Below are 111,270 nucleotides of genomic sequence, written 5' to 3'. Positions count from 1 at the left end.
CTGCTCGCGGTGACGATCGGCAACATCAGCTTCAACGCGACCACGAAGTACCGGGCCGTGTTCACCGACGCGGTCGGGCTGAACCAGGGTGACGACATCCGGATCGCCGGGGTCAAGGTCGGGCAGGTCGACAAGATCGCGCTCCACCAGGACAAGCTGGCGATGGTGACGTTCAGCATCGACTCCGACCAGGTCGTCGACAACTCGACGCATGCGACGCTCCGCTACCGCAACCTGGTCGGCAACCGCTACATCGCGCTGACCGACGGCGTCGGCGGCGGCGATCGGCTGAAGTCGAACGGGCTGATCCCCCAGGAGCGCACGGCCCCCGCGCTGGACCTGTCGGTGCTGTTCAACGGCTTCAAGCCGCTGTTCACCGCGCTCACGCCCGCCGACGTGAACCAGTTCGCCTTCGAGGTGATCAAGGTCCTGCAGGGCGAGGGCGGCACGATCGAGTCGCTGCTGGCCAAGACCGCCTCGCTGACGACGACGCTCGCGGACGCCGACCAGGTGATCGGCGACCTGATCACCAACCTGACCGGCACGTTGCAGATCGTCTCGCAGCGCCAGCAGAACTTCTCCCAGCTGCTGGTGAACCTGCAGCAGTTCATCACCGGCCTGAGCCAGGACATCAACCCGATCCTCAGCTCGCTCGGCTCGATCAACTCGCTGAACACCAAGACGGCCGGCCTGCTGCAGCAGACCCGGGTCCCGATCAAGGCCGACCTGGATCGGCTGCGCACGGTCGCGACCACACTCGACGACACCCAGGGCATCTGGGTGAAGACCCTGCAGAACATGCCCGAGAAGCTGAACACGATGACCGGGACGGCGTCGTACGGCTCCTGGTTCAACTTCTACCTGTGCAACTTCAACGGCAACGTGACGCTCCCGCTGGGCACTCGCATTCCCGTCGCCTACGACAACAACTCGGCGAGGTGCAAGAAGTGAAACCTTTCCGCGAGCAGAACCAGGTGACGATCGGCGTCATCGGCCTGACGGTGATCGGGCTGGTCATGCTGGCCGCGTTCAAGGCCCAGGACCTGCCGCTGATCGGCGGCGGGACGAAGTACTCCGCGCAGTTCTCCGAGGCCGGCGGGCTGAAGCCGAACGACGAGATCCGGGTGGCCGGCGTCCGGGTCGGGCAGGTCCGCAGCGTGGAGCTGGCCGGGACGCACGTCCGGGTCGAGTTCGTCGTCGACAAGGGCGTGAAACTGGGTGACCAGACCGGCGCCGAGATGAAGATCAAGACCCTGCTCGGCCAGAAGTACCTCAAACTGAACCCGGCCGGCAGCGGCTCGCTGAAGGCCGGCGCCGAGATCCCGCTCGCGCGGACGGTCTCGGCGTACGACGTCGTGGACGCGTTCTCCGATCTCGCGAACACGACCGAGCGGATCGACACCGCCCAGCTGGCCAAGGCCCTGGACACGCTGTCGACGACGTTCAAGAACACCCCGGACGAGGTGAACGCGTCGCTGACCGGGCTGTCCCGGTTGTCGCGCAGCGTCGCCAAGCGGGACGAGCAGCTGAAGCTCCTGCTGCAGCACTCGAACACGGTCACCAAGGTGCTTGCCGACCGCAACCAGCAGCTGATCAAGCTGATGAAGGACGGCAACACCGTCTTCCAGGCCGTGCAGGCGCGGCGGGCGCTGATCCACCAGCTGCTGGTCTCGACGCAGAAGCTGTCGGCGCAGATCACCGCGCTGGTCCGGGAGAACCGGAAGGATCTGGCGCCGACACTGCAGAAGGTGAACGCCGTCCTGGCGACCCTGCTGAAGAACCAGAACGACCTGGACGCCAGCATCAAGGGCCTCGCGCCGTTCGTCCGCGTCTTCACCAACACCCTCGGCACCGGCCCCTGGTTCGACACCTACGTGCAGAACCTGGTGCCCGTCCCCGAGGTCCCGCTGCCCCCGGTCGACCTCGGCCTCCCGCCGATCCTCGGAGGCCGCTGATGACGAAGGTCTCCTCGTTCTCCCGGCTGATCGCGATCGGCGTCGTCGTGGTGATCCTCGCGGTCAGCGTGATCTCGCTGTGGCCGAATCCGGAGCGGGTGTCGGCGACGGCGTACTTCCCGCGGGCGGTGTCGGTCTACCCCGGCTCCGATGTCCGTATCCTCGGTATCAAGGTCGGCGAGGTGGAGAGCGTGACGCCGGCCGGGCGGTCGGTGCGGGTGAAGTTCTGGTGGGAGGCCAAGCACAAGGTGCCGGCGACGGCCAAGGCCGTGATCGCGGCGCCGTCGATCGTCGCCGATCGGTACGTGCAGCTGACCCCGGCGTACGCCAAGGGTGAGGTGCTGGCGGACGGCGCCGAGATCCCGATGGAGCGGACCGCGGTGCCGCTGGAGCTCGACCAGATCTACCAGAGCCTGAACGACCTGTCCGTCGCGCTCGGTCCGAAGGGCGCGAACGACCAGGGCGCGCTGTCCCGGCTGCTCGACGTCTCCGCGAAGAACCTGAACGGCCAGGGCGCCAAGCTGAACCGCACGATCACCGACGTCGCCAAGCTGACCGGCACGCTCTCCGGTAACTCGGACAGCCTGTTCGCAACGGTCCGGCAGTTGCAGACGTTCGTGTCCGCGCTCGCGGCCAACGACGCGCTGGTCAAGCAGTTCAACACGAACTTCGCCGCGACGTCGACGACGCTGGCCGGCGAGCGGAAGGACCTGGCCGCCGCGCTCTCGCTGCTGGCGACCGCGCTCGGCGAGGTGGCGACCTTCGTCAAGGACAACCGCGCCCTGGTCCGGAACACCGTCTCCGGCGCGACCGAGATCTCCCAGATCCTGGTCAAGGAGAAGGCCGCGCTGGCCGAGATCATCGACACCGCGCCGCTCGGCCTGGGCAACCTGGCCCGCGTCTACAACCCGCAGTACGGCACGCTCGACCAGCGGATCAACCTGGCCCAGCTCGACAACCCGTCGTCGTTCATCTGCTCGCTGCTGCTGCAGGTGAACCAGCCGCTCTCGACCTGCTCGCTGCTCAAGCCGGTCCTGGACGCCTTGCCGAAGCTGCCGCTGCTCAGCCAGCTGACCGGCGGCGCCCCGGCCAGTGGTGGCCCGGCCGGTACGCCGTGGGCCCCGGCGCCCGCCGAGAAGCCGGCCAGCCCGGACCCGGTCGATCCGACCCTCGGGGGGCTGGTCCGATGAGACGGCGTACGGCGGCGGTCGCGGGGCTGCTCGCGATGACGATGGCCCTGACCGGCTGCGATTTCAGTGTGTACTCGCTGCCGCTGCCCGGCGGCGCGAAGATCAAGGGGCCGTCGTACACGGTCACGGTCGAGTTCGCCGACGTGCTGGACCTGGTGCCGAAGTCGACCGTGAAGGTGGACGACGTCACGGTCGGGACGGTCGAGAAGGTCTGGCTGGAGGGCTACACGGCGAAGGTGCGGATCCGGCTGCCGAAGAGCCTGGAGCTGCCCGACAACGAGCGGGCGACGATCCGGCAGACCAGCCTGCTCGGCGAGAAGTTCGTCTCGCTGGCGCCGCCCGGCGGCTCGGAGGAGCCGCGCGGCAAACTCGAGCAGGGCGAGATCATCCCGCTGTCCCGGACGACCAGTAACGTCGAGGTCGAAGAGGTCCTGTCCGCGCTGTCGCTGCTGCTGAACGGCGGCGGCGTCGCCCAGCTCCAGATCATCACCCAGGAGCTGAACAAGGCCCTCACCGGTAACGAGCCGGCCATCAAGAGCGTGCTGGACCAGCTGAACACCTTCGTCGGGACGCTCGACCAGAACAAGCAGAAGATCGTCACCGCGATCACCGCGGTGGACGCGCTGGCCAAGAAGCTGAACGCGCAGAAGGCCACGCTGGCGACCGCGATCGACTCGCTGCCGAAGTCCATCGCGACACTCGACAAGCAGCGGGCCGCGCTGGTCAAGACGCTGCAGGCGCTGTCCACCCTGGGCAGCACGGCGACCCGCGTGATCACCTCCGCGCAGAAGGACCTGGTCGCGAACCTGCAGTCGCTCTACCCGATCCTGACCAAGCTGGCCGAGGCGGGGGAGAACCTGCCGAAGTCGCTCGAGCTGCTGTTCACCTACCCGTTCCCGGACGCCGCCGCGAAGGCGGTCGGCGGCGACTACACCAACCTGGGCATCACCCTCGACGTGAACACCCAGAAGGCGCTCAAGGGCCTGCTCGGGCTCGACCTGCCGAACGTCGGCCCGACCGCGCTGCCGACCCTGGGGCTGAGTATCCCGCTGCACAACCCGACCAAGACCAAGCCGGGCAGCAAGCCGACCAAGCCGGCCGCGCCGACGACGACCTGCGTGACCGTCCTGCTGCTGCCGGTCTGCGGGCCGAAACTCAACCGGGCCGGGTTCGATCCCGAGCTCGCCAAGGCGCTGATGCCGGGGGTGGTGAAGTGATCACCAGAGGGGTCCGGATCCAGCTGATGGTGTTCCTGCTGATCACCGTCGTCGGGATCGCGTTCGTCGGCGCGCGCTACGCGCAGATCGACAAGCTGCTGTTCGACGACGAGTACACGGTCAGCGCCAGCTTCGCGGAGTCCGGCGGCATCTTCGAGGGCGCCGAGGTGACGTACCGCGGCCAGCCGGTCGGCCGGGTCGGCGAGCTGAAGCTGCTCCCGGACGGCGTCCTGGTCGATCTCGAGATCGAGAACAAGACCAAGGTCCCGAACGACCTGCTCGCGGTGGTCGCGAACCGCTCGGCGATCGGCGAGCAGTACGTCGACCTGCAGCCGCGCCGCGACGGCGGCCCGTACCTGAAGGACAACTCCCGGATCGACCGCGAGAACACCGCGATCCCGATCGACACCACCGAGCTGCTGCTCAACCTCGACGAGCTGGTCAACTCGGTCAACCAGGACAGCCTGCGGACGACGGTCAAGGAGCTCGGCCAGGCGCTCAAGGGCCGCGGGACCGATCTGCAGCGGATCATCGACAGCTCCGGCCGGCTGATCGACGACGCGGACGCCAACATCCTGCAGACGATCAAGCTGATCAACGACGGCGACACCGTCCTGGCGACCCAGGTGGCCAGCGGCGACGCGATCAAGACCTGGGCGAAGAACCTCGCGCTGCTGTCCGACACCCTGGTCAGCTCCGACGCGAACCTGCGTAAGGTCGTCGACCAGGGGTCGGCCGCGTCGACCCAGCTGACCGGCCTGATCCAGGAGAACCGCGCCGACATCGCCGTCCTGCTCGGTAACCTGCTGACGGTGAACCAACTGACCGCCGTCCGGCTGGATGCCCTCGAGCAGCTGCTCGTGGTCTACCCGGCCGTCTCGATGGGCGGCTACGTCGTCCCCGCCAAGGACCCGGGCACCGGGCACTACGACGCGCACTTCGGGCTCGTGCTCGGGTTCACCCCGCCGGCCTGCCGGGCCGGGTACAAGGGCACCGACTGGCGCGTCCCGCAGGACACCTCGAAACAGGCCGCGAACAACAAGGCGGGCTGTACGGCGTCGCCGTCGTCCGGGGTCAACGTCCGCGGCGCGCAGAACAAGCCCGGCCCGTCGTCCCGCTCGGATCGCAACCGCGCCGGGTTCGGCGTCGGCTACGACCCGGTGACCGGGGCCGCGGGCGGCGCCGGCGGCATGCCGGAGATGATTCTCGGCTCGACCGGCGGACAGCAGGAGCTGCTCGGCAGCGACTCCTGGAAAGCCCTCATCCTCGGACCGGTGACCGGTAAGTGACTGTGAAAACCCCTCGGCGCGCCCGCCTGATCGTGGCCTGGGCGCTCAGCGTGCTGCTGGTGATCGCGCTCGCGGGCGCGACGCTGTCCGTGGTCGCGCTGCAGAAGCAGCGGCAGGACAAGAGCAACCGCGAGGGCGCGCTGAAGTCCGCCCGGCAGCTCGCGCTGGACTTCACCACGTACAACTACCAGACCTGGGACGCCGACGCGCAGCGCGTCGTCGACGACTCCACCGGGCAGTTCAAACAGGAGTTCCAGGCCGGGGCCGGTTCGGTGAAGACCGACGTGGTGGCGAACAAGGCGACCTCGAAGGGCGACGTGAAGGAGGCCGGGCTGGTGTCCGGTGACAAGGACTCCGCCGAGGTCCTGGTGATCGTGAACGCGCTCGTCACCAACACCGCCTCGACGGCGGGGGTCGAGCGCCGCTACCGGATCAAGCTGGACATGGTCCGCGAGCAGGACCGCTGGCTGACCGCCGACCTGCAGGTGGTGGGCTGATGCCGGATCGTCCCCGCAACCGGCCGCGGATCGCCGGGCAACGGCGCCCGGCGGTCGAGGTGCCTGCTGAGTCGCCGGCCGAGACGCCCGTCCAGGATGTGACCCCAGTCACTTCAGAGGTCCAGGACGACGTTCCGGACGTGCCGGAAACGACCGAGGTCGTTACCGAAAGTGATGAGAAGAAGCCGATCGGCGGGGTGCTGTTCGCGCTGCTCGGCGTCCTGATCGTGCTCGTGCTGACCGTCGCGGCGGTGCTCGGGGTGCAGGCCTGGCAGGGCAAGCAGGCCGAGGACGCCCGCGGTCAGGCCGCGGCCGCTGGGCGGAAGGCGGCCGAGACGGCGCTCAGTTACGACTACCGGACGCTGGAGAAAAGCTTCGCGGACGCACGGGCGACGATGACTCCGGAGTTCGCCGGGAAGTTCGACGAGACGGCCAAGGTGGCCGGCGAGCTGGCCGGGAAGACCAAGGCGACGGTCAAGGCCGACGTGCGCGAGGTCGGCGTCCGGGACGGCGACGCGGACCGGGTGACGCTGATCATCTTCGTCAACCAGACCACCACCAGCACGGTCACGCAGGGTAAACCCCGGGTGGACCTGAACCGGACCCGGTTCACGATGGTTCGAAAAGACGGCCGATGGCTGGTCCAGGAGATCGCCGGACTGTAGTCTCTTTGTGACTCCACACCAGGAGGGCGCCGGCAGTCTCGTGGGTGATCTACCCACTGGAGACACCGGGTCGGTCCTTGACGGAGAGGGGGGTCCGAAGGCAAACTATCGGACCCCATTGGACAGGTTTGCCCGTATCGGGTAGCCTATTGCTTTGCGCTGCCTTTCTCCCACCTCGGCTCGGGTCTCGACTTGACTGGGGTGGCTTGGCGTGCGCACCCAGCACCGATGTTTGCGAGCCCGTGGAAGGACGCCCCTTGGTCGCCTCGCGCAACCCCCAGTCCGACAGCATCTCCGAAGTTTCCGGCTCTCCCCGCCGCATCTCTTTCGCAAAGATCTCCGAGCCTCTCGAGGTTCCGGATCTGCTTGCGCTGCAGGTGGACAGTTTCGACTGGCTGGTCGGCAACGAAACGTGGCAGGCCCGGGTGGCCGCCGCCGAGGCCGAAGGGCGGACCGACCTGTCCGGCCCGAGCGGCCTGGAAGAGATCTTCGAGGAGATCTCCCCGATCGAGGACTTCAGCGGCACCATGTCGCTGTCGTTCCGCGACCACCGCTTCGAGCCTCCGAAGAACACGGTCGACGAGTGCAAGGAGCGCGACGTCACGTACTCCGCGCCGTTGTTCGTCACGGCCGAGTTCATGAACAACGAGACCGGCGAGATCAAGAGCCAGACGGTCTTCATGGGCGACTTCCCGCTGATGACGCGTAAGGGCACCTTCGTCATCAACGGCACCGAGCGCGTCGTCGTCTCGCAGCTCGTCCGCTCGCCCGGCGTGTACTTCGAGCGCACGCCGGACAAGACGTCGGACAAGGACATCTTCACCGCCAAGGTGATCCCGTCGCGCGGCGCGTGGCTGGAGTTCGAGGTCGACAAGCGCGACATGGTCGGCGTTCGCCTCGACCGCAAGCGCAAGCAGAACGTCACCGTGCTGCTGAAGGCCCTGGGCTGGACGGACGCGCAGATCCTCGAGGAGTTCGGCGACTACGAGTCGATCCGCCTCACCCTGGAGAAGGACCACACCTCCGGGCAGGACGACGCGCTGCTGGACATCTACCGCAAGCTGCGCCCGGGTGAACCGCCGACGCGCGAGGCCGCGCAGGCGCTGCTGGAGAACTACTACTTCAACGGCAAGCGCTACGACCTGGCCAAGGTCGGCCGCTACAAGATCAACAAGAAGCTCGGCCGCGACGAGGCGCACGACACCGCGGTGCTGACGATCGACGACATCGTCGCCACGATCAAGTACCTGGTCGCGCTGCACGAGGGCAAGACCGAGCTGCCGGCCCCGATCGGCGAGATCGTCGTCGAAGAGGACGACATCGACCACTTCGGCAACCGCCGTCTCCGGACGGTCGGCGAGCTGATCCAGAACCAGCTGCGCACCGGCCTGGCCCGGATGGAGCGCGTGGTCCGGGAGCGGATGACGACCCAGGACGTCGAGGCGATCACGCCGCAGACCCTGATCAACATCCGGCCGGTGGTGGCGGCGCTGAAGGAGTTCTTCGGCACCTCCCAGCTGTCCCAGTTCATGGACCAGACCAACCCGGTCGCCGGTCTGACCCACAAGCGGCGCCTGAACGCGCTCGGCCCGGGTGGTCTGAGCCGTGAGCGGGCCGGCTTCGAGGTCCGCGACGTGCACCCGTCCCACTACGGCCGGATGTGCCCGATCGAGACCCCGGAAGGCCCGAACATCGGTCTGATCGGCTCGCTCGCGTCGTACGGCCGGGTGAACCCGTTCGGTTTCGTCGAGACGCCGTACCGCAAGGTCGTCGACGGCCTGGTCACCGACCAGGTCGACTACCTGACCGCCGACGAGGAGGACCGGTTCGTCATCGCGCAGGCCAACGCCGCGCTGACCGACGACAACCGGCTCGCCGAGGACCGCGTGCTGGTCCGCCGCCGGCACGGTGAGGTCGAGCTCGCGCTCGTCGCGGACGTCGACTACATGGACGTCTCCCCGCGCCAGATGGTGTCGGTCGCGACGGCCCTGATCCCGTTCCTCGAGCACGACGACGCCAACCGCGCGCTGATGGGCTCCAACATGCAGCGCCAGGCGGTGCCGCTGATCACCTCGGACGCGCCGCTGGTCGGCACCGGGATGGAGTTCCGCGGCGCGGTCGACGCCGGCGACGTGGTCGTCTCCGACAAGGCCGGCGTGGTCAAGGAGGTCTCGGCCGATCTGATCGAGATCGCCGCCGACGACGGCACGTACCAGACCTACCGGCTGGCGAAGTTCCGCCGCTCGAACCAGGGCACCTGCATCAACCAGCGCCCGCTGGTCGACGCCGGGCAGCGGGTCGAGGTCGGCTCGCCGCTGGCCGACGGCCCGTGCACCGACGAAGGGGAGATGGCCCTCGGCCGGAACCTGCTCGTCGCGTTCATGCCGTGGGAGGGTCACAACTACGAAGACGCGATCATCCTGTCCCAGCGCGTCGTCCAGCAGGACCTGCTGACCTCGATCCACATCGAGGAGCACGAGGTCGACGCTCGCGACACCAAGCTGGGCCCGGAGGAGATCACCCGGGACATCCCGAACGTCTCCGACGAGATGCTCGCCGACCTCGACGAGCGCGGCATCATCCGGATCGGCGCCGAGGTCACCACCGGTGACATCCTGGTCGGCAAGGTGACGCCGAAGGGCGAGACCGAGCTGACCCCGGAGGAGCGGCTGCTGCGCGCGATCTTCGGTGAGAAGGCCCGTGAGGTCCGCGACACCTCGCTGAAGGTTCCGCACGGCGAGAACGGCACCGTCATCGGCGTCCGCGTCTTCGACCGCGACAACGGCGACGAGCTGCCGCCGGGTGTGAACCAGCTGGTCCGCGTCTACGTGGCCCAGAAGCGCAAGATCTCGGTCGGCGACAAGCTCGCCGGGCGCCACGGCAACAAGGGCGTCATCTCCAAGATCCTGCCGGTCGAGGACATGCCGTTCATGGCCGACGGCACCCAGGTCGACATCATCCTGAACCCGCTGGGCGTGCCCGGCCGGATGAACGTCGGCCAGGTGCTCGAGACCCACCTCGGCTGGGTCGCCAGCCGCGGCTGGGAGGTCGACCCGGAGAACACCGAAGAGTGGGCGCAGCGGCTGATCAAGATCGGCGCGGGTTCCGCGCCGGCGATGACGAACGTCGCCACCCCGGTCTTCGACGGCGCCCGGGAAGAGGAGGTCACCGGCCTGCTCGGCTCGACGCTGCCGAACCGCGACGGCGACCGGATGGTCGACGGCACCGGTAAGGCCCGGCTGTTCGACGGCCGTTCGGGTGAGCCGTTCCCGGAGCCGGTCGGCGTCGGCTACATGTACATGCTGAAGCTGCACCACCTGGTGGACGACAAGATCCACGCCCGCTCGACCGGTCCGTACTCGATGATCACGCAGCAGCCGCTGGGTGGTAAGGCGCAGTTCGGTGGCCAGCGGTTCGGCGAGATGGAGGTGTGGGCCCTCGAGGCCTACGGCGCCGCCTTCGCGCTGCAGGAGCTGCTGACGATCAAGTCGGACGATGTGGTCGGTCGCGTGAAGGTCTACGAAGCGATCGTCAAGGGCGAGAACATCCCGGAGCCGGGTATCCCGGAGTCCTTCAAGGTTCTGGTCAAGGAAATGCAGTCTCTGTGTCTGAATGTCGAGGTCCTCTCGTCCGACGGAAGCCGGGTCGAGATGCGCGACAGCGAAGAGGACGTCTTCCGCGCTGCGGAGGAACTGGGTATCGACCTGTCCCGGCGCGAGCCGAACAGTGTCGAAGAGGTCTGAGCGGGTTGCCGCTCCTGATCACACGCCAACTCATCTCAGACCAACTTTTTACGGGAGATAACACATCGTGCTCGACGTGAACTTCTTCGACGAGCTTCGGATCGGCCTGGCGACCGCGGATGAGATCCGCCAGTGGTCGCACGGCGAGGTCAAGAAGCCGGAGACGATCAACTACCGGACGCTCAAGCCCGAGCGGGACGGTCTGTTCTGCGAGAAGATCTTCGGTCCCACCCGGGACTGGGAGTGCTACTGCGGTAAGTACAAGCGCGTTCGCTTCAAGGGCATCATCTGCGAGCGGTGTGGCGTCGAGGTCACCCGCTCCAAGGTGCGCCGGGAGCGGATGGGCCACATCGAGCTGGCCGCTCCGGTCACCCACATCTGGTACTTCAAGGGTGTCCCGTCGCGGCTCGGCTACCTGCTCGACCTCGCCCCGAAGGACCTGGAGAAGGTCATCTACTTCGCGGCGTACATGATCACCGACGTCGACGACGAGGCGCGGCACCGCGACCTGGCGTCGTTGGAGGGCCGGACCGACGTCGAGCGCAAGCAGCTCGAGAACCGGCGCGACAACGACATCGAGACCCGGATGAAGAAGCTCGAGGAGGACCTCGCGCAGCTCGAGGCCGAGGGCGCGAAGGCCGACGTTCGCCGCAAGGTGAAGGAAGGCGCCGAGCGTGAGGTCAAGCAGCTGCGCGACCGCGCGCAGCGCGAGATCGACCGCCTCGACGAGGTCTGGACCCGGTTCAAGAACCTGAAGGTCCAGGACCTCGAGGGTGACGAGATCCTGTACCGCGCCATGAAGGAGCGTTTCGGCAAGTACTTCGCCGGGGCGATGGGCGCGGCCGCGATCCAGCGCCGGCTGGAGACCTTCGACCTGAAGGCCGAGGCCGACAACCTGCGCGAGACGATCAAGACCGGCAAGGGCCAGCGCAAGACCCGCGCCCTGAAGCGGCTCAAGGTCGTCACCGCGTTCCTGGCCACCAACAACAGCCCGATGGGTATGGTCCTGGACTGCGTCCCGGTCATCCCGCCGGACCTGCGGCCGATGGTCCAGCTCGACGGCGGCCGGTTCGCGACGTCGGACCTGAACGACCTGTACCGCCGGGTGATCAACCGGAACAACCGCCTCAAGCGGCTGCTCGACCTCGGTGCGCCCGAGATCATCGTCAACAACGAGAAGCGGATGCTGCAGGAGGCCGTCGACGCGCTGTTCGACAACGGCCGCCGTGGCCGTCCGGTCACCGGCCCGGGTAACCGGCCGCTGAAGTCGCTGTCCGACATGCTCAAGGGCAAGCAGGGTCGTTTCCGGCAGAACCTGCTCGGCAAGCGCGTCGACTACTCGGGCCGTTCGGTCATCGTGGTCGGCCCGCAGCTGAAGCTGCACCAGTGCGGTCTGCCGAAGGCGATGGCGCTGGAGCTGTTCAAGCCGTTCGTGATGAAGCGGCTGGTCGACCTCAACCACGCGCAGAACATCAAGTCCGCCAAGCGGATGGTCGAGCGTCAGCGCGCCCAGGTCTGGGACGTGCTGGAAGAGGTCATCACCGAGCACCCCGTGCTGCTGAACCGCGCGCCTACCCTGCACCGGCTGGGTATCCAGGCGTTCGAGCCGCAGCTGATCGAGGGCAAGGCGATCCAGATCCACCCGCTCGTCTGCTCGGCGTTCAACGCCGACTTCGACGGTGACCAGATGGCGGTGCACCTGCCGCTGTCGGCCGAGGCCCAGGCCGAGGCGCGGATCCTGATGCTGTCGACGAACAACATCCTGAAGCCGGCCGACGGCCGTCCGGTCACGATGCCGACGCAGGACATGATCATCGGCATCTACTTCCTGACGATGCTCAAGGAAGGCGTCAAGGGCGAGGGCCGGGCGTTCGGCTCGGTCGCCGAGGCGATCATGGCCTTCGACCGCAACGAGCTGTCGCTGCAGGCGAAGATCACGCTGCGGCTGACCGGCGCGGGGCTGACCGACGGCGCCGTCGAGCTGCCGGGCGGCGGGTTCTCCCTGGAGACCACGCTGGGCCGCGCGCTGTTCAACGAGACGCTGCCGGCGGACTACCCGTTCGTCAACCTCGAGGTCGGCAAGAAGCAGCTGGGCGGGATCGTCAACGACCTGGCCGAGCGGTACACGAAGGTCGAGGTCGCGAACGCCCTCGACGCGCTGAAGGACCTCGGTTTCCGCTGGGCCACCCGGTCCGGTGTCACCGTGTCCATCAACGACTTCTCGACGCCGCCGTCCAAGCCGGAGATCATGGCGCGCTACGAGTCGCAGGCCGAGAAGGTCCAGAAGCAGTTCGAGCGGGGTCTGATCACCTCGTCCGAGCGGCGGCAGGAGCTGATCGAGATCTGGACCGGCGCCAACGCCGAGGTCGGTAAGGCCATGGAGGAGAACTTCGCCAAGGCCAACCCGATCTGGATGATGGTGCACTCGGGCGCCCGAGGCAACATGATGCAGATCCGGCAGATCGCCGGTATGCGTGGTCTGGTGGCCAACCCGAAGGGCGAGATCATCGCCCGTCCGATCAAGGCCAACTTCCGTGAGGGCCTGAGCGTCGTCGAGTACTTCATCGCGACGCACGGCGCCCGTAAGGGTCTGGCCGACACCGCGCTGCGGACGGCCGACTCCGGGTACCTGACCCGTCGTCTGGTCGACGTCTCGCAGGACGTCATCATCCGCGAGGAGGACTGCGGCACCGAGCGCGGTCTGCCCAAGCAGATCGGTGAGGACGGTCCGGACGGCAAGGTCGTACACACCGAGAACGTCGAGACCAACGCGTACGCACGCACGCTGGCCACCGACGTCAGCGGCGCCGACGGCACCGTCGTCCTGACCGCGGGCAGCGACCTGGGCGACGTCTCGATCGCGAAGCTGATCGAGGCCGGGGTCAAGGAGGTCAAGGTCCGCTCCGTGCTGACCTGTGACGCCAAGACCGGGACCTGCGCGAAGTGCTACGGCCGTTCGCTGGCGACCGGTAAGCCGGTCGACATCGGTGAGGCCGTCGGTATCATCGCGGCCCAGTCGATCGGTGAGCCGGGAACGCAGCTGACGATGCGTACCTTCCACACCGGTGGTGTGGCGGGTGACGACATCACGCACGGTCTGCCGCGTGTCGTCGAGCTGTTCGAGGCGCGTCAGCCCAAGGGCAAGGCGCCGATCTCGGAGGCGGCGGGCCGGATCTCGATCGAGGACACCGACAAGACCCGGAAGCTGGTGCTCACCCCGGACGACGGTTCCGAGGAGGTCGCCTACCCGGTGTCGAAGCGCGGTCGCCTGCTGATCGAAGAGGGTCAGCACGTCGAGGTCGGCCAGCAGCTGATGCAGGGCACGCCGGACCCGCAGGAAGTGCTGCGGATCCTGGGTGTCCGCAAGGCGCAGGAGCACCTGGTGGACGAGGTCCAGGAGGTGTACCGGTCGCAGGGTGTGGCCATCCACGACAAGCACATCGAGATCATCGTCCGGCAGATGCTGCGCCGAGTCACGGTGATCGAGTCCGGCGACGCGAACCTGCTGCCGGGCGAGCTGGCGGACCGCATCCTCTTCGAGGGTGAGAACCGCCGCGTGGTCGCCGAGGGCGGTACGCCGGCCTCCGGTCGTCCGGTGCTGATGGGTATCACCAAGGCTTCGCTGGCCACCGAGTCCTGGCTCTCGGCCGCCTCCTTCCAGGAGACGACCCGGGTCCTGACCGAGGCCGCGATCCACGGCAAGTCCGACTCCCTGGTCGGTCTGAAGGAGAACGTCATCATCGGAAAGCTGATCCCGGCGGGTACCGGCATGGACCGTTACCGCAACATCCGGGTGGAGCCCACCGAGGAGGCGAAGGCCGCGATGTACTCGATGGTCGGCTACGAGTCGTACGACTACGACTTCGGCCCGTCCGCCGGGCAGTCGGTCCCGCTCGACGACTTCGACCTCGGTTCGTACCAGAACTGATCAGAGTCACTCCGCCAAGGGCGGCACCTCTTCGGAGGGGCCGCCCTTCGGCATTTCAAACGCTTTGTCCATAAGGGAAATCGGACGTTTCGGATCGTGATCAGGGCGACACCCGGGGTGGCGGACGAAAGTGTCCGGGGCATGGTCCAAGATTGGTGCATGACGGATCTTCCCGGCTATCTGCGGCCCTTCGTCCTGGGCGTCCTGGACGGCCCTGAGGTCCGGGTCGACCGGCTGGGAGAGCTGGACATCTACCGGCCCGTCGGCAGCGCCCGGACGGGCGCGATTCTCTTTGTGCACGGTGGTCCCGCGCCGCCCGACCTCGAGGTCGCACCTCGGGATTGGCCGGTGTACAAGGGGTATGCGACCGCCGCCGCTCGCCGTGGAGCGGTGGCCGCCGTCGTCGATCACAGCCTGATCCGCGGCCTGGGCGAGTTGCCCACGGCCGCCGATGAGGTGGAGGCAGCGATCGGCGTACTGCGTTCGGATCCGCGCGTCGACCCGGATCGGGTCGTGCTCTGGTTCTTCTCGGGCGCCGGCCTGCTGGCGGGGGAGTGGCTGGACAGCCGCCCCGACTGGCTGCGCGGCGTCGCCCTCACCTATCCGCTGCTCGCCACCCCGCCCGGTGTCGACGATCTGGTCAACGCCGCCGAAGTCATCGGCAAACACAAGGACCTTCCGGTGCTGCTCACCAAGGTCGGGCTGGAGCGCGCAGAGCTCGCCGGCCCCGTCGCGGAGTTCGTCTCCGCGGGTGGCACCGCGCTGGACATCATCGACGTACCGAAAGGGCACCACGGGTTCGACATGCTCGACCACACCGAAGAATCACGCGCCGCCGTCACCAAGGCCCTCGACTGGGCGATCGCCCACCTCGGCGAAGAGCCGGGCGCCCAGGGCGACCTGCTCGTCCCTCCGCCGCCGCAGATCAAGACCACCACCCGTCGCCCAGCGGTCAAGAAGGCTGCCGAGGCCGCGGCGACCGCCGAAACCCCCGCAGAGCCCGTCCTGGTGGCTGAGAAGGCCGCTGCGCAGGACAAGCCGTCCGAGCCGGAGCCGATCGTCATCCCGGAGCCGGTGACCGCTCCGGCCGCGGTCGCGACGTCGTTCGTCGTCGACACCCCCGCCGCGCGGGTGGTCGGTCGCGAGCACTCGGCGTACGCGGCGCACGATCTGGAGGCCTTCCTGGCGATGTACTCGCCGACGGCGCAGATCTCCTTTGCCGACGGCACCGAGATGCGCGGCCGGCGCTTCCTGCGCGAGTTCTACCAGCCGCTGTTCGACGCCGGCCGCTGCAAGACCGAGGTGGTCCAGAAGCTCATGCAGGGTGAGTGGGTCGTCGAGCATCAGCTGGCCCACGACACCGGTGAGCCGATCGCCCGGATCGCGCTCTACCGCGTCTCCGAAGGCCTGATCACCAACGTCGAGTTCCGTTCCTAGGCGCAGATGCTGGATCACCTGACCGAGTTCGAGAAGGCGGCCGCTCTGCTGGCGGTTGCCTTCGACGAGATCGATCCGGCGGCGCCGGTGCCGGCCTGCCCCGGCTGGGCGATCGCCGACCTCGCGCTGCATATCGGCGCCGGTCAGCGATGGGCCGCGTCGATCGTGCTCAGCGGCGTCGAGCAGCGGCGGCCGGAGGGGGTGCTGCGGGCGGCCATCTCCTGGGGTGACTGGTATGCCGGTACGACCGCCGCCCTGGCGGCCGCGCTCCGGGCCGTCGATCCGGCTGAGCCCTGCTGGAACTTCGCGCCGGTCGAGCAGCGCGCGGGCTTCTGGTCGCGACGCCGCCTCCATGAGACGGTCATCCACCTCGTGGACGCCGGCCAGGCCGCCGCGGCCGCGCCCGGTTCGGTGCCCACTGGTCTGGCCGCCGTACCTGCCGCAGTCTTCGCGGACGGCGTGGCCGAGGTCTTCGAGGTCTTCCTGCCCCGGATGCTCGCCCGCGGCGCCGCGCCGGCCGTCACCGAGGAGATCGGCGTCCGGGCCACCGACACCGGCCACGAGTGGACGCTGACGCCTTCTGGGCAAGGGCTTCCGCCGCAGATCCGGTCCGGCGTCGCGACCGGCGCGGCGGTCCTGGAGGGGTCGGCCGTGGTCCTCGATCTGTGCCTGTGGAAACGCCTCCCGGCGGCGGCGCTGACCGTCCGGGGCGAGGCGCGGGCGGCGGCTGCTTTCCTCGGTGCGGAAGCCACTCCCTAGGCCCTGTAGACTGGTGAAGCGGCTTCGCCTCAGGAGCCGGCGGTAGCTCATTTTGACCGTGCCTGGGGCAGCCGCTAGTCTTAACGATCGTGCCCGGGTCATCCTGGGCCGTCATGCGTGCCCCTCGTATTTTTAGGGTCTGCGCGCGTGGCACGGGACATCTGCCGACAGTCTGAAAGATTACGGCTTCGGTACGTCCGTGCCCACGCGACACACCCGACCGCGGGGGTCAGGCACTACAGCATGAGCAGAAAGCCGGACGACAGAAAGAGACCTACGCGGTGCCCACCATTCAGCAGCTGGTCCGCAAGGGCCGCCAGGACAAGGTGTCCAAGAACAAGACGCCCGCCCTGAAGGGTTCCCCTCAGCGTCGCGGTGTGTGCACGCGCGTTTACACCACCACGCCGAAGAAGCCGAACTCCGCTCTTCGTAAGGTTGCGCGTGTCCGCCTGACCAGCGGCATCGAGGTCACCGCGTACATCCCCGGTGTCGGCCACAACCTGCAGGAGCACTCGATCGTGCTCGTGCGCGGCGGTCGTGTGAAGGACCTGCCCGGTGTCCGGTACAAGATCATCCGCGGTTCGCTCGACACCCAGGGTGTGAAGAACCGGAAGCAGGCTCGCAGCCGCTACGGCGCGAAGAAGGAGAAGAGCTAATGCCGCGCAAGGGCCCGGCCCCGAAGCGCCCGGTCATCATCGACCCGGTCTACAGTTCGCCGCTCGTCACCCAGTTGATCTCGAAGATCCTGGTCGACGGCAAGAAGCAGATCGCGCAGAGCATCGTCTACACCGCCCTCGAGGGCACCCGGACGAAGACCGGCACCGACCCGGTCATCACGCTGAAGCGCGCGCTCGACAACGTGAAGCCGAGCATCGAGGTGAAGAGCCGCCGGGTCGGTGGCGCCACCTACCAGGTGCCGGTCGAGGTCAAGCCGGGCCGTTCGAACACGCTGGCCCTGCGCTGGCTGACGTCGTACTCCCGCGCGCGCCGCGAGAAGACGATGTCGGAGCGCCTGATGAACGAGATCCTGGACGCGTCGAACGGTCTGGGCGCCTCGGTCAAGCGCCGCGAGGACACGCACAAGATGGCCGAGGCCAACAAGGCCTTCGCCCACTACCGCTGGTGATCCGGGGCCCGCTCCGGGCCCCCGCTTTCACTCTTTTGACGCAGCACAGAATCGAGAGGTAGACCACCGAGGTGGCCGTACAAATCACCACCGACCTGGCCAAGGTCCGCAACATCGGGATCATGGCCCACATCGACGCCGGCAAGACGACGACGACCGAGCGGATCCTCTTCTACACCGGTATCACGTACAAGATCGGTGAGGTCCACGACGGCGCCGCCACGATGGACTGGATGGAGCAGGAGCAGGAGCGCGGCATCACGATCACGTCCGCCGCGACGACCTGCACCTGGAAAGACCACACCATCAACATCATCGACACCCCCGGACACGTGGACTTCACGGTCGAGGTCGAGCGCTCGCTGCGCGTCCTCGACGGCGCGGTCGCGGTGTTCGACGGCGTCGCCGGTGTGGAGCCCCAGTCCGAGACCGTGTGGCGCCAGGCGGACCGGTACGGCGTACCGCGGATCTGCTTCGTCAACAAGCTGGACCGGACCGGCGCGGAGTTCATGCGCTGTGTCGACATGATCGTCGACCGGCTGGCCGCGACCCCGCTGGTCCTGCAGCTGCCGATCGGCGCGGAGTCCGACTTCATCGGCGTCGTCGACCTGATCGGCATGCGCGCGCTGACCTGGCGCGGCGAGACCACGATGGGTGAGGACTACACCGTCGAGGAGATCCCGGCCACCCACACCGAGATCGCCGCCGAGTGGCGGGACAAGCTGATCGAGACGCTGGCCGAGGCCGACGACGAGATCATGGAGCTGTACCTGGAGGGCACCGAGCCCACCCAGGAGCAGGTCATGGCCGGTATCCGCCGCGCCACGATCGCCTCCAAGCTGACCCCGGTGCTGACCGGTACCGCGTTCAAGAACAAGGGCGTCCAGCCCCTGCTCGACGCGATCAACGCGTTCCTGCCGAGCCCGCTCGACGTCCCGGCCATCGAGGGCCACGACGTCAAGGACAGCGAGCAGGTCGTGCTGCGCAAGCCGGACGACAGCGAGCCGTTCTCGGCGCTGGCGTTCAAGATCGCCGCCGACCCGCACCTGGGCAAGCTCACCTTCATCCGGGTGTACTCCGGCAAGCTCGAGACCGGCACGCAGGTCCTGAACCCCACCAAGGGGCGCAAGGAGCGGATCGGCAAGATCTACCGGATGCACGCGAACAAGCGCGAGGAGATCGCGTCGATCGGCGCCGGTCACATCGTCGCGGTGATGGGTCTGAAGGACACCACCACCGGTGAGACGCTGGCCGACCCGTCGAACCCGGTCGTACTCGAGTCGATGCAGTTCCCGGCCCCGGTGATCTCGGTCGCCATCGAGCCGAAGTCGAAGGGCGACCAGGAGAAGCTGGGCGTCGCGATCCAGCGGCTCGCCGAGGAGGACCCGACCTTCCAGGTCCGGACCGACGAGGACACCGGCCAGACGATCATCGCCGGTATGGGCGAGCTGCACCTCGAGGTGCTGGTCGACCGGATGAAGCGCGAGTTCCGCGTCGAGGCCAACGTCGGCAAGCCGCAGGTCGCCTACCGCGAGACCATCAAGAAGAAGGTCGAGAAGGTCGACTACACGCACAAGAAGCAGACCGGTGGTTCGGGTCAGTTCGCGCGTGTGATCATCAACATCGAGCCGACTTCGGTCGAGGCCGGCGGCGAGGGCGGGTACGAGTTCGTCAACGCCGTCACCGGTGGTCGCATCCCCCGCGAGTACATCCCGTCGGTGGACGAGGGCGCGCAGGAGGCCATGGAGTTCGGCGTCCTGGCCGGCTACCCGATGGTGGACGTCAAGGTCACGCTGACCGACGGCGCCTACCACGACGTCGACTCCTCGGAGCTGGCGTTCAAGATCGCCGGTTCGATGGCCTTCAAGGATGCCGCCCGCCGGGCGAATCCGGTCATCCTGGAGCCGATGTTCGCGGTCGAGGTGATCACCCCCGAGGACTACATGGGTGAAGTGATCGGCGACCTCAACTCGCGGCGCGGCCAGATCCAGTCGATGAACGAGGGCCCCGGTGGCAGCCGGGCCGTCAAGGCTCTGGTGCCGCTGTCCGAGATGTTCGGGTATGTGGGTGACCTGCGTTCCAAGACGCAGGGCCGCGCGTCGTACTCGATGCAGTTCGATTCCTACGCCGAGGTTCCGAAGAACGTGGCGGAAGAGATCATCAAGAAGGCCCGCGGCGAGTAATCTCGCTCCGGTCCAACCAACCCACAGCGCGTCGGCGTACGGCGTAAGTCAACATTTTCCAGGAGGGCCCCAGTGGCTAAGGCGAAGTTCGAGCGGACTAAGCCGCACGTCAACATCGGCACCATCGGTCACATCGACCACGGTAAGACCACTCTTACCGCGGCGATCACCAAGGTGCTGCACGACAAGTACCCGGACCTGAACGAGGCCTCGGCCTTCGATCAGATCGACAAGGCGCCGGAAGAGCGCCAGCGCGGTATCACCATCTCGATCGCGCACGTCGAGTACCAGACCGAGGCGCGTCACTACGCTCACGTCGACTGCCCGGGTCACGCCGACTACATCAAGAACATGATCACCGGTGCCGCGCAGATGGACGGCGCGATCCTGGTCGTCGCCGCCACCGACGGCCCGATGCCGCAGACGCGTGAGCACGTGCTGCTCGCCCGTCAGGTCGGCGTGCCGGCGATGGTCGTCGCGCTGAACAAGTGCGACATGGTCGACGACGAGGAGATCCTGGAGCTCGTCGAGCTCGAGGTCCGCGAGCTGCTCTCGGAGCAGGAGTTCGACGGCGACAACGCGCCGATCGTCCGCGTCGCCGCGCACCCGGCGCTGCAGGGCGACACCAAGTGGGGCGAGTCGATCATCGAGCTGATGGACGCCGTCGACTCCTACATCCCGCAGCCGGAGCGCGAGGTCGACAAGCCGTTCCTGATGCCGGTCGAGGACGTCTTCACGATCACCGGTCGTGGCACCGTCATCACCGGCCGGATCGAGCGCGGTATCGTCAAGGTCAACGAGACCGTCGACATCGTCGGTATCCGCGAGACCAAGCAGACGACCACCGTCACCGGTATCGAGATGTTCCGCAAGCTCCTCGACGAGGGCCAGGCGGGCGAGAACGTCGGTCTGCTGCTTCGTGGCACCAAGCGCGAGGACGTCGAGCGCGGCATGGTCGTCATCAAGCCGGGCACCACGACCCCGCACACCTCCTTCGAGGCTTCGGTCTACATCCTCTCGAAGGAAGAGGGCGGCCGGCACACGCCGTTCTTCCAGAACTACCGCCCGCAGTTCTACTTCCGCACCACCGACGTCACCGGTGTCGTCACGCTGCCCGAGGGCACCGAGATGGTCATGCCGGGTGACAACACCGACATGGCGGTCGAGCTGATCCAGCCGATCGCGATGGAGGAGAACCTGAAGTTCGCGATCCGTGAGGGTGGCCGCACCGTCGGCGCCGGCCGGGTCACCAAGATCATCAAGTGATCTCACGAGGTCCGCGTGGGCTCGTAGTTTGAGCCCCGCGGACCTCTGCTTTGTGTCCGATCCCCGCTCAGGTGGGCTGGGGATCGGGCCCAAAGCCACCCGATTGGCGTTTCGGCGCCGATCTCTGGCACAATATTCAGGTTGCTCAGGCGAGGTTGCCGGGGCGCGCCCCAACTGTTCTCAGTCGGCTGGTGCGCCGGACCGGAGACCATGCCGAGGCCCGGTCCGAGACCGAGCCCCGATCTCCACCCCAGGTCGAAGAAGCGGTGAGTCACGCGCGTGCCGCGCTCGCGACACACCCGACCGCGGGGGTCGGAGCAACGAAACGAAGACGATAGAGAAGGACGAAGCGAAGCGATGGCGGGACAAAAGATCCGCATCCGGCTGAAGGCCTACGACCACGAGGTCATCGACAGCTCGGCGCGCAAGATTGTCGACACGGTGACGCGTACTGGTGCGAAGGTTGCTGGCCCGGTGCCGTTGCCGACGGAAAAGAACGTGTTCTGCGTCATCCGCTCGCCGCACAAGTACAAGGACAGCCGCGAGCACTTCGAGATGCGCACCCACAAGCGGCTCATCGACATCATCGACCCCACGCCGAAGACCGTCGACTCGCTGATGCGGCTCGACCTGCCGGCGGGCGTCGACATCGAGATCAAGCTCTGAGGGACGCGAACAGCCAATGAGCAAGCAGAAGAACACGCGCGGTCTGCTGGGCACCAAGCTCGGCATGACCCAGACCTGGGACGAGAACAACCGAGTCGTCCCCGTCACCGTGATCCAGGCCGGCCCGTGTGTCGTCACCGGCGTCCGGACCTCGGCCGACAGCGGCTACGACGGTGTCCAGATCGCCTACGGCGACATCGACCCGCGCAAGGTGACCAAGCCCATGCGCGGTCATTTCGACAAGGCCGGCGTGACGCCGCGGCGCCACCTGCTGGAGCTGCGCACCGCCGACGCCAGCGAGTACACCCTGGGCCAGGAGATCAAGGCCGAGGCCTTCGAGGCCGGTGAGCGGGTCGACGTGTCCGCCACCAGCAAGGGCAAGGGTTTCGCCGGTGTCATGAAGCGGCACGGCTTCCACGGTCTGCGCGCCACCCACGGTGTCCACAAGAAGCACCGCTCGCCGGGTTCCATCGGCGGCTGCGCCACCCCGGGCCGGGTCTTCAAGGGCCTGAAGATGGCGGGCCGGATGGGCCACGAGCAGGTCACCACGCAGAACATCACCGTGCACGCGATCGACGCCGAGCGCGGCCTGATCCTGCTCAAGGGCGCCGTTCCCGGCCCCAAGGGCGGCCTCGTGCTGATCCGCAACGCCGCGAAGGGGGCCAAGTGAGCACCGTCGACGTCGTCGTCGTCAAGGGCGACAAGGTCAGTAAGAAGGGTTCCGCCGAGCTTCCGGCCGAGCTGTTCGACGTCCAGACGAACATCCCGCTGATCCACCAGGTCGTGGTGGCCCAGCTGGCCGCTGCTCGTCAGGGCACCCACAAGGTCAAGTCCCGGGGCGAGGTGTCCGGCGGTGGCGCCAAGCCGTACCGCCAGAAGGGCACCGGTCGCGCCCGTCAGGGTTCGACCCGCGCGCCGCAGTTCACCGGCGGTGGCGTCGTCCACGGCCCCACGCCGCGGGACTACAGCCAGCGCACCCCGAAGAAGATGATCGCGGCCGCCCTGCGCGGATCGCTGTCGGACCGGGCCCGTGACGGCCGCGTGTTCGTCGTCGAGAGCTTCGTGGACGGCGACAAGCCCTCCACCAAGACGGCGCTGAAGACGCTGAGCCAGGTCACCGACCCGGGGAAGGCGCTGGTCGTCGTCGACCGCGCCGACGAGCTCACCTGGCTGAGCCTGCGCAACGTGCAGCACGTGCACCTGATCGCGGCCGACCAGCTGAACGCGTACGACGTGCTCTGCAGCGACGCGGTCGTCTTCACCAAGAGCGCGCTCGACGCCTTCGTCGCCGGCGCGCCCAAGGGCAAGTCCGTCAAGGCTGTCGCTACGTCGACCGAAGCCGCTGAGGAGGTAGAAGCATGAGCCACGGAGTCAACAAGGACCCGCGGGACGTGCTGCTGCGGCCGGTCGTGAGCGAGAAGAGCTACGGCCTGCTGGACGAGCAGAAGTACACGTTCGAGGTCGCCCCGGACGCCAACAAGACCGAGATCAAGCTCGCGGTCGAGAAGGTGTTCAAGGTCAAGGTCAACGACGTCAACACGCTGAACCGCAAGGGCAAGCGCCGCCGCACCCGTTCGGGCTGGGGCAAGCGCCCGGACACCAAGCGGGCGATCGTGACCCTCAAGGGTGACGACCGCATCGATATCTTCGGAGGCCAGTCGTAATGGGTATCCGCAAATACAAGCCGACAACGCCGGGCCGTCGCGGCTCGAGCGTGGCCGACTTCGTCGAGCTCACCCGTTCGACCCCCGAGAAGTCGCTGCTCCGCCCGCTGCCGAAGAAGGGCGGCCGCAACAACAGCGGCAAGATCACCACTCGGCACCAGGGTGGCGGCCACAAGCGCGCCTACCGCCTGATCGACTTCAAGCGGTACGACAAGGACGGCGTGCCGGCCAAGGTCGCGCACATCGAGTACGACCCGAACCGCACCGCGCGGATCGCGCTGCTGCACTACGTCGACGGCGAGAAGCGCTACATCCTCGCCCCGACCAACCTGAAGCAGGGCACGATCGTCGAGAACGGCCCCGCGGCCGACATCAAGATCGGGAACAACCTGCCGCTGCGCAACATCCCGGTCGGTTCGACGATCCACGCGGTTGAGCTGCGTCCGGGCGGTGGCGCCAAGATGGGCCGCTCCGCCGGTACCAGCATTCAGCTGGTCGCCAAGGAGGGCCGGATGGCCACCCTGCGGATGCCGTCCGGCGAGGTCCGGATGGTCGACGTGCGCTGCCGCGCCACCCTCGGTGAGGTCGGCAACGGCGAGCAGTCGAACATCAACTGGGGCAAGGCCGGCCGGATGCGCTGGAAGGGCAAGCGCCCGACCGTCCGCGGTGTCGCGATGAACCCGGTCGACCACCCGCACGGTGGTGGTGAGGGTAAGACCTCGGGTGGTCGCCACCCGGTGTCCCCGTGGGGCAAGCCCGAGGGCCGTACCCGTACCCGCAAGGAAAGCGACCGCATGATCGTCCGGCGCCGCAAGGCCGGCAAGAAGCGCTGATAGGAGCCGGCCAGAATGCCACGCAGCTTGAAGAAGGGCCCGTTCGTCGACCACCACCTGGCCAAGAAGGTGGAGGTGCAGAACGAAAAGGGCACCAAGAATGTCATCAAGACCTGGTCCCGCCGATCGATGATCGTGCCGGACATGATCGGCCACACGCTCGCGGTGCACGACGGCCGCAAGCACGTGCCGGTGTTCGTGACGGACGCGATGGTCGGGCACAAGCTCGGCGAGTTCGCCCCGACGCGCACGTTCAAGGGTCACGAGAAGGACGACCGGAAGTCACGGCGTCGCTGACCACCGGTCAGTTGACGACGCGAAAGCAACCTACGGAGAGATTCGAACATCATGAGCGTTCAAGAGCGTAGGGCCGTCAGTGCCCGTCGCGAGAGCCTGCTGGGCGAGGCGCCCGGGGCCTTCGCGGTCGCGCGCTTCGTCCGCGTGACACCGATGAAGGCCCGCCGTGTGGGCGACCTGGTGCGCGGTCTGGGTGTCGACGACGCACTCGCCACTCTGAAGTTCGCCCCGCAGGCCGCTGCCGCGACCGTGTACAAGGTCGTCGACAGCGCCGCGGCGAACGCCGAGGGCACCGAGCACCTGAGCCGGGCCGACCTGGTCGTGTCCAAGGTCCTGATCGACGAGGGGCCGACGCTGAAGCGTCACCGCCCTCGCGCCCAGGGCCGCGCGACCCGGATCGACAAGCGGACCAGCCACATCACCGTTGTGGTCGAGCCGCGGGTCACCGACGAGCCCGTCGCCAAGGCACCGGCCAAGAAGACCGCCAAGAAGGCGGCCGACACGGCCAAGACCGAGGCGCCGGCGAAGAAGGCCCCGGCCAAGAAGGCCACCAAGAAGGCTGCGGCCGACAAGGTCGACAAGACCGAGGCAGCCGCGAAGCCGGCCAAGAAGGCGACCGCCAAGAAGACGGCTGCCAAGAAGGCCACCGCTGAGAAGAAGGAGTCCTGACGTGGGACAGAAGGTAAACCCGCACGGGTTCCGTCTCGGCATCAGCACCGACCACAAGAGCCGTTGGTACGCCGACAAGCTGTACAAGGACTACGTGGGCGAGGACGTCAAGATCCGTCGCCTGCTGAGCAAGGGCATGGAGCGCGCCGGTATCTCCCGCGTGGAGATCGAGCGCACCCGTGACCGCGTCCGGGTCGACATCCACACCGCTCGTCCGGGTATCGTCATCGGCCGCCGCGGCGCCGAGGCGGACCGGATTCGGGGCAGCCTGGAGGAGCTCACCGGTAAGCAGGTGCAGCTGAACATCCTCGAGGTGAAGAACTCCGAGGTCGACGCTCAGCTGGTCGCACAGGGTGTGGCCGAGCAGCTGTCCGGCCGCGTGGCGTTCCGCCGCGCGATGCGCAAGGCGATGCAGACCACCATGCGTGGCGGCGCCCTGGGCATCCGGATCCAGTGCTCCGGCCGGCTCGGCGGCGCGGAAATGTCGCGGTCGGAGTTCTACCGCGAAGGCCGCGTCCCGCTGCACACGCTGCGCGCCGACATCGACTACGGCTTCTACGAGGCCCGTACGACCTTCGGCCGGATCGGCGTGAAGGTCTGGATCTACAAGGGTGACGTGTCCGGCTCCCGCGCCGAGCGCGAGGCGCAGGCCGCGGCCCGCGCCGCGACGCAGCAGCGCCGTCCGGCCCGTCGTGACGACCGTGGCGGTCGTGGCGGCGACCGCGGTGGCCGTCGTGACGACCGCCGCAACGACAACCGCTCGTCGGCTCCGGCCGCCGAGGCGGTTGCCCCGGCTGCGGACAAGCCCGCCGAGACGACCGGAACGGAGAGCTGAACCATGCTCATCCCCCGCAAGGTCAAGCACCGCAAGCAGCACCACCCGAAGCGCTCCGGCGCTGCCAAGGGCGGTACCACGCTGGCGTTCGGTGAGTTCGGGATCCAGGCGATCGAGAGCCACTACGTCACCAACCGGCAGATCGAGTCCGCGCGTATCGCGATGACCCGGCACATCAAGCGTGGCGGAAAGGTCTGGATCAACATCTACCCGGACCGCCCGCTGACCAAGAAGCCGGCCGAGACCCGGATGGGTTCCGGTAAGGGTTCGCCGGAGTGGTGGATCGCGAACGTGAAATCCGGTCGCGTGATGTTCGAGCTCTCCGGCGTGCCGGAGGAGATCGCTCGCGAGGCCATGCGCCGCGCGATTCACAAGTTGCCGATGAAGTGCCGCTTCATCACCCGAGAGGCAGGTGAGAACTGATGGCTACCACCGTGACCGCAGCCGAGCTGCGCAACCTCGGCCGGGACGAGCTGCTGAGCAAGCTCGGTGAAGCCAAGGAGGAGCTGTTCAACCTCCGGTTCCAGGCTGCCACCGGACAGCTGGAGTCGCACGGCCGGCTGCGCGCCGTCCGGAAGGACATCGCCCGCATCTACACGGTGCTGACCGAGCGCGCGCTCGGTATCACCGAAGAGGTCGAGGCCCCGGTTGCCGCCGAGGTCGCCGAGACCGCGGACGACAGCGAGAAGGCCGAGGCGAAGGCATGACCGAGAACGTGAAGGACGAGACCGTGAGCACGACCCCCGAGCGCGCCAGCCGCAAGACCCGTGAGGGCCTGGTGCTGAGCGACAAGATGGACAAGACCGTCACCGTCGAGGTCGAGGACCGGGTCAAGCACAAGCTCTACGGCAAGGTCATCCGGCGCACGAGCAAGCTCAAGGCGCACGACGAGCAGAACGCCGCCGGGATCGGCGACCGCGTCCTCCTGATGGAGACCCGGCCGCTGTCGGCGACCAAGCGCTGGCGCGTCGTCGAGATCCTCGAGAAGGCCAAGTAAGCGTTCCGGTTCCACAGCCGGCAACCAATCGAAATTATTCGTTCCGCAAGGCTCACCACGGTGAGAACCAGCGAGACAACCAGGAGATCAACAGATGATCCAGCAGGAGTCGCGACTGAAGGTCGCCGACAACACGGGTGCCAAGGAGATCTTGTGCATCCGCGTTCTCGGTGGCTCCGGTCGGCGCTACGCCGGTGTCGGTGACACGATCGTCGCCACCGTCAAGGACGCGATCCCGGGTGGCGGTGTGAAGAAGGGTGACGTCGTCAAGGCGGTCGTCGTGCGGACCGTGAAGGAGCGCCGGCGTCCGGACGGCTCCTACATCCGCTTCGACGAGAACGCCGCGGTGATCCTCAAGGCCGACGGCGAGCCCCGCGGTACCCGTATCTTCGGGCCGGTCGGCCGGGAGCTGCGCGAGAAGCGCTTCATGAAGATCATCTCGCTCGCACCGGAGGTGCTCTGAGATGGCTGCCCAGCGCAAACTGCACGTGAAGAAGGGCGATCAGGTCCGCGTGATCGCCGGTAAGTCCAAGGGCCTCGAGGGCAAGATCATCCAGGTCTTCCCGAACGACGAGAAGGTCATCGTCGAGGGCGTGAACCGGGTCAAGAAGCACACCAAGGTGCAGCAGGCCCAGCGCGGCGGCACCACGGGTGGCATCGTCACCCAGGAAGCCCCGATCCACGTCTCCAACGTGATGCTCCTGGTCGAGGTCGACAAGGACGGCAAGAAGCAGAAGGTGACCACCCGCGTCGGCTACAACCGCGTCGAGGTGCAGAAGCGGCGCCCCGACGGTTCGACGTACACCGGTTTCCGGAGCGTCCGGATCGCGCGGCGTACCGGCGAGGAGATCTGATGACCACCGCAGTGACCGAGCCGAAGGTTCAGCCCCGGCTCAAGACCAAGTACCGCGAGGAGATCCTCGGCAAGCTGAACGAGGAGTTCAGCTACGCCAACGTCATGCAGATCCCCGGTCTGGTCAAGATCGTGGTGAACATGGGCGTCGGCGAGGCGGCCCGGGACTCCAAGCTGATCGACGGCGCCGTCAAGGACCTGGCCGCGATCACCGGTCAGAAGCCGCAGGTCACCAAGGCCCGTAAGTCCATCGCGCAGTTCAAGCTGCGCGAGGGGATGCCGATCGGCGCCCACGTGACGCTGCGCGGCGACCGGATGTGGGAGTTCCTCGACCGGCTGCTGTCGCTCGCGCTGCCCCGGATCCGCGACTTCCGCGGTCTGTCGGCCAAGCAGTTCGACGGCACCGGGAACTACACCTTCGGCCTGACCGAGCAGGTGATGTTCCACGAGATCAACCAGGACAAGATCGACCGTGTCCGGGGTATGGACATCACCGTGGTGACCACCGCGAAGAACGACGACGAGGGTCGGGCCCTGCTGCGGGCGCTCGGCTTCCCGTTCAAGGAGAACTGACGTGGCGAAGACAGCACTCAAGGTCAAGCAGGCCCGGAAGCCGAAGTTCGCGGTACGCGCCTACACGCGCTGCCAGCGCTGCGGCCGGCCGAAGGCGGTCTTCCGCAAGTTCGGCCTGTGCCGGATCTGCCTGCGGGAAATGGCGCACCGGGGCGAGCTGCCCGGCGTGACCAAGTCCAGCTGGTGACCGTCTCCACCCCTGATCATCTCTCCATTCACCATCTAGTCACCGTAGGTCGCCGAGCGGCGAAACCACGGCGGGAAAGAGGCCCCAGGCCATGACGATGACCGACCCGATCGCAGACATGCTGACGCGTCTGCGCAACGCCAACCAGGCGTACCACGAGTCGACCTCGATGCCGTACAGCAAGATCAAGCAGGGCATCGCCGACATCCTCCAGCAGGAGGGCTACATCTCCTCCTACAAGGTGGAGGAGCCCAAGGAGGGCGCCGTCGGCAAGACCCTGATCGTCGACCTCAAGTTCGGTCCGAGCCGCGAGCGTTCCATCGCCGGCGTGCGACGGATCAGCAAGCCGGGCCTGCGGGTCTACGCGAAGTCGACCAACCTGCCGAAGGTCCTCGGTGGCCTGGGCGTCGCGATCATCTCGACGTCCCAGGGCCTGCTGACCGACCGTCAGGCCAAGAACAAGGGCGTTGGCGGGGAAGTCCTCGCCTACGTCTGGTGACGAAGAACCGGAAGGAGGACCACTCACATGTCTCGCATCGGTAAGCTCCCGGTCACGGTCCCGTCCGGCGTCGACGTCACGATCGACGGCCAGACGGTCACCGTGAAGGGACCGAAGGGTCAGCTGTCGCACGTCGTCGCTGAGCCCATCGTGGTCGCCCGCGACGAGGACGGCGCGATCGCCGTGACCCGCCCGGACGACCAGCGCAAGAGCAAGGAACTGCACGGCCTGTCCCGCACCCTGATCGCCAACCTGGTGACCGGCGTGACGGACGGCTACGAGAAGAAGCTCGAGATCGTCGGCGTCGGTTACCGCGTCATCGCCAAGGGCCCGACCGAGCTGGAGTTCTCGCTCGGCTACAGCCACACCATCACGGTGAACGCGCCCGAGGGCATCACGTTCAACGTGGAGGCCCCGACGCGGTTCTCGGTGATCGGGATCGACAAGCAGTCGGTCGGCGAGGTCGCTGCCAACATCCGCAAGCTGCGTAAGCCCGAGCCGTACAAGGGCAAGGGTGTGCGGTACGCGGGCGAGCAGGTGCGCCGCAAGGTCGGAAAGGCTGGTAAGTAACCATGGCGATCGGACTGCGGCACAACAAGCACTCCGCCAAGAAGACGGCTTCGCGCCTGCGTCGCCAGATTCGCGTCCGGAAGAAGATCAACGGCACGGCCGAGCGGCCGCGTCTGGTGGTCTCCAAGTCGTCGAAGCACCTGTTCGCTCAGGTCATCGACGACGTGGCCGGCAAGACGCTGGTCTCCGCCTCCACCATGGAGGCCGACCTGCGCGGCGCGTCGGACAACAAGACCGACAAGGCCAAGACCGTCGGCGGCCTGATCGCCGACCGCGCCAAGGCCGCCGGAATCGACTCGGTCGTCTTCGACCGGGCCGGGAACAAGTACCACGGGCGGATCGCGGCCCTGGCCGACGCCGCCCGTGAGGGCGGGCTCGGGTTCTGATCATGGCGACGTACAAGGAAGAAGGTAGTTCCGTGAGCGAGCGCATGCGAGCGAACCGAAAGGTCGAGCAGCGTCTCGCGAATGAGAACTCCGAGCGAAGCGAGGATTCGAAATGAGCGGAGGCCAGCAGCGTCGCGGTGGCGGCGCCGGTGGTGAGCGCCGGGGTCGCGACGGTGGTCGCGGTCAGGCAGCTGACAAGACCGCCTACATCGAGCGCGTGGTTGCCATCAACCGGGTCGCCAAGGTCGTGAAGGGTGGTCGTCGCTTCAGCTTCACCGCCCTCGTGGTCGTCGGCGACGGTGAAGGCACCGTCGGTGTGGGTTACGGCAAGGCCAAGGAGGTGCCCGCGGCGATCGCCAAGGGTGTCGAGGAGGCCAAGAAGGCGTTCTTCAAGGTGCCGCGGATCCAGGGCACCATCCCGCACCCGGTCCAGGGTGAGAAGGCCGCCGGCGTGGTGCTGCTGCGCCCGGCCGCTCCCGGTACCGGTGTCATCGCGGGTGGTTCGGCGCGCGCCGTTCTGGAGTGCGCGGGGATCCACGACGTCCTGAGCAAGTCGCTGGGCTCGGCCAACGCGATCAACGTGGTGCACGCCACCGTTGAGGCGCTGCGCAGCCTGGAGACCCCGGAGGCCGTGGCCGCGCGCCGTGGCCTGCCGGTCGAGCACGTCGCCCCGGCGGCGCTGCTGAAGGCGCGGGCGGAGGTGGCTTCCTGATGGCACGCCTGAAGGTGACCCAGATCCGTTCCGGCATCGGTGGCAAGCAGAACCAGCGCGACACCCTGCGCACTCTGGGCGTCAAGCGGATCGGCGACACGGCCATCCAGGAAGACCGTCCCGAGGTGCGGGGTATGGTGCGCACGGTTCGCCACCTCATCACCGTCGAGGAGGTCGACTGACATGGCGCTGAAGGTTCATCACCTGCGCCCGGCGCCCGGCGCCAAGACCGCCAAGACCCGTGTGGGTCGTGGTGAGGGCAGCAAGGGTAAGACCGCCGGCCGCGGTACCAAGGGCAGCAAGGCGCGCAACAACATCCCCGAGTACTTCGAGGGTGGCCAGATGCCGCAGCACATGCGGCTGCCGAAGCTCAAAGGCTTCAAGAGCAGGAACCGAGTGGAGTTCCAGGTCGTTAACCTGGACAAGCTCGGACAGTTGTTCCCCGAAGGCGGTGAGGTCGGCGTTGCCGAGCTCGTCGCCAAGGGCGCGGTCCGTCGTGGTCAGCCGGTCAAGGTGCTGGGTGACGGCGAACTGACCGTGGCACTGCAGGTTTCGGTGCACAAGTTCTCGAAGTCCGCCGTGGAGAAGATCCAGGCGGCCGGAGGGACCACCACCGAGGTGTGACATGCGGTCCAGGGCTCGTAACGCCCGGTGCTTGATACCCTGCACCGGTCGGACGAGCCCTGGTCTGTCTCTTGCCCGGAGGCTTTTGCTAGGCCCTGCCCTGCCCGGGGTAGCGGAAAAATGTGGGAGGACAGGGTGTTAGGCGCCTTTGCCAACGCGTTCAAGACTCCGGACCTGCGCCGGAAGATCTTCTTCGTGTTGTTCATCATTGTGATCTTCCGGATCGGCTCGGTCGTTCCCGCCCCCGGCGTCAACGTGGTGTCGCTGAACTCGTGTATCAAGGTCTCGCAGGCCGGCGCGAACGCCAACCTGTACAACCTGATCAACCTGTTCTCCGGCGGCGCGCTGCTCCAGCTGGCGATCTTCGCCCTGGGCATCATGCCGTACATCACCGCCAGCATCATTCTGCAGCTGCTCACCGTGGTGATCCCGCGGCTGGAGTCGCTGAAGAAGGAGGGCCAGGCGGGCCAGGCGAAGATCACCCAGTACACCCGGTTCCTGACCGTCGGCCTGGCGATCCTGCAGTCGACCGCGTTCGTCGCGCTGGCGCGTACGCCGGGCCGCCTGTTCCCGGGCTGCAACGAGGCGCTGCTCTACAAGGACGACTGGTTCACCGTCACGATCATCGTGCTCACCATGACCGCCGGTACCGGTGTGATCATGTGGCTGGGCGAGCTGATCACCGACCGTGGTGTCGGTAACGGTATGTCGATCCTGATCTTCACCCAGATCGTCGCCACCTTCCCGACCGCGCTGTGGAGCATCCGCAAGGAGAAGGGCTTCGGCATCTTCTTCGTCGTGATCGCGATCGGCCTGGTCATCATGGCCGGCGTCATCTTCATCGAGCAGGCGCAGCGCCGGATCCCGGTCCAGTACGCCAAGCGCATGGTCGGCCGGAAGATGTTCGGTGGCACCTCGACGTACATCCCGCTGAAGGTGAACCAGGCCGGTGTCATCCCGGTCATCTTCGCCTCCAGCCTGCTCTACCTCCCGGTCCTCATCTCTCAGTTCCAGATGGAAGAGAAATGGGCGGTCTGGATCCAGAACCACCTGGTCAAGGGCGACCACCCGATCTACATGGCTACCTACGTCGCCCTGATCCTGTTCTTCACCTACTTCTACGTCTCGATCACCTTCAACCCGAAGGAAGTCGCGGACAACATGAAGAAGTACGGCGGCTTCATCCCGGGTATCCGGGCCGGCCGTCCGACCGAGGAATACCTGGGCTACGTGCTGAACCGCATCACGCTGCCGGGCGCCATCTATCTGGCCCTGCTGTCGCTGATCCCGCTCGTCGCTCTGGTCCTCGTCAACGCGAACCAGAACTTCCCCTTCGGTGGTACGTCGATCCTGATCATGGTCGGCGTCGGCCTGGACACGGTGAAGCAGATCGAGTCCCAGCTGCAGCAACGTAACTACGAAGGGTTCCTACGCTGATGAGAATGTTGCTGATGGGTCCGCCCGGGGCGGGCAAGGGCACGCAGGCAAAGGTGCTTGCGGAACGCCTGAATATCCCGGCCGTGTCCACCGGCGACATCTTCCGAGCGAACGTGAAGGACGAGACGCCGCTCGGGCTCGAAGCGAAGCGCTACATGGACGCCGGGGACTACGTCCCCGACGAGGTCACCAACGCGATGGTGCGGGACCGGCTGTCGGACGCCGACGCCGGCGACGGGTTCCTGCTCGACGGATACCCCCGCACCCTCGCCCAGGTGGGCACCCTGGACGACATCCTGGCCGAGCACGGCCACAAGCTGGACGCCGTGGTCGCGCTGACCGCCGACACCGACGTCCTGGTCGGCCGGATGCTCAAGCGGGCCCAGACCGACGGCCGGTCGGACGACTCCGAAGAGGTCATCCGGCATCGGCAGGACGTCTACACCGCCGAGACCAAGCCGCTGCTGCGGGTGTACGAACAGCGCGGCCTGCTTGTCGAGGTGGACGGCGTCGGCGAGATCGACGAGGTCAGCGAGCGTGTGATCGCGGCGCTGAAAACCTTGGGGGACTGAGCTCCACGATGTTCAGGGACCGCGGGATCGAGATCAAGACCCGCGAGCAGATCCTCGCCATGCGAGCGGCCGGCCTGGTGGTCGGCCGCACGCTGGAACTGCTCCGCGGTGAAGTCCGCGCCGGGATCAGCACCGGCGAGCTCGACGCGATCGCCGAGGACCACATCCGGTCCTCCGGCGCGACGCCGTCGTTCAAGGGCTACCACGGCTTCACCGGCTCGATCTGCGCCTCGGTGAACGACGAGATCGTGCACGGCATCCCGGGCGACCGGGTGCTCGCCGAGGGCGATCTGATCTCGATCGACTGCGGCGCGATCGTCGACGGCTGGCACGGCGACGCCGCGATCACGGTCGGTGTCGGCACGGCGGACGCCGAGCTGCTCGAGCTGGCCCGGATCTGCGAAGAGTCGATGTGGCGTGGGTTCGCCGCCGCGAAACTCGGCGGCCGGTTGACCGACATCTCGGCCGCGGTCGAGGCGCACGTGCGGGCGACGTCGTCGTACGGCATCGTCGAGGACTTCGTCGGCCACGGGATCGGGTCCGCGATGCACCAGCCGCCGAACGTGCCGAACTTCGGCCGTCCGGGCCGCGGCCCCAAGCTGGTCGAGGGGCTGGCGCTGGCGGTCGAGCCGATGATCACGCTCGGCAAACAGGACAACCACACGCTCGACGACGACTGGACGGTCGTCACCGACGACGGTCGCGCGGCCGCGCACACCGAGCACACGTTCACACTCACTCCGCAAGGGCCGTGGGTGCTGACCGCGCTGGACGGCGGCGAGGCCAAGCTGGCCGAGCTCGGCGTGACGTTCGGCCCGCTCGCCGACTGATCGGCGGACCCGCGCCGTCCGCCCATCGGGGGACGCGCGCAGACCGGTGCTGAGGCACACTGGGGTCATGCCTCAGTACCAGCCGAACCAGCGTTTCACCGAAGCCGACCGGGACAAGATCGCCGGCCGGCTGCGGGATGCGTTCGCGGACGGCCGGCTCGATCAGCCCGAGTTCACCTCGCGCCTCGATCAGTTGTACGCCGTGAAGACGTACGGCGAGCTGGAGCCGCTGGTACGCGACCTCCCGCCGGTGAAGACGTACCAGACGCCGGCCGTCGTCCAGGATCAGAAGCCCGCGCCGGCGCCGGGGGAGTTCCCGCAGCGGTCCAAGGAGGTCCAGCAGCGCGGCAAGGGCCTGCTGGCGCTGGGCGGCGGGTTCACCGCGGTGGTCGCGATCAACGTGGTGATCTGGTTCGTGGTCGGTCTCGGCAGCGGCCACTGGCCGCACTTCTGGCCGGTCTGGCTGTTGATCCCGTGGGCGTTCATCGCTCTGGGCAACCTCGGAAAGCGCCGTTGAAGCCGGCGCTCACGTGGCAGCTGCGCCAAGGGTCCGCCCTGGTCTACGTGATCTGGTTCGCGGTCGCCGTACCGCTGGTGATCGCGGGGCTGCTGCTCGAACCACGCTGGGTCGGCTGGCTGATGGTCGGCTGGTTCCTGGTGTTGCTGGGGTTCACGCTCGCGATGCGGATTTCTGAGGGCCGGCAGCGGAAGGCGTGGGTCGCGGCGGCGCGCTAGCTCGGCTGGCGGACGAAGCTCGCCGAGCCCGAGTTGCTGGAGCGCTGGCCGTTCCCGCCGTTCGACCTGGATCCGAAGGCCGAGGTGGACGACGTCACCACCGGCCGGCACCGCGGTCGGGAGTTCGTCACCGGCCGGTTCCGGCACCGGGTTCGCCGGCGTGATCTCGGCTTCGACTTCCTGGAACTGCAGGTCGATCGGCCGTTGCCGCCGTTACAGGTCCTGCCCGCTGGGCTGGGCGCGGTCGCGGCGGCCGGGTTGTTACCGCTCCAGCTCGGGGTCGACGGCCTCGCCGTCCGCTACGACCTGTTCAACGGCCGGGAGGATCACGCGGAGGCGGCGCTGCATCCGCGGGCGGTCGAGACGCTGGCCGCCGTCCCGCCGTTCGGGTTCAGCTGTGAAGGCCGCCGTTTCGTGGCCATCTTCCCCGCCTTCCGGGACACCCCGACCGCCCTCGCCCAGCTGGACGCCGCGTGCGACCTGCTCGACCTGATGCCGGAGCAGCTCTGGCGCGAGGGCGAGCAGTGGGCCGCTACGAAGCAGAGCTGAGCAGCCGGACCGTCACGGCGGAGTCCTCGTCGCCGTGACCCTCGGCGACCGCGCGCTTCATCAGGTCGCCCATCGGCCGGAGCAGCATCGGGTCCACGCCCTGCGCGAGTGCGGCGTCGATCAGGTTGTCGTACGCCGCCGCCTGCATCGCGAGGTTGGAGCCGGCCGCGCCGGGTGCGGCGCCGTTGTCGAGGGTGTCGGCGATCTGCGGCAGGCTGCCGAGCATCGCGGTCAGCCAGGGCAACAGGAAGTCGGCGGTGAACGCGGACGCCGGGATCCGCTCGCTGGTGATCAGCGCGAGCGCGTGCTCGGCGCCGCCGAACATGCCGTACATCGCGCTCAGCAGGGCGATGTCGTACAGGGCGGCCAGGCCGGGATCGGCGCCGACGTACGCCGGGCGCGCCAGCGCGGACAGGGCGTCCCGGTGCTCCTCGAAGGCAGCTTCCGGACCGCTGTAGAAGATGAACGCCGCCGGGCCGCCGATCATCTCGGGGACGGCCATGATCCCGCCGTCCAGATAGCGTGCGCCGGCGAACCGCTCGGCGGTGGCGCGAGCCTGCTCCGGGGTGCCGTTGGTCAGGTTCACGATCGTCCGGCCGCGGACGTCGACGCCGTCCAGCGCCTGGTGCACGGTGGCGTCGACGAGCAGGCAGACGACGACGAGCGGGCTGGCGGCGACCGCCTGCCCGACGGAGTCCGCCCGGACGGCGCCGAGCTGGTCGAGCTCGGGGGCACGGCCGGGGGTGCGGTTCCAGATTGTGGTGGGGTGGCCGGCGTCGAGGAAGGCCCGGGCGAGGGCGGCGCCCATCGCGCCCAGACCGAGGACGGTGACTGGTTGTTTCATGGTCACGAGCCTCCGGCCCGGCCCGGCGGCGCACAAGTACCGACTATCTACTTGGGTACTTACAGTCACGTAAGTACCTCCGGTTGCGCCCGATTGGGTTTTCGGTGTGGTAGTGGCGTAGACTCGGGTGTTGGCTCATTGAGCCATAGTCAGTCACGTCTACAGAAGTGCGAGGACATGCCCAAAAAAGAGGGAGTCATCGAACTCGAGGGCACCATCGTCGAGGCCCTGCCGAACGCGATGTTCCGTGTTGAACTGTCCAACGGGCACAAGGTGCTCGCGCACATCAGCGGCAAGATGAGGCAGCACTACATCCGGATCCTCCCCGAGGACCGGGTCGTCGTGGAGCTGTCGCCGTACGACCTCACCAGAGGCCGCATCGTCTATCGGTACAAGTAACACCACCACCAACACCTGTCGAAGAAAGAAGCTCGATGAAGGTCAATCCGAGCGTCAAGAAGATCTGCGACAAGTGCAAGGTGATCCGCCGTCACGGCCGGGTCATGGTGATCTGCGAGAACCCGCGGCACAAGCAGCGGCAGGGCTGACCAAGCCTTTTCGAGCAGCACGGCACTTTCGCACCACAGCGCGCACGCTCGCCCAGCACCGGAACGACGCTGGGCGCTGCCCCCGGAACAGAGGCCGGGGCCTTGCCGGTGAACATCTCACCGAGGCGGGCAAGGACGCGGCGCGCCACCACACCTCTGCCGACGAAAGGAACACCGCCACATGGCACGCCTCGTAGGAGTCGACCTGCCGCGCGACAAGCGCATCGAGGTCGCACTCACCTACATCTTCGGTGTAGGTCGTACTCGCGCCCTGAAGACGCTCGAAGCCACCGGGATCTCCGGTGACAAGCGCGTCCACGAGCTGGGCGACGAGGAGCTGGTGAAGCTCCGGGACTGGATCGAAGGCAACTACAAGATCGAAGGTGACCTCCGTCGCGAGGTGACCGCGGACATCCGCCGCAAGATCGAGATCGGGTCGTACCAGGGTCGCCGGCACCGCAGCGGTCTGCCGGTACGTGGTCAGCGCACGCGGACCAACGCCCGTAGCCGCAAGGGTCGTCGTAAGGCGATCGCCGGCAAGAAGAAGAAGTGACCCGGATGACCGTCGACCACTCCAGGAGTATCTGACCTATGCCTCCCAAGAGCCGCACCGCGGCCGGCGCGAAGAAGGTGCGCCGCAAGGAGAAGAAGAACGTGGCCGCCGGCCACGCGCACATCAAGAGCACGTTCAACAACACGATCGTGACGATCACCGACCCGACCGGCGCGGTCATCTCGTGGGCTTCCGCGGGCACCGTCGGCTTCAAGGGCTCGCGCAAGTCCACCCCGTTCGCCGCGCAGATGGCCGCCGAGGCCGCCGGGCGCCGCGCGATGGAGCACGGGATGCGCAAGATCGACGTGTTCGTGAAGGGCCCTGGCTCCGGCCGGGAGACCGCGATCCGTTCGCTGGGCGCCGTCGGCCTCGAGGTCGGCACGATCCAGGACGTCACCCCGACCGCTCACAACGGCTGCCGCCCTCCCAAGCGGCGCCGGGTCTGACCCCAAGAAAGGTAGGCAGCGAAAATGGCCCGTTACACCGGTCCCATGACCAAGAAGTCGCGCCGTCTCGGGGTTGACCTCGTCGGTGGCGACAAGGCGTTCGAGCGTCGTCCGTACCCCCCGGGTATGCACGGCCGCGGCCGTCCGAAGGAGAGCGAGTACCTGCTCCAGCTGCGCGAGAAGCAGAAGGCCCGCTTCTCCTACGGCGTTCTCGAGAAGCAGTTCCGCCGGTACTACGAGGAGGCCTCGCGGCGCTCCGGCAAGACCGGTGACAACCTGCTGATCATCCTCGAGTCGCGTCTCGACAACGTGGTCTACCGCTCCGGCCTGGCCCGGACCCGCCGGCAGGCCCGTCAGCTCGTCGTCCACGGTCACTTCACCGTGAACGGCATCAAGGTGAACATCCCGTCGTACCGGGTGGCCGCCCACGACATCATCGATGTCAAGGCCAAGTCGGTCGAGACGACGCCGTTCATCATCGCCCGGGAGACGCACGCCGAGCGCGTCGTCCCGGCCTGGCTCGAGGTGCTGCCCGAGCGGCTGCGCATCCTCGTCCACCAGCTGCCGACCCGGCAGCAGATCGACACCCAGGTCGCCGAGCACCTGATCGTCGAGCTCTACTCGAAGAACTGATCCGGTACCGGCCGGTGGCTCCCGAGCCGCCGGCCGGTTCGGTGGTTCTTCACCTCTCGCGACCTCAAATAGTGGTCGTCGCGAACAGCGAAGGAACACGAAGTTGCTTATTGCACAGCGCCCCACCCTGACCGAAGAGGTCGTCGACGAGCACCGCTCGCGGTTCGTGATCGAGCCGCTGGAGCCCGGCTTCGGCTACACCCTCGGCAACTCCATCCGCCGCACGCTGCTGTCGTCCATCCCGGGCGCGGCGGTGACCAGCATCAAGGTCGACGGCGTCCTGCACGAGTTCTCGACCGTGGCCGGGGTGAAGGAAGACGCCACCCAGCTGATCCTGAACCTGAAGGACCTGGTCGTCTCCTCCGAGCACGACGAGCCGGTCACCATGTACCTGCGCAAGCAGGGCCCCGGTGACGTGACCGCCGCCGACATCGCGCCGCCGGCCGGTGTCGAGGTGCACAACCCCGACCTGAAGATCGCCACCCTGAACGAGAAGGGCCGGCTCGAGATGGAGCTGGTCGTCGAGCGGGGCCGCGGCTACGTGTCGGCGATCCAGAACAAGTCCGCGGACGCCGAGATCGGCCGGATGCCGGTCGACTCGATCTACTCCCCGGTCCTCAAGGTCACCTACAAGGTCGAGGCGACCCGTGTCGAGCAGCGCACCGACTTCGACCGCCTCGTGGTCGACGTCGAGACCAAGCCGTCGATGCTGCCCCGCGACGCCGTCGCGTCGGCCGGTAAGACGCTGGTCGAGCTGTTCGGGCTGGCCCGCGAGCTGAACGTCGAGGCCGAGGGTATCGACATCGGCCCGTCGCCGGTCGACGAGCAGATGGCGGCCGACCTGGCCCTGCCGGTCGAGGACCTGCAGCTGACCGTCCGCTCGTACAACTGCCTCAAGCGTGAGGGCATCCACACCGTGGGTGAGCTGATCTCGCGCAGCGAGCAGGACCTGCTGGACATCCGGAACTTCGGCTCCAAGTCGATCGACGAGGTCAAGCTGAAGCTGGCCGAGATGGGCCTGTCGCTGAAGGACTCGCCCCCCGGTTTCGACCTCCGTGCGGCCACCGAGGCCTACGGCACCGAGTCCGAGGACGACGACGAGAGCTTCGCCGAGACCGAGCAGTACTGAACCCACCCGGGCCAAAAGGCCTGAAATCCTTTCTGGAGTAAGAGATGCCTACCCCCACCAAGGGTGCCCGGCTGGGCGGCAGCCCGGCGCACGAGAAGCTGATCCTCAGCAACCTCGCGACGTCGCTGTTCGAGCACGGCGCCATCACCACCACCGCGGCCAAGGCCAAGCGCCTGCAGCCGCTGGCCGAGTCGTTCATCACCAAGGCCAAGCGCGGTGACCTGAACTCGCGCCGTCAGGTGATGAAGCGGATCAAGAACAAGACCGTCGTGCACGTGCTGTTCACCGAGCTCGGCGAGCGGTACGCCGACCGTCCGGGTGGCTACACCCGGATCACCAAGCTCGGCCCGCGCAAGGGCGACAACGCCCCCATGGTGCGGATCGAGCTGGTCGAGGCGCTGAGCGACTCGAAGAAGCCGGCCAAGAAGGCTGCCGCCAAGAAGACGGCCGCCCCGAAGGCCGAGGAGAAGGTCGCCGACGCGCCGAAGGTTCAGGACGTCGAGGCCGGCAAGTTCGAGAACTCGGCCGCCCCGCTGGCCGACGGCTCCGCGCCCGAGGGCTTCACGATCAAGGGCAACGAGAACTCGATGAAGTTCCACGGCACCGACTCGCCGTGGTACGACCAGACGGTCGCCGAGGTCTGGTTCAAGACCGAGGCGGACGCCGAGGCCGCGGGCTTCACCAAGGCCGGCGAGACCGAGGACGACAAGTAAGCCTCGTTCCACCGACAGCGCCCCCTCGCTTTCCGGCGAGGGGGCGCTGTTGCGTTAGATTGCCGTGTGCGTTGGCGGATTGACCTCAAGTACGACGGGACGGCCTTTCACGGCTGGGCCCGGCAGAACGATCTCCGCACCGTCCAAGGTGCTCTGGAGGACGCACTGCGCGTCGTACTGCGCCTTCCGGAGCCAGTCTCGATGGTGTGTGCCGGCCGGACGGACACCGGCGTCCATGCTCGTGGCCAGGTCACACATGTCGACCTCGACGGGCCTGTGGAGCCGCACAGGCTGCTGCGGGGGCTGAACGGCGTCCTGCCTGCGGATGTGGTCGTTACGGCCGTGGCGGCGGCTCCAGAGGGTTTTGACGCCAGGTTCTCGGCAATGGCTCGCCGCTACGTCTACCGGCTGTGTGATGAGCAGGCTGCGTGGGATCCGCTGACGCGGGGCCACGTGCTGAGGGTGCCGCGGCCGCTGGATGTGGAGCGGATGAATGCGGCGGCGGCTCAGCTGTTGGGGGAGCACGACTTTGCCGCGTTCTGCAAGAAGCGGGAGGGCGCCAGTACGGTGCGGGCCCTGCTGGACTTCTCCTGGCAGCGCACGGCCCCTGGCCTGTTGGAGGGCACAGTGATCGCCGATGCCTTCTGTCACTCGATGGTGCGGGCGCTGGTCGGGTCGATGCTCCCAGTGGGGGACGGACGGCGTGAGGTGGACTGGCCGGCTGGTGTGCTGGCCGGAAAGGTGCGGGATTCGGCGGTGGCGGTAGTGCCGGCGCATGGCCTCACACTGGAGGAGGTGCGGTACCCAGCGGACGACGAGCTGGCCGCGCGGGCTCTGGAGGCTCGACAGGTCAGGGGAGAGGTACACCAGCGTGGCTGACCACTACTTCTCGGCGGAGCCGGGCTCCGCCGACGTACGGCGTACTGTCGAGGCGCGGATCTGGGGCCGGGACTATACGTTCACCACGGCGACCGGAGTGTTCTCCCGGGACCGGCTGGACATCGGTACGGCGGTGTTGCTGCGTGAGGTGGAGCCGCCGAAAGAGTCGGGCACATTCCTCGACCTGGGAACCGGCTACGGGCCGATCGCGTGTGCGCTGGCGGTGGAGTCGAGCGCTGTGGTCTGGGCGGTCGACGTGAACACCAGAGCGGTCGAGCTGACCGCGGAGAACGCACGCCGGGCCGGCGTCGGCGACCGGGTTCATGCGGTGCTGGTGGACGACGTCCCGGACGACGTGCGGTTCGACCAGATCTGGTCGAATCCGGCGATCCACATCGGCAAGCCGGAGCTGCACAAGATGTTGTTGCGCTGGTTGGCTCGCCTTGCACCGGATGGCGTGGCATGGTTCGTCGTCGGCAAGAACCTCGGTGGCGACTCGCTGCAGCGCTGGATGACCGAGCAGGGCTACCCCTGCGAGCGCGTCGGCAGCGCCAAGGGGTTCCGGGTACTGCGTGCAACGAACGCGGGTCCGGCGCCGTCCTGAGGGTATGGAGGCAGCCTTGGCGGCAGCAGAGGCGCGATCGGACGCGATCGAGTTCGAGCAGTGGGTCGGCCAGAAGGGCGATGCACTGCTGCGGTTCGCCTATGTCCTGACCGGGGACAAGTCGCTGGCCGAGGACGCCGTCCAGGACGCTCTGACGACCGCCTGTGCCCGCTGGGCCCGGGTCAGCAGGGCTGATGACCCAGAGGCCTACGTGAAGCGGATGGTGGTGAACGCGCACATCTCCTGGTGGCGGCGGTTCCGCCGTCGCGAGGCACCCGTCGAGGACCCTGTCCGCACGGCATCGGCCGCACCGGACGGCGCAGTCGACAGAGCCGAGTCGGAGGCCGTTTGGGCGCTCTGCGCGACGCTGCCGGACAAGCAGCGCGCCGCCGTCGTACTGCGGTTCTACGAAGAGCTTTCGTACGCCGAGATCGGCGTACTGCTGCATTGCGCGGAGGCGACCGCACGGTCGCATGTGCACCGCGCACTGGCCGCTTTGAAGACCACGCTGAGCAAGGAAGGAGCCGAAGATGCCTGAGCACGACCCTGAGCAGGAGCTCGGCCCCAAGTTCGCTTCGGCGTTCCAGGACCGCAGCGCGACCAGCGAACTGCGCGGCGCCGGTCTGGCGGCCGTAGCCCGCAAACGGGTACGCCGACGCCGGCGTGCGCTGAACGGGGTCGCTGCGTCCGTTCTGGTCGTGGTGGCGGTCGGGGGCGCGTGGAGCGTGCTCGGTAGCGGTGGGACGCCGACGAACTCCGCTGGGAGCGCGGAGGTGCCGACTGCGGCCAAGGACAACCGGACGCAGGGCATTGCACCGTCGTACGAGGCTGACACTGCCTGCCCGACAGACCACCCGATCAAGGGGGTTGAAGAGGCCGGAGCGGTCCCGGCCGGGCTCGACGTGAGCACACCGGTGACTGGGCTGCAGGCCTGTCGCTACCAGGTGCCGGGCGGAGAGGTGCTCGGTCACGAGCGCTTCGACGCGAAGGTCGCCCAGCAGGTGGTCGACGCGATCAAGGTGCTGCCGGAGCGCAACCCGGCGCTGCCGGTCTTCAAGTGCGCTCCAGAGGCCGCCCGGCCGACCGAGGCGATTGCGCTGCGGTTCAGCACGGCAGCGGGGATTCGGGAGATCTGGGTCGAGTACACCGGCTGTACGACACCGGGCTTCTTCACCGGGAGCCGCACGTACGGGCTGTTCGCGGCGCCACTGAAGCTGTTCATGACCGGGAGCGTCCGTCCGAGCGGTAGTACCTACCTGAACGCCCTGACCGGCTGGTGACGGGATATCCGTTCGCCTGGTGCCCGGTCCGCCGGTCAGACTAGGCCTATGGGTCACGTGGATGTTGCCGGCATCGGCTTCGAACTGCCGGATGGTCGGGTCTTGCTGGACGACGTCACGTTCCGGGTCGGGGACGGCGCGAAGGTGGCGCTGGTCGGGGCGAACGGTTCGGGGAAGACCACGCTGACCAAGATCATCTCCGGCGACCTGAAGGCGCACAGCGGGAGCATCTCGCGCTCCGGCGGCCTCGGGGTGATGCGGCAGTTCGTCGGCTCGGTGCGGGACGAGACCACGGTTCGCGACCTGCTGCTCGGCGTTGCGCCGGAGGCGATCCGCGAGGCCGCCGCCACGCTGGAGCAGGCCGAGCTGGCGATGATGGAGGCCGACGACGAGAAGACCCAGCTCAAGTACGCGCAGGCGATCGCGGACTGGGGCGAGGTCGGCGGGTACGACGCCGAGGTCCTCTGGGACGTCTGCACGATGGCCGCGCTCGGCGTCCCGTACGACAGCTGTCGCTGGCGCGAGGTGAAGACGCTGTCCGGCGGTGAGCAGAAGCGTCTGGTGCTGGAGGCGTTGCTGCGTGGTCCGGACGAGGTTCTGATGCTCGACGAGCCGGACAACTACCTCGACGTGCCGGCCAAGCGCTGGCTCGAGGAGCAGCTGCGGACGACCGACAAGACCGTGCTCTACATCAGCCACGACCGGGAGCTACTGGCCAACACCGCAACGCGGATCATCACCGTCGAGCTCGGTGCCGCCGGCAACACCGCGTGGACGCACGGCGGCGGGTTCCGGACGTACCACGAGGCTCGGCGGGACCGCTTCGAGCGGTTCGAGGAGCTGCGCCGGCGGTGGGACGAGGAGCACGCGAAGCTCAAGGCTCTGGTGCAGATGTACAAGGTCAAGGCGGCGTACAACGACGGGCTCGCCTCGCGCTACAAGGCGGCCCAGACGCGGCTGCGCAAGTTCGAGGAGATCGGTCCGCCGCAGGAGCTGCCGCGCGAGCAGAAGGTCAGCATGCGGCTGACCGGCGGTCGCACGGGCAAGCGGGCAGTGGTGGCCACCCAGCTCGAGCTGACCGGTCTGATGAAGCCGTTCGACCTGGAGGTCTGGTACGGCGAGCGAGTCGCCGTCCTGGGCTCCAACGGCTCTGGGAAGTCGCACTTCCTCCGGCTGCTCGCCAACGGCGGCACCGACCCGGACGTCGAGCACCAGCCGATCGGTGAGGTTCCGATCGCGCCGGTCGCGCACAGCGGGGTCGTGAAGCTCGGGGCGCGGGTTCGGCCGGGCTGGTTCGCCCAGACCCATGAGCACCCGGAGCTGGTCGGCAAGACGCTTCTGGAGATCCTGCATCGCGGTGACGACCACCGCGACGGGATGGGGCGCGAGCTGGCCTCCCGCAAGCTGGACCGGTACGAGCTGGCCCACGCCGCGGAGCAGTCCTTCGACAGCCTCTCCGGCGGCCAGCAGGCCCGCTTCCAGATCCTCCTCCTGGAGCTCTCTGGCGCGACGCTGCTACTGCTCGACGAGCCGACGGACAACCTGGACGTCGAGTCTGCCGAGGCGCTGGAGGAGGGGCTGGACTCCTTCGACGGCACGGTCCTCGCGGTCACGCACGACCGCTGGTTCGCTCGCGGCTTCGACCGGCATCTGGTTTTCGGCGCCGACGGAACCGTCTACGAATCCGACGAGCCGGTCTGGGACGAAGGTCGCGTGCAGCGCGCCCGCTGACCTCTAGAGTTCTCCTACCGGTGGCCGGAGGGGGACTCCATGACAGGCGAGTTCGCGACGCGCTGGGTGCGCACCGTCGTACCCAGCTGGCTCTACCGCTGGCTGCTGCCGGTCGGCTGGGGCGCTGCGGTGGCGGTGTCGATCTTCACCGGCGAGGACATCCCCTGCTCGGTCGAGGATCCGGCGTACTGCGGGCCCGACCCTGTCTTCTCGGCGGCCTTTGTCGCCTGCCTCGCTTCGCTCCTCCTGCTCTGGTGGCAGCCGGTCGTCGCACTGACGGCCGGCGTCGTGTTCATGGTCCTCGAGCTCCGGTACGACGACTTCGTCGAAGCACGGATCGCCTGGACGGTCTACGGCGCAGCGTGTGTCGCGCTGCTCTGCTGGATGCTAGCGGCCGGGCGTGAGCAACGGTCGTTGGTCATGCGGTCACAGCGTCGCCAGGTGCAGGTTCCAGCGGCCTCAGCCGTTGGTCTGACCCTTCGGCTGGGTGTTGCCGGTGCGCTGATGCTGGCGGGGATTGCCGCGCTGCTGCTGATGAACTGGCAGGACGGACGCGAGGAGGCTCATCTGCAGCGTGCTGTCGAACAGACCGCTGTGGTGAAGGCACAAGGCGAAGAGGGCGAAATCATCCTGGAGCTGCCGAACGGCAGGACCCACACCGTGACGATGTTCGACGACCACGAGACCGGCGCGCAGATTCCGGTCTTCGTCGACCTGGCTGACGCCGAATGGATCAGGCCGGTCGCTGAGCCGGCCGATTACACGTACTGGATCACTGCGGCCGGCAGTGCCTGGCTCTTGGCCGCGCTGCTCGTCCTCCGGGATCTAAAGGTGCGGCGGGCGCGACCACGCCGGTCCTGGCTGGCACAAGGGCTGCCGGTGCGGGTCGAGCCGGACACCTCGGAGGCCTTCGCGGTCTACTCCGCGGACGGCGACGTCCTGCTGGGATTCATCGAGCTGACGCCGGACGACGAGAATGCGGAACTGGAGCTGCTGAAGGCATTCGATGCGCTCGGCGAGGACGAGGAGGAAGTGCCGCGGCGGTACCGGCAAGAGCTGAGCGCGAAGCTGCAGAAATACCGCGGCGACGCACTACTGGTCGGCGAGCTGGCGGAGCGGGCCTGGCCGACGATTCTGATCGGTGGACACGTCTTCCGGCCGGAGCGGTCGTTCCGGGCCCCGCGGCAGGTCCTGTGGTGGCGGGAGCTGGCGGACGGCTTTGACGGCCCCCTGAGTGCCCAGAACCTGCCGCCCGAGCCGGAGATCGATCCGGCCACCGAATTGCCGGTGCTGCCGTGGGAGGCGCCGCTGGAGCCGCGGTTCTGGTGGTCGAAACCGGCGCTGATCGCGCTGGTGGCAGGTTTGCCCGTCGCGGCCGCGGCGTTTGCGCTCTGGGGCGATTGGTTCGTCGCCGTCTGCGTTCTCGTGCTCGGGACGGTCTTGATCCACATAGCTGCGTTCCCGGTGTTCTTCCGCGTTACCGCCACAGCGACGCACCTCTGGGTACGCGCCGGTTGGTTCGAGCAGGTCGTGCCCTGGCGGGCCGTCGTCGCGATCGACCTCGACGAGGACCGGCTGAACATCGAGACGGACAACGACTGGCACGTCCTCAAAGGCATTGCGACCGGCCAGGTCGAACAGGTGACCGCAATCTTCGAAGCACTGCGACTGCGGTCCGCCACTGCGGCGGTCGAGAAGGAGCGAATGCGGCCCGCTCCGGCGCTATGGCTGGAACTCGGGTTCCTGGTGGTCGGGACGCTGATTCTGGTCGGCGTCGGGCTCGCCTAGACCCAGCCGTCTCGGTACGCCGCCCAATCCGCTGGTGTGGCGGTGAAATCGACGTAGATGGCCAGACCGAAGTTCTGGCGGGGGTTGTCGCCCAGCCCGAGCCGGGCGCCACGCACTGCAGCCTGCACTGTCTCGGCGTGCCCCCAGTGGGTGGCGTTGCGTTCCCAGTAGGCCGGCAGACCCATGAGGAGGTCAGTGCTGGACGGCGTGACCTCCAGGGCGAGCTTGGTCTGCTTCGCGACGTAGCCGCCGTACAGAGACTCCAGCGGCATGGCGGTGTCGTACGACATCACCGCGATCTGGTTGACCCGGCGGGCGACCTCACCGAAGTACTGCTGCGACCACCACTTGTCGAGTGGGATGCGGTGCAGGTGCCAGAGCGGGTCGATCTGGTGGGCAGCGACCGACAGCGGGACGCCGAGCGCCTTCGTCTCGTCCAGCATGCTCAGGAAGCCCTTGGAGCCGGAACGGACCGGTTCGAAGTCGTAGTGGATGCCCTGAAAGCCCTGTGCCAGAACGGTTTTGGCCGACACAACGACTTGCTTGCGGACGGCGGCGTCGTCCAGATCCATACCGGGGTTCTTACCTGGCTGGACGATGTCACCGAGCCAGGACTGCACGCGGACGCCGGGCGCCGCCGCCCGCATCGCAGTCGTGAACCAGCGTGCTTTGGGGGAGACGTCGGCCAGCGACAGCGTGCCGTCGTGCTCGAGCGGACCCGTGTGGACGTAGAGATCCCGGATGCCGGTGGTCTTGAGCTGTTCGGCCAGTGCGGTCACGTCTGCCTGGGTCTTGCGGCCGTCGACCCAGGCGTGGCCCAGCCAGACCGCATCGTTGTTGCGAGTCCGGGGCGTCGGGTCACCGGCGTACTGAACGCGCAGCGAGACCCCGAACGCGCCCAGAGGTGCCAGCAGGAGGAGAAGGACCAGTAGCGCTCGAAGGAGCCGCCGCCTCACGAAGCTGGGCGGAGACCGTCGTAGACCAGCGTCAGCATGCGGTCCCGGACCTCGGGCTCGAGGTGACGGGCGGTGGCGCCGCGGGAGGCGCCGATGAGCAGTGCGTACACCTCGGGCAGGCCCGCGTCCCGGCGTACGGCGCCGACGCGCTGCGCCTCGGCCAGCAGGGAGCCGAAGGCCTCCCGCAGCCCGGCGGCCGCCTTGCGGGCGTCCTCACCGGCCGCGCCGCCGGCCGCGATCAGAGCCTCGCCGATGGCCAGTTTCACCGCGGACTCCGAGACCACGCGGCTGAAGAACATGTAGAACGCCCGGCCCGCGTTGTCGCTGGACGCCAGCGTCAGAGCCTGGTCCCGCAGCCGCTCCAGCCGCTGCGTCAGCACTGCCTCCAGCAGCTCCGTCTTGGTCGGGAAATGCCGGAAAACCGTCGCAATCCCCACCCCGGCCAGCTTCGCCACCGCGTCCGTGGACGCTTGCGGCGACTGCCCGAACACCTCGTCCGCCGCCGTCAAAATCCGTAACCGGTTGTCCCGCGCGTCAGCTCGCACCCCAGACCCCTCTCCTTGCGCCAACCCGTGCCCTCGCATTAGAGACGTATCGCCGACCCCATTTGGTTGTAACCGAAGTCAACTCTCCGCATTTTCGGGTGGGAACCAGGGGCCGGTAGGGCTGCGGCAGAGGGTGCAGAAGCGCAGAAACGGCCCCGGTCCCTGGCAGATTGCCGGACCGGGGCCGTTCCCAAGATGGACTAGCGGTCGCCCATCGGGACGTACTGGACGCCGCGCGCGCCGGTGTAGATCTGCTTCGGGCGGGCGATCTTCTGGTCGGTGTCGCCGAGCGACTCCAGCCACTGGGCCAGCCAGCCCGACGTCCGCGGGATCGCGAACAGCACGGTGAACATCTCCGGCGGGAACTGCAGGGCCTCGTAGATCAGGCCGGAGTAGAAGTCCACGTTCGGGTAGAGCTTGCGGGAGACGAAGTACTCGTCCTCGAGCGCGATCTTCTCCAGCTCGACGGCGATCTTCAGCAGCGGGTTGATCCCCGTCACCTCGAAGACGTCGTCGGCGGCCTTCTTGATGATCTTGGCCCGCGGGTCGTAGTTCTTGTAGACCCGGTGGCCGAAGCCCATCAGCCGCTCTTCGCCGTTCTTCACGCCCTCGATGAACGACGGGACGTTGTCGACGGTGCCGATCCGGCGCAGCATCTTCAGCACGGCCTCGTTGGCGCCGCCGTGCAGCGGGCCGTAGAGGGCCGCGATCCCGCCGGTCACCGCGGAGTACGGGTCGACCTGGGTGGAGCCGATCGCGCGCACCGCGTTGGTGGAGGCGTTCTGCTCGTGGTCGGCGTGCAGGATGAACAGGATCTCCAGCGCGCGCACCAGCCGGTCGTCGGCGGCGTACTTGGGCTCGCTCATCTTGAACAGCATGGAGAGGAAGTTCGCCGCGTAGCTGAGCTCGTTGTCCGGGTAGACGTACGGCTTGCCCTGGGCGTGCCGGAAGGAGAAGGCGCCGAGCGTCGGCATCTTCGCGATCAGCCGCCGGATCTGCAGCGCCCGGGACTCCTCGTTGAAGATCTCCCGCGACTCCGGGTAGAAGGTGGACAGCGCGCCGACCGAGGCCAGCAGCATGCCCATCGGGTGCGCGTCGTAGCGGAAGCCCTGCATGAAGGTCTTCAGGTTCTCGTGCACGAAGGTGTGATATGTCACGTCGTGCACCCAGGCTTCGTACTCCGCCTTGTTCGGCAGCGCGCCGTTCACCAGCAGGTACGCGACCTCGAGGTAGTTCGACTGCTCGGCGAGCTGCTCGATCGGGTAGCCGCGGTACTCGAGGATGCCCTTGTCACCGTCGATGAAGGTGACCGAGGACCGGGTCGAGGCGGTGTTGACGAAGCCGGGGTCGTAGGTGGCGAGGCCACCGTCTCCGTCGGTTGCGCTGATCTGCTTGAGATCTGCGGCACGGATGGTGCCATCGGTGATGGCAAGGTCGTAGTCCTTGCCGGTCCGGTTGTCCCGGACGGTGAGCGACTGTTCGGTCACGATGCCCTCTTCGGAAGCTGGCGTCATCGCCAGGTGATGAGGGTTATGTCAGCCGGCGGGACGCGATTCGGACTGCGTATCTTCACGGCTAAACTAGTGCGGTCCGCAGCTCCTTCCAAGCCGGGGCGCCCGGGCCGTTCGGTCTCGCTTTGACCCCAGGCGGCCGACGCCGGTATTCTGGGCTGCTGTTGTGCGTTCCAGGTCCTTGCCCGTCGGTGGACCGCTCGCCGACGTACTTGTTTTGTCAACCTCTGAGAAACGAAGGTCAACGCCCGTGCGCACGTACAGCCCGAAGCCTGCTGACGTCACCCGCGAGTGGCACGTGATCGACGCCACCGACGTCACTCTCGGTCGGCTCGCCGTCCAGATCGCAACTCTCCTGCGCGGCAAGCACAAGCCGACGTTCGCGCCGCACGTGGACGGCGGCGATTTCGTCGTCGTCATCAACGCGTCCAAGGTCGCCCTGTCCGGTTCCAAGCGGACCGACAAGCTGGCGTACCGCCACTCGGGGCACCCGGGTGGTCTGACGGCCACGCCGATCGGCGAGATCCTCGACAAGGACCCGCGCAAGGCCGTCGAGAAGGCTGTCTGGGGCATGCTCCCGAAGAACCGCCTGAGCCGGAAGCTGCTCACCAAGCTGAAGGTCTACGCCGGTCCGGAGCACCCGCACTCGGCCCAGCAGCCGAAGCCGTTCGAGATCACCCAGATCGCCCAGTAAGCGATCGACGAGCCAGGTAAACGAGGATTTTCAGCGTGAGCGACATCACCACCGAGACCGAAGAGTTCGACCCCGAGGTCCCCATCGAGACCGACGGCCCGGTTGCCTACACCTCCGAGACGAACCCGACTCCGGAGCAGCGCGCCGAGACGGGTCGGGTCGCGGTCATCAACCCGGCCGGCGCCACCGGTCGCCGCAAGGAGGCCGTCGCTCGCGTCCGCCTCGTGCCCGGCACGGGCCAGTGGACCGTCAACGGCAAGCCGCTGGACGTCTACTTCCCGAACAAGGTGCACCAGCAGCACGTGAACGAGCCGTTCGTCGTCGCGGGCCTCGAGGGCTCGTACGACGTGATCGCCCGGATCAACGGCGGCGGCATCACCGGCCAGGCCGGTGCGCTGCAGCTGGGTGTCGCCCGGTGCCTGAACGCCGCCGACGAGGAGGCGAACCGGCCCGGTCTGAAGAAGGCCGGTCTGCTCACCCGCGACGCGCGGATCAAGGAGCGTAAGAAGGCCGGTCTCAAGAAGGCCCGCAAGGCTCCTCAGTACAGCAAGCGCTGATCACCTGATGGGGCGTTTGTTCGGCACGGACGGAGTCCGTGGCCTGGCAAACGTGGACCTGACCGCGGAGCTGGCGCTCGACCTCTCGGTCGCGGCAGCTCATGTACTCGGCGAGGCCGGTGCCTTCGAAGGGCACCGGCCACGCGCCGTTGTGGGGCGGGATCCACGCGCCAGTGGAGAATTCCTGGAAGCCGCCGTGGTGGCCGGTTTGGCCAGCGCCGGCGTCGACGTGTTCCGGCTCGGCGTCCTGCCGACCCCGGCCGTCGCCTATCTGACCGGTTCGACCGGCACCGATCTCGGTGTGATGCTGTCCGCCAGCCACAACGCGATGCCCGACAACGGCATCAAGTTCCTGGCCCGCGGCGGGATCAAACTCGACGACAAGATCGAGGACGCCATCGAGGTCCGGATGAACGAGGAGTGGCAGCGCCCGACCGGCGCGGCCGTCGGTCGCGTTCTCGACGACGGGCAGGGGTTCGAGACCTACGTCTCGCACCTGGTCCGCTCGGCGCCGAACCGCTTCGACGGCGTCAAGGTCGTCATCGACTGCGCGAACGGCGCCGCCTCCGGGACGGCTCCGGAGGCGTTGCGCCGGCTCGGCGCCGAGGTGATCACGTACGCCGCAGCGCCGGACGGCCTGAACATCAACCTGAACTGCGGCTCCACCCACCTGGAGGGGTTGCAGCGTGAGGTGATCGGGCACCGCGCCGACCTGGGCATCGCCCTGGACGGCGACGCCGACCGCTGCCTGGCGGTCGACGGGAACGGCGAGCTCGTCGACGGCGACCAGATCCTCGCGATCCTGGCGCTCGCGATGCGCGACAGCGGCCGGTTGTCCAACGACACCGTCGTCGCGACCGTGATGAGCAACCTGGGCTTCGTCCAGGCGATGGTCCGGGAGCAGATCGCGGTCGAGCAGACCAAGGTCGGCGACCGGTACGTGCTCGAGGCGATGAAGGCCGGCGGTCACAAACTCGGCGGTGAGCAGTCGGGTCACGTCATCCTGTCCGACCACGCCACCACCGGCGACGGCACGCTGACCGCGGTCATGCTGCTGGCCCGCATCGCCCAGACGGGTAAGACCCTGGCCGATCTGGCCAGCGTGATGACCCGCCTGCCGCAGGTCCTGGTCAACGTGAAGAACGTCGACAAAGCCCGCGCCGGCACCGATGCGACCGTCCAGGCCGCCGTGGCCGAGGCCACCCAGCGCCTCGGCGACACCGGCCGCGTCCTGCTCCGCCCCTCGGGCACGGAGCCGCTCGTCCGCGTCATGGTCGAGGCCGAGTCCTCGGACACCGCCGACGAGATCGCCCACTCGCTCGCCGACGTGGTCGCCGCCGCACTGAAGCTCTGAGTCGGTCCGGTGAGGTCCCGATCCGTCGGGCATCTCACCGGACCTGCGCTGTTCGAACGGTGGGTCTCCCGCTCGCGTCCGGACTGTTGAGAGAGGATGACTCCATGCTGCCCGGTGACACCACCTCTGAGCGGAAGACGCGGGGCGCATTCTTCACGCCGGCGACGGTCGCTCGCTTCATTGCGGATTGGGCGATCCATTCGCCCAGCGACGCAGTCCTCGAGCCTTCATGCGGCGAGGCGGTGTTCTTGCATGAGGCTGGTAGGGCCGGGAGACACAAGGGGCGACTGCTGGGTGTCGAGCTGCATTCAGCCTCTGCGGCCGAGGCCGAGCGCACGCTTCGAGCTCAAGGTATCGAGGCGACGATCGAGGCCGGTGACTTCTTCCTGAGGGAACCTACTGGGAACTTTGACGCAGTCATCGGAAATCCGCCTTACGTTCGATATCAAGACTTTTCAGGTGATTCCAGAGCGCGGTCGCGTGCCGCGGCTCTTCGAGCTGGTGTCTCCCTGACAGGCTTGGCGTCGTCGTGGGCAGCCTTCACGGTTCACAGTGCCCTGAATCTGAAACCGGGCGGGCGGCTTGGACTGGTTCTGCCGGCTGAGTTACTCACAGTGAACTACGCTGCATCAGTTCGGCAGTACCTGATGGACCACTTCAAGTCCGTCGGGCTCGTGTTGTTCATCGACCGGGTGTTCCCTGGAGTGTCTGAAGAGGTCGTGCTGTTGCTGGCCGATGGGTTCGACCCATCAGGCGTCAATGGAACTGATCATTGCGACATCTTCCAGGTTCAAGATGCGAAGGCGCTCAACGACTTCGCTGTCGGAAGAAAATGGGCCCCCCGCTCTCGGGGCGGCAAATGGTCGGCTTCGCTGGTGCCGCCTCCAGCTCTCGAGGCCTATACGGCTGCGACGATGGCCCCAGGTTTCGACGTCCTCGAGTCATGGGGAGACACGACGCTCGGGATGGTAACGGGAAACAACAAGTTCTTCACTTTGACCTCAGAGCGGGTCACTGAACTCGGGTTGACGACGGACGACCTGATCTCGCTCTCGCCGCCCGGCTCTCGTCACCTCCGTAGTCTCACGTTGACCGCGAGAATGATGGACGAACTCGCCGCGGCCGGCTCAGCGACATGGTTGTTCCGGCCGAGTACTCCGTCGGCGGCCGCGCTGCGCTACATAGCGATGGGCGAGAAGACGGGAGTCGATACTGCATACAAGTGTCGCGTGCGAAAGCCCTGGTGGCTCGTGCCTTATCAGCAGCCGGCAGACCTTTTGCTGACCTACATGAACGCTGACACGCCGAGACTCTGCACAAACCGAGTACGGACGCATCATCTCAACAGTGTTCATGGGGTGTATCTCCGGTCGGAGGTACGAAAGACCGGAGTCGATCTGTTGCCCTTGGCGTCCCTCAACTCCGTGACCTTACTTGGTGCCGAAACGGTTGGCCGAGCGTATGGCGGCGGAGTTCTGAAGGTCGAGCCTCGCGAGGCAGATCAGCTGCCGATGCCGGCACCGGCGCTTGTGGAGTCCCGCCGTAAGGAGCTGAGCGCATTGCGAGGCCGTGTCGGTGCCAGCTTGCGGCAAGGACGGCTGCTTGAGGCGGTTCGTGCGGTGGACGAGGTCGTGCTGGTCGACGCGTTGGGGATGTCGGGCCGACAGCTGTCGGCGGTCCGAGCAGCGCATGCAGAGATGGCCGCACGTCGCAGTGCGCGAGGTAAGGACGCCAGATCCGATGACTGACCGCTCGCTCAAGGATCAGGCCTGGGAGCTGTTCGACGAGATCGTTGCACAAGCTGCGTTCCGTGATGTGACTCCCTGGCGTCAACTCCGCGACGGCCTGCGATATGAGCCTGACTATGACACGCTGTGTCGGCTTCTCGGCGTACCGCTGTTCTTGACCGCGTCGTCTCAATCTGGCGTACCTGCGATCGCGCTTGACGTGTGGACCTCGTACGAGCTTCGAAGAGCAGGGTTTGATAGCGATCGGGTGTGGCCCCGCCCCTCGGCACCTCGGGTGCTGCCCCGTGATGTGGCGATGTTTGTCGACAGTCTCCCGAAGGGCCTTCGGGATCAGGTCTGGGATCGTTTGGCGCGCGGCCAGAGTGGCGGCACCGCGAGTGCAAGCGCAAATCTTCTGGGCAAGAACTATGTCAAGCAGGTCGATGTCGTCATGAGCGCATGGCAAACAGGGCCGGAGCTCATGATCTCCACAAAGCGGATGGACTCTTCGTTCGGGAAGAACGCTGCCAATAGGGTCGAGGAGTCGTACGGTGACGCGAAGAATCTTTCCCTTCGGCACCCCCGTTCCGCATTGGGTTTCCTCTACAGTCTCCGGTCGACCGCTTTCGCGACCGAGCGTGATACGGCGGATGGTCTGGTCGACCTGCTGACGAAGCTCGGACGTGAGGACGACGCCTACGACGCAGTTGGGTTGGTCGTACCCGAGTGGGGCGGGGTGCCCTCGGCAGCCGACGACAGCGGCGAAGCTGAGGAGGCCGCACCGATCGCAGTTGACCCGGTCATGGACCCTGTCGTGAGCGACGTAGCTACGGCCGCCGATGGTGGATCTGGTATCGAGGACGATCTAGAGGTTGCAGCGGTGATCGAGCAGTTGCCCGAGGTGACGTTGCGCCATGACTTCGTTCCGTACGAGCTGTCGCCTGGGCGCTTCTTCGAAGTCATGGTCAAGACTGTTCTGGACAACAGTCCGATCAAGTTCCACAAGGAAGCACGCGTGAAGATGAGGGCGGCCGAAGGGCAGTAGGCAGACCTTGCTGGAGTGTCCTGGAGGCCAACTCCGCATCGTCGCGGCCTCAGCATGTGCCGATCGCACGGATTGAACGGCCCCGAGCAGGTTTGCTCGGGGCCGTTTCGCGTTTCAGGAGACGGAGATGTCGACCGAGGGGCGGAGTTCGGCGGCGACGGCCAGGGCTTCGTGGACGGGGTTGTGCAGGAAGGCGTCGATGGCCTTCGGGTCGGCGGGGCCGGCGAGAGCGGGGAGCGCGAGCTGCTCGTAGGCCGCCTGGAAGCGCGGGCCCCAGCGGCGGGTGCCGAGGCGGGCGGTGCGGGAGCAGTTGTCGACCATGTAGGCGACGTCGCGGGCATGCATGTACGGCAGCAGCGAGTCGACGGCCTCGATGATCGACTCGTTCACGATCTCGGACCAGGCATGCCCGCGGGTGGCGAACTCGTCGGCCTGCGCGGTCATCGTGGCGACGAAGAGCCCGGCGGTGAGCGGATCGAGTTCGGTGGCCGCGGCGTCCCGGCGGGCGTGCGCCGCGGCGCTGTGCGACCACATCTCGCTGCCGGCGATCGCGGTCATCGGGCGGGTGGCGAGCCGCTGCTCGGCGAGGATGACACTGCGCAATTCGGTGCCGTCGGCAACTTCGTCGTAGATCTCGGCGACCAGGTCGCGGGCCGGCTGGTAGGCCGCGCTGTAGGCCCGGTCGAACAGGTCCTGATCGGTGACCGCGGCCCGGACGGCGGGCAGCCCGGCGGCCGAGATCGTCCGCGCAATCGGGCCGGTGACCGCCTCGGTGGAACGCTCGTACGCCGAGACCGCGTCGGCGCCCTGGAGCCGGAAGTACCGGTAGAGGGCTTCGACCAGCCCGTGCACCGCGCCGAGCAGGATCGCCCGCTCGCCGACGATATCCGAGTGGTACTCCGCGGACAGTGCGGTCGCGAACGTGTACGGCGACCCGAGCGCGACCGACCAGGCCAGCGCCCGGTCGGTGGCGTGCCCGTCCGGATCGGCGTGGACGGCGATACTCGCGTTGATCCCGGCGCCGTTGACGGTCGCGCCCTGCACGTACAGCCGGCGGACCGAGTCGCCCATACCCTTCGGGCAGACCGCGATCACCGGGTGTCCGGCCGGGAAATCGCTGCCGATCGCGCGTAGGTGGCCGAGCAGGAAGCCGTGCGACAGGCCGATGGTCGCGCCGGGCTTGAGCGCCTGGAAGATCGTCTCGTGCTGGGCGGCCAGGGCCGCGTCGGCGATCAGCAGGATCACCAGATCCGCCTCGGCCGCGACGGCGAGCAGCTCGCCGAGCGTCCCGTCGTCCTCGGTGAACCCGTGCGCGCGGGCGTCGTCCGCGGAGGTCGAGCCCGGCCGGAGGCCGACGGCGACCTTGATGCCGGTGCCGGCCAGTGAATCGCGCAGGTTGAGCGCCTGGGCGCGGCCCTGCGGGCCCCAGCCGAGGACGCCGATCGTGCGGATGCCGTGGAGGGCCGCGGGGAGCAGGGGGAACAGGTCCCGGCCGCCGCGGAGGATCGTCTCGGTACCCCCGGGCACCGTCATGGTCTCGGTCCGGAAGACCGAGGAGGTGAAGGTGGTCATGTCCTTCAGTGAAGGCCGGAGTTAGCCTTGCAGCAAGCGCAAGATCTGCATCGCGGCGTTGCAGGAGGTGAAACGTGGACCAGCGGGAGCTCGAACTCTTCCTGCATCTGGCCCGGACACTCAACTACGGCCGCACCAGCCTTGAGTGCCACGTCAGCGCCGCCACCCTGACCCGCACCATCCAGCGTCTGGAGGTCCGCACCGGGAGCCGTCTCTTCGACCGCGGGCCGCGCGGGGTCGTCCTGACTGCGGACGGACGCCGCTTCTCGACGTACGCCGAGCAGGTGTTGGGCCTGTGGAGTGACTACCGGGCCGGGACGGACGTTCCACCGGATCTCGCGGGTGAGCTGCGCATCTTCGCCACGGTGACCGCCTGCGAAGCACTACTACCCGACTTGCTGGCGCCACTGCGCGCTGCGCACCCGCAGATCCGGCTCGACATCCGGACCGGCGACGCAGCGATGGCTCTGGCCCGGTTGGACGAGGGCGAGGTGGACGCCGCGGTCGCAGGCATCCCAAAACGACTGCCCGAGTCCCTGGTCAGCCGCACCATCTTCACCACGGACGTCCTGTCCGTCAGCGCGCCCGGAATGCCAGCCGACGGCCCGTACGTCGTACCGGCGCGCGGTCTGGTCCGAGAGGCCGCTTTTCGCTGGTTTCGGCGTACCGGCGTGCGCCCGGTGATCGCCGCCGAGCCCGACGGCCACGAGGCCCTCCTGGCCCTGGTCGATCTCGGCTACGGGGTCGGCATCGTCCCGCGGCTGGTCTTGGACACCTCAGCCTTCTCCGGCCGACTAGTCGAAGGCCCACCCCTCGACCAACTCCCAATCGGCCTCTGCGTCCGCCGCACCGACCTACACCGCCCACTCGTCACCGCGCTATGGAACGCACCAGCTCGTTGAACCTCGCCGGCTCCTCATGCGGCAGCAAATGGCCGGACTCCTCGAACCAGTAGAGCTCTTTGTGCGGTGCGTTCAGCAGTTCGAAGTACTCAGCCGCCAGCTCGGACGGCGTCGTCTGGTCGTGACGGCCGAGCAGTAGGTGCACTGGAATGTCGAAACTGAGTGCAGTGCGGGTCAGGTCGGTGGCACGGAGGTCTGGGAGGAGGTGCTCCCAGCAGAACTCCTGAGCGGTGTTGAGCAGGGCGCCGAAGTACTCCGTGCGCAGCTCAGCCGGGATGCCGTCGATCAGACTCCCGAGATCCTTGTGCGTCATACCGCCGTACTTGGCGAGCAACCCGCGCTGCACGACCAGGTCGAGGTAGCGGAACTCACCGGTGCGCATCTTCTCGATTTCGCGCAGGATGCGCAGCGCGCCGGTGTCGCCGGCCTCCGTCGCCTTGCGTACGACGTAGTCGTACGACACCTGCTCGTTCCGCCGACTCGCCACCAGCGGTGCGACGCAGATGTAGCTGTGCAGCCGGTCGCCGTACTGCGCAGCAACCCGCGCGCCAAGGTGTCCACCCCACGAGTGGCCGAGCAGATGCACCTTCTCTTGCCCGTACTCGCTGGTGAGCCAGTCGATCAGCTCGGCGGTGTCGGCGATGTACTGGGCCATTGTCATCGACTCAGGCGGGGTGTCCGGGGTGTAGGTGCGCCCGGCGCCGCGCTGGTCCCAGTGGATGACGTGGAAGTCCTGCTCCAGCTCCGCGTTGTACGTCGTGAACAGTGGCATCCCTGCGAAGCCAGGGCCGCCGTGCAGGATCAGTAGCAGCGGACTGTCGGTGGAGCCGTGCGTTTGGACGTGCTGGGGGAGGCCGCCGAGGGTGAGCTTCATGGGCGCTCCTGGAGGGTGGCGGGGAGCAGGTGGGGGGTTGGGGTGGGAGCGCCTTGGAGTTGTTGGATGAGGGCTTGGGTGGCTAGGCGGCCCAGCTCGGCGGCTGGGGTGCGTAGGTAGGTCAGTGGGGTTGTGGAGAGGGCTGCGGTTTCGGGGGTCATCAGGAGGGGGAGCACTGTGCGGGTGCTGGCTGCGCCCAGAGCGGCGTACTCGTTGAGGACCAGGACGGCGGTGATGTGGTCGGGGAGGCGGCTAGCTGCGGCTTTGCCGCTCGCGGGGGTGTTGGCGCTGGGGACTACGAGTGGGTCCTTGGCCAGGCGGAGGTAGGCGGCCTCGGTGCGCACGTATGGGCCGTAGTCCTCGAAGCGGGGGTCTCCACTGATCAGAGCGATGTCCCGATGGCCCTGGTCGTGCAGGTGCTGGAGTGCGAGGTCGACGGTGGCGTCGAAGTCGATGTCGACGTAGGAGAGTCCGCCCGGCTCTGCGGTCCGGCCGATCAGGGTGAACGGCGTACTGGTCTCTTGCAGGATGGCGAGGCGCGGGTCGTGCAACTGGACCTCGGTCAGGACGACGCCGTCCGCGAGGCCCTGGCCGACCAGCTCACGGAGGTCCGCGCCGTCGCTGCCGACGGGCCAGAGCACCAAGTGGTAGTCCAGCGTCCGGGCCGCGTCGGCAGCGCTGGTGAAGAACTCGGCGGCGGCCGAGCCGATCCGGTGGTCCAGCGCGGGGTAGACCATGGCGAGGATGTTGGTCCGCCGCCTGGCCAGCGCCCGGGCCACCACATTGCGCCGGTACCCGAGCTCGGCCATCGCCGCCTCGATCCGGGCCCGGGTCGCGGGCGAGACCGGCTTGGTGCCGTTCAGTACGAACGACACCGTCGCGATCGACACCCCCGCCCGCTCCGCCACCTCGCGCATGGTTGCCACGCGAAGAAGATAGCTCGAACATAGTCGATGTCACTGAACCGTTTCAGTCCTGGGAGATCGCATGAGTGAGCCGTTTCGCATCCTGCAGGTCGGCGCGGGGCCGATGGGCCGGGCCTGGCTGCGGACGATCGCAGCGAATCCGGACGTCGTCCTGGCCGGTCTGGTCGATCTGGATGTCGAGGTGGCGCGGCGGGCCGCCGACGAGCACGGGTTCACCGACGTACCGGTGGCCGCTTCGCTGGGTGAGCTGGCGGACCGGGCGGACGCCGTCATCGACGTGACCGTTCCGGTGGCGCATCCGACCGTGAGCACGAGCGCGCTGATCGCTGGGCTCCCGGTGTTGTGTGAGAAGCCGTTGGCCGAGACGGTCCGGGAGGGGTTGCAGATGGCGGCCGCGGCTGAGGTCAGCGGCAAGCTGCTGATGGTTTCGCAGTCCCGGCGGTACTTCCGGGCGGCCTACGCGTTCCAGCGGCAGATCGCCGAGCTGGGGCCGGTCGGCACGCTGTCGTGCGAGTTCTTCAAGGCCCCGCGACTGGATGGTTTCCGGGCCCGCATGGCTGAGCCGCTGCTGGTCGACATGGCGATCCACCAGTTCGACTTCGCTCGCAAGGTGCTGGGCTCCGAGCCGGTGTCGGTGTACTGCGAGTCCTACAACCCGCAGTGGAGCTGGTTCGACGGCAATGCGTCGGCTACGGCGATCTTCCGGTTCGCCGACGACAGCCGATTCACCTTCACCGGCAGCTGGGTCGCTCCGGGGCTGGAGACCTCCTGGAACGGCCAGTGGCGAGCCAGTACGTCAGGTGGGACGGCGATCTGGGACGGCGACCGCGCACCGGTTGCCCAGAGCGAGTCCGGTGACCTGCCGGCGGTGCTGACCGAGGAGCCGGAGGAGATCGCCGGTTCGCTGGTGGAGTTCGTCGCTGCGGTCCGTGCGGGCGGTACACCGCAGTCCGAGGTGCACTCCAACGTGATCAGCTTGGCGATGGTCGAGGCCGCCGTCCGGTCGGCGCGGGAAGGGGCTCCGGTGCTGGTGGCCGACGTACTGACTGCCGCGCACGCCGAAGCGGTCGAAACAGCTCCGGACCCGGCTGTGCGTGCCGCGCTGGAGTCGTGGGAGGACGTGCTGAAAACTGTCGGACTATGACGACGAGCACGCCGGTTGGCCGGTTGCGGTTGATTCCGATGCGTCCGCGCGACCCGGAGGAGCCCGGGCGGACGGCGTCCACGCTGGAGCTGTTCTTCGACCTGGTGTTCGTAGTGGCGGTCAGCATCGCCGCAGCGCAGCTGCACCATGAGCTGACCGAGAACCACATCGCGCACGGCGTGATCTCGTACCTGATGGTGTTCTTCGCCATCTGGTGGGCCTGGATGAACTTCACCTGGTTCGCCACTTCGTTCGCCACCGACGACTGGCTCTACCGGGTGCTGACCATCCTGCAGATGGGCGGCGTTCTGGTGGTCGCGGCCGGGATCGAGCCGGTCTTCGCCGAGCAGGACTTCACGATCTCGATCATCGGGTACGTCGTGATGCGGGTCGCGATGATCGCGCAGTGGCTGCGCGCGAGCCGGGCGTCCGCCGAGACCCGCCGGGTGACGCAGTTCTACGCCGGCGGGATCGCGATCGCCCAGGTGCTCTGGGTCAGCCTGCTGTTCCTGCCGCACGACGTCGCCAAGGTCGCGTTCGTGCTGTTCGTCGCGTTCGAGATGGCCGTCCCGGTGGTGGCCGAGCGGCGCGGCAACCAGACCACGCCATGGCACCCGCATCACATCACCGAGCGGTACGGCCTGTTCACGCTCATCCTCCTCGGCGAGAGCCTGCTGGCCTCGGCCAACGCGATCATCGAGGCGGTCCACGAGCACGAGGAGCTGCCGCCGCTGATCGCGGTCTCGGCGCTGACGCTGATCGTGACCGCGGCGCTGTGGTGGATCTACTTCTGGCCGCCGCACCACCACGCGATCACGTCGTTCGCCAGCTCGCTGCGCTACGGCTACGTGCACTACTTCGTGTTCGCCGCGGCCGGCGCGTTCTCGGCCGGGGTTGAGGTCGAGATCGACGTGATCACCCACCACAGCAAGCTGAGCGAGGTGGCGGCGTCGTTCGCCGTGACGGTGCCGATCGCGATCTTCGTACTCGGGATCTGGTGGATCGCGCTCCGCAAGAACGCCGATCGCGTGGTGAACCTCGTCGTCCCGCTCGGCGCCGTCCTGGTCCTGCTGGACCCGGTCATCCCGGTGCCGTTCGCGATCACGGCGGTGCTGATGGCGGCGATCGTGGCGGTGCTGGTGGTCCGGCCGCCGAAAACTGTCGGCGCCGGTGCGTAGCTTGCTCTTGACCCAATGTGGCGTCCCTGTGGTTAACTTTCGCCACCGGGGGCGTCGCCTGTAATTCACTTACTTTGGGGGTCCGCCATGCCCGCCTTACGCCGCCTCAGCCTCGCGGGGCTCGCCCTGGCCACCGCGATCTCGGGAGTCACGATGACTGCCAGCGCGAAACCGCCGGAGCCGGTGCCGACCGCCCAGGCGCAGGCCCGGGCCCAGGCCGAGCGGACGATCGCCGGGATGTCGCTGGCGGAGAAGGTCGGGCAGCTGTTCGTGCTGTTCGCCTACGGCCCCGACGCGCACCAGCCCGATGCCCGCAACACCACGCTGTACGGCGTCGCCACCCAGGCCGAGGTGGTCGCGAAGTTCAAGCCCGGCGGCTGGATCTACTTCGACGGCCGCGGCAACGTCCAGAACCCGACCCAGGTCGCCACGCTGTCCAACCAGCTCCAGCGGGCCGCCATCGGCACCGGGCTGCGGGTGCCGCTCCTGATCGCCACCGATCAGGAGCAGGGCGTCGTGACCCGGATCGGCCCGCCGGCGACGCAGTTCGGCGGCAACATGGCCCTCGGCGCCGGCCGCAGCGCCGCCGACGCCCGGACGGCGGCGGCGATCACCGGCCGCGAGCTCAAAGCACTCGGCATCCGGCAGGACTACGCGCCGGTCGCCGACGTCAACGTGAACCCGCTGAACCCCGTGATCGGCACCCGCTCGTTCTCCAGCGACCCGAAGCTGGCCGCCGATCTGACCGCCGCGCAGGTCCAGGGCTTCCAGCGGGACGCCGGTATCACCGCGACCGCCAAGCACTTCCCCGGTCACGGCGACACGGTCGACGACAGCCACAACCACCTGCCGACGATCAACCACACCCTCGAGGAGTGGAACCGGATCGACGCGCCGCCGTTCAAGGCGGCGATCAAGGCCGGGATCGACTCGATCATGACCGCGCACATCGTCGTCCCGGCGCTCGACCCGTCGGGTGACCCGGCGACGCTGAGCAAGCCGATCCTGACCGGCGTCCTGCGTAAACAGCTCGGGTTCCAGGGCGTGATCGTGACCGACGGGCTGGAGATGGCCGCCGTTCGCGAGCAGTACGGCGACGCCGAGGCCGCCGTCCGCGCGATCGAGGCCGGGGTCGACCAGCTGCTGCTGCCGCCGGCTCCGCAGCTGCAGTACGACGCCGTGCTGAACGCCGTCCGCTCCGGCCGGATCTCCGAGCACCGGATCAACGAGAGCCTGCTGCGGATCCTGCTGCTGAAACTGAAGAACGGCGTGCTCTTCCAGCCGACCGTCGACGTGGCGAAGGCCGCCCAGATCGGGCCGGCCGCCAGCCTGGCCACCGCGCAGAAGATCGTCGACAAGAGCATCACCCTGGTCAAGGACAACACCAAGACGCTGCCGCTGAGCAACACCCCGCGGAAGGTCCTGGTCACCGGCTGGGGCGTCTCCACCACGCAGAACCTGGCGAACAGCCTGACCAAACGCGGCGTGGCGGTGACCGTCGCGCAGACCGGCGCCGCCCCGACGGACGCGGCGATCGCGGGCTCGGTGGCGAAGGCGGCCGAGAACGACGTGACCGTCGTCCTGACCCAGAAGGCCTGGGACACCAAGATCACCGACAAGCAGGGCAAACAGCGCAAGCTGGTCAACGACCTGCTCGCCACCGGCAAGACGGTGATCGTGGTCGCGGTCCGCGATCCGTACGACATCGCCTACTTCGACGCCGCGCCGACGTACGTCGCCACCTATGGGTACTCGGCGGTCTCGATGGAGTCGCTGACCAAGGTGCTGTACGGCGAGATCAAACCCGTCGGAAAGCTGCCCGTCGACATCCCGGTCGCCGGCGAACCGCAGAAACCGCTGTACTCCTTCGGCCACGGAATGAGCTGGTGACGATGAAACGACGCAGTCTGCTCGCAGGCGCCGGTGTGATCGCCGCCGCTCCGCTGCTCGACGTACCGTCCGCGGCTGCGCACGGCGGTGGCGGGGGCGGCGGCCGGAAGGTGCTGACCGGGGCCGAGGTGCTCGCGGCCGACAACTGGCGGGCGCTGGCCGGCCAGAAGGTCGGCGTGATCAGCAACCCGACCGGCATCCTGTCCGACCTGAACCACGTCGTCGACGTCATGCACGCCTCGAAGAAGGTCAACGTGGTCGCGGTCTTCGGGCCCGAGCACGGCTTCCGCGGCTCGGCGCAGGCCGGCGGTTCCGAGGGCGACCACGTCGACCCGCGGACCGGGATCATGGTCTACGACGCCTACGGCGCGAACGCGGACAAACTGGTCAGTCTCTACACGAAATCCGGTGTCGAGACCGTCGTCTTCGACATCCAGGACGTCGGCGCCCGGTTCTACACCTACATCTGGACGATGTACGAGGCGATGCTGGCCGCCGCGCGGACGGGCGCCCGCTTCGTCGTCCTCGACCGGCCGAACCCGGTCGGCGGCTACGCGCGCGGCCCGATGCTCAAACCCGGGTACACCTCGGGCGTCGGCAAGCGGGAGATCATCCAGCAGCACGGGATGACGGTCGGCGAGCTGGCCCGGCTGTTCAACGCCGAGTACCTGCCGGTCGACCTGAACGGCGCGCGGCTCAAGGAGCTGCAGGTCATCCAGACCCGCGGCTGGACGCGCGACCAGCTGTACGACGACACCGGGCTGAGCTGGGTGATGCCGAGCCCGAACATGCCGACCCCGGAAACCGCTCTGTTGTACCCGGGGACGTGTCTGTTCGAGGCGACCAACATGTCCGAAGGGCGCGGCACGACGCGGCCGTTCGAGCTGATCGGCGCGCCGTACGTCGACTACAAGTGGGCGCAGGCGCTGCAGGCCAAGAACATCCCGGGGATCGCCTTCCGCGAGGCGTACTTCACGCCGTTCATCAGCAAGAACGCGAACGTGCTGTGCGGCGGCGTCCAGGTGCAGGTCACCGATCCGCGCAAGGCCGAGGCGATCGTCGCCGCGACCCACATGATCGTCGAGGCGCGCAAGCTGTACCCGGGGTTCGCCTGGCGCGCCGAGAACCCGCCCGGCCGCTGGATCGACCTGCTGACCGGCTCCGACCGGTTCCGGACCATGCTTTTGGCCGATGCGACCGCCGAGCAGATCGTGGCAGCCTGGCGTTCGGAGACCGACGCGTGGACCGCGCGGCGGGCAAAATACCTGCTCTACAAGGGCCCGCGCCGATGAAGCGCGCCCTCACGCTCACGATAGCCTCTGCGGTGATGCTGACGATGACCTCCCCTGCGGTTGCCCATAGCAACAAATCCGGCCGGTTCGACCGGCCCTACGACGGCTACGCGCCGAAGACGACGCTGCTGCGCCCGGCCACGCCGGAGCGGGCCGGCCTGGATCCGGCCCCGATCGACGCGGCGCTGGCCCAGGTGGAGAGCTGGACGCGCCCGGCCGGTACGACGAAACCGCTGTACGCCGGCGCTGTCACCTTGCTCGGCCATGACGGCAAGGTCGTCACGCGGACGGCGACCGGGCTCGCGGTGAAGTACGCCGACGGGAACGGGACGGAGTTGCCGGCCGATCAGCAGATTCCGATGCGGACCGACACGATCTTCGATCTGGCCTCGGTCTCGAAACTGTTCACCTCGATCGTGGTGATGCAGCTGGTCGAGAAGGGCAAGGTCGGGCTGGACGAGCCGATCGCGACCTACGTGCCGGAGTTCGCCGAGAACGGGAAACAGGCGATCACGGTCCGGCAGGCGCTCACGCACACGACCGGGCTGCCGGCCTGGCTGCCGCTGTGGAGCGGCCGGCCGGATCCGGCGTCCCGGCTGCAGATGGCGCTGACCGCGAAACCGAGCGGTCCCGCGGGGGCGACGTACCTCTACAGCGACCTGAACCTGATCTCGCTCGGCGAGGTCGCGCATCGCGTCAGCGGGAAGCCGCTCGACAAACTGGTTGCCGACGGCATCGCCAAACCGCTGCAGATGCGCGACACCGGCTACAACCCGGACCCGAAGAAGAAACCGCGGATCGCCGCGACGGAGTTCCAGGCGAGCCCGCCGCGCGGGATGGTCTGGGGCTCGGTCCACGACGAGAACGCCTGGTCGCTGGACGGCGTCGCCGGGCACGCGGGCGTCTTCAGCACCGCGGACGATCTCGCCGTCCTCGCGCAGGCCTTCCTGAACGGCGGCAGCTACCGCGGCGCCCGCATTCTCAAGGAGGCGTCGGTGACCGCGATGGTCACCAACTTCAACCAGGCCTACCCGGGGAACGACCACGGCCTCGGCTTCGAGCTGAACCAGCGCTGGTACATGGCGGGTCTGTCCGGGCCGCGGACGGCGGGTCACACCGGCTACACCGGGACGTCGCTGGTGATCGACTTCGACTCCCGGTCGTTCGCGATCCTGCTCACCAACCGCGTGCACCCGAGCCGGAACTGGGGCTCCAACAACCCGGCCCGGCGCGCGGTCGCCCAAGGGCTCGCGCTGGCGCTCGGCGTCGGTCCGCGGCACGGCAAGGATGCCTGGTTCTCCGGGACGACGGACGCCGCGACGACCACGCTCGCGACGTCGATCGCCGTACCGGCCGCCGGCGCGAAGCTCGCCTTCGACCTGTTCGTCGACACCGAGGACAGCGACCTGCTCTACCTGGAGACATCCGTCGACGGGCAGAACTGGGCGAAGGTGCCGTTCACGGTCCGGGATCGGGGCTCGGTGATCGACACCGACGGGACGATCAGCGGTTCCGGCGATCGGCATTGGCACCAGGTGACGGCCGAGCTGGCCGGCGGTGAGCGTTCGCTGCGCTGGCGGTACACGACCGACCCGCTGTACCAGGGGCGCGGCGTGTACGTCGACGGTGTGAAGATCACGGCCGGGCGTGATGTTCTTCTCGACGGGGAACGGACACCGGAGTCATTTACCGCAACAGGTTGGAGACTTTCGCGTCGGTGATCCCATCTGGGACATAGTCGCCGTACCGTGGCTGTCATGAATTCAACAACCTCTCCAGAACCCACGGGGCCGCTGCTGGTCCGGGTCCGCGCGGTGATGCCCGCGCTGGCGCCGGCCGAGCAGCGGGTGGCGAACGCGGTCCTCGCGGACCCGGGCGGAGTGGCTGCGATGACGATCTCCGAACTGGCCGAGGTGGCGTCCACCTCGGAGACCACGGTCATCCGGTTCTGCAAGCAGATCGGCGTTCCCGGCTATCCGCAGCTCCGCCTGCAGCTGGCGGCCCAGTCGGCGCAGGAGAGTATCCGGCCCGAGGTCGGCGGCGACATCGAGCCCGGTGACTCGCTGAGCGACGTCGTCGGCAAGGTCGCCTTCGCCGACGAGCGCGCCGTCCGCGAGACCGCGCAGCAGATCGACGTCGACGCGCTGGCCAAGGTGGTGACCGCGGTCGTGAACGCGCCGCGGGTCGACCTGTACGGCTTCGGCGCGAGCGCGTTCGTCGCCCTCGACCTGCAGCAGAAGCTGCACCGGATCCGCCGGGTCTCGTTCGCCTGGTCCGACGTCCACATGGCGCTGCCCTCGGCGGCCCTGCTCGGCGCCGGCGACGTCGCGATCGGTATCTCGCACACCGGCGTCACGGTCGAGGTCGTCGAGGCGCTCGAGGAGGCCGCGAAACACGGCGCCACGACGGTCGCGGTGACCAACTTCCCGCGCTCCCCGCTGGCCCGGACGGCGGATCTCGTGCTGACCACGGCCGCGCGGGAGACGACGTACCGGTCGGGCGCGATGGCGTCCCGGATCGCTCAGCTGACGGTGATCGACTGTCTGTTCATCGGCGTCGCGCAGCAGGTTCTCCCGGATGCGCGGAAGGCGCTGGAGGAGACTGCGACCGCCGTCCGTGGACACCGGTTGAAGGGTTCGGACTGAGGCCCGCTTGAGTTCACGGTTTGACGTCAATCCCTTCTGTCAACGGTGAACAGAATTGAAAATCATTCAGTAGAAAACTAACATCGATGCTGTGACCACACCGACGGAGCAGCGCAATCCCCGCACGCTCGCCATCGACGCGGTGAGCACGACCGAGATCCTGCGGATGGTCAACGCCGAGGACGCCTCGGTCGCGGGCGCCGTCGGTGCGGTCGTCCCGCAGCTCGCCGAAGCCGTCGACCGCGCCGTCGACGCGGTCCGGCGCGGCGGCCGCGTGCACTACTTCGGCGCCGGCACCTCGGGCCGCCTCGCCGTCCTCGACGCCGCCGAGCTGCTCCCGACGTTCCATGTCCCCGACGGCCTGGTGGTCGCCCACCACGCCGGCGGCATGGAGGCGCTGCTGCGCGCCGTCGAGAACGTCGAGGACTCCGAACAAGGCGGCGCCGACGACGCCGCCCCCGTCACCAGCCGCGACATCGCCATCGGCCTCGCCGCCTCCGGCAGTACGCCGTACGTCGCCGGCGCCCTCAAAGCCGCCCGTGCCGCCGGAGCCGCCACCGTCCTGGTCACCTCCAACCCCGACGCCCCGCTGGCCCCCCTTGCCGACATCCTCATCGCCGCCGACACCGGCCCCGAGGTCATCGCCGGCTCCACCCGCCTCAAAGCCGGCACCGCCCAGAAAATGATCCTCAACGCCTTCTCCACCACGCTGATGATCAAACTCGGCCGCACCTGGTCCAACCTCATGGTCGACCTGGTCGCCACCAACCAGAAACTCCGTGGCCGCATGCTCCGCATCCTCGCCGAAGCCACCGGTGCCGACCCCGTCGCCTGCGAATCAGCCCTGGCCGAAGCCGAAGGCGAACTCAAACCAGCCCTCGTCCACCTCCTCACCGGCGCCCCCATCCCCCAAGCCCGAGCCGCCCTGGACGCCGCCCACGGCCAAGTAGCCACCGCCCTGACCACCCTGAAAACCCACGCCTGACACCCCCGCCGCCCCCAACGGACACCACCTCCGCCGGCGACTGCCCACCTGGCGCCTTCGGCGCAGCCGCAGCTCTCGTGATGTCGACTGTGGTGTGGCGGAGGGAATCTGGTCGGGGTGGGTTCGCGAATGGGCACCGCCTGCGGCGACGACTGGTTGTCTGGCGCCGTCGGCGCAGCCGCAGCTCTCGTGATGTCGACTGTGGTGTGGCGGAGGAAATCTGGTCGGGGTGGGTTCGCGAATGGGCACCGCCTGCGGCGACGACTGGTTGTCTGGCGCCTTCGGCGCAGCCGCAGCTCTCGTGATGTCGACTGTGGTGTGGCGGAGGAAATCTGGTCGGGGTGGGTTCGCGAATGGGCACCGCCTGCGGCGACGACTGGTTGTCTGGCGCCTTCGGCGCAGCCGCGAGCTCTCAGCACGCTGGCTGTGGTGTGGCGGAGAGACTGTCCGTGGATGGGTGCCGTCTGCGGCGGCGACTGGGTATTTTGCGCCTTCGGCGCGGCCGCGGGCTCACATCGCGCCGGCTGTGGTTGGCGGGAGGGGGGTGGCGGAGCGGGTGCAGGTGACGCGGCGGACTTGGCGGCTTGCGGACGGGGGGTGAGGTGGATGTGATGCGGCGCCGGGTGATTGGTGCGGTGGAGCTTCGGGGAGTGCTGGAGGCGGCTGGGCTCGCCTGGGTGGAGGAGCGCGGCGCAGGGTGGATCGTCGCGGGGTGAGTGCTGCGAAAAAAGTTTGATCGGGGGTTTGGGTATTTGGGGGTGGGGATGCGGGGAACCCTTCGCGGGTGAGTTATTCGGGTGAATTACTAACCGGTTGGATGAATTGTTGGGGTTTGTTTGTTGGGGGTGAGGTAGAGGTTTCGGGGGGAATGCAAGGCGTGATCGGAACATTACTTCTGGTCCATAGCGCGGCTGTGTGATGGTGTCGTATCGTCCAGTCATCGCCAGGCCTTGGTGGGGGTGCTGGCCTTCGAATCCTTTGTGTGTAACGACTTTGGAGTTCGGATGGCCATGGATGGGTCTTTTGTCGTGCCCGGAACCGCCGCGGGGGGTGAATGGGTCGACGAGGTGTTGCTGGGTGGGGCGGCGGCGCGGGTCGGGTTGCGGTTGCCGGAAGTGGTGGAGGTCGGGAAACTTCGCCGGTTGGTCAGGGAACGGCAGCGGGAATTGGCCCGGTCCGGTTTGCGGGCGGGGGGCGCGGCGGCTTTGCGATTGCCGCCTTCGCTGGCATTTGTGACGTATTTGCTGGCGGTGTGGCGGTCGGGTGCGCAGGCGATCTTGCTGGATCACCGGCTGACCGATTACGAGGTGCGGCGGGCGATCGAGCGGCTGGTGCCGCAGGTGGTCGTTTCGCCGCAGCGGCCAGTGGTCGCCGGGTTGCGAACCTTCGTGGACGTCGAGGCCGACGTCGCCAGCTATTCGGGGCATCCGGCCAGTACGTCGCACGCTGTCGTCCAGCTCAGCTCCGGATCGACCGGGCCGTCGAAAGTGATCGGGCGGACGGCGCAGGCCCTGGTCGACGAAGTGTTGCGGTACACGAAGATCGACGGAGTTCCGCTCGAAGGTGAGCGGGTGATCCTGCTGCCGTCGATGGTGCACGTGCTCGGGCTCGTCGGTGGGCTGTTGTACGGATTGCATGCAGGCGTCGAGTTGGTCCCGCCGGCGCGGCTGACCGGTGATGCGATCGTCCAGGCGATCGCGGCTGAGCAAACACCGGCGACGGTGCTCGGCGTGCCGTTCCACATCGGGTTGCTCGCGTCCGTGCAGGAGCCGCCGAAACTCCCGCAGTTCAAGCGGATGACGACCGGCGGCGAGCTGGTGCCGGCCGCGGTGTCACAGGCTTTCGAGGAGAAGTACGGCGTCCCGCTCGGAAACATGTACGGGATGACGGAGGTCGGCGTCATCGGCACCGACCTGTACGGCGCGCATCGGCCCGCGATCCGGCCCGCCCCGGGGATCGACGTCCGCGTGGTCGACGGTGAGCTGCAGATCGCCCGGCCGGAGTCGCCGTACCTCGGGCTGGTCGACCCGGCGCGCTGGTCCGACGGCTGGTTGCGGACGCGGGACGCCGGTGTGGTCGACGCGGAGACCGGGCTGGTCAGCATCAAGGGCCGTCTGGACTCACAGGTGTCCGTCGGCGGGTTGAAGGTCGACCTGACCGAGGTCGAGTACACGCTCGGCACGTTGCGTGGGGTCGAGGCCGCGGTCGTCGTGTACGACGGCGCGATCACGGCGTACCTGCAGCTGAAGGAACGACGCGAGACGGTCCGGCTCGAAGCCGAGCTGTCTCAACGGCTGGCGTCGTACAAACGGCCGCGGACGCTGCACGTCCTCGATCAGTTGCCGCGAACAACCACCGGGAAGCTTGTCCGCGACCTCACCGTTCTGCGCAAGGCGGTGCCCTGATGCTCGGTCAGCACGACCTGGGTCGCCGTACTGACCGCAACGGCCAGTACGGCGTCGTCCAGCACCGGCGGCCGGACGACGGACAGACCGGGCACCGACTCGACCGGACCGTCGGCCAGTGGCATCAGCCGGCGCAGACCGGAGTTGCGCAACCCCAGACCGACCGCCTTGCCGACGGCCTCCTTCGCGGTCCACAGCCGGAGGAAGGCGAGCAGGCCGTCGGGTTGGGCGGCCAACCAGTCCAGCTCGGCGGGGTCGAACCATCGACGGGCCAGTCCGCTCACCTCACGCGGATAGATGTCCTCGAGGTCGACTCCGACCGAGCCGGTTCGACCTGCGGCGACGGCGACGAGCGAACGGCTGTGACTGATGCTCACGGCCAGTCCGGCGATTTCGGGCCGGCCGTTCGGGTCGTGCCGCAGTACCGGGTCCGCACCGAGGGATTCGGCCAGCGAGAGCAGCAAGGCGTGGGCGGTGGCACGCGAGTCGGCGCCGGCCGGCGCCGTCCAGACATCCACCTGATCATCCACCGAAAGAAGGTAACCCGATGAAGGACGAGGTACGCGCGTTTGTCATCGCGCAACTGCAGGACATGAACTACGACACCGAGGGGATCGACGACGAGACGACGCTCGGCCCGGCCGGTGTGGACCTGGAGTCGCTCGCGCTGGCCGACCTGTCGGTCCGGGTCGAGGACAAGTACGGCGTCCGGTTCAGTGACGACGAATCCGAGCAGCTGGCGCTGATGACGGTTGGCGAGTTCACCACCGAGGTGGCCGGCCGGGTCGCACAGCAGGTCTGATGAGCAACCTTCCCCCGCCCGGGAGGGCTGAAGTGATCGACTGGCTGGCCGGGCTCGGTCAGCGGCCGCCCGGCGCCGAACGGCTCGACTCGATGGAGCTGGCCTGGCTGGTCCATCAGGTCGAGCAGCGGTACGGCGTGGAACTGTCGGACGATCAGCTCGCCCAGATGACTACGATCGACGCGGCTGTCGCCGTACTGGGTGAGGTGCTGTCCGCCCATGCTTGAACGCCGACCGGTCGCGGTGACCGGCCTCTCTGTGCTGACTGCCCTTGGACGTGGTCCTGAGGCGCAGCTGACCGGCCTGCCGGCATTTGCTGAGGTACGCCGGTTCGACACCAGCGCACGGCGAGTCCGGTACGCCGCCCTGGCCGCGGAGACCGGGACTCTCGAAGAGGAGCTCGACCTGGCGATCGCTACGGCCTGCGCGCAGGCCGGTGTGGACCGCAGTACGACGACGCTGTTGCTGGCGATGCACGCGCCGCCGGTCTGCGACTTCGGCGCTGCTCGCGTCTACACGAGCGCCTGTGTCTCCGGTAGTACGGCGCTGGCCGACGCGGCTGCCCTGATCAGCAGCGGGCGTGCGGAGCGGATCGTTGTTGCGGGTGCGTACCTGGTGGAGCCGTATCAGTTCGCGCTGTTCGACGCGGGGCGGGCGCTGACGTTCGACAACGTCGTACGGCCGTTCAGCGCGCAGCGGCAGGGGACTCTGCTCGGGGACGGCGTCGCGGCTGTCGTACTGGAGGCAGGCGACGGACTGGCGCGGTTGGCGGGCTGGGGGCGCGCAGGCGATGCGCATCACCCCTGTCAGCCCGCACCGGACGGACGGGGGCTCGCAGTCGCGCTGCAGCGGGCGTTGGCGCGGGCTGAGGTGGCTCCGGACGCTGTGGGGTATGTGAACGCGAACGCGACCGGAACGGTGTTCAGCGACCAGGCCGAGGCGGCGGCGATCAATGCGGTGTTTGCGACCAGCCCGCCGGTCAGCTCGACGAAAGGGCTGCACGGGCACGCGCTGGAGGCGTCTGGCGTCGTGGAGTTCGTAGTCACGGTCCAGGCGTTGCTGGACGGGAAGCTGCCCGTCAACGCCGGCTTCCTGGCGAAAGACCCGCACTGTGCGGTGGATCTGATTCTCGACGCGCCGCGGCCCCTGCAGTCACCGGTTGCCGTTTCGCTGAATTCGGCGTTCGGCGGCGCCAACACGGCATTGGTGGTGACGGTGTGATCGAGGTCCATGACTTGATCGTGCTCGCCGAAGGGCGATGGCCCGAGCCGGGTGACGACGTACCGCCGGGCGTGCCGGGGTTCATCGGGTCGGCCTTCAGCCCGTTGGCGGCGGCCGCGGCCGGGCGGTGTCTGGAGCGGACGCCGGAAGCGGCGGGCGCGACCGGGATCGTGCTGGAGACCGCGGGAGACCGGGACAGCGCGACGCAGGTCGCGGAATTGGTTGCTGCTGGCAAGCGAGTCGGTCCGCTGTGGTTCTTCCAGTCGGTGCCGAACAGCATCGCGGGCTGGATCGCCGCGCGCTGGGACCTGCGCGGGCCGGTGGTGTGTGTGACGGACGGCGGGACCGATGAGGCCGCCTTGCTGATCGGCGACGGGGACGCCGATCGGGTGCTGATCGTGCAGGTGGAGGCGGACCAGGCGTTCGCGCGGATCGTGACTGCGGGAGACGAGCTATGAAGACAGAACGTGGTTGGCGGGCACGGCTGGCGGCCGACCCGGCGATCGGGACCGGCAACGTGCTGGCCACGGTGATCGCCCAGGGCGCCGATCCGGACGGGCCGGGGCTGACGTTCGACACTGCGGTCGACGGATATCCGGCCGAGCACCCGCTGACGCTGGGCGAGCTCGACGAGCGGGTGCAGGCGCGGACGGCGTGGTTGCACGCGCATGGGATCGGACGCCGGGACGTGGTCGCGATCTGGGCCACCGAGGCCCAGGACATCGTGCTGAGCTTCCTCGCGCTGACCCGGGTCGGTGCGATCCCCGCGCTGCTGAACGGGAAGATGGGGCCGGCGATCGCCGACGAGTACATCCGCCGGTTGCGGGTGACCGCCGTCCTGGCGGATGCGGCGCACAAACCGCTGCTGGCGGGTGAGGTGCTGGCCGAGCCGCGGGAGCTGGGGACGGGCGATCCAGCCCAGGCGCCGGCGCACTACCGGCACCACCGGGACGACCCGGTCGTGATCACGCACACCAGCGGGACGACCGGCGTACCGAAAGCGGTGCTGCATACGCACACGACGCTGTACGCCGCGCTGAAGCACCTGCTGACGATGCCGCAGGCGCAGGGCACCGATCGGATTCTGAACGCGCTCCCGATCCCGCATACCGCGACGATCCTGATGGTCAACCAGGTGCTCGGGAACCGCGCCGAGATGCTGCTGCTGTCGAGCCAGGACGCGGACGGCGTACTGCGGCAGATCGAGCGCTGGAAGCCGCATGCGGTGTATGGGTTCGCGGTGACGTGGGCCGGGCTGGCGCGCGCGGACCTGGCGGCGCGGGACGTCAGCTCGGTGCGGATGTGGTTCAACACCGGGGACTGCGCGCACGAGCCGCACATCCGGAAGTTGGTTGCCGTGGGCACCCGGGAGACGGTGACGCGGGACGGACGCGTGATGGTGCCGGGGTCGCATTTCATCGATGGGCTCGGGTCGAGCGAGATGGGGCACAACGGGTTCCACATCACGCATACGGCGGACAGCTCGCAGTACGGGCGGTGTATCGGGAAGCCGTACGAGTTTGCACAGGCGACCGTGCTGAGTGCGGACGGGGTGGAGCTGCCGGTCGGTCAGGTGGGCATCCTCGGGTTCCGTTCGCCGACGGTTTCGCCGGGCTACTGGAACGACTCGATCAACACGTATCGCTTCCGGCTGAACGGTTGGTTCGTCACCGGCGACCTCGTCTATCGGGACGAGACCGGGCACTACTTCCACCTCGATCGGATCCCCGACGCGGTGGCCGGTTTCGACGGGCCGCAGTTGTTCACCTCGATGTCCGAGGAGCGCATCCTCGCCGCGCTCCCCGACGTCGCCGACTGCACGGTCGTCATCGTCGAGCACGAGGGCGCGTACGTCGCCGATGTCCTCCTCGAGCTCACCCCCGACGCCAAACCCGTCGACCGCGCCGAGGCCGTCAAAGCCGCCGTAGCCCCCGACGTCGCCGCCATCATCCGCACCATCACCTCCGTCACCGCCGACCAGGTCCCCGTCACCGTCACCGGCAAAGTCCGCAAGGTCGCCCTCCGAGAGGCCCTCACATGAAGCGCGTGAGTGTTACGGGGATGGGGTTGTTGACGCCGGTGGGGCGTGGGGTGGATGAGGTGTTCACGAGTTTGCTGCATGGGCGGTCGGGGATTGGGCGGCCGCCGGAGGGGCATCCGGTGGCGGGGTCGGTGGAGGTGGCTGGGATTTTGCCGGCGTTCGATGCCGGGAAGATCGCGAGTGGGCCGGACGGGAAGGTGATGGACCGGACGGTGGTGCTGGCGCAGGTGGTGGCGGAAGAGGCTTTGCGGGATGCGGGGCTGGTGGTGGGGGAGAACGTCGACCCGGAGCGGGTCGGGGTCGTGGTCGGCGGAGTCGGGGGGATGGCGACGCTCGAGCGGCAGGTGCTGGAGCGGGCCGAGCGGGGGAAGGTTGCGGTCAGCCCCTATCTGCTGACGGGGATCCTGCCGAACATGCCGGCGGCGCGGATCGCCATCCGGTTCGGGATGCGGGGGTACACGTCGGCGGTGGGGACGGCTTGTGCTTCGGGGGCGCAGGCGATTGCGGACGGCGTCCGCTTGATCCGCAGTGGTGAGCTGGATGTGGTGTTGTGCGGGGCCAGCGAGGCGCCGTTGTTCCCCACGTTCGCGGAGACGTTCGCGAACGCCCGGGCGCTGGCGCGTGGGTGGGACGATCCGCGCGAGGCGAGCCGGCCGTTCGACCTGCGACGGAACGGTTTCGTGCTCAGCGAAGGCGCGGCGCTGCTCGTGCTGGAGAGCGCCGAACACGCGGCCGCGCGGGGCGCCAAGGCGTACGCCGACGTCGCCGGGTACGGAGTGAACTCGGACGCGCACCACCCGACCGCCCCACGGCCGGACGGCGACGGCGCCGCGAAGTGCATGCAGCTGGCCATGAAGAGCATCCGGCCCGAGCAGGTCGGCTACGTGAACGCGCACGGGACGAGCACGAAGCTCGGCGACGTCGCGGAGTCCGTCGCGATCGGGCGCGCGTTCGGCGACCACCGCCCGGCGGTCAGCTCCACGAAGGCGTTGACCGGGCACATGCTCGGCACCTCCGGGGTGGTCGAGGCCGCGGCCGCGGCGATGGCGATCGCGTCCGGGCTGGTGCCGCCGACGTACCACCTGGACGACCCGGATCCCGCCTGCCCGCTGGACCACGTCCGCAAGGAAGCACGCCAGGTCCGCCTCGAGTACGCGCTCTCGAACTCGTTCGGATTCGGCGGTCAGAACGTCAGCTTGCTGTTCGGTCCGCCGAGCACACAGGGAAAGAGTGAGGGGAAGGACTGGTGATGGAGATCTACGGGATCGACCACGTCGAGCTGTACGTGGGCGATGCGAAGCAGGCCGCGTTCTACCTGGCCCACGCCTTCGGGCTGCAGGTCCACGGGCACGCCGGCCCGGAGTCCGGCCTGGCCGGGCAGCGTTCGCTGCTACTGCGTGAGGACGCCGTCCAGATCGTGCTCACCTCTGGCCTGGACGCCGAGCACCCGGCCGCGCGGTACGTGCAACGGCACGGGGACGGCGTCGCCGTCGTCGGGCTCGAGGTCGACAACACCGCGGTGGCCTACACCGAGCTGTTGTCGCGCGGCGCGCAGTCGATCACCGAGCCGGCGACGTACACCGACGAGGCGGAGACCACGGTGGTGATCGCCGAGGTGGCCGGCTTCGGGGACGTGATCCATCGGCTGGTCGAGCGGCACGGGCCGCGCCGGGAGTTCCTCCCGGGCGCGTTCGTGATCACCGAGCCGGCCGGCGGTCCGGACGAGAAGCTGTTCAGCGAGATCGACCACCTGGCGATCTGCGTGCCGTCGGGTGAGCTGGAGCCGACCGCGAGGTTCTACTCCGACGTCTTCGGGTTTCCGCGGATCTTCGAGGAGTACATCGAGGTGGCCGGCCAGGGGATGGACTCGAAGGTCGTCCAGAGCCCGTCGAAACACGTCACGTTCACGCTGATCGAGCCGGACCCGAGCCGTCGTCCGGGCCAGATCGACGACTTCCTCACCTGGCACGCGGGCGCCGGCGTCCAGCACATCGCCTTGCGGACCAGCAACATCGTCGAGGCGGTCAGCACGCTGACCGATCGCGGCGTGAACTTCCTCGGGACGCCGGCCGCCTACTACCAGGCGCTCAGCGACCGGGTCGGCGAGGTCGAGACGCCGATCGAGGACCTGCAGGACCTGGGCATCCTGGTCGACCGCGACCACTGGGGCCAATTGCTGCAGATCTTCACCGAGTCCATGCACGTCCGCCGCACGCTGTTCCTGGAGATCATCGAGCGCCGCGGCGCGATGACATTCGGCAGCGGCAACATCAAGGCCCTCTACGAGGCCAAGGAGCGGGAGCTGGCCCATGACGCTTGAGTTCAAGCTGTCGGAGGAGGAGATCGAGCTCCTCCCCACCGACGAAGAAGTTGCCTTCTACAACGAGCACGGCTGGTACCTGTCCAAGAAGCTGCTCACCGACGACGAGGTCGACGAGCTGGTGAACGCCAGCGAGCGGTACTACGCCGGCGAACGCGACCGGACGCTCCCGGCCCGGCCGCCGAAACTCGCCTACTGGGATCCGTCCAAGGGCGACGTCCAGCGGCACAACGACTACGTGCACCACGAGCACGACGGGCTGGCCAAGATCCTCCGCAAACCGATCATCGGCGCGGTCGCCGCGCGGCTCGCGCAGACCGACGAGATCCGGATCTTCCAGTCCACGCTGATCTTCAAGCCGCCGATCGAGGGTGAGCCGTCGAATATCGTGCCTTGGCACTTCGACAAGCACTACTGGTCCTCGTCGTCGTCGGACAAGATGCTGACCGCGTTCATCCCGTTCCACGACTGCCCGCCCGAGATGGGCACGATCACCATGGTCGACGGCAGTCACCGCTGGCGCGAGATCGGTGCCGACGACACCGTCGTCCGGCACTTCGCCGAGCGGGACCGCTCCCAACTCGACCAGATGCTCGCCGAGAACGCCGCCCACAACGGCGCCGAGGTGACCAAGCTGCCGATCACGATCCCGCGCGGCCACATGAACTTCCACCACTGCCGCACCTATCACGGCAGCGGTGCGAACGTCAGCGACCGGCCCCGCCGGGCGGTCTCGCTGCACCTGCAGGACGGGGACAACCGCTACCGCGAGTTCCCGCTGTCCGACGGCACCCTGGCGGCGTACAACCACGACGTCCTGGTCCGGCGGACGCCCGACGGGCGGCCGGACTACGCCGACCCCGACTACTGCCCGACGCTCTGGGCCGATCGCTGAGAGAGGAACACATCATGTCCCGTTACGACTGGGGTCAGACGCACCCCGGGATCGAGCAGCTGGAGAAGGCCGTCACCGAGGCCCGCGAGAAGGTCGTCCAGCACCCGCTGTACGCCAACCTGGACACGCACGAGGCGCTGGTCACCTTCATGGAGCACCACGTCTTCGCGGTCTGGGACTTCATGTCCCTGCTGAAGTCCCTGCAGCGCGAGCTGACCTGCGTGACCGTCCCGTGGATCCCGACCGAGCACCGCAGCAGCCGCCGGCTGATCAACGACATCGTGATGGTCGAGGAGAGCGACGAGCTGGGCGGCGAGGAGGGCAAGCCGGCCTTCATCAGCCACTTCGAGCTGTACGTCGACGGCATGCACGAGGCCGGTGCCGACACCGGCGCCATCGACCGGCTGATCGACCTGCTCCGCGAGGGGCGGCCGGTGGTCGAGTCGCTGATCGGGGCCGGCGTACCGCAGGCCTCGGTCGACTTCGCCGGCACCACCTGGGGCATCATCGAGAACGCGCCGGTGCACTGCCAGGCGGCCGCCTTCGCCTTCGGCCGTGAGGACCTGATCCCGGACATGTTCACCCAGGTCGTCGCGGTGAACGAGCGCTCCAACAAGCTGAACACGTTCGTCGACTACCTGGAGCGGCACATCGAGGTGGACGGCGAGTTCCACACCCCGATGGCGATGCAGATGGTCGCCGACCTGTGCGGTGACGACCAGGCGAAGTGGGAAGCCTGCGCGGACACCATCAACAACGCGCTGGCCGCCCGGGCCCGGCTCTGGGACGCGATCCTCGCGGCCATCAAGGCCTGATCGCCGATGACCGATCTCTACCGGACTGTCCGGTTGATCCGCCGCTTCGAGGAGCGCGCGATCGAGTTCGTGCGGTCCGGGGAGATCGTCGGGGGGATCCACCCCTACATCGGTCAGGAGGCGATCGCGGCCGGCGTCTGCGCGGCGCTCGGCCCGGACGACGTCCTCACCAGCACGCACCGCGGGCACGGCCACGTGCTGGCCCGCGGTGCGGACCCGGCCCGCCTGCTCGCCGAGCTGATGGGCCGGGAGACCGGTCTGAACAAGGGCCGCGGCGGCTCCATGCACGCGGCCGACTTCGCGCTCGGCATCCTCGGCGCGAACGCGATCGTCGGCGCGGCCGGATCGATCGCCACCGGCGCGGCCTGGGCCGCCCGCAGCCAGGGCCGGGACACCGTCGCCGCGACCTTCTTCGGGGACGGCGCGATGAACGAGGGCATGTTGCTGGAGGCCTTCAACCTGGCCGCGCTCTGGCAGGTGCCGGTCGTGTTCGTCTGCGAGAACAACGGCTACGCGACCACGATGCCGGTCGCGTCGGCGATCGCCGGCAGTATCACCGCCCGGGCGCGCGCGTTCGGGATGCCGGCCTTCACCGTCGACGGGCAGGATCCGGAGAAGGTGCTGGAGGCAATGAATACGGCGGTGGCCCGGGCCCGGGCCGGTCGCGGGCCGACCTTCCTGGAGTGCGTCACCTACCGGTTCGACGCGCATCACACCTTCGAGCACCGGGCGCGGCTCAGTTATCGCTCGACCGAAGAGATCTCGACTGGGCGTTCGCGGTGTCCGGTGGAGATCCAGGGCGCTCGGCTGACGGCCGCGGATCGCGCGGCCGTCGACGCCGAGGTCGAGTCCCTCCTCGACGCGGCGGCGGAGGTCGCACTGGGCAGCGCCCACCCAGACCCCGCCGCCGCGCTCGCCTACCTGTACGCCGGGGGCGCGTGATGCCGAAACTCTCGTACCTGAAGGCGCTCAACCGCGCGCTCGGCGACGAACTGGAGCGCGATCCGGCGGTTTTCCTGCTCGGCGAGGACATCCGGGCCGCCGCGTCCAATGTGACCGCCGGCCTGTTCGATCGCTTCGGCGCGGATCGGGTGCTCGACACCCCGCTGTCCGAGCAGGCGTTCACGAACTTCGCCACCGGAGCGGCGCTGGCCGGGATGCGGCCGGTGATCGAGTTCCAGATCCCCTCGCTGTTGTTCCTGGTCTTCGAGCAGATCGCCAACCAGGCGCACAAGTTCTCGCTGATGACCGGCGGCCAGTGCAAGGTCCCGGTGACGTACGTCGTCCCGGGCTCCGGCTCGCGGACCGGCTGGGCCGGGCAGCACTCCGACCACCCGTACGCGCTGTTCGCGCACGTCGGGGTGAAGACCGTCGTCCCGTCGACGCCGGCCGACGCCTACGGGCTGCTGGTCACCGCGATCCGGGACGACGATCCGGTGGTCGTGTTCGCGCCGTCCGGCGCCCTCGGCGTCCGCGAGGACCTGGACTTCGGCACGTTGGCGCCGATCCCGCTCGGCGAAGGCCGAATCGCCCGCAGCGGGACCGATGTCACCGTCGTTGCCCTCGGCCACTTGGTGCACGACGCGCTGGCCGTCGCCGACGAGTTGGCGGGCCGGGGCATCTCGGCCGAGGTCTTCGATCCCCGAACGGTCTATCCGCTCGATGTGGACGGCGTGGTCGAGTCGGTCGGCCGGACCGGCCGGCTGGTGGTCGTCGACGACTCGAACCGGACCAGCGGTTTCGCCGCCGAGATCCTCGCAGTCGTGGCCGAACGCTGCGACCTGGCCGCGCCGCCACGCCGAGTCACCCGCCCCGACGGCGCCGTGCTGCCGTTCGCCCTCGCGCTCGACCGGGCCGTCCAGCCCGGTCGAGAGCAGCTCGTCGCCGTGATCAATGCCGTCCTGGAGGACAGATGACCGACCTGTGGCACCAGTTGCCCGAGGCAACCCGAACCGCGCTGATCGCGCGCGGGACGGCGTCCTGGCGGCAGGTGTACCAAGGTGTCGCCACCCACAACAAGGTGTGGCGGCCGCTGCGGCCGCCAATCATGACCACCGCGGCGTACGCCGACATGACGCGCATCTCGGCCGCCGTCGCCCGGCTCATCCTCGCCGCGGCCCGCCGCCGGGCGTCGACCGCGGGTGAGCTGCGGGCCGCGCTCGGGATGCCGATCGGCTACATCGACCTGCTCGACGAAGGGCTGCCGCTGACCGACGATCTGATCGGCGGCGTCCGGGCGGACATCCTGCTCGCGAACGGGACGCCGTACCTGGTCGAGGCCAATATCGACAGCGCCCTCGGCGGAGCGCACGACTCCGACGGGATCGCGAGCCGCTTCCTGGCCGCGTACGCCGGGGAGCCCGCGCTGGCCGGGCTGACGAGTACGCCGTCCGCGGTCGACGCCCGCTACGAGGCCGTCCGCTCCGATCTCGGTCTCAGCGCGGACGATCGGCTCGCGATGGTCTTCACGACCGGCGGCAGCTACCCGGGCTCGCAGGACGGGCTCGCGATGATCAAACTGCTCGAAGGTTTCACCGAGCGCGGCCGCGAATTGGGTCTGGACATGCGCGTCTATCCGGTCGAATGGCTGACCCTCGACGACGCCGGCCGCCTGTGCGTCGACGACGGACCGATCGACGCCGTGCTGCGGATGTTCGTTCCGCAAGGGACCAAGCCGAGCGCGGGTCTGGACGCCCTGGCCACGGCCGTGCGGACGTCGTCCGTGCGGATCTTCACGCAGACCGCCAGCTGGCTGTTGGCGAGTAAGTCGATCTTCGCCTGGCTCTGGGACGACCTCGACGAGTTGGACGCGGCGGACGCCGAGCTCATCCGCAACCACGTCCCGCAGACGCACATCCTGGCGGCGGATCTGCGCGAGCGGGCTATCGCCGAGCAGCACGAGCTCGTGCTGAAACCGGCCGGTTCCTACGGTGGTGTCGGCGTCGTCGTCGGCCCGGAGGTCAATGCCGACGCGTGGCTCGGCGCTCTCGATCAGGCCCTTGCCGAAGGCGGCTACATCCTCCAGCAGTACGTTGCCGTCGACAACCTCACCATGCAGTTCGTCGACGTCGAGAGCGGTGCCGTGACCGAGGCCGACGTCCCGTTCTGCATTGCGCCGTACCTGTTCGGCGGCGTCCCGGCCGGTGCTTACCTGCGATTCGCCGTCCCCGGCGCGGGGCCGGTGGTCAACGTCGGGCAGGGCGCGCTCACGAGTGGGTTGCTGCTGACAACTGATCGGTGAGGAACGCCGTCAGCCGGTCGAGCGCGGTCTGCAACTGGGCCGCGTTCACCGAACTGCAGGACAGGCGGAGCGCATTGACCGGGGTGTTGTAGAAGTGCGCCATCGGCGTCCACAGGACCCCGTAGTCCTGGGCCGATCGGGCGAGCAGCTCGTCGTCGACCGGGAACGGGACGGTGAGCACGACGAAGAAGCCGCCGGTCGGCGTCGTCCAGCTGAGCTCGCCGTGGTGCGCTGCGAGGTGGTCGGTGATCGTGCGCAGGTTGGCGCTGTAGATCGCCCGTTCGCGGTGGTTGGCCGCGTCGAGGCTGAAGTCGTTGGCCAAGAGCTTGCCGCCGATGACCGCCTGGGCGATCGGGGAGGTGTTCACGGTGACCATGCTCTTCAGCTTCGCCAGTTCATCGGCGAGGATGCCGTCGGCCGTGGTCTGGTCGGCCACGACGTAGCCGACGCGGGCACCCGGGAGGCCGGTCTTGGCGAACGAGCCGAGATAGATCACCCGGCGGTCGGTGTCCAGGGACTTCAGCGTCGGCAGCCGATCGGCGCCGTCCGCGGGGAAGAGCCCGTACGGGTTGTCCTCCAGCAGCACGAGGTCTTCCTGGGCGGCGATCTCGAGGAGGCGGCGCCGGGTGTCCAGGTCCATGCTGAGGCCGGACGGGTTGGCGAAGTCGGGCATTACGTAGAACGCGCGCGGACGGCGCCCCTCGGCGCGGGCGGTCTTGATCGCGCTGAGCAGTTCGTCGAGATCGCCGTCCGGGACCGGCAGCACCGGGAGGTCGACGAGCCGGGCCGCGCCGGTGATGCCGACGTACGTCGGGGCGGTCGCCAGCAGGACGTCGGTGTCGTCGGCCCGGAAGGCGCGCAGGGTCAGCAGCATCGCCTCTTGGCACCCGGCCGTGACGACGATCGCTTCCGGGTCGACGTGGATGTTCTCGTCGACGGCGAGGTGCCGGGCGACCAGGTCGTGGACGATGCCCTTCGTCCGGCCGTACTGCAGGATCGTGCGCTGGACGGCCGGTTCGCTCAGACCCTGGTCGCGCAGGTGGGTCGCGAACCGCGCGAGGTAGCGCGGGACGTCGTCCAGGTCGAAGAACTCTTCGGTCGGGCGGCCGGCGGCGAGGGAGATCGCGTCCGGGTAGCGGTGCGAGATCTCGTTCAGGAAGTTCATCGAGTTCAGCGCGCGATCGGTGAGCGAGCCGTGCAGCGTGCTGACGTCGAGATCGGGCATCAGTCTCTCCCCGTGATCAGATCGGCGACCGCGGTCAGATCCGCGCAACCGGCCAAGAGCATCGCGTCCCGCAGTTCACGGCCGAGCGTCGTGAGCGCATCGGCCGGTACGCCGAGGGCGAGGGCCCACAGCAACGGACGCCCGACCAGGACGCCGTGCGCGCCGCGGGCGAGCGCTTTGACGATGTCGGCGCCACTGCGGATCCCGCTGTCCAGCAACACGGTCATCTCGTTGCCGACGGCATCGATGACGGAGCTGAGCGCGTCGATCGCGGCCGGTGCGCCGTCGAATTGCCGACCGCCGTGGTTCGAGACCACGAGCCCGTCGGCGCCGGCGTCGAGTGCGGTGAGCGCGTCGCGCGGGTCCAGGATGCCCTTGAGGACCAGGGGAAGGTCGGTCCGGCGCCGGATCCATTCGAGATCCCGCCAGGAGAACGCGGGATCGAAGGCGAGGGCGGTGTGCGCGGCGATCGCGGAGCCGGTCCCGGGGGTCTTATGTGCCTCTGTGTATTTGTCGACAAGATTGGCCGCGATCACCTCCGGCGGCAGCGCGAAGCCGTTCCGGACGTCGCGGAGACGCTGGCCCATGATCGGGACGTCGACCGTCACCATCAACGCGTGGCAGCCGGCTTCGGTGGCGCGGTCGATCAAGGCGCCGACCAGGTTGCGATCGCGGAGCCAGTACAGCTGGAACCACGACGGCGCCGCGGCCGCGATCTTCTCCAGCGGCGTACTGCTCAAGGTGCTGATCACATACGGGACTCCGGCCGCCGCGGCCGCCGCCGCGAGGAGCAGTTCGCCTTCGGGATGCAGGAGCTTCTGATACGCCATCGGCGCCACGGCCAGCGGCAGGGCGCACGGTGTCCTGAGCAACTTGGTCGTGGTCTTCGGTTGGTCCACCGCCCCGAGGATGCGTGGTGTCACGGTGATTGCGTCCAGTGCGGCGCGATTGCGATGCAACGTGAGCTCTGCGCCGCTGCCGCCGGCAACGAAATCGCGGACCGCGGCGGGGAGTACCGCCGCGGCCGCGGGTTCGTAGCCGGCGAGCGTTTCAGGCATGGGCGAAGATCCGGTTCAGCCAGGCGGCGGCCTCGGCCGTTGCCTGCTGACCGCCGTCCAGGATGCCGGGCATCGCGAAGAAGCCGTGCACCATCCCGTCGTACCGGCTCAACACGGTCGGTACGCCGGCCGCATGCAGCTTCTCGGCGTAGAACTCGCCCTCGTCGCGCAGCGGGTCGTACTCGGCGGTGATCACCAACGCTGGTGGCAATCCAGCGTGTGACTCGGCGAGTAGCGGCGATGCGAGCGGACTGAGCCCATCCCGTACGTCGGTCAGGTAGTGGCCCCAGTACCAGCCGACCGATGTCCGGTTGAACAGGTACGGATCGTCGCCGGTACGCATCGATTGCGTGTCCGCGCCGTACTTCGTATTCGGGTAGACGAGCAACTGACCGGCCAGCGTGGGGCCGTGGTCACGGGCGAGCAGGGTCGTCGCGGCCGCCAAGTTGCCGCCGGCACTGTCTCCGGCGACGACGATACGGGCCGGGTCGACCTGCAGTTTGTCGGCGTTCGCGGCGATCCACTGCGTCGCATCGTGACAATCGTGCACCGCCGCCGGGAACGGATGCTCCGGCGCGAGCCGGTATCCGACCGTGATGACCTGGCAGGGCACGGCATTCACCAGACGCCGCGTGATGCCGTCGGCCGTGTCGATACTGCCGAGCGTCCAGCCGCCGCCGAAGAAGTAGATCACCGTCGGCAGCGGGCCGTTCAGGTCGGGCCGGTAGAGCCGGAGTGGCAAACCGGCGTCGGTGCTGAGGTTCTCGACGTGATGGACCGGCTCGGCCTGGCCGCCCGCGGCCTGGATGGACGCCAGGTCGGCCGCGCGGGCCTCGGCCAGTGTCTGGGCGTAGAGCTGGGGGACGTTGCGCGCCGCCCGATCGGCGCGCATCGCCTCCACCTGCGGGTCCAGGGGCATCGGTTACCGCACCAGCTTCAGCGGTACCGAGGCCGCCATCGCCTGGTAACCGGCGTCGTTCGGGTGGATGTGGTCACCGGAGTCGTAGAGCGCGTTCAGCTTGCTCGGCGCGGCCGGGTCGCGCAGCACCTTGTCGAAGTCGAGGAGGCCGTCGAACTCACGGCTCGACCGCAGGTAGCTGTTCACTGCCTGCCGGGTGGCCTCCTTGGCCGGCGTCCAGCTGTCGGTGCCGCCGATGCCCTCGAACGGCGTGATCGTGGTGACCAGGCTGCGCAGCCCGCGCTGCTTGGCCTGGACGTTGACCTGCCGCAGCGCGTCGATGATCTCGGTCGCGGAGTCGTCCGACATCCAGATGTCGTTGACGCCGAGCTGGGTGATCACCGTGCGGACGCCGGTCTGTGCGAAGACGTCCTCGTTCAGGCGGGCCAGCGAGTTCGGGCCGATCTCGCCGAACCCGGGCATCGCGCCGTTGTCCGACGGCTCGGTGCCTTCGTGGTTGAGCCGGCTGCCGGCCAGGCCGGCGTTCAGCACACTCGGGAACGGCTTGCGGCCCGCGTCGGCCGCGAGGCGCTCGGCGAGCTGGTCCGGCCAGCGGTTGTTGGCGTTGAACGTGCTCGCGGTGCCGTCGGTGATCGAGTCGCCGAGGACGACGATCGAGCCCGCGGACTTCTCGGTCTGCACATCCACACCGGACAGGAAGAACCAGCAGCAGCGCCGGGTCAGCGTGTACGCCGCGCCGCCGGGCTGGGTGACGAGGTTCGCCGGGCCGACGAAGTTCTCCTGCAGCGACGAGCCGTGGAACGTCGTCGGGCCGGTGTTCTCCGGGAAGTAGATGCTGACGACCAGGTCGTCGAGGGTGCCCAGCTTCAGGTTGACCGGATCGCTGAGCAACTCGCTGCCCTTGATCATCGACGTGCTGCCGTTGCCGTTGAACGTCAGCGTGCGCAGGGTGCCCGGGTCGATGTCGGACTGTTCCGGCGTCGCCTTGTTGGGCTTGGCAACGGTCGCCGCGCCGACCTTGACGGTCTTCTCGCCGTAGATGTTCGACAGCCGGATCCGGATCTTGTCACCGCCGACGGTCGGCCGGACGATCAGCCGGACGCTCTGGTCGGTGAGGCCGAGGTTGGTCGACCCGGTGGCGTTGCCGTGGGTCACCGCGGTCGCCCAGCTGCCCACCCACGCGTCGTCGCGGTGCCCTCCTCCTCCGTAGCCCGCACCGGCGAGGGTGGAGCCGGTCAGGGTGAGTGCGGCGGTCAGCGCGACCGCGCGCCAGTGCTTCGGAACGTGCATGGACGGACCTCCCGGCGGAATGGAATCGGACGGAACGTAATACGCGCCGAAGAATCCGGTCAATGCGTCGGCAAATGCTCGTTCCGAATTGATTCCGGAGTGGGTTAGCCGGTGGTTCGGCAGCGGCGTTCGCAGGGGTATACCTTCGCGTGGGGACGGCGGTGATCGGGTGGCTCCGGAGAGCGACGAAACCGTGCCCAGTAGGCGGATTCCGGCTCTGGTCAGCCGCTTCGGCGTCCAGTAGAGTCGCCGCACGGCTGGGGGTGGCCGTTGTCCGAGGGGAACCTTCCGAAATGCCGCCTGAATGTACCGGTGACATTTATGTGCACCGCGTCCTGTCGTTGTTCGCGCAATTCTCCGAGCGGCTCGCGCTGGTTCGCGGCGACCGCCGGGCGACCTATGCCGAGCTGACCGCCGACGTACTCCGGATCGCGGCCGCGCTGCGCGACAACGGCGTCCGGCCCGGCGATCGGGTGCTCGTGATGGCCGCGAACTGCTTCGACGGGCCGGCGCTGCAGCTCGCGCTGCACCTGCACGGGTGCCGGGTGTTGTGGTGCGCGCCGGTCACCTCCCGGCGCGAGATCGACCGGTTCGCCGTCCTCGCCGACGCGGACGCCTTCGTGTACGACGAGGCCGCTGAGTTGGGCGCGGAGCTGGCGGCGACCTTGGCGCCGATGCCGGTGTTCACCGTCGCGGCGCTGGCGGCGGGCGAGCGAGCGGCGTACGTGATCGACCCGTCGGCGCCGGAGCCGGATTCGGTCTTGCAGACCAGCGGGACGACAGGTGATCCGAAGCTGGTGCATCACACGCAGTCGTTCTATCGGCAGATCCTCGAGCTGGCCGATGCCTATGTGCGTAACGGGTTTCCGCTGCTGCGGCACTATTCCGGCGCGCCGCTGTGGCTGGCCAGCGGGCAGATCACCAGCCTCTTCAATCTGTGTACCGGCGGGGTGCTGTTCCTGACCGACACCTGGTCGCCGGCGGAGTTCTACCGGACGGTGTCGGCCGAGCGGATCACCTCGACGTTCGTGACGCCGGCGATGCTGTACGAAGTCCTCGATCATCCCGGCGGCGCGGAGGTCGACTGCAGCAGTCTGTTCATGCTGAACGTCGGCGCGGGCCCGGCGACGCCGACGCGGCTGCGGCAGGGGATCGCGCGGTTCGGGCCGGTGTTGCGGATCGTCTACGGCTTGAGCGAGGCCGTGGTGGTGACCGCGCAGCCCGGCCTGACCGAGGACCCGGCACATCCCGAGCGGCTGGCGTCGGCGGGGACGCCGTACGGCGACGTCGAGCTGCAGATCCGCGACGACGACGGGAAGGTGCTCGGGCCCGGTCAGGACGGCGAGGTGTGGGTGCGGAGCAACCTGACCTTCGCCGGGTACCTCGGGCAGCCGGAGCTGACCGCCGAGACGCTGGTGGACGGGTGGCTGCGGACCCGTGATCTCGGTCATGTCGATGCCGACGGCTACTTGTTCCTGGTCGATCGGGTGCACGACATGATCGTCACCGCCCGGCGCAGCTGGGCGATCTTCTGCCGCCCGATCGAGGACGCCCTGGGCAGTCACCCGGCGGTCCGGGCGGCGGCGGTGATCGGCGTCCCGGATCCGGTGCTGGGGGAGGCCGTGCACGCGTTCGTGGTGGCGCGATCGGCGGTCACCGTGGCCGAGCTGCAGGACCACGTGACCGGCGTCCTCGGCGAGATCTGGCGGCCGACGACGATCGACTTCGTCGACGAGCTGCCGCTGACCCGGATCGCCAAGGTGGACAAGGTTGCCCTCCGCAAGCTTTATGCGGAGCTGCGGTCGTGACCGCCATGCGCGGGCTGGTGATCTTGTTCGTCGCCGATGTGCTGTCCGCGGTGGGTAGCCGGATCACGATGGTGGCGATTCCGTGGCTGGTGCTGGTGACCACCGGGAGCGCCTCGCGGATGGGGCTGGTCGCGGCGGTCGAGCTGGTGCCCTACATCGTCGTCAGCATCATGGCCGGGCCGTTGATCGATCGGCTGACGCCTCGGCGGACGGCGATCCTGGCGAACCTGACCAGCGCCGTTGCCGTGGCCGCGGTCGCGGGGGCAGCCAAGAGCGGGTTCGCGGTCCTGCTGGTGCTGGTTGCGGTCGCCGGCGGGCTGCGTGGCGCGGCGGATCGGGCGAAGGAATTGCTGGTGCGGCCGATGGCCGAGGCGGCCGAGGTGAAGCTGATCCGGGTGACGTCGTTGCACGAGTCGTTCTCGCGCGGCGCGACGTTGCTCGGGGCTCCATTGGGTGGCTTGTTGATCTACTGGACGGACGCGGCCACGGTGCTCTGGATCGACGCCGCGACGTTCGTGGTCTGCGGGTTGCTGGTCGCCGGGTTCGTCCGGCCGCCGGAGGCCGGGTCGGCGGCGCGGACGGACAAGTACTTCAAGGCGTTGGTGGCCGGGTTCGCCTACGTGCGCCGGGATGCCTTACTGGCAACGATGTTGCTGACCACCTTCATGGTGAACATCTTCGCCAGCGCGAGTACGGCGGTGTTCATCCCGGTCTGGGTTCGAGATGTGCTTGGGTCGCCGGCCGGGCTCGGGCTGACGCTGGGCGCGTTCGCGGGCGGGGCGCTGGTCGGGAGTATCGCGTTCGCGGTCTGGGCGACGAAGGTGCCGCGGTACCTGACGTTTGCGCTGGGTGCGTTCATCGGCGGCAGTCCGCGGCTGCTGGTGCTCGGGTTGAGTGAAAACCTGGTGCTGGTGGTCGTGGTGACATTCCTGTCCGGGGTCGGGATCGCGGCGATCAATCCGGTCTTCGGGGCAGTGCTCTACGAGCATGTGCCGAAGGAGTTGCAGGCGCGGGTGATCGGGCTGGTGGCGGCGGCGTCCTTTGCCGGCCTGCCGTTGGGGGCGTTGCTGGCGGGGGAGCTGGTGAGTGGGTTCGGGTTGATCCCCGCGTTGATCGGCTCGGGGCTGGTTTGTCTGGTGGTGAGCGCGTATCCGTTGATCCGGCGTGGTCCGGGCCGGGTGCTGGAGGCCGTATGAACGAGGCGACCGATCCGTACTGCCTGGCGTACGGCGAGAGCGAGGAGTTGCTCGCCGGGCATCCGTGGCGCCGCTTCGTCGTCCTCGGGGACAGCGTGGCCGAAGGGCTGTGCGAGCCGGTCGCGGGGTACAGCGATCTGCAGTGGGCGGCCCGGATCGCTCATGAGCTCGGGCCGATCGCGTATCTGAACCTCGGCGTCAGCGGGTTGCGGACCCGCGAGATCCTGGCGAGCCAGCTCGAACCGGCCGTTGCCTTCGGCCCTGATCTGGCCCTGGTCGTTGGCGGCGGCAACGATGCGTTCCCCGCGACCTACGACGCGGATCGGGTCGATCGCGAGCTGACCACGATGATCACCACGCTGCAGGACGCCGGTGCGCTGGTCATGACGCTGGGGATGTTCGACGTCTCGTACAGCCCGGCCGTCGTCGAGTGGCTACGTCCGGGCCTGCGGCAGCGGATGCGCACGCTCTCGGAGCGGACGGCGGCCCTCGCCGAGAAGCTCGGGACGGTGCACGTGAACCTCACCGATCACCCGCTGTCGACCGACCCAGGGCTCTACAGCTCGGACGGCCGGCACGGCAACGCCCGCAGCGACGCCGTCGCCACCGCCGAAACCATCCGAGCCCTCGGCCGCCACCTCCGCCCCACCTCCTAGGCCAACCCACAAGACACGGAGCGAGCCCCACCACCCCGTTTGCTGGGCTGACTCACCAGGTTGGTGGGCTGACCCAGCAGGGCGAGGGTGGGCCAACCGCCTGCGGTGGGTGCACCCGCGGTTTGGTGGGCTGGCTCACCAGGTTGGTGGGCTGACTCGTCGGGTTGGTGGGTTGACCCAGCAGGGCGAGGGTGGGCCAACCGCCTGCGGTGGGTGCACCTGCGGTTTGGTGGGCTGACCCATCAGGTTGGTGGGTTGGCCCGGTGGGGTGGGGGTGGGCCAACCGCCTGCGGTGGGTGCACCTGCGGTTTGGTGGGCTGACTCATCAGGTTGGTGGGTTGGCCCGGTGGGGTGGGGGTGGGCCAACCGCCTGCGGTGGGTGCACCCGCGGTTTGCTGGGCTGACTCACCAGGTTGGTGGGCTGACCCAGCAAATGGGGGTGGGGGTGGGGCGGTGGGTCAGAGCTTCCGGAGTCTGACCCAGCGGACGGCGTGGTCCTGGCCCTTGCGCAGGACGAGGGTGGCGCGGGAGCGGGTGGGGAGGATGTTCTCGCGCAGGTTCGGGCCGTTGATGCCGTCCCAGAGCGATTCGGCCTTCTTCGCGGCCTCCTCGCGGCTGAGCTCTCCGTACCGGACGAAGTACGACTCGGGGTTGCGGAAGGCCGTCTCCCAGAGTTTGAGGAAGCGGTGCACGTACCAGGAGCGGATGTCGGCGGCGGCCGCGTCGACGTATACGGAGAAGTCGAAGAAGTCGCTGACCGCCAGGCCGCTCTTGCCGTCGGCGTGCCGCGGGGCGGGCTGGAGGACGTTGAGACCCTCGAGGAGCAGGATGTCGGGCTGCTCGACGGTGGTGCGGACGTCTTGCATGCGGTCGTAGTGCAGGTGCGAGTAGACCGGCGCCTCGACGGCGTCCATCCCGGATTTCACCTCGACGACGAAGCGGAGCAGCGACTTGCGGTCGTAGGACTCCGGGAAGCCTTTGCGGAGCATCAGGCCGCGGCGCTCGAGCTCGGCGTTCGGCCAGAGGAAGCCGTCGGTGGTGACGAGCGCGACGCGCGGGTGCTCGGGCCAGCGGGCCAGCAGCTCGCGGAGCAGGCGGGCGGTGGTCGACTTGCCGACGGCAACCGAGCCGCCGATGCCGATCACGAACGGCGTCCGGGTGGCGGCGGGTTTGCCGAGGAAGCTCTCGGTGTCCTCGTGCAGGGCGCGCGCGTGCCGGACGTAGAGCGACAGGATCCGGGACAGCGGGAGGTAGACCTCGCGGACCTCGTCGAGGTCGATCTCGTCGCCGAGGCCGCGCAGACGCTCGATTTCCTCGGCCGTCAGCGGGGAAACCGTGGACTCCGCCAGCTTCGCCCAAGCGGCACGGTCCAGCTCGGTGTAGGGAGTCACCTCCCGCGGCGGCTGCAGCATGGCCCCCATTCTTCCCACAGGCGCGGACCGCACCACACCGCGTCGGCGTGGGCTTCGTCTCAACCCGGCATCACTGCGTCCGAAACTTTCGGTCGATCGGCCGATACAGTTGGCCTGTGGCGCAGCGGGTGACGATCGCGGAGATCGCGGAACAGGCCGGGGTGTCGGTGCCGACGGTCTCCAAGGTGCTGAACGGGCGGGCCGATGTGGCCGAGGAGACCCGCGCCCGGGTCGAGCGGCTGATCCGCGAGCACGGCTACCGGCGGCGGGCGAGTGGGACGCCGGCGTCCCCGATGATCGACCTGGTCTTCAGCCAGCTCGGGGGCGAGTGGGCGATCGAGCTGATCCGCGGCGTCGAGGAGGTCGCGCGGGCCGAGGGCGTCGAGGTGGTGCTCTCGGAGTGTGGCGGAGCCTGGCGGCCGCGGCAGGAGTGGATCGAGTCGGTGCTGAATCGGCGTCCGCTGGGCGCGATCCTGGTCTTCTCCGACCTGGACGCCGACCAGCGTGCCCAGCTGGAGGCGCGGCGCATCCCCTTCGTCGTCGTCGACCCGGTCGGCGACGTGGGCCCCGACGTACCGGCGATCGGCTCGGCGAACTGGAACGGCGGCCGCCTCGCCACCCAGCACCTGACCGCCCTCGGCCACACCCGGATCGCCGTCATCGGCGGCCCCGACGACGTCCTCTGCTCCCGTCAGCGCGTCGACGGCTACACCGACGCCCTCCGCTCCAGCGGACTCACCGTCGACCCCGCTCTCGTCCGCACCGGCGACTTCAGCGTCACCGGCGGCCACCGCGAAGCCCTCGCTCTGCTCCGCCTCCCCGACCCGCCCACCGCCATCTTCGCCGCCTCCGACCTGACCGCCCTCGGCGTCTACCAAGCCGCCCGCGAACTCACCCTCGAAATCCCCCGCGACCTCTCCGTCGTCGGCTACGACGACCTCCCCGTCGCGCAACACGTAGGCCCCACCCTCACCACCGTCCACCAACCCCTCCACCACATGGCCGAACTAGCCACCCGCCTAGTCCTCGACCTCTCCCGGGGCGCCACCCCCACCGCCCTCCGCCTCGACCTGGCCGTCTCCCTCCAAGTCCGCCAATCAACCACCAAGCACAAGGGTTAGGGTGGCGGCATGATCGTCGGCGTGGGGATTGATGTGGTCGACGTGGAGCGGTTCATGAAGACGCTGGAGCGGACGCCGGGGTTACGGGATCGGGTGTTCACGGCGGTGGAGGCGGCGCGGAAGCCGGCTTCGCTGGCGGCTCGGTTTGCGGCCAAGGAGGCGTTGGCGAAGGCGTTGGGGGCGCCGGCGGGGATGCATTGGCATGACGCCGAGGTGCAGACGGACGAGACCGGGCGGCCGTGGTTGGAGATTCGGGGGACGGTGGCGGCGCAGGCGGCCCGGCTCGGGGTACAGAGTCTGCATCTGTCGTTGAGTCATGATGCGGGGATCGCCTCCGCTGTGGTGATTCTGGAGGGCTGAGATGCGGCGCGCGCACACCGTGGAGCAGGTTCGGGCGGCGGAGGCGGAGCTGATGGCCCGGCTGCCCGAGGGCACGCTGATGGAGCGCGCGGCGACCGGGCTGGCGGTTGCGCTGAGCAACTTCCTGAGGCGGACGTACGGCGCTCGGGTCGTGTTGCTGATCGGCTCCGGTGACAACGGCGGCGACGCCTTGTACGCCGGTGCGCGGCTGGCCCGCCGTGGGGCGCAGGTGATCGCCGTCCTGCTCTCCGACCGGGCACACCAAGGCGGTCTGACCGCGCTGCAAGCAGCCGGCGGGCGGGTTGGCACACCAGAAGACATCCCCGGTGCGGACGTCGTGGTCGACGGGATCGTCGGCATCGGCGGGCGGCCGGGTCTACGACCGGACGCGTTGGACGCCGTCACACTGGCCGCCGAACACGACGTACCGATTGTTGCCGTCGACATCCCCTCCGGAGTGGATGTGGACAGCGGCGAGACACCAGAGCCACATGTGCACGCAGCACTCACCGTCACCTTCGGCACGCACAAGATCTGCCACCTGGTCGATCCGGCCGCGTCGGCCTGCGGTCCGGTGCATCTGGTCGACATCGGGCTCGACCTCCCCGAAGCGCCCGTCCAGTCGCTGCAGTCCGCCGACGTCCGCGCGCTCTACCCAGTCCCGGACGCCGACTCCGACAAGTACTCCCGCGGCGTCCTCGGCCTGATCGCCGGCTCGACGCAGTACCCCGGCGCCGCAGTCATCGCCACCACCGGCGCACTGGCCGGCCCGCTCGGCATGCTCCGCTACCTCGGCCCGGACGCCGTCGCCCAGGCCGTCCTAACCAAACACCCCGAGGTGGTCGTCGGCGAGGGCCGCGTGCAGGCCTGGGCCGTCGGCTCGGGCCTCAGCCCCGAAACGCTCGACCGCGAGCTGTTCGACCGCATCACCCAGCAGCAAGAGGTGCCAGTCGTAGTGGACGCCGGTGGCATCGCCGCCCTCGACACCGACCGCGCCGGCTACGTGGTGATCACCCCACACGCAGGCGAGCTCAGCCAGCTGATCGGCGTGCCGCGCGCCGAGATCGAGGCGCGGCGGCTGCACTACGCCCGTCTGGTCGCAGAGGACCGCCGGCTCGTCGTACTGCTGAAAGGCGCGACCACTGTGGTCGCCGAACCCGACGGCAGCGCGTACGTGAACCCCATCGCCACACCATGGTTGGCAACGGCCGGCTCAGGTGATGTCCTCGCAGGGCTGCTCGGATCGCTCCTGGCCGGCGGCGTCCCCGAGTTCGAGGCCGCAGCGGTCGCGGCCTACCTGCACGCCGCCGCCGGCCAGTTGGCCGCCACAGACGGCCCGGTCACCGCGATGAAGGTTGCGGCAGCGCTACCCGAGGTGACTCGCCAGCTCCTCTAGCGAGTGGCCGAGAAGGTGACGCCGCCCTTGCCGTCCGCAGTTGTCAGGCTCAGCCGGTTGGACTCCACCGAGTAGCTGACCTCACCCTTCAGCGCTTTCAGCAGCGCCGCCTCCGTCTTGCCGGCCTCACCGCTGCAGGCGATCCGGGTGGTGGAGAGCTCGCCGAAAGTCAGCTTGCCGTCGGCCCGGGTGACCTTGCCCTGTAGCTCGTTGCACCCGGTCGATCCGGTGACTCGATCGCCGTTCAGCGTGATCCACGCCTTCTCGGCGCCGACCTGATGGGAGGCCACATCGCCCTCGATGATCGTGTCGAGGGTCCAACGGGTGCCGTCGACTGCCAGATCGGGCTCCGCGACCTCCCGGTCGGTGAGGGAGATCGTCGTACTCGCGGTGCTGATGGTCAGCGTGGTGGCGTTCAGTGACCACTTCGGTTTGTCGGACAGGATGCGGGTCAGCCAACCGTCCTGGTCCTGGCGGCCGGGGCAGCCCATGTCCGTCGAGGCCAGGCCGCCGTCCGTCAGCGTGATCCGCCCGTCGTCGACCGAGACGCGGCCCTGCATCGAGTTGCACCCGGCGTCCGCGATCAGGCGGCCGTCGTCGGTGAACTGCAGCCGCACCTTCGTGTTCTGCGCGAGCTGTTTGGGCTTGCCGTCCTCGGTGACGGCCGTGGACAGGTAGGTCTTGCCGGTCAGCGAGCCGCCGCCGGCGGGCGCGTCGTTTCCGCAGGCGGTCAGGGCGAGCAGCAGTCCGGCTCCGACGAGGGCGATCATCCGCATCTTCACACCCTAGGGACGCAACGGGTGACGCGTTCGTTGCAGTGGGTCGATACCGTGAAGGCAACGTAAAGACGCGGAAAGGGCCGCCCTGGGGGTGGCGGATCAGATCACGGTTCGATAACGTCAGCGCCCGTACACGGTCGCGAACGTGCACACCACGGCCGGCGTCTGCCGGTCCCACTGGGGATCCAACCGAATCAAGGTGACGCGGCCGGTCGCGGTAGCACTGGGGCAACACAGCGGGCGGCTCGTCGAAGCAAACGAAGGATCTTTTCGCATGCCCCCCTTCCGAACTGCCCGGCGCCGACTCGTCGTCCCGGCGGTCTTCCTCGCACTGGCCGGCCTGGTCGCCGTGCCGATCGCCGTCCAGGCGGCCAAGGAGAACCCCGTCGCGGCGTCCACCACCGGTACCGCGGTCAGCACGGTCACCGATCTCCCGAGTGTCGGGCGCGTCGAGAGCTGTGTCCTCGACAAGAGCTCCGGCTGCACGGTCCTGCACGGCTTCGGCAAGAAGCCGGTCGCGATCACCGCGATCGCGTCCGGGCCCGCCCAGCTGTCGATCGACCCGGCCCGAACCACCGACAAGAGCTACCGGCTGCGCGCGCTCCGCCGCGACGGCCAGAGCTACCGCAGCGGCACCAAACTGCGCTACACCGCGCACTACGACTTCGTCGCCGCGCCCGCGCAGCCGACGACGCCGACGCCGACCGTGACGGCAACCCCGAAGCCGACGCCGAAACCCACTCCGAAGCCGACTCCGACCGCGACGACGTCGACCCCGACCAAGCCGCCGACCGTGACGCCGACGACTACGCCGCCGACCACCAACCCGGGCCAGTCGTGCACCAAGCCGACCTGGACGACCACCGCCACCGGTAACGCGGGCGAGGGCCGGACGTACGGCCAGTACTACGTGCACAACAACATGTGGAACAACCACAACGGCACGTACACGATGGCGGTCTGCAACTACAACAGCTGGTACGAGGACGTCACCCAGGCCCGGCCCGGCGACAACGGCGTCCAGGCGTATCCCAACGTGCACAAGGACTACGACGACTTCCCGCTGGCGAAGATCCAGTCGGCCAAGTTCGCGGGCGTCGGGCCGAGTTGCTCGGGCTGCATCTACAACATCGCTTTCGACGTCTGGATCAACAACGGCTTCGAGAACGAGCTGATGATCTGGACGCAGAACCACGGCCAGACCCCGGCCGGCTCCAAGGTCGGCACCACGACCATCGGCGGCCAGCAGTACGAGGTGTGGAAGACCGGCGGCGTGAACTCGCAGGGCGGCATCTTCACCTACAAGTCCGTGAACACGCAGGCCGCCGGCACCATGCCGCTGCAGGCGTTCTTCAAGGACCTCGAGGCCCGCAAGTGGATCCCGGCGAACTCGACCACCTGGCAGGTCGACTTCGGCGTCGAGGTCGTGTCGACCAACAACACCAAGCAGCGGTTCTACTTCAACGCCTTCGAAATCGATGAGAGCTAGTTCGATCCAGGAGAGTTGAGCACGGGAGGCACCAGGCCGGTTGCGTAGGGTCTCCTGCGTGACCGGTCTGGTGATCTTCGACAACGACGGCGTGCTGGTGGACTCCGAGCGGCTGGCCAACACGATCCTGGCCGAGCTGCTCACCGAGGCCGGTCTGCCGTACACGTTCGACGAGGCAGTCCGCGATTTCATGGGCGGCAGCATGAAGTCGATGCGCGAGAACGCCGAAGCGCAACTCGGCCGCCCGCTGCCCGCCGATCTCGAGGACCGATACCACCAGCGGCTTTTCGACGGCTTCGCGCACCTGCAGGCGATCGAGGGCGTCGAGGACGTCCTCGACCAGCTGGACGCTGCCGGTACGCCGTACTGTCTGGCCTCCTCCGGAACGCACCGGCGGATCCGGACGGCGCTCACCGCGGTCGGCTTTCTCGACCGGTTCGCGGGCCGAATCTTCAGCGCCGAGGACGTCGCGCACGGCAAACCCGCGCCCGATCTGTTCCTGCACGCGGCCGCCAGCCAAGGCGTTCCGCCGGCGGACTGCGTGGTCGTCGAGGACAGCCCGCTCGGCGTCGCGGCGGCCAACGCGGCCGGGATGACGGTCTTCGGCTACGCCGGGATGACGGACCCGGCGAAGCTGGCGACAGCGCGTGAAGTTTTCCACAAGATGTCATCCCTCCCGGGATTGATCAGCGGGGCCTGAGACACTGGTAGAGCTATGGCTACTCTCCGGTCACCAGACGGCAGACCGCCTCGCGAGCGTCCGACGCGCGCCGAGGCGATCGTCGACCTGGCTGCGATCCGGCACAACGTGGCCACGCTGCGTGGTTATGCCGAGGGCGCCCAGCTGATGACCGTGGTCAAGGCCGACGGGTACGGGCACGGCATCGTCCCGGTCGCCCAGGCCGCGCGCGCCGCCGGCGCCGACTGGATCGGCGCCGCCGTCCTGGAGGAGGCGCTCGACCTGCGGGACGCCGGTGACACCGGCCCGATCTTCTGCTGGCTGACGACCCCGGGCGAGCCGCTGGCCGAGGCGATCGCCGAGGGGATCGACCTGTCCGCGGGCGCGCCGTGGGAGATCGACGAGCTGGCCGCCGGGGTGGTCGACCGGCCGGCCCGGGTGCATCTGAAGATCGACACCGGGATGAGCCGCGGCGGCGCCGTCCCGGAGGAGTGGCCGGCGCTGATCCGGGCCGCGCTGCGCGAGCAGGCGGCCGGCCGGATCGAGATCAAGGGCATCTGGTCACATCTGGCGAATTCGGATGAGCCGAAGAGCGAGGTGAACGACTCGCAGCTGGCGACGTTCACGCACGCGATCGAAGTGGCCGAGTCGTTCGGCGTCGAGGCCGAGTTCAAGCACCTGGCCAACTCGGGCGCCACGCTCGCGCTGCCGGAGACCCACTTCAACCTGGTCCGGCCGGGCGTCGCGACGTACGGGTTGTCGCCGTTCGGGCACTCGAAACCGGCGGCCGAGTTGGGTCTGCGGCCCGCGATGACGCTGAAGGCCCGGCTCGCGATGGTGAAGCGGGTGCCGGCCGGCGTCGGCGTCTCCTACGGCCTGACCTGGACGGCGCCGCGTCCGTCGAACCTCGGCCTGATCCCGCTCGGCTACGGCGACGGTCTCCCGCGGCATGCGTCGAACGGCGCGCCCGTCCAGTTCCACGACGCCCGGCGCAGCATCGTCGGCCGCATCTGTATGGACCAGTGCGTCGTCAACCTCGAGGACGACGACGTCGCCCCGGGGGACGAGGTCGTCCTGTTCGGCCCCGGCGCATCCGGTGAGCCGAGTGTCGACGACTGGGCGGATGCCGCCCGCACGATCAACTACGAGATCGTCACGCGGCTCGGCCCGCGGATTCCCCGGCGGTACGTCGACACCGCACCGATGACCGGCCCTGCTTCCGGCCCCGGCGAGAGGTAGACCGATGTCCAAGGCAGGGCGGACCGCAGGGCTGATCGGAGCCGCGGTCGGAGTGCTGGCGGCCGGTGCGGCGGCCGGTGTCGCCGTCGAGCGGACGGTGATCGGCCGGCGGTCCGGGCAGCGCGCGCAGCTGGAGGCCGAGCCGTTCGGCTCGCTGCGCGGGACGCCGCACGTCTTCACCGCGGACGACGGCGTCGAGCTGTACGTCGAGGTCGACGAGCTGAAGCGCTCCCGGCGTCCGGCCCCGCCGAAGAAACGGTTCGCCCTGACCGGGGCGGTGGGGCGGGGAAGGAATCGAGACAGCAAGCTGCCGTTACCGCCCGAGGACCTGACCGTGATTTTCGCGCACGGTTACGGGCTGAACATGGATGCCTGGCACTTCGAGCGTCGCGACCTGGCCGGGATCGGCACGATGGTCTTCTACGACCAGCGCTCGCACGGCCGGTCCGGGCGGTCGCCGAAGGAGAACATCAGTATCGACCAGCTCGGCCGCGACCTCGGCGGCATCCTGGAGCAGTTCGCGCCGACCGGCCCGGTGATCCTGATCGGGCACTCGATGGGCGGCATGTCGATCATGGCACTCGCCGATCAGCATCCGGAGATCTTCGGCGACCGGGTGATCGGCGTCGGGCTGTGCTCGACGAGCGCGGGCCGGCTGGACGAAGTGCCGATCATCCTGCCCGGGCTGCCGGGCCGGTGGCTGCGGCAGCTGGCGACGCCGACGGTCTCGGCGCTGGCGCGCGTCCCCGATGTGGTCGAGCGCGGCCGGAAGGCGGGGACGGATATCAGCTACCTGCTGACCCGGAAGTACTCGTTCGGCTCCGAGGTGCCGCCCGCGTTCACCGAGTTCGTCAACGAGATGATCGCGGCGACGCCGATCTCGGTGATCGCGGATTTCTACCCGATCTTCGCGCTGCACGACAAGTACGAGTCGCTGGAGCCGTTGCAGAAGGTCGAGTGCGTCGTTGTCGGTGGTGACAAGGACGCGCTGACGCCGTTCGCGCACGCCGAGGAGATCGTCCGCCGGGTGCCCGGCGCCGAGCTCGTGGAGGTGCGCAACTGCGGCCATCTGGGCCTGATCGAGCACCACCGTGAGTTCACCGCGGCGCTCCTTGGCATGATCGAGCGAGCAGAAGTCTCGTTGCTGGGAAACTCTTGAGGGTGGCATGACCGATTTGCACGTCGTCGACGCGACGTCCGAGCACGTGGCCGACATCGTCGCGGTGATCCATCACGCGTTCGCCGCGCGCCGGGTTCTGGACCCGCCGTCGACGGCGCTGTCCGAGAACGCCGCGACGGTCGGCGCGGCCGTCGAGAAACACGGCGGGCTGCTGGTGCTGATCGACGGCGCCCCGGCCGGCGCCGTCCTGTTCGAGGTCGAGGGTGAGGTGCTGAACCTGCGCCGCGTCTCGGTCGACCCCCGGCACCAGGCCCGCGGGGTCGCGTCCGCGATGGTCGGCTGCGCCGAGGAGGTCGCCGTCCGGCGCGGGCTGGCGCGGGTCCGGCTGGTGGCGCGGGTCGAGCTGCCTGACACCGTCGAGTTCTGGCGCCGGCGCGGGTACTCCGTCGTCGAGCGGCAGGACCACAACCTGATCCACGCCAAGGCGATGCCGATCGAGCGGACGGTGCCGACGGCCGAGGACATGCGGGCGATCGCGGCGGAGCTCGCGGGTCAGCTGCGCGCGGGCGACGTTCTGGTGCTGTCCGGGGATCTCGGCGCCGGGAAGACGACGTTCACCCAGGGGCTCGGCGCGGGGCTGAAGGTGCGTGGCGACATCACGTCGCCGACGTTCGTGATCTCCCGCGTGCACCCGTCGCTGGTCGGAGGGCCCGCGCTCGTCCATGTGGACGCCTACCGGCTGGGCGGTTTCGCCGAGCTGGACGACCTCGATCTGGATGCGAGCCTGGACGACGCGGTCACCGTGGTCGAGTGGGGTCACGGTTTGGCCGAGGCGCTCGCGCCGGACCGGCTGGACGTCGTGGTGACCCGAGGCGATGACGACACCGACGAGACCCGGCAGTTGCGGATCACCCCGGTGGGTCCGCGCTGGGCGGCGTCCGGCGTTCGCGTGTCCGTACTGGAGAAGAACTGACATGCTGCTTGCTTTCGACACGTCGAGCGCGGCCGTGACCGTCGCGGTCGCGGATCCGGTCACCGGCGCGATCGCCGCCTCCTCGACCACGGTGGACGCGCTGCGGCACGGCGAGCTGCTCGCCCCCGCGATCGCGGCCGCGCTGGAGACCGCGGGCTGCACGGCCCGCGAGCTGAGCCGGATCGCCGTCGGCGTCGGGCCGGGGCCGTTCACCGGCCTCCGGGTCGGCCTGGTCACCGCGCGCACGATGGCCGACGTCCTCGGGATCGAGGTCGCGGGTGTCTGCAGCCTCGACATCCTGGCCCGGCAGTCCGCCTTGGCCCTTCCGGTCGCCGTCGCGACGGATGCGCGGCGCAAGGAGGTCTACTGGGCACTGTACGACGGCCCGGCGGCCGATGGCAGCCGCCGCCGGTTGGAGGGGCCCGCGGTCGACAAGCCGGCCGACGTCGCGCATGTGCTGTCCGGGTTGCCGGTGATCGGGCGGGGCGCGGTGCTGTACGGCGAGACGCTCGGCGTACCGGCCGAAGGCGTCGTCGAGTACCCGTCGGCCGAGGTCCTTGCGCATGGGGTTGCCACCGGCACCCTGGAGATCGTGCCGCCGACGCCGCTGTACCTGCGGCGGCCGGATGTCACTATGTCGGCCGGGCCCAAGAGCGTGCTGTGAGACCTGCGATTCGGCCTGCCGTCGCGGCGGACCTCGACGCGGTGAGCGGGCTGGACGCGGCGTGTTTCGGGGCGGAGGCCTGGAGTACCGTCAGTTGGTCGTCGGAGTTCGCGCGGGCGGATCGGGTGATCCTGGTGGCGGACGAAGGGGACGTCGTCGGGTACGTGGTGCTGCTGGTGCCGCCGGTCGAGGTCGACGTGGTCGAGTTGCTGCGGATCGCGGTCCGGCCGGAGGAACGGCGTACCGGGATCGGGCGGCAGTTGATGGCGGCGGCGCTGGAGCGGTGCGCCGGGCGGACGGTCCTGCTGGAGGTTGCCGCGGGCAACGAGTCGGCGATCGCCCTGTACGGCGGGTACGGGTTCGAACAGATCAGCCGGCGGCGCGGGTACTACGCCGGTGGCGAAGATGCGGTGATCATGCGGTGGCGGGAGACAGCGTGAGCAAGGAAGAGCCTCTGATCCTCGGGATCGAGACGTCGTGTGACGAGACCGGCGTCGGTATCGTGCGCGGGCAGACGTTGCTCGCCGACGCGATCGCCTCCAGTGTCGAGGAGCATGCGCGGTTCGGCGGCGTCGTACCGGAGGTGGCCAGCCGGGCGCACCTGGAGGCGATGGTGCCGACGATCCGGCGCGCCTGCGAGACGGCCGGGATCAAGCCGGCCGATGTGGACGCCGTCGCGGTCACCAGCGGGCCCGGTCTGGCCGGCGCGCTGCTGGTCGGCGTCGCCGCGGCGAAGGGCCTGGCGCTGTCGCTCGACAAGCCGCTGTACGGCGTGAACCACCTGGCCGCGCATGTCGCGGTCGACACGCTGGAGCACGGTGACCTGCCGAAGGGCTGTGTCGCGATGCTCGTCTCGGGTGGGCACTCTTCGCTGCTCGCCGTCGAGGACATCACCGAGGGCGTGACGCCGATGGGTAGCACGATCGACGACGCGGCCGGGGAGGCGTTCGACAAGGTTGCGCGCGTGCTCGGGCTGCCGTTCCCCGGTGGGCCTTATGTCGACAAGGCCGCGCAGGACGGCGGCGACCGGGCGTACGTGCGGTTCCCGCGCGGGCTGACGTCGCAGCGCGATCTCGAGCGGCACCGGTTCGATTTCTCGTTCTCCGGGCTGAAGACCGCGGTCGCGCGCTGGGTCGAGGCGAAGCGGCGGGACGGCGAGGACGTGCCGGTCAACCACGTCGCCGCGGCCTTTCAGGAGGCGGTGTGTGATGTGCTGACGCGGAAGGCGATCGACGCGTGCAAGGACCGCGGGTTCGAGCATCTGTTGATCGGTGGCGGCGTCGCGGCGAACTCGCGGCTGCGGCAGATGGCCGAGGAGCGGTGCAGCGCGGCCGGGATCGCGGTGCGGGTGCCGCGGCCGGGGCTGTGTACCGACAACGGCGCGATGGTCGCGGCGCTCGGCTCCGAGCTGGTCCGCGCCGGGAAGGCGCCGTCGCCGCTCGGTCTGCCGGCTGACTCGTCGATGCCGATCACGGAGGTGCTGAACAAGTGAAGTGGACACACCCGGGCGGTTTCGAGGCGGACGACGACCTCGCGCGGATCGACGTCGACGTCGTCCACGGCTTCCTGAGTACGTCGTACTGGGCGACCGGCATCCCGCGGGAGCTGGTGGCCCAGGCGCTGGCCGGCTCGCTGAATGTCGGCGTCTACGCTGCGGACGGCGCCTTGGTCGCCTTCGCCCGCGCAGTCACCGACCGGACGACGTTCGCCTGGATCGCCGACGTCTTCGTCCTCCCCGAGTACCAGGGCCACGGCCTCGGCAAGTTCGTCGTCGCCACGCTCCTCGAACACCCCGAGCTCCAGGGCCTGCGCAGCATGATGCTCGCCACCAACGACGCCCACGAGCTCTACCGCCGCCACGGCTTCACCGAAGTCGACCCCGGCAACGTCATGGCGCTCCGCCACAAACCCACCGACCTCTACCGGTGAACCGCCCCGGCGTGGACCTCGTCCACAATCCACCCGCCGCCACCACCCTCATCCTCCTCGCCCACGGCGGCTACGAACACTCCACCAAAACCCCCGGCCCCTGGCGCCCGCCCATCCTTCGTCTCCACCCCTTCGCCACCGCCGCCCGCACCGCTGCCCCCGCAGCCGCCATCGGCCTCCTCCGCTACCGCCACCGCGGCTGGAACGCAGCCGGCGACGCTGCCGTGGACCTTCGAGCTGTGCTTGACGGCCTGCCGGGGCGGTTCGAGCGGGTTGTGTTGGTGGGGCATTCGATGGGTGGGCGCGCGGTGGTTGCGGCGGGAGCGCACCCTCGGGTGGCCGGGGTACTGGGGCTGGCGCCCTGGTTACCGGTTGACGAGCCGTTGAGCGCACTTCGGCCGCCGGTGACGTTTGCTCATGGCAACGATGATCGGGTGACGTCGCCGAAGGGGACGGTTGCGTACGCGAACCGCTTGCGGGCGGCGGGGACACCGGTGACTGTGCACCTGTTGGACGGCGAGACGCACGCGATGCTGCGGCGCGCCGAGGACTGGAACACCATCGTCACCACCTTCGTCCAGGAGGTGCTGAGCGGCGCAGTTGGTGAGGAGAAGGACCGGGTGTGGCCGGCGGGGCCGGCGCGTGGTTCGGCACCCGCGGTGTTGCAGATTGCTTGGGCGCGACTGCGGATGCCGGTCCGTGAGCGGATCCGGGTGTAAAAGTTAGTGGCGGGCCTCCGGAAGAGGGCATCAGCTGGACGCAGCACCTCGCCCGCCGGCCAGTCTCCCGAAGACCCGCTCGCGTATCGATCATATGTTCGAATACACCTCAAGCGCAAGTCCTAGCTCGCGTGCGCCTTGCGTAGTGAAACCGTCCCGGCGGGCCCGTCGGCGGTGAGTTCGTAACCCGCCTGCCGGTACAGCGCCTGATTGCGGGAGCTGTGGGCCCCTGTGGAGAGCGTGATCGTCTGCGTTCCAGGTGGTGCCGCCTGCTCGGCGTGGGCGAGCAACTGCCGGCCGAGGCCGCGATGGCGGTGGTCGGGCGCGACCATCAAGCGGCCGATCTGCCAGGCGTCGCCCTCGCGACGAGCCCGGGCCGATGCCACCAAACGGCCGCCGGCCCGGATCACCCAGACTGTCCAGTCGTCCAGCCCTGAGCTGACCTGTTCGAGCGATTCGTGCAGGGCCGGCAGGTCGAGGGTTTGGTTGGCGATCGCTTCGTCGACCCAGCAGGCGCGTTGCAGGACGGTGAGTTCGGCGGCGTCGGCGTACGTCGCGCGGGTGATCTGGCCGTCCTCGGTTCGGAGCGGGCGCAGGATGCCGGCGGTGCGGATCAATTGCGTGAAGGCGTGGCGTGCGTGCGCGGTACGCCGTTCGGTGTCGATCACGGCCCCGTTGGCGACGTCGTCCGCGATGCGGAGGTAGATGTCACCGCCGATTGCGGGCATCCGGAGATTCGCGGCGACCTCGCGGGCCATCTGGACGCCGCGGGTGCCGGCGGAGGTGTTGCCGTAGCCCACGAACAGGCACGGCTTCCAGGCCCACTCCCGGCTCAGGTGGTCGAAGGCGTTCTTCAGTGTCGCAGGCATCCCGAAGTTGTACTCCGGAGTCACGAAGACGAATCCGTCGGCGGAGTCCACCAATCGGCTCCAGCGCCGGGTGTGTTCGTGGTGATAGATCCCGGTCGACGGGTGCAGCGGTTCGTCCAGGAAGGGCAACCCGACGGCAGCCAGGTCGGCGATCTCGAGGTCCGCGCCTGGAACCGTGGCCACGGCCTGCTGGAACCACGTCGCGACGGCGGGGCCCAGGCGGCCGGGCCGGGTGCTCGCGACGACCAGCAAGATTTTCTTTGACATGTCTACGAAGTTAACAGATTTCTATGACATGTCAAAGAAATGCTAGAATGCCGTATGACCCGCTGGTTGACCGCCGACGAGGAGCAGGCCTGGCGTGCCGTCCGCCGCTTCCTGACCGTGCTGCCGTCCCGCCTGGCCCGGGATCTGAATCAGCTCGGCCTGTCCAGCGCGGACTACGAGGTGCTCAGCACACTGTCCGAACAGCCCGACCACCGCTGGGGCCTGCGGGATTTCGCGGTCAAGATGCAGTGGTCGCGCAGCCGGCTGTCACATCACGCGGGCCGGATGGAGGCACGCGGCCTGATCACCCGCGAGCCGGATCCCGCCGACGCGCGCGGCTCGATCTACCACCTGACCGATGCCGGCCTGGAGCTGCTCCGGCAGGCCGCGCCCGGTCATCTCGACTCGGTTCGGGAGCGATTCGTCGACCATCTCACTCCGGCCGAGCTGGCCACCCTGGGCCGCCTCGCGGAGCGTATCGCCGACCTGCCGGACTAGATTCGCCGGCAGGAGTAGGCGACTGCGTCGCGGCCGATCCGGGTGATCAGCAGTGTGGCGGTGGCCGTCCCCTTCGGTCCCAGCTTCTTGCGGAGGACGGCGGGGTCGACGTCGACGCCGCGCTTCTTGATCTCCAGCGTCCCGATCCCGTTCGTCCGGACCCAGGCCCGCAGCGACTTCTCCTTGTACGGCAGTTCCTCGACCACCTCGTACGCCGAAGCGAACGCGGTCGGCGTCAGAGTGTCAGAGGTGACGTACGCGATCCGCGGATCCAACAACCATCCGTCGACCGCAGCTGCCACCGCTGTCACCAGACCGGCCCGAATGACCGCGCCGTCCGGTTCGTAGAGGTACCTGCCCACCGGACCGACCACGGCCTCTGGTGCGGTCCCCACAGTCGCACCACCTGGTAGGAGCGTCGCCCGACGCGCAACCCCGGCGTACAGGGCGCCCGACCACAGCGCTGCCTCCTTCACCTCACCGGCATCGCTGATCCACTCCGCCTCGACATCCGCAGGCACTGCGTCATGCGGAATCCCCGGTGCGACCTTCACACAGGCAGTGCGTTCCAGAAGTGCGGACACAAAGCTCCACGGCGGCGAATAGGCGTTGTGGTCGAACACCCGCCGTCCGTCCGCCCGACGCGCCGGGTCTGCGAATACCACGTCGTACGCCGCCAGGTCGGTCGACTCCGCGTCGCCGACCACTACCTCGCCAGACAGCCCCAGCGCGGCCAGGTTGGCGCGGGCCGCCGCAGCCGTCTCGGCGTCCCGCTCGACGCCGGTGACGCGCAGTCCGGCGCGGGCTGCGCTGATCAGGTCGCCGCCGATTCCACACCCCAGGTCGATCACACTGGCGCCCGGCAACGCCGCAGCGATCCGGCTGGCCCGGTGGACGCCGACAGTCGTCCGAGTCGCCTGCTCGTACCCGTCCGGCGTGAAGAACATCCGCTCCGCGTCCGCACCGAACTTGGCCACGGCTCGAACCCGCAGCGCCGCCTGCGTCACCGCAGCGCTCACCAGCGCCCCGTCGTACCGCTTCCGCAGCTTCTCGACGACCTGCAGCTCCCGGCCCACGGCGTACTCGGAACAAGCCGCAGCAAGCACCTCGGCGCCGACATCATCCAGAAGCGCCGAAACAGTCACCCGCACACTTTAGGGGCTAGAGCGGGCTGGAACAGGTCTTGCTCCACGTCCGGGTGGACGACGAGTAGAGGCGCCAGTTGATCGCGGAGCGGGTCTTGGGCCCGTAGATGCCGTCGGCGATGATCTTGTGCTTGCGCTGGACCATCTTGACCACCGCACGGGTGTTCTTGCCGTAGATGCCGTCGACAGCGAGCCGGCTGCCGTAGCAGGAGTTCAGGTTGCGCTGCAGCACCTGGATGGCGGTGTCCGGCTTTCCTGAGCGGTCGGAGCCGCGGTGCGGGTTGTCGCCGTACTTGAGGTTGCAGTTGGTGCTGGTGCTGCCCAGAACGGACGGCAGTGGGATGCCCCAAGTCTTGTTGACCGGCACCAATCGGGCGTCGCGGCACTGGCCCAATCGCGCTTCAGCGGCCGCAGCGGCCTCGGCGGAGGTGGTCAGCGGGTCCGCAGCGGGCGGAGCCGCCGCCTGGCTGCCGGCGTCACCAGCGGGCTTGGGTGGGGCGGCCTGGTCCTTGGAGGCGCCGGCCGCGACCGCACCGACCCCCAGGGCGCCCACCGCGGCGAGAACCGCGATTGTGCGGCCGGAGAACTTCGGCAGCTTCGGCAGGCTGAAAGCCATGGGCACTCCTCGGACGGGACGGTCCTGACGAACAAAACGGTCCCACGCCGGCCTGCAATAGGCCAGCGCGGGACCACTATCCGTACTCGGGTGCTTACAGCCTCAGAGCTTGTCGTAGCAGGCCTGGCTCCACGTCTTCGTGGTCGGGTTGTACATCCGCCACTTCATCGTCGAGCGGGTCTGCGGGCCGTAGATACCGTCCGCGGTCAGCTTGAGCTTCTTCTGGGCCGCCTTCACGGCGTCCCGCGTCTGCGCGCCGTACCGGCCGTCCTTGGCCAGTTTCGCGCCGTAGCAGTAGTTCAGGTTGCTCTGCAGCGCCTGGATCGCCCGGGTCGGGTCGCCGAACGGCGTGTTCGGGTCGCGGTGCGGCAGATCGCCGTACTTGAGGTTGCAGGTCGTGCTGGTGGACTCCCAGACGCTCGGGACGAACACCTCCCAGCCGCCGCCGACGTTCTTGAATGTCGCGGCGTCGCACTGGCTCAGCGGCGCGGCGGACGCCGAGGAGGCGGCGACCAGCGGGGTGACGACGAGGGCGGCCGCGGCGAGCGCGACGGCCGGCAGACGACGAAACATGGTTTCTCCCCAAGAGGACCGGACCCGTCCGATCGGATCCACTGCTCCCTTGGACACCGGTTCCGGCCGGTTGGTTGCCCATTGATGGCCCGGAGTGACCGCTCGGTGATCTTTCCGTTTGGCACTCGAGTTGACCGAGTGCTAATCGCGGCCTAGATTCGGTGTTGGCACTCTCGCCTCGAGTGTGCCAAACGGTCCGGCCTCCTGACCCCCGCGACGGCAGGGGAGCGCGACCACCTTGAACAGACAAGCGAATCGACCGTGGAGGTCAGCAAGTGTCGGTCACGATCAAGCCGCTCGAGGACCGCGTCCTCGTCGCGCCGCTCGAAGCCGAGCAGACCACGAAGTCCGGCCTGGTGATCCCGGACACCGCCAAGGAGAAGCCGCAGGAGGGCGAGATCCTCGCTGTCGGCCCGGGCCGGATCGACGACAACGGCAACCGCGTCCCGCTGGACGTCGCCGTCGGCGACAAGGTCATCTACTCCAAGTACGGCGGCACCGAGGTCAAGTACGACGGCCAGGACTACCTGATCCTGGGCGCCCGCGACATCCTCGCAGTCGTCAGCAAGTGACGACCGCCCGCTGTTCCTGACTGACACCGCCCCGGCTGCCCTACGGCACCGGGGCGGAGTGGGTCAGGACAGCGGGACCCGCCGTACCCCGGATATTCAGAAAAGGACTGGTTTTCTTCATGCCGAAGATCCTCGAGTTCGACGAGAACGCGCGGCGCGCGCTGGAGCGCGGCGTCGACAAGCTCGCGAACACGGTGAAGGTGACGCTGGGCCCGAAGGGCCGCTACGTCGTCCTGGACAAGAAGTGGGGCGCCCCGACCATCACCAACGACGGTGTCACCGTCGCCCGTGAGGTCGAGCTGGACGACCCGTTCGAGAACCTTGGCGCGCAGCTCGCCAAGGAGGTCGCCACCAAGACCAACGACATCGCCGGTGACGGCACCACCACCGCGACGGTGCTGGCGCAGGCGCTGGTGCACGAGGGCCTGCGGGCCGTCGCCGCCGGGGTCAACCCGATGGGCCTCAAGCGCGGGATCGAGGCGGCTGTCGAGGCCGTCTCCGCGCGGCTCGTCGAGACCGCCCGGCCGGTGGACGACAAGGGCGACATGGCCCACGTCGCCACCATCTCCGCCCGGGACGCCGAGATCGGCGCCCTGATCGCGGACGCGTTCGACAAGGTCGGCAAGGACGGTGTGATCACCGTCGAGGAGTCGAACACCTTCGGGACCGAGCTCGAGTTCACCGAGGGTATGCAGTTCGACAAGGGCTACATCTCGCCCTACTTCATCACCGACGCCGAGGCCGGCGAAGCGGTGCTGGAGGACCCGTACATCCTCATCCACCAGGGCAAGATCTCCGCGATCGCGGACCTGCTGCCGCTGCTGGAGAAGGTCGTGCAGTCCGGCAAGACACTGCTGATCATCGCCGAGGACGTCGAGGCCGAGGCCCTGTCCACCCTCGTGGTGAACAAGATCCGCGGCAACTTCACCTCCGTCGCCGTCAAGGCGCCGGGCTTCGGTGACCGCCGCAAGGCCATGCTCGAGGACCTCGCCGCCCTGACCGGCGCCCAGGTCATCGCGCCGGAGGTCGGGCTGAAGCTCGACCAGGTCGGCCTCGAGGTGCTCGGCACGTCGCGCCGGATCGTCGTCACCAAGGACAACACCACCGTTGTCGAGGGCGCCGGCAAGGCCGACGACATCGAGGGCCGGGTCAACCAGATCAAGGCCGAGATCGAGCGCACCGACTCCGACTGGGACCGCGAGAAGCTGCAGGAGCGGCTGGCGAAGCTCGCCGGCGGCGTCTGCGTGATCAAGGTCGGCGCGGCCACCGAGGTCGAGCTCAAGGAGAAGAAGCACCGCATCGAGGACGCCGTCTCCGCGACGCGCGCCGCGATCGAAGAGGGCATCGTCGCCGGCGGCGGTTCCGCGCTGGTGCACGCCGCCACGGTGCTGGACAACGGTCTGGACCTCACCGGTGACGAGCTGGCCGGCGTCCGGATCGTCCGCAAGTCCGTCGTCGAGCCGCTGCGCTGGATCGCCGAGAACGGCGGCTACGAGGGCTACGTCGTCACCTCCAAGGTCGCGGAGCTCGAGGTCGGCAGCGGCTTCAACGCCGCCACCGGCGAGTACGGCGACCTGCTCGGCCAGGGCGTCCTGGACCCGGTCAAGGTGACGCGTTCCGCGCTCGCCAACGCCGGCTCCATCGCCGCCCTGCTGCTGACGACCGAGACCCTGGTCGTCGACAAGCCCGAGGAAGAGGAGCCCGCCGCGGCCGGTCACGGCCACGGCCACGGCCACTGATCCTCAGGTCATCGGTAGTTCGCACCGCCCCGGCACCTCGTGTGCCGGGGCGGTTGTGCTTTGGTAGCGCTCATGGAGATTCGGGACCGGTCCGACGCCGACCTGGACGGCTGCGTGCCGCTGTTGCGGGAGGTCCACGACGTCGCCGCCTATCCAGTGAACTGGCCGGCCGATCCCCGAGCCTGGCTGACGCCGGCGGACCGGCTCGGCGCCTGGGTGGCCGACCTCGACGGCCGGGTGGTGGGCCACGTCGTACTGACGGCCGACGGCCCAGCCGGTGCTTCGGTCGAGCGCCTGTTCGTGGACCCGAAAGCCACCCGGGCGGGTGTCGGGCGCGCTCTGCTCGACCACTGTGTGGTGACAGCTGCCGCCCTGGGCCGGAAGCTCGTCCTGGAAGTCGTCGACCGGCCGGGCTCGCCCGCGATCGCCCTCTATCGCCGCGCCGGCTGGCAGGAGACGGGCCGCACGCCGATCGACTGGGGTGGCGCCGAGGCGAGCCACCTACTTCACTTCACGCCGCCGCCGGACTGA

At 68.4% G+C, this 111,270-nt stretch carries 118 protein-coding genes and 1 pseudogene (1 of these 119 cut by a window edge); 101 read left to right on the top strand and 18 right to left on the bottom strand.

Annotated features, from left to right (window positions below):
- From HPO96_RS19205 to HPO96_RS19005, 42 genes and pseudogenes are all read left to right on the top strand, one after another.
- Positions 1-951 carry the 3' portion of an MCE family protein gene (locus HPO96_RS19205; RefSeq protein ID WP_337796715.1) on the top strand. It extends 84 nt beyond the left edge of the window, so the window shows 951 of its 1,035 coding nt (coding positions 85-1,035); its start codon lies off the left edge, out of view; its stop codon occupies positions 949-951.
- Positions 948-1,955, top strand: coding sequence for an MCE family protein (locus HPO96_RS19200; protein WP_171674871.1), 1,008 nt, complete (start codon positions 948-950; stop codon positions 1,953-1,955). Before HPO96_RS19205 ends, HPO96_RS19200 begins: the two co-directional genes overlap by 4 nt.
- Positions 1,955-3,145 (top strand): MCE family protein, encoded by a 1,191-nt coding sequence (locus HPO96_RS19195; protein WP_171674870.1) that lies wholly within the window; start codon positions 1,955-1,957, stop codon positions 3,143-3,145. Before HPO96_RS19200 ends, HPO96_RS19195 begins: the two co-directional genes overlap by 1 nt.
- A complete protein-coding gene (locus HPO96_RS19190) occupies positions 3,142-4,362 on the top strand; it encodes an MCE family protein (RefSeq protein ID WP_171674869.1) in 1,221 nt (406 codons plus the stop codon). Before HPO96_RS19195 ends, HPO96_RS19190 begins: the two co-directional genes overlap by 4 nt.
- Positions 4,359-5,651 carry an MCE family protein gene (locus HPO96_RS19185; protein WP_171674868.1) on the top strand — a complete coding sequence of 431 codons (1,293 nt, stop codon included), beginning with the start codon at positions 4,359-4,361 and terminating at the stop codon, positions 5,649-5,651. The genes HPO96_RS19190 and HPO96_RS19185 overlap by 4 nt, the downstream gene beginning before the upstream one ends.
- Positions 5,648-6,148, top strand: coding sequence for a hypothetical protein (locus HPO96_RS19180; protein ID WP_337796714.1), 501 nt, complete (start codon positions 5,648-5,650; stop codon positions 6,146-6,148). Before HPO96_RS19185 ends, HPO96_RS19180 begins: the two co-directional genes overlap by 4 nt.
- Complete coding sequence (locus HPO96_RS19175) at positions 6,148-6,813, top strand: hypothetical protein (RefSeq protein WP_171674867.1); 666 nt, start codon at positions 6,148-6,150, stop codon at positions 6,811-6,813. Before HPO96_RS19180 ends, HPO96_RS19175 begins: the two co-directional genes overlap by 1 nt.
- 257 nt (positions 6,814-7,070) lie before the next feature.
- Positions 7,071-10,556, top strand: coding sequence for a DNA-directed RNA polymerase subunit beta (gene rpoB, locus HPO96_RS19170; protein ID WP_171674866.1), 3,486 nt, complete (start codon positions 7,071-7,073; stop codon positions 10,554-10,556).
- 67 nt (positions 10,557-10,623) lie between these two features.
- Complete coding sequence (locus tag HPO96_RS19165; RefSeq protein ID WP_171674865.1) at positions 10,624-14,484, top strand: DNA-directed RNA polymerase subunit beta'; 3,861 nt, start codon at positions 10,624-10,626, stop codon at positions 14,482-14,484.
- A 159-nt stretch (positions 14,485-14,643) separates the two neighbouring features.
- A complete protein-coding gene (locus tag HPO96_RS19160) occupies positions 14,644-15,921 on the top strand; it encodes a nuclear transport factor 2 family protein (protein WP_171674864.1) in 1,278 nt (425 codons plus the stop codon).
- Positions 15,922-15,927: 6 nt separating this feature from the next.
- On the top strand, positions 15,928-16,680 hold the full coding sequence (locus HPO96_RS19155; protein WP_171674863.1) for a maleylpyruvate isomerase N-terminal domain-containing protein: 753 nt from the start codon (positions 15,928-15,930) through the stop codon (positions 16,678-16,680).
- Between the two features lie 281 nt (positions 16,681-16,961).
- Positions 16,962-17,336, top strand: a complete 375-nt coding sequence (rpsL, locus tag HPO96_RS19150) for a 30S ribosomal protein S12 (RefSeq protein WP_012923692.1) — start codon at positions 16,962-16,964, stop codon at positions 17,334-17,336.
- Positions 17,336-17,806, top strand: coding sequence for a 30S ribosomal protein S7 (gene rpsG, locus HPO96_RS19145; protein ID WP_171674862.1), 471 nt, complete (start codon positions 17,336-17,338; stop codon positions 17,804-17,806). The genes rpsL and rpsG overlap by 1 nt, the downstream gene beginning before the upstream one ends.
- Before the next feature lie 122 nt (positions 17,807-17,928).
- On the top strand, positions 17,929-19,989 hold the full coding sequence (gene fusA, locus HPO96_RS19140) for an elongation factor G (RefSeq protein ID WP_202886200.1): 2,061 nt from the start codon (positions 17,929-17,931) through the stop codon (positions 19,987-19,989).
- A 72-nt stretch (positions 19,990-20,061) separates the two neighbouring features.
- Positions 20,062-21,255, top strand: coding sequence for an elongation factor Tu (tuf, locus tag HPO96_RS19135; protein ID WP_171674860.1), 1,194 nt, complete (start codon positions 20,062-20,064; stop codon positions 21,253-21,255).
- A 357-nt stretch (positions 21,256-21,612) separates the two neighbouring features.
- On the top strand, positions 21,613-21,921 hold the full coding sequence (rpsJ, locus tag HPO96_RS19130) for a 30S ribosomal protein S10 (RefSeq protein ID WP_012923688.1): 309 nt from the start codon (positions 21,613-21,615) through the stop codon (positions 21,919-21,921).
- A 16-nt stretch (positions 21,922-21,937) separates the two neighbouring features.
- Positions 21,938-22,591 carry a 50S ribosomal protein L3 gene (rplC, locus tag HPO96_RS19125; protein ID WP_171674859.1) on the top strand — a complete coding sequence of 218 codons (654 nt, stop codon included), beginning with the start codon at positions 21,938-21,940 and terminating at the stop codon, positions 22,589-22,591.
- Positions 22,588-23,283, top strand: coding sequence for a 50S ribosomal protein L4 (gene rplD / locus HPO96_RS19120; RefSeq protein ID WP_171674858.1), 696 nt, complete (start codon positions 22,588-22,590; stop codon positions 23,281-23,283). Before rplC ends, rplD begins: the two co-directional genes overlap by 4 nt.
- Entirely contained in the window at positions 23,280-23,585 is a 306-nt protein-coding gene (rplW, locus tag HPO96_RS19115) for a 50S ribosomal protein L23 (RefSeq protein WP_171674857.1), read from the top strand. The genes rplD and rplW overlap by 4 nt, the downstream gene beginning before the upstream one ends.
- Positions 23,585-24,418: a 50S ribosomal protein L2 gene (gene rplB / locus HPO96_RS19110; protein ID WP_171674856.1), complete on the top strand. Its 834-nt coding sequence runs from the start codon at positions 23,585-23,587 to the stop codon at positions 24,416-24,418. Before rplW ends, rplB begins: the two co-directional genes overlap by 1 nt.
- A gap of 15 nt (positions 24,419-24,433) precedes the next feature.
- Complete coding sequence (gene rpsS, locus HPO96_RS19105) at positions 24,434-24,715, top strand: 30S ribosomal protein S19 (RefSeq protein WP_171674855.1); 282 nt, start codon at positions 24,434-24,436, stop codon at positions 24,713-24,715.
- A gap of 51 nt (positions 24,716-24,766) precedes the next feature.
- A pseudogene (gene rplV, locus HPO96_RS38350) lies at positions 24,767-25,279 on the top strand (50S ribosomal protein L22); the annotation flags it as partial.
- A gap of 106 nt (positions 25,280-25,385) precedes the next feature.
- Positions 25,386-26,219, top strand: a complete 834-nt coding sequence (gene rpsC / locus HPO96_RS19095; protein ID WP_171674853.1) for a 30S ribosomal protein S3 — start codon at positions 25,386-25,388, stop codon at positions 26,217-26,219.
- A 3-nt stretch (positions 26,220-26,222) separates the two neighbouring features.
- Positions 26,223-26,642 carry a 50S ribosomal protein L16 gene (gene rplP, locus HPO96_RS19090; protein WP_171674852.1) on the top strand — a complete coding sequence of 140 codons (420 nt, stop codon included), beginning with the start codon at positions 26,223-26,225 and terminating at the stop codon, positions 26,640-26,642.
- The gene (rpmC, locus tag HPO96_RS19085; RefSeq protein WP_171674851.1) at positions 26,642-26,926 is read left to right on the top strand and encodes a 50S ribosomal protein L29; all 285 of its coding nucleotides are present in this window, start codon (positions 26,642-26,644) and stop codon (positions 26,924-26,926) included. The genes rplP and rpmC overlap by 1 nt, the downstream gene beginning before the upstream one ends.
- Positions 26,923-27,216: a 30S ribosomal protein S17 gene (gene rpsQ / locus HPO96_RS19080; protein WP_171674850.1), complete on the top strand. Its 294-nt coding sequence runs from the start codon at positions 26,923-26,925 to the stop codon at positions 27,214-27,216. Before rpmC ends, rpsQ begins: the two co-directional genes overlap by 4 nt.
- Before the next feature lie 94 nt (positions 27,217-27,310).
- Positions 27,311-27,679: a 50S ribosomal protein L14 gene (gene rplN, locus HPO96_RS19075; protein ID WP_012923677.1), complete on the top strand. Its 369-nt coding sequence runs from the start codon at positions 27,311-27,313 to the stop codon at positions 27,677-27,679.
- Between the two features lies 1 nt (position 27,680).
- A complete protein-coding gene (gene rplX / locus HPO96_RS19070) occupies positions 27,681-28,070 on the top strand; it encodes a 50S ribosomal protein L24 (RefSeq protein ID WP_171674849.1) in 390 nt (129 codons plus the stop codon).
- Positions 28,070-28,642, top strand: a complete 573-nt coding sequence (gene rplE, locus HPO96_RS19065; RefSeq protein ID WP_171674848.1) for a 50S ribosomal protein L5 — start codon at positions 28,070-28,072, stop codon at positions 28,640-28,642. Before rplX ends, rplE begins: the two co-directional genes overlap by 1 nt.
- 1 nt (position 28,643) lies before the next feature.
- Complete coding sequence (locus HPO96_RS19060; RefSeq protein WP_171674847.1) at positions 28,644-28,829, top strand: type Z 30S ribosomal protein S14; 186 nt, start codon at positions 28,644-28,646, stop codon at positions 28,827-28,829.
- A gap of 91 nt (positions 28,830-28,920) precedes the next feature.
- The gene (gene rpsH, locus HPO96_RS19055; protein WP_131360997.1) at positions 28,921-29,328 is read left to right on the top strand and encodes a 30S ribosomal protein S8; all 408 of its coding nucleotides are present in this window, start codon (positions 28,921-28,923) and stop codon (positions 29,326-29,328) included.
- 27 nt (positions 29,329-29,355) lie between these two features.
- Positions 29,356-29,898, top strand: a complete 543-nt coding sequence (gene rplF, locus HPO96_RS19050; protein WP_171674846.1) for a 50S ribosomal protein L6 — start codon at positions 29,356-29,358, stop codon at positions 29,896-29,898.
- A gap of 2 nt (positions 29,899-29,900) precedes the next feature.
- Complete coding sequence (gene rplR / locus HPO96_RS19045; RefSeq protein WP_171674845.1) at positions 29,901-30,284, top strand: 50S ribosomal protein L18; 384 nt, start codon at positions 29,901-29,903, stop codon at positions 30,282-30,284.
- A 112-nt stretch (positions 30,285-30,396) separates the two neighbouring features.
- Complete coding sequence (rpsE, locus tag HPO96_RS19040) at positions 30,397-30,996, top strand: 30S ribosomal protein S5 (protein WP_132147632.1); 600 nt, start codon at positions 30,397-30,399, stop codon at positions 30,994-30,996.
- Positions 30,996-31,178, top strand: a complete 183-nt coding sequence (gene rpmD, locus HPO96_RS19035) for a 50S ribosomal protein L30 (protein WP_171674844.1) — start codon at positions 30,996-30,998, stop codon at positions 31,176-31,178. The genes rpsE and rpmD overlap by 1 nt, the downstream gene beginning before the upstream one ends.
- Before the next feature lies 1 nt (position 31,179).
- On the top strand, positions 31,180-31,620 hold the full coding sequence (gene rplO, locus HPO96_RS19030) for a 50S ribosomal protein L15 (protein ID WP_171674843.1): 441 nt from the start codon (positions 31,180-31,182) through the stop codon (positions 31,618-31,620).
- 135 nt (positions 31,621-31,755) lie between these two features.
- Positions 31,756-33,057 carry a preprotein translocase subunit SecY gene (gene secY, locus HPO96_RS19025; protein ID WP_171674842.1) on the top strand — a complete coding sequence of 434 codons (1,302 nt, stop codon included), beginning with the start codon at positions 31,756-31,758 and terminating at the stop codon, positions 33,055-33,057.
- The gene (locus HPO96_RS19020) at positions 33,057-33,629 is read left to right on the top strand and encodes an adenylate kinase (protein WP_171674841.1); all 573 of its coding nucleotides are present in this window, start codon (positions 33,057-33,059) and stop codon (positions 33,627-33,629) included. Before secY ends, HPO96_RS19020 begins: the two co-directional genes overlap by 1 nt.
- 8 nt (positions 33,630-33,637) lie before the next feature.
- Positions 33,638-34,459 carry a type I methionyl aminopeptidase gene (gene map / locus HPO96_RS19015; protein WP_171674840.1) on the top strand — a complete coding sequence of 274 codons (822 nt, stop codon included), beginning with the start codon at positions 33,638-33,640 and terminating at the stop codon, positions 34,457-34,459.
- A gap of 67 nt (positions 34,460-34,526) precedes the next feature.
- Positions 34,527-34,976 carry a DUF1707 SHOCT-like domain-containing protein gene (locus HPO96_RS19010; RefSeq protein WP_171674839.1) on the top strand — a complete coding sequence of 150 codons (450 nt, stop codon included), beginning with the start codon at positions 34,527-34,529 and terminating at the stop codon, positions 34,974-34,976.
- Positions 34,973-35,194 carry a hypothetical protein gene (locus HPO96_RS38345; RefSeq protein ID WP_238355301.1) on the top strand — a complete coding sequence of 74 codons (222 nt, stop codon included), beginning with the start codon at positions 34,973-34,975 and terminating at the stop codon, positions 35,192-35,194. Before HPO96_RS19010 ends, HPO96_RS38345 begins: the two co-directional genes overlap by 4 nt.
- Before the next feature lie 33 nt (positions 35,195-35,227).
- Positions 35,228-35,743, top strand: coding sequence for a hypothetical protein (locus HPO96_RS19005; RefSeq protein ID WP_238355300.1), 516 nt, complete (start codon positions 35,228-35,230; stop codon positions 35,741-35,743).
- Here the strand turns inward: HPO96_RS19005 and HPO96_RS19000 are convergent.
- A complete protein-coding gene (locus HPO96_RS19000; protein ID WP_171674838.1) occupies positions 35,727-36,587 on the bottom strand; it encodes an NAD(P)-dependent oxidoreductase in 861 nt (286 codons plus the stop codon). The two genes, HPO96_RS19005 and HPO96_RS19000, sit on opposite strands and share 17 nt — an antisense overlap.
- Before the next feature lie 177 nt (positions 36,588-36,764).
- Between HPO96_RS19000 and infA the strand changes: the two genes are divergently transcribed.
- The 13 genes from infA to HPO96_RS18935 all read left to right on the top strand — a co-directional run bounded on the left by infA (position 36,765) and on the right by HPO96_RS18935 (position 46,891).
- Positions 36,765-36,986 (top strand): translation initiation factor IF-1, encoded by a 222-nt coding sequence (gene infA / locus HPO96_RS18995; RefSeq protein WP_012923661.1) that lies wholly within the window; start codon positions 36,765-36,767, stop codon positions 36,984-36,986.
- Positions 36,987-37,021: 35 nt separating this feature from the next.
- Positions 37,022-37,135 carry a 50S ribosomal protein L36 gene (gene rpmJ / locus HPO96_RS18990; protein WP_008361054.1) on the top strand — a complete coding sequence of 38 codons (114 nt, stop codon included), beginning with the start codon at positions 37,022-37,024 and terminating at the stop codon, positions 37,133-37,135.
- A gap of 181 nt (positions 37,136-37,316) precedes the next feature.
- On the top strand, positions 37,317-37,688 hold the full coding sequence (gene rpsM, locus HPO96_RS18985; protein ID WP_012923660.1) for a 30S ribosomal protein S13: 372 nt from the start codon (positions 37,317-37,319) through the stop codon (positions 37,686-37,688).
- Between the two features lie 38 nt (positions 37,689-37,726).
- The gene (gene rpsK, locus HPO96_RS18980) at positions 37,727-38,134 is read left to right on the top strand and encodes a 30S ribosomal protein S11 (RefSeq protein WP_012923659.1); all 408 of its coding nucleotides are present in this window, start codon (positions 37,727-37,729) and stop codon (positions 38,132-38,134) included.
- Between the two features lie 24 nt (positions 38,135-38,158).
- Entirely contained in the window at positions 38,159-38,767 is a 609-nt protein-coding gene (rpsD, locus tag HPO96_RS18975; RefSeq protein WP_171674837.1) for a 30S ribosomal protein S4, read from the top strand.
- A 103-nt stretch (positions 38,768-38,870) separates the two neighbouring features.
- Positions 38,871-39,896, top strand: coding sequence for a DNA-directed RNA polymerase subunit alpha (locus tag HPO96_RS18970; RefSeq protein WP_171674836.1), 1,026 nt, complete (start codon positions 38,871-38,873; stop codon positions 39,894-39,896).
- Between the two features lie 44 nt (positions 39,897-39,940).
- Entirely contained in the window at positions 39,941-40,609 is a 669-nt protein-coding gene (rplQ, locus tag HPO96_RS18965) for a 50S ribosomal protein L17, sunset domain variant (protein WP_171674835.1), read from the top strand.
- 66 nt (positions 40,610-40,675) lie between these two features.
- Complete coding sequence (truA, locus tag HPO96_RS18960) at positions 40,676-41,488, top strand: tRNA pseudouridine(38-40) synthase TruA (RefSeq protein ID WP_171674834.1); 813 nt, start codon at positions 40,676-40,678, stop codon at positions 41,486-41,488.
- Positions 41,481-42,092, top strand: a complete 612-nt coding sequence (locus tag HPO96_RS18955; protein WP_420371469.1) for a class I SAM-dependent methyltransferase — start codon at positions 41,481-41,483, stop codon at positions 42,090-42,092. Before truA ends, HPO96_RS18955 begins: the two co-directional genes overlap by 8 nt.
- 16 nt (positions 42,093-42,108) lie before the next feature.
- Positions 42,109-42,630 (top strand): RNA polymerase sigma factor, encoded by a 522-nt coding sequence (locus HPO96_RS18950; protein ID WP_238355299.1) that lies wholly within the window; start codon positions 42,109-42,111, stop codon positions 42,628-42,630.
- Positions 42,623-43,372, top strand: coding sequence for a hypothetical protein (locus HPO96_RS18945; RefSeq protein ID WP_171674831.1), 750 nt, complete (start codon positions 42,623-42,625; stop codon positions 43,370-43,372). Before HPO96_RS18950 ends, HPO96_RS18945 begins: the two co-directional genes overlap by 8 nt.
- Before the next feature lie 48 nt (positions 43,373-43,420).
- Entirely contained in the window at positions 43,421-45,103 is a 1,683-nt protein-coding gene (locus HPO96_RS18940) for an ABC-F family ATP-binding cassette domain-containing protein (protein ID WP_171674830.1), read from the top strand.
- Between the two features lie 39 nt (positions 45,104-45,142).
- Positions 45,143-46,891, top strand: coding sequence for a hypothetical protein (locus HPO96_RS18935; protein WP_171674829.1), 1,749 nt, complete (start codon positions 45,143-45,145; stop codon positions 46,889-46,891).
- Here the strand turns inward: HPO96_RS18935 and HPO96_RS18930 are convergent.
- The 3 genes from HPO96_RS18930 to HPO96_RS18920 form a co-directional block, all read right to left on the bottom strand.
- On the bottom strand, positions 46,888-47,847 hold the full coding sequence (locus HPO96_RS18930; RefSeq protein WP_171674828.1) for a glycoside hydrolase family 18 protein: 960 nt from the start codon (positions 47,845-47,847) through the stop codon (positions 46,888-46,890). The two genes, HPO96_RS18935 and HPO96_RS18930, sit on opposite strands and share 4 nt — an antisense overlap.
- A complete protein-coding gene (locus HPO96_RS18925) occupies positions 47,844-48,392 on the bottom strand; it encodes a TetR/AcrR family transcriptional regulator (protein ID WP_337796713.1) in 549 nt (182 codons plus the stop codon). The genes HPO96_RS18930 and HPO96_RS18925 overlap by 4 nt, the downstream gene beginning before the upstream one ends.
- Before the next feature lie 200 nt (positions 48,393-48,592).
- Entirely contained in the window at positions 48,593-49,879 is a 1,287-nt protein-coding gene (locus HPO96_RS18920) for a citrate synthase (protein ID WP_337796712.1), read from the bottom strand.
- Positions 49,880-50,153: 274 nt separating this feature from the next.
- Here HPO96_RS18920 and rplM point away from each other — a divergent pair, with 274 nt between their 5' ends.
- The 5 genes from rplM (at position 50,154) to HPO96_RS18895 (ending at position 55,280) form a co-directional block, all read left to right on the top strand.
- Positions 50,154-50,597: a 50S ribosomal protein L13 gene (gene rplM / locus HPO96_RS18915; protein WP_171674825.1), complete on the top strand. Its 444-nt coding sequence runs from the start codon at positions 50,154-50,156 to the stop codon at positions 50,595-50,597.
- Between the two features lie 35 nt (positions 50,598-50,632).
- A complete protein-coding gene (gene rpsI / locus HPO96_RS18910) occupies positions 50,633-51,154 on the top strand; it encodes a 30S ribosomal protein S9 (protein WP_420371468.1) in 522 nt (173 codons plus the stop codon).
- A 7-nt stretch (positions 51,155-51,161) separates the two neighbouring features.
- Positions 51,162-52,508, top strand: coding sequence for a phosphoglucosamine mutase (gene glmM / locus HPO96_RS18905; RefSeq protein WP_171674824.1), 1,347 nt, complete (start codon positions 51,162-51,164; stop codon positions 52,506-52,508).
- Positions 52,509-52,612: 104 nt separating this feature from the next.
- Positions 52,613-54,256, top strand: coding sequence for an HsdM family class I SAM-dependent methyltransferase (locus tag HPO96_RS18900; RefSeq protein ID WP_171674823.1), 1,644 nt, complete (start codon positions 52,613-52,615; stop codon positions 54,254-54,256).
- A complete protein-coding gene (locus tag HPO96_RS18895) occupies positions 54,249-55,280 on the top strand; it encodes a hypothetical protein (protein ID WP_171674822.1) in 1,032 nt (343 codons plus the stop codon). The genes HPO96_RS18900 and HPO96_RS18895 overlap by 8 nt, the downstream gene beginning before the upstream one ends.
- Positions 55,281-55,394: 114 nt before the next feature.
- On the opposite strand, the gene HPO96_RS18890 is transcribed toward HPO96_RS18895, so the two are convergent.
- Positions 55,395-56,852 carry a ketol-acid reductoisomerase gene (locus HPO96_RS18890; RefSeq protein WP_171674821.1) on the bottom strand — a complete coding sequence of 486 codons (1,458 nt, stop codon included), beginning with the start codon at positions 56,850-56,852 and terminating at the stop codon, positions 55,395-55,397.
- 74 nt (positions 56,853-56,926) lie between these two features.
- On the opposite strand from HPO96_RS18890, the gene HPO96_RS39665 reads away from it, so the two are divergent.
- Positions 56,927-57,754: a LysR substrate-binding domain-containing protein gene (locus tag HPO96_RS39665; RefSeq protein WP_171674820.1), complete on the top strand. Its 828-nt coding sequence runs from the start codon at positions 56,927-56,929 to the stop codon at positions 57,752-57,754.
- Here HPO96_RS39665 and HPO96_RS18880 read toward each other — a convergent pair.
- Both HPO96_RS18880 and HPO96_RS18875 read right to left on the bottom strand, forming a co-directional pair.
- Positions 57,723-58,628, bottom strand: coding sequence for an alpha/beta fold hydrolase (locus tag HPO96_RS18880; protein WP_171674819.1), 906 nt, complete (start codon positions 58,626-58,628; stop codon positions 57,723-57,725). The genes HPO96_RS39665 and HPO96_RS18880 overlap by 32 nt on opposite strands.
- On the bottom strand, positions 58,625-59,545 hold the full coding sequence (locus HPO96_RS18875; protein WP_202886196.1) for a LacI family DNA-binding transcriptional regulator: 921 nt from the start codon (positions 59,543-59,545) through the stop codon (positions 58,625-58,627). Before HPO96_RS18875 ends, HPO96_RS18880 begins: the two co-directional genes overlap by 4 nt.
- A 70-nt stretch (positions 59,546-59,615) precedes the next feature.
- Between HPO96_RS18875 and HPO96_RS18870 the strand changes: the two genes are divergently transcribed.
- From HPO96_RS18870 to HPO96_RS18835, 8 genes are all read left to right on the top strand, one after another.
- Positions 59,616-60,698: a Gfo/Idh/MocA family protein gene (locus HPO96_RS18870; RefSeq protein WP_171674817.1), complete on the top strand. Its 1,083-nt coding sequence runs from the start codon at positions 59,616-59,618 to the stop codon at positions 60,696-60,698.
- Positions 60,695-61,876 carry a low temperature requirement protein A gene (locus tag HPO96_RS18865; protein WP_171674816.1) on the top strand — a complete coding sequence of 394 codons (1,182 nt, stop codon included), beginning with the start codon at positions 60,695-60,697 and terminating at the stop codon, positions 61,874-61,876. The genes HPO96_RS18870 and HPO96_RS18865 overlap by 4 nt, the downstream gene beginning before the upstream one ends.
- 87 nt (positions 61,877-61,963) lie before the next feature.
- Positions 61,964-63,766: a glycoside hydrolase family 3 protein gene (locus HPO96_RS18860; protein WP_171674815.1), complete on the top strand. Its 1,803-nt coding sequence runs from the start codon at positions 61,964-61,966 to the stop codon at positions 63,764-63,766.
- A gap of 2 nt (positions 63,767-63,768) precedes the next feature.
- Complete coding sequence (locus tag HPO96_RS18855) at positions 63,769-65,058, top strand: exo-beta-N-acetylmuramidase NamZ family protein (protein WP_171674814.1); 1,290 nt, start codon at positions 63,769-63,771, stop codon at positions 65,056-65,058.
- Between the two features lie 35 nt (positions 65,059-65,093).
- Positions 65,094-66,779 (top strand): serine hydrolase domain-containing protein, encoded by a 1,686-nt coding sequence (locus HPO96_RS18850; protein ID WP_238355298.1) that lies wholly within the window; start codon positions 65,094-65,096, stop codon positions 66,777-66,779.
- Between the two features lie 36 nt (positions 66,780-66,815).
- Entirely contained in the window at positions 66,816-67,703 is an 888-nt protein-coding gene (locus HPO96_RS18845; protein ID WP_171674812.1) for a MurR/RpiR family transcriptional regulator, read from the top strand.
- A gap of 91 nt (positions 67,704-67,794) precedes the next feature.
- Positions 67,795-68,688: an N-acetylmuramic acid 6-phosphate etherase gene (murQ, locus tag HPO96_RS18840; RefSeq protein ID WP_171674811.1), complete on the top strand. Its 894-nt coding sequence runs from the start codon at positions 67,795-67,797 to the stop codon at positions 68,686-68,688.
- 1,004 nt (positions 68,689-69,692) lie between these two features.
- Positions 69,693-71,093 carry a class I adenylate-forming enzyme family protein gene (locus HPO96_RS18835; RefSeq protein WP_171674810.1) on the top strand — a complete coding sequence of 467 codons (1,401 nt, stop codon included), beginning with the start codon at positions 69,693-69,695 and terminating at the stop codon, positions 71,091-71,093.
- Here the strand turns inward: HPO96_RS18835 and HPO96_RS18830 are convergent.
- The gene (locus HPO96_RS18830; protein WP_171674809.1) at positions 71,024-71,623 is read right to left on the bottom strand and encodes a 4'-phosphopantetheinyl transferase superfamily protein; all 600 of its coding nucleotides are present in this window, start codon (positions 71,621-71,623) and stop codon (positions 71,024-71,026) included. The genes HPO96_RS18835 and HPO96_RS18830 overlap by 70 nt on opposite strands.
- A gap of 17 nt (positions 71,624-71,640) precedes the next feature.
- Here HPO96_RS18830 and HPO96_RS18825 point away from each other — a divergent pair, with 17 nt between their 5' ends.
- From HPO96_RS18825 to HPO96_RS18770, 12 genes are read left to right on the top strand one after another with little or no spacing between them, the layout of a single operon-like run.
- A complete protein-coding gene (locus HPO96_RS18825) occupies positions 71,641-71,895 on the top strand; it encodes an acyl carrier protein (protein ID WP_171674808.1) in 255 nt (84 codons plus the stop codon).
- A complete protein-coding gene (locus HPO96_RS18820) occupies positions 71,895-72,122 on the top strand; it encodes an acyl carrier protein (protein WP_171674807.1) in 228 nt (75 codons plus the stop codon). Before HPO96_RS18825 ends, HPO96_RS18820 begins: the two co-directional genes overlap by 1 nt.
- Positions 72,115-73,116 carry a beta-ketoacyl-[acyl-carrier-protein] synthase family protein gene (locus HPO96_RS18815; protein ID WP_171674806.1) on the top strand — a complete coding sequence of 334 codons (1,002 nt, stop codon included), beginning with the start codon at positions 72,115-72,117 and terminating at the stop codon, positions 73,114-73,116. Before HPO96_RS18820 ends, HPO96_RS18815 begins: the two co-directional genes overlap by 8 nt.
- The gene (locus tag HPO96_RS18810; protein WP_337796711.1) at positions 73,113-73,574 is read left to right on the top strand and encodes a hypothetical protein; all 462 of its coding nucleotides are present in this window, start codon (positions 73,113-73,115) and stop codon (positions 73,572-73,574) included. Before HPO96_RS18815 ends, HPO96_RS18810 begins: the two co-directional genes overlap by 4 nt.
- A complete protein-coding gene (locus HPO96_RS18805) occupies positions 73,571-75,157 on the top strand; it encodes a class I adenylate-forming enzyme family protein (protein WP_171674805.1) in 1,587 nt (528 codons plus the stop codon). Before HPO96_RS18810 ends, HPO96_RS18805 begins: the two co-directional genes overlap by 4 nt.
- Positions 75,154-76,407, top strand: coding sequence for a beta-ketoacyl-[acyl-carrier-protein] synthase family protein (locus HPO96_RS18800; protein WP_171674804.1), 1,254 nt, complete (start codon positions 75,154-75,156; stop codon positions 76,405-76,407). The genes HPO96_RS18805 and HPO96_RS18800 overlap by 4 nt, the downstream gene beginning before the upstream one ends.
- The gene (gene hppD, locus HPO96_RS18795) at positions 76,407-77,477 is read left to right on the top strand and encodes a 4-hydroxyphenylpyruvate dioxygenase (RefSeq protein WP_171674803.1); all 1,071 of its coding nucleotides are present in this window, start codon (positions 76,407-76,409) and stop codon (positions 77,475-77,477) included. Before HPO96_RS18800 ends, hppD begins: the two co-directional genes overlap by 1 nt.
- The gene (locus HPO96_RS18790; protein WP_171674802.1) at positions 77,467-78,372 is read left to right on the top strand and encodes a phytanoyl-CoA dioxygenase family protein; all 906 of its coding nucleotides are present in this window, start codon (positions 77,467-77,469) and stop codon (positions 78,370-78,372) included. Before hppD ends, HPO96_RS18790 begins: the two co-directional genes overlap by 11 nt.
- A gap of 14 nt (positions 78,373-78,386) precedes the next feature.
- Positions 78,387-79,187 carry a DUF3050 domain-containing protein gene (locus tag HPO96_RS18785; protein WP_171674801.1) on the top strand — a complete coding sequence of 267 codons (801 nt, stop codon included), beginning with the start codon at positions 78,387-78,389 and terminating at the stop codon, positions 79,185-79,187.
- Positions 79,188-79,193: 6 nt separating this feature from the next.
- Complete coding sequence (locus tag HPO96_RS18780) at positions 79,194-80,129, top strand: thiamine pyrophosphate-dependent dehydrogenase E1 component subunit alpha (RefSeq protein ID WP_171674800.1); 936 nt, start codon at positions 79,194-79,196, stop codon at positions 80,127-80,129.
- The gene (locus tag HPO96_RS18775) at positions 80,129-81,103 is read left to right on the top strand and encodes an alpha-ketoacid dehydrogenase subunit beta (protein ID WP_171674799.1); all 975 of its coding nucleotides are present in this window, start codon (positions 80,129-80,131) and stop codon (positions 81,101-81,103) included. Before HPO96_RS18780 ends, HPO96_RS18775 begins: the two co-directional genes overlap by 1 nt.
- Complete coding sequence (locus tag HPO96_RS18770) at positions 81,100-82,428, top strand: hypothetical protein (protein ID WP_171674798.1); 1,329 nt, start codon at positions 81,100-81,102, stop codon at positions 82,426-82,428. Before HPO96_RS18775 ends, HPO96_RS18770 begins: the two co-directional genes overlap by 4 nt.
- Here HPO96_RS18770 and HPO96_RS18765 read toward each other — a convergent pair.
- Genes HPO96_RS18765 through HPO96_RS18750 form a run of 4 tightly spaced genes read right to left on the bottom strand, consistent with a single transcriptional unit; the run spans position 82,394 to position 86,920 of the window.
- Positions 82,394-83,653 (bottom strand): aminotransferase-like domain-containing protein, encoded by a 1,260-nt coding sequence (locus HPO96_RS18765; RefSeq protein ID WP_171674797.1) that lies wholly within the window; start codon positions 83,651-83,653, stop codon positions 82,394-82,396. The genes HPO96_RS18770 and HPO96_RS18765 overlap by 35 nt on opposite strands.
- Positions 83,653-84,711: an alpha-hydroxy acid oxidase gene (locus HPO96_RS18760; RefSeq protein WP_171674796.1), complete on the bottom strand. Its 1,059-nt coding sequence runs from the start codon at positions 84,709-84,711 to the stop codon at positions 83,653-83,655. Before HPO96_RS18760 ends, HPO96_RS18765 begins: the two co-directional genes overlap by 1 nt.
- Positions 84,704-85,630 carry an alpha/beta hydrolase gene (locus tag HPO96_RS18755; protein WP_171674795.1) on the bottom strand — a complete coding sequence of 309 codons (927 nt, stop codon included), beginning with the start codon at positions 85,628-85,630 and terminating at the stop codon, positions 84,704-84,706. Before HPO96_RS18755 ends, HPO96_RS18760 begins: the two co-directional genes overlap by 8 nt.
- Before the next feature lie 3 nt (positions 85,631-85,633).
- Positions 85,634-86,920, bottom strand: a complete 1,287-nt coding sequence (locus HPO96_RS18750; protein ID WP_171674794.1) for an SGNH/GDSL hydrolase family protein — start codon at positions 86,918-86,920, stop codon at positions 85,634-85,636.
- Between the two features lie 293 nt (positions 86,921-87,213).
- Between HPO96_RS18750 and HPO96_RS18745 the strand changes: the two genes are divergently transcribed.
- The 3 genes from HPO96_RS18745 to HPO96_RS18735 are packed head-to-tail and all read left to right on the top strand — an operon-like array spanning position 87,214 to position 90,580.
- Positions 87,214-88,728, top strand: a complete 1,515-nt coding sequence (locus HPO96_RS18745; protein WP_171674793.1) for a class I adenylate-forming enzyme family protein — start codon at positions 87,214-87,216, stop codon at positions 88,726-88,728.
- Positions 88,729-88,733: 5 nt separating this feature from the next.
- A complete protein-coding gene (locus tag HPO96_RS18740) occupies positions 88,734-89,924 on the top strand; it encodes an MFS transporter (RefSeq protein ID WP_171675148.1) in 1,191 nt (396 codons plus the stop codon).
- The gene (locus HPO96_RS18735; protein WP_171674792.1) at positions 89,921-90,580 is read left to right on the top strand and encodes an SGNH/GDSL hydrolase family protein; all 660 of its coding nucleotides are present in this window, start codon (positions 89,921-89,923) and stop codon (positions 90,578-90,580) included. The genes HPO96_RS18740 and HPO96_RS18735 overlap by 4 nt, the downstream gene beginning before the upstream one ends.
- 458 nt (positions 90,581-91,038) lie before the next feature.
- Here the strand turns inward: HPO96_RS18735 and coaA are convergent, their stop codons facing one another.
- The gene (gene coaA / locus HPO96_RS18730; protein ID WP_238355297.1) at positions 91,039-91,992 is read right to left on the bottom strand and encodes a type I pantothenate kinase; all 954 of its coding nucleotides are present in this window, start codon (positions 91,990-91,992) and stop codon (positions 91,039-91,041) included.
- A gap of 116 nt (positions 91,993-92,108) precedes the next feature.
- On the opposite strand from coaA, the gene HPO96_RS18725 reads away from it, so the two are divergent.
- The 3 genes from HPO96_RS18725 to HPO96_RS18715 are packed head-to-tail and all read left to right on the top strand — an operon-like array spanning position 92,109 to position 94,869.
- On the top strand, positions 92,109-93,113 hold the full coding sequence (locus HPO96_RS18725; RefSeq protein ID WP_337796710.1) for a LacI family DNA-binding transcriptional regulator: 1,005 nt from the start codon (positions 92,109-92,111) through the stop codon (positions 93,111-93,113).
- 9 nt (positions 93,114-93,122) lie between these two features.
- Positions 93,123-93,473: a holo-ACP synthase gene (locus HPO96_RS18720; RefSeq protein ID WP_171674790.1), complete on the top strand. Its 351-nt coding sequence runs from the start codon at positions 93,123-93,125 to the stop codon at positions 93,471-93,473.
- A 1-nt stretch (position 93,474) separates the two neighbouring features.
- A complete protein-coding gene (locus tag HPO96_RS18715) occupies positions 93,475-94,869 on the top strand; it encodes an NAD(P)H-hydrate dehydratase (RefSeq protein WP_171674789.1) in 1,395 nt (464 codons plus the stop codon).
- On the opposite strand, the gene HPO96_RS18710 is transcribed toward HPO96_RS18715, so the two are convergent.
- Complete coding sequence (locus tag HPO96_RS18710) at positions 94,866-95,645, bottom strand: META domain-containing protein (RefSeq protein WP_238355296.1); 780 nt, start codon at positions 95,643-95,645, stop codon at positions 94,866-94,868. The genes HPO96_RS18715 and HPO96_RS18710 overlap by 4 nt on opposite strands.
- Positions 95,646-95,922: 277 nt before the next feature.
- Between HPO96_RS18710 and HPO96_RS18705 the strand changes: the two genes are divergently transcribed.
- The 10 genes from HPO96_RS18705 to HPO96_RS38340 are packed head-to-tail and all read left to right on the top strand — an operon-like array spanning position 95,923 to position 104,460.
- Positions 95,923-97,137: a GH12 family glycosyl hydrolase domain-containing protein gene (locus HPO96_RS18705; protein WP_171674788.1), complete on the top strand. Its 1,215-nt coding sequence runs from the start codon at positions 95,923-95,925 to the stop codon at positions 97,135-97,137.
- A gap of 58 nt (positions 97,138-97,195) precedes the next feature.
- A complete protein-coding gene (locus HPO96_RS18700) occupies positions 97,196-97,837 on the top strand; it encodes an HAD family hydrolase (RefSeq protein ID WP_337796709.1) in 642 nt (213 codons plus the stop codon).
- 15 nt (positions 97,838-97,852) lie between these two features.
- Positions 97,853-99,055 (top strand): alanine racemase, encoded by a 1,203-nt coding sequence (gene alr / locus HPO96_RS18695; RefSeq protein WP_171674787.1) that lies wholly within the window; start codon positions 97,853-97,855, stop codon positions 99,053-99,055.
- 4 nt (positions 99,056-99,059) lie between these two features.
- A complete protein-coding gene (locus HPO96_RS18690; protein ID WP_171674786.1) occupies positions 99,060-100,214 on the top strand; it encodes an alpha/beta fold hydrolase in 1,155 nt (384 codons plus the stop codon).
- Positions 100,215-100,221: 7 nt separating this feature from the next.
- Positions 100,222-101,148 carry a tRNA (adenosine(37)-N6)-threonylcarbamoyltransferase complex ATPase subunit type 1 TsaE gene (gene tsaE, locus HPO96_RS18685; RefSeq protein ID WP_171674785.1) on the top strand — a complete coding sequence of 309 codons (927 nt, stop codon included), beginning with the start codon at positions 100,222-100,224 and terminating at the stop codon, positions 101,146-101,148.
- 1 nt (position 101,149) lies between these two features.
- Positions 101,150-101,812 carry a tRNA (adenosine(37)-N6)-threonylcarbamoyltransferase complex dimerization subunit type 1 TsaB gene (gene tsaB, locus HPO96_RS18680; protein WP_171674784.1) on the top strand — a complete coding sequence of 221 codons (663 nt, stop codon included), beginning with the start codon at positions 101,150-101,152 and terminating at the stop codon, positions 101,810-101,812.
- Entirely contained in the window at positions 101,809-102,252 is a 444-nt protein-coding gene (gene rimI / locus HPO96_RS18675; protein ID WP_171674783.1) for a ribosomal protein S18-alanine N-acetyltransferase, read from the top strand. Before tsaB ends, rimI begins: the two co-directional genes overlap by 4 nt.
- Positions 102,249-103,304, top strand: coding sequence for a tRNA (adenosine(37)-N6)-threonylcarbamoyltransferase complex transferase subunit TsaD (tsaD, locus tag HPO96_RS18670; RefSeq protein WP_171674782.1), 1,056 nt, complete (start codon positions 102,249-102,251; stop codon positions 103,302-103,304). Before rimI ends, tsaD begins: the two co-directional genes overlap by 4 nt.
- Complete coding sequence (locus HPO96_RS18665; protein WP_171674781.1) at positions 103,301-103,741, top strand: GNAT family N-acetyltransferase; 441 nt, start codon at positions 103,301-103,303, stop codon at positions 103,739-103,741. The genes tsaD and HPO96_RS18665 overlap by 4 nt, the downstream gene beginning before the upstream one ends.
- Before the next feature lie 11 nt (positions 103,742-103,752).
- Complete coding sequence (locus tag HPO96_RS38340) at positions 103,753-104,460, top strand: dienelactone hydrolase family protein (RefSeq protein ID WP_337796708.1); 708 nt, start codon at positions 103,753-103,755, stop codon at positions 104,458-104,460.
- Positions 104,461-104,582: 122 nt separating this feature from the next.
- On the opposite strand, the gene HPO96_RS18655 is transcribed toward HPO96_RS38340, so the two are convergent.
- On the bottom strand, positions 104,583-105,596 hold the full coding sequence (locus HPO96_RS18655; RefSeq protein ID WP_171674779.1) for a GNAT family N-acetyltransferase: 1,014 nt from the start codon (positions 105,594-105,596) through the stop codon (positions 104,583-104,585).
- Between the two features lie 54 nt (positions 105,597-105,650).
- Between HPO96_RS18655 and HPO96_RS18650 the strand changes: the two genes are divergently transcribed.
- The gene (locus HPO96_RS18650) at positions 105,651-106,094 is read left to right on the top strand and encodes a MarR family winged helix-turn-helix transcriptional regulator (protein ID WP_171674778.1); all 444 of its coding nucleotides are present in this window, start codon (positions 105,651-105,653) and stop codon (positions 106,092-106,094) included.
- On the opposite strand, the gene HPO96_RS18645 is transcribed toward HPO96_RS18650, so the two are convergent.
- The 3 genes from HPO96_RS18645 to HPO96_RS18635 all read right to left on the bottom strand — a co-directional run bounded on the left by HPO96_RS18645 (position 106,091) and on the right by HPO96_RS18635 (position 108,428).
- The gene (locus HPO96_RS18645; RefSeq protein WP_337796707.1) at positions 106,091-107,239 is read right to left on the bottom strand and encodes a class I SAM-dependent methyltransferase; all 1,149 of its coding nucleotides are present in this window, start codon (positions 107,237-107,239) and stop codon (positions 106,091-106,093) included. The genes HPO96_RS18650 and HPO96_RS18645 overlap by 4 nt on opposite strands.
- 16 nt (positions 107,240-107,255) lie before the next feature.
- Complete coding sequence (locus HPO96_RS18640) at positions 107,256-107,855, bottom strand: peptidoglycan-binding domain-containing protein (RefSeq protein ID WP_171674776.1); 600 nt, start codon at positions 107,853-107,855, stop codon at positions 107,256-107,258.
- A gap of 102 nt (positions 107,856-107,957) precedes the next feature.
- Positions 107,958-108,428: a peptidoglycan-binding domain-containing protein gene (locus HPO96_RS18635; RefSeq protein WP_171674775.1), complete on the bottom strand. Its 471-nt coding sequence runs from the start codon at positions 108,426-108,428 to the stop codon at positions 107,958-107,960.
- Between the two features lie 275 nt (positions 108,429-108,703).
- On the opposite strand from HPO96_RS18635, the gene groES reads away from it, so the two are divergent.
- The 3 genes from groES (at position 108,704) to HPO96_RS18620 (ending at position 111,270) form a co-directional block, all read left to right on the top strand.
- Entirely contained in the window at positions 108,704-109,000 is a 297-nt protein-coding gene (gene groES, locus HPO96_RS18630; RefSeq protein ID WP_130384566.1) for a co-chaperone GroES, read from the top strand.
- A gap of 119 nt (positions 109,001-109,119) precedes the next feature.
- Positions 109,120-110,739, top strand: coding sequence for a chaperonin GroEL (gene groL, locus HPO96_RS18625; protein ID WP_171674774.1), 1,620 nt, complete (start codon positions 109,120-109,122; stop codon positions 110,737-110,739).
- A gap of 72 nt (positions 110,740-110,811) precedes the next feature.
- On the top strand, positions 110,812-111,270 hold the full coding sequence (locus tag HPO96_RS18620; protein ID WP_171674773.1) for a GNAT family N-acetyltransferase: 459 nt from the start codon (positions 110,812-110,814) through the stop codon (positions 111,268-111,270).

Origin of the sequence: Kribbella sandramycini (genome assembly GCF_013131805.1) — a bacterium.
GTDB lineage: Bacteria > Actinomycetota > Actinomycetes > Propionibacteriales > Kribbellaceae > Kribbella > Kribbella sandramycini.
This window is presented reverse-complemented; position numbering and strand designations above follow the sequence as displayed.

Excerpts from the sequence above, each read along its gene's own strand:
- rplX (WP_171674849.1), top strand. The coding sequence starts at position 27,681 with ATGGCTGCCCAGCGCAAACTGCACGTGAAGAAGGGCGATCAGGTCCGC.
- rplE (WP_171674848.1), top strand. The coding sequence starts at position 28,070 with ATGACCACCGCAGTGACCGAGCCGAAGGTTCAGCCCCGGCTCAAGACC.
- HPO96_RS18690 (WP_171674786.1), top strand. The coding sequence starts at position 99,060 with ATGTCCAAGGCAGGGCGGACCGCAGGGCTGATCGGAGCCGCGGTCGGA.
- infA (WP_012923661.1), top strand. The coding sequence starts at position 36,765 with ATGCCCAAAAAAGAGGGAGTCATCGAACTCGAGGGCACCATCGTCGAG.
- rplR (WP_171674845.1), top strand. The coding sequence starts at position 29,901 with ATGGCGATCGGACTGCGGCACAACAAGCACTCCGCCAAGAAGACGGCT.
- HPO96_RS18715 (WP_171674789.1), top strand. The coding sequence starts at position 93,475 with ATGCGGCGCGCGCACACCGTGGAGCAGGTTCGGGCGGCGGAGGCGGAG.
- rplB (WP_171674856.1), top strand. The coding sequence starts at position 23,585 with ATGGGTATCCGCAAATACAAGCCGACAACGCCGGGCCGTCGCGGCTCG.
- rplF (WP_171674846.1), top strand. The coding sequence starts at position 29,356 with ATGTCTCGCATCGGTAAGCTCCCGGTCACGGTCCCGTCCGGCGTCGAC.
- tsaE (WP_171674785.1), top strand. The coding sequence starts at position 100,222 with ATGACCGATTTGCACGTCGTCGACGCGACGTCCGAGCACGTGGCCGAC.
- rpsM (WP_012923660.1), top strand. The coding sequence starts at position 37,317 with ATGGCACGCCTCGTAGGAGTCGACCTGCCGCGCGACAAGCGCATCGAG.
- rpmJ (WP_008361054.1), top strand. The coding sequence starts at position 37,022 with ATGAAGGTCAATCCGAGCGTCAAGAAGATCTGCGACAAGTGCAAGGTG.
- hppD (WP_171674803.1), top strand. The coding sequence starts at position 76,407 with ATGGAGATCTACGGGATCGACCACGTCGAGCTGTACGTGGGCGATGCG.
- rplO (WP_171674843.1), top strand. The coding sequence starts at position 31,180 with ATGGCGCTGAAGGTTCATCACCTGCGCCCGGCGCCCGGCGCCAAGACC.
- HPO96_RS18875 (WP_202886196.1), bottom strand. The coding sequence starts at position 59,545 with ATGCGCGAGGTGGCGGAGCGGGCGGGGGTGTCGATCGCGACGGTGTCG.
- HPO96_RS18650 (WP_171674778.1), top strand. The coding sequence starts at position 105,651 with ATGACCCGCTGGTTGACCGCCGACGAGGAGCAGGCCTGGCGTGCCGTC.
- HPO96_RS18935 (WP_171674829.1), top strand. The coding sequence starts at position 45,143 with ATGACAGGCGAGTTCGCGACGCGCTGGGTGCGCACCGTCGTACCCAGC.
- HPO96_RS18760 (WP_171674796.1), bottom strand. The coding sequence starts at position 84,711 with ATGCCTGAAACGCTCGCCGGCTACGAACCCGCGGCCGCGGCGGTACTC.
- HPO96_RS18740 (WP_171675148.1), top strand. The coding sequence starts at position 88,734 with ATGCGCGGGCTGGTGATCTTGTTCGTCGCCGATGTGCTGTCCGCGGTG.
- rpsH (WP_131360997.1), top strand. The coding sequence starts at position 28,921 with ATGACGATGACCGACCCGATCGCAGACATGCTGACGCGTCTGCGCAAC.
- HPO96_RS18720 (WP_171674790.1), top strand. The coding sequence starts at position 93,123 with ATGATCGTCGGCGTGGGGATTGATGTGGTCGACGTGGAGCGGTTCATG.
- rplW (WP_171674857.1), top strand. The coding sequence starts at position 23,280 with ATGAGCCACGGAGTCAACAAGGACCCGCGGGACGTGCTGCTGCGGCCG.
- rpsJ (WP_012923688.1), top strand. The coding sequence starts at position 21,613 with ATGGCGGGACAAAAGATCCGCATCCGGCTGAAGGCCTACGACCACGAG.
- rpsS (WP_171674855.1), top strand. The coding sequence starts at position 24,434 with ATGCCACGCAGCTTGAAGAAGGGCCCGTTCGTCGACCACCACCTGGCC.
- HPO96_RS18785 (WP_171674801.1), top strand. The coding sequence starts at position 78,387 with ATGTCCCGTTACGACTGGGGTCAGACGCACCCCGGGATCGAGCAGCTG.
- HPO96_RS18900 (WP_171674823.1), top strand. The coding sequence starts at position 52,613 with ATGCTGCCCGGTGACACCACCTCTGAGCGGAAGACGCGGGGCGCATTC.
- HPO96_RS18765 (WP_171674797.1), bottom strand. The coding sequence starts at position 83,653 with ATGCCCGATCTCGACGTCAGCACGCTGCACGGCTCGCTCACCGATCGC.
- HPO96_RS18860 (WP_171674815.1), top strand. The coding sequence starts at position 61,964 with ATGCCCGCCTTACGCCGCCTCAGCCTCGCGGGGCTCGCCCTGGCCACC.
- rpsQ (WP_171674850.1), top strand. The coding sequence starts at position 26,923 with ATGACCGAGAACGTGAAGGACGAGACCGTGAGCACGACCCCCGAGCGC.
- HPO96_RS18880 (WP_171674819.1), bottom strand. The coding sequence starts at position 58,628 with ATGAAGCTCACCCTCGGCGGCCTCCCCCAGCACGTCCAAACGCACGGC.
- HPO96_RS18845 (WP_171674812.1), top strand. The coding sequence starts at position 66,816 with ATGAATTCAACAACCTCTCCAGAACCCACGGGGCCGCTGCTGGTCCGG.
- HPO96_RS19155 (WP_171674863.1), top strand. The coding sequence starts at position 15,928 with ATGCTGGATCACCTGACCGAGTTCGAGAAGGCGGCCGCTCTGCTGGCG.
- HPO96_RS18750 (WP_171674794.1), bottom strand. The coding sequence starts at position 86,920 with ATGCACGTTCCGAAGCACTGGCGCGCGGTCGCGCTGACCGCCGCACTC.
- rplQ (WP_171674835.1), top strand. The coding sequence starts at position 39,941 with ATGCCTACCCCCACCAAGGGTGCCCGGCTGGGCGGCAGCCCGGCGCAC.
- HPO96_RS19160 (WP_171674864.1), top strand. The coding sequence starts at position 14,644 with ATGACGGATCTTCCCGGCTATCTGCGGCCCTTCGTCCTGGGCGTCCTG.
- HPO96_RS18745 (WP_171674793.1), top strand. The coding sequence starts at position 87,214 with ATGCCGCCTGAATGTACCGGTGACATTTATGTGCACCGCGTCCTGTCG.
- HPO96_RS18895 (WP_171674822.1), top strand. The coding sequence starts at position 54,249 with ATGACTGACCGCTCGCTCAAGGATCAGGCCTGGGAGCTGTTCGACGAG.
- HPO96_RS19175 (WP_171674867.1), top strand. The coding sequence starts at position 6,148 with ATGCCGGATCGTCCCCGCAACCGGCCGCGGATCGCCGGGCAACGGCGC.
- HPO96_RS18755 (WP_171674795.1), bottom strand. The coding sequence starts at position 85,630 with ATGCCCCTGGACCCGCAGGTGGAGGCGATGCGCGCCGATCGGGCGGCG.
- HPO96_RS18620 (WP_171674773.1), top strand. The coding sequence starts at position 110,812 with ATGGAGATTCGGGACCGGTCCGACGCCGACCTGGACGGCTGCGTGCCG.
- coaA (WP_238355297.1), bottom strand. The coding sequence starts at position 91,992 with ATGCTGCAGCCGCCGCGGGAGGTGACTCCCTACACCGAGCTGGACCGT.
- HPO96_RS18780 (WP_171674800.1), top strand. The coding sequence starts at position 79,194 with ATGACCGATCTCTACCGGACTGTCCGGTTGATCCGCCGCTTCGAGGAG.
- HPO96_RS19190 (WP_171674869.1), top strand. The coding sequence starts at position 3,142 with ATGAGACGGCGTACGGCGGCGGTCGCGGGGCTGCTCGCGATGACGATG.
- tsaB (WP_171674784.1), top strand. The coding sequence starts at position 101,150 with ATGCTGCTTGCTTTCGACACGTCGAGCGCGGCCGTGACCGTCGCGGTC.
- HPO96_RS18945 (WP_171674831.1), top strand. The coding sequence starts at position 42,623 with ATGCCTGAGCACGACCCTGAGCAGGAGCTCGGCCCCAAGTTCGCTTCG.
- rplN (WP_012923677.1), top strand. The coding sequence starts at position 27,311 with ATGATCCAGCAGGAGTCGCGACTGAAGGTCGCCGACAACACGGGTGCC.
- HPO96_RS18775 (WP_171674799.1), top strand. The coding sequence starts at position 80,129 with ATGCCGAAACTCTCGTACCTGAAGGCGCTCAACCGCGCGCTCGGCGAC.
- rpsK (WP_012923659.1), top strand. The coding sequence starts at position 37,727 with ATGCCTCCCAAGAGCCGCACCGCGGCCGGCGCGAAGAAGGTGCGCCGC.
- glmM (WP_171674824.1), top strand. The coding sequence starts at position 51,162 with ATGGGGCGTTTGTTCGGCACGGACGGAGTCCGTGGCCTGGCAAACGTG.
- rpsG (WP_171674862.1), top strand. The coding sequence starts at position 17,336 with ATGCCGCGCAAGGGCCCGGCCCCGAAGCGCCCGGTCATCATCGACCCG.
- HPO96_RS18770 (WP_171674798.1), top strand. The coding sequence starts at position 81,100 with ATGACCGACCTGTGGCACCAGTTGCCCGAGGCAACCCGAACCGCGCTG.
- HPO96_RS19020 (WP_171674841.1), top strand. The coding sequence starts at position 33,057 with ATGAGAATGTTGCTGATGGGTCCGCCCGGGGCGGGCAAGGGCACGCAG.
- HPO96_RS18865 (WP_171674816.1), top strand. The coding sequence starts at position 60,695 with ATGACGACGAGCACGCCGGTTGGCCGGTTGCGGTTGATTCCGATGCGT.
- HPO96_RS18815 (WP_171674806.1), top strand. The coding sequence starts at position 72,115 with ATGCTTGAACGCCGACCGGTCGCGGTGACCGGCCTCTCTGTGCTGACT.
- HPO96_RS18870 (WP_171674817.1), top strand. The coding sequence starts at position 59,616 with ATGAGTGAGCCGTTTCGCATCCTGCAGGTCGGCGCGGGGCCGATGGGC.
- rpsD (WP_171674837.1), top strand. The coding sequence starts at position 38,159 with ATGGCCCGTTACACCGGTCCCATGACCAAGAAGTCGCGCCGTCTCGGG.
- rpmD (WP_171674844.1), top strand. The coding sequence starts at position 30,996 with ATGGCACGCCTGAAGGTGACCCAGATCCGTTCCGGCATCGGTGGCAAG.
- HPO96_RS18800 (WP_171674804.1), top strand. The coding sequence starts at position 75,154 with ATGAAGCGCGTGAGTGTTACGGGGATGGGGTTGTTGACGCCGGTGGGG.
- HPO96_RS18825 (WP_171674808.1), top strand. The coding sequence starts at position 71,641 with ATGAAGGACGAGGTACGCGCGTTTGTCATCGCGCAACTGCAGGACATG.
- HPO96_RS18850 (WP_238355298.1), top strand. The coding sequence starts at position 65,094 with ATGCTGACGATGACCTCCCCTGCGGTTGCCCATAGCAACAAATCCGGC.
- HPO96_RS18835 (WP_171674810.1), top strand. The coding sequence starts at position 69,693 with ATGGCCATGGATGGGTCTTTTGTCGTGCCCGGAACCGCCGCGGGGGGT.
- HPO96_RS18890 (WP_171674821.1), bottom strand. The coding sequence starts at position 56,852 with ATGACCACCTTCACCTCCTCGGTCTTCCGGACCGAGACCATGACGGTG.
- rplP (WP_171674852.1), top strand. The coding sequence starts at position 26,223 with ATGCTCATCCCCCGCAAGGTCAAGCACCGCAAGCAGCACCACCCGAAG.
- HPO96_RS18820 (WP_171674807.1), top strand. The coding sequence starts at position 71,895 with ATGAGCAACCTTCCCCCGCCCGGGAGGGCTGAAGTGATCGACTGGCTG.
- fusA (WP_202886200.1), top strand. The coding sequence starts at position 17,929 with ATGGCCCACATCGACGCCGGCAAGACGACGACGACCGAGCGGATCCTC.
- rpmC (WP_171674851.1), top strand. The coding sequence starts at position 26,642 with ATGGCTACCACCGTGACCGCAGCCGAGCTGCGCAACCTCGGCCGGGAC.
- rplC (WP_171674859.1), top strand. The coding sequence starts at position 21,938 with ATGAGCAAGCAGAAGAACACGCGCGGTCTGCTGGGCACCAAGCTCGGC.
- alr (WP_171674787.1), top strand. The coding sequence starts at position 97,853 with ATGGCTACTCTCCGGTCACCAGACGGCAGACCGCCTCGCGAGCGTCCG.
- rpsE (WP_132147632.1), top strand. The coding sequence starts at position 30,397 with ATGAGCGGAGGCCAGCAGCGTCGCGGTGGCGGCGCCGGTGGTGAGCGC.
- HPO96_RS19010 (WP_171674839.1), top strand. The coding sequence starts at position 34,527 with ATGCCTCAGTACCAGCCGAACCAGCGTTTCACCGAAGCCGACCGGGAC.
- HPO96_RS18735 (WP_171674792.1), top strand. The coding sequence starts at position 89,921 with ATGAACGAGGCGACCGATCCGTACTGCCTGGCGTACGGCGAGAGCGAG.
- HPO96_RS18710 (WP_238355296.1), bottom strand. The coding sequence starts at position 95,645 with ATGCGGATGATCGCCCTCGTCGGAGCCGGACTGCTGCTCGCCCTGACC.
- HPO96_RS19000 (WP_171674838.1), bottom strand. The coding sequence starts at position 36,587 with ATGAAACAACCAGTCACCGTCCTCGGTCTGGGCGCGATGGGCGCCGCC.
- HPO96_RS18805 (WP_171674805.1), top strand. The coding sequence starts at position 73,571 with ATGAAGACAGAACGTGGTTGGCGGGCACGGCTGGCGGCCGACCCGGCG.
- map (WP_171674840.1), top strand. The coding sequence starts at position 33,638 with ATGTTCAGGGACCGCGGGATCGAGATCAAGACCCGCGAGCAGATCCTC.
- HPO96_RS18705 (WP_171674788.1), top strand. The coding sequence starts at position 95,923 with ATGCCCCCCTTCCGAACTGCCCGGCGCCGACTCGTCGTCCCGGCGGTC.
- HPO96_RS18655 (WP_171674779.1), bottom strand. The coding sequence starts at position 105,596 with ATGTCAAAGAAAATCTTGCTGGTCGTCGCGAGCACCCGGCCCGGCCGC.
- HPO96_RS18635 (WP_171674775.1), bottom strand. The coding sequence starts at position 108,428 with ATGTTTCGTCGTCTGCCGGCCGTCGCGCTCGCCGCGGCCGCCCTCGTC.
- HPO96_RS18940 (WP_171674830.1), top strand. The coding sequence starts at position 43,421 with ATGGGTCACGTGGATGTTGCCGGCATCGGCTTCGAACTGCCGGATGGT.
- HPO96_RS18790 (WP_171674802.1), top strand. The coding sequence starts at position 77,467 with ATGACGCTTGAGTTCAAGCTGTCGGAGGAGGAGATCGAGCTCCTCCCC.
- HPO96_RS18855 (WP_171674814.1), top strand. The coding sequence starts at position 63,769 with ATGAAACGACGCAGTCTGCTCGCAGGCGCCGGTGTGATCGCCGCCGCT.
- HPO96_RS18640 (WP_171674776.1), bottom strand. The coding sequence starts at position 107,855 with ATGGCTTTCAGCCTGCCGAAGCTGCCGAAGTTCTCCGGCCGCACAATC.
- groL (WP_171674774.1), top strand. The coding sequence starts at position 109,120 with ATGCCGAAGATCCTCGAGTTCGACGAGAACGCGCGGCGCGCGCTGGAG.
- HPO96_RS19195 (WP_171674870.1), top strand. The coding sequence starts at position 1,955 with ATGACGAAGGTCTCCTCGTTCTCCCGGCTGATCGCGATCGGCGTCGTC.